Here is a 115,343-nt window from a genome sequence, read left to right as displayed (position 1 = left end):
TGTTCCATTTATAATAATTTGTAGTGATGGTTTTACCTTCATAAGTATAATTAATACGAAGATCTTTTTCCCACTCACTATCGCTACTGTTCCACTTCATCATTTCACTTTCTGTCATACGTTGGTTCTCATCATACTTGTAGTTGTACTGCATGTAATTTTTGAGCCCTGTTTCGCCCATCTTATACACTGTTTGACCAACCATAACTCCATCTTGTTCAATTGGATTATAAACCAACTGTCCGTTATTATTGATGGCATTTGATGTTAGATTACACATAAATAGAATGGCTAACATCGAAAGAGTCGTAAAAAAGAATTTTGTTTTCATAATTATTGGTTTTAGCTTGGTTTTTGGTTTTTTGCTTACTATTTTCTAGTATGTTTCTTTAATTCGCCGCAAAGATAGGCATTATTTGCATATAAAATCAATTAATATCTAAATTAGATATCAAAATGATATTTTGTGATATTTTAAATCTTCCCAAATGGTTGGTTTTAGAACAAAAAAATATCCGGTAGGGTATTTACCGGATATGTTATACAACATAAAGTCTAAAAAAGCATAAGTTTGCTGACTTTTCGTGTATGTGTTAAATAAAGTTATAGTCTGAAATTAATGTGCCTCAAGCCAATTTTTTCCCCAACCACAGTCAGCTTTTAGTGGAACATGCATACGATAGGCTTTTTCCATTTCTTCAATGACAATATGTTCAACTCGTTCTTTTTCAGTGACTGGAACACTAAAGTTGAGTTCGTCATGAACTTGAAGAATCATTTTGGCATGGATTCGTTCGGCTTTGAACCGTTTGTAAATTCTAGCCATGGCCACTTTTATAATATCAGCAGCACTTCCTTGTATGGGGGCATTGATGGCGTTACGTTCTGCATATCCTCTGACGATGGCGTTGCGTGAGTTGATATCGGGTAAATAGCGTTTACGGTGGAAAATTGTTTCGACATACCCTTGTTCTCGAGCTAAATTGATACTTTTATCCATATATGCTTTTACATTGGGGTAGGTCGTAAAGTAATTTTCAATAAGCTCTTTGGCTTCTTTTCGATCGACATTCATTCGCTCGGCAAGACCGAAAACAGAAATGCCATAAATGATACCGAAGTTGGCTGTTTTGGCTTTACGTCGCATATCGGAACTGATCTCCGAGAGTTCTGTCTTATAGACTTTTGCAGCAGTCGCAGCATGGATATCTTGATTGCTCATAAAGGCATCAATCATGTTGCGGTCTTCACTCAGGTGCGCCATAATGCGCAATTCAATCTGAGAGTAGTCGGCCGAGAAGAAGAGACATCCTTCGTCGGGGATGAAGGCTTTACGAATCTCTTTACCATTGTCATCTCGTATAGGTATGTTTTGTAGATTCGGATTGCTTGAACTTAATCGTCCGGTAGAGGTTACGGTTTGATTAAACGAGGTATGAATACGACCGGTTTTAGGATTAATCAACTGTGGTAAAGCATCAATGTACGTACTAAGCAATTTTTTTAATCCTCTATGTTCAAGTATTTTCTCAACAATGGGATGCTTTGTACGCAAACTCTCGAGCACCTCCTCAGAAGTCACGTATTGTCCCGTTTTCGTTTTCTTGGGTTTCTCGGCAACTTTTAAGCGATCGAATAAAATTTCACCAACTTGCTTGGGTGAGGCAATATTGAAGGTCTCTCCGGCGAGTTGATAGATTTCTTGTTCGATGGTGACGAGTTGCGCCGTGAACTGTTCTGACGACTGCTTAAGAGCTTCGGTGTCGAGTAAGACTCCATTGCGCTCGATATTAACAAGTACCGGTACTAAAGGCATTTCGATATCGTAAAACAATTTTTCGGCTTGATGCTCTTGGAGTTCTTTCTCGAGTATTGTTTTTAACTTTAATGTAATGTCTGCATCTTCACAAGCATAGCGGTAGACCTGTTCGGGAGAGAGGTCGCGCATGTTCTTTTGACTTTTTCCTTTTGGACCGATGAGCTCCTCGATGGTGATGGTTCGATAGTTTAAGTATATCTCCGCCAAGTAATCCATACCATGTCGAAGTTCGGGTTGAAGAACATAATGAGCAATCATGGTATCAAATAGTGGACCGTTCACTTCGACGCCATAATTTCCGAGGACGATCATGTCGTACTTAATGTTTTGTCCGATCTTTAGACTTTTGCAATTTTCTAGTGCCGGACGAAAGGCTTGAACGATTTTTAAGGCTTCTTCTTGATCTGATGGAACCGGCACATAGAAAGCTTCACTTTCTTTCATCGCAAAGCTCATTCCTACGAGTTCGGCACTCATCGGTTCGGTTCCCGTGGTTTCTGTGTCTAGAGCAAAAAAATCAGATGTAAGTAATTTTTGACACAAAACATTTATTTCGATCTCATTATCAACGAGTTGATAGTTTGATTGGACCGTTTCTAAGCTCTCTAGAATCGATTCTTTTGGAGCGATTGCCCCATCGCCTGCAAATTCTGCGAACAAATGGCCTTGAATAGGACCATTATTTTCGGGGAAGAGGGTAGGCGACTGATTTGAGGCCGGGTTACTGAAAGTTCGTTGTTCATCTTTGAAGATTCGAGTCAGTAAAGTTCGAAATTCTAAATCTTCAAAAATAGCTTGCAATCTTTCCTTATCGATTTCTTCTCGGACGAGAGCTTGCATGTCGAGTTCAATTGGAACATCGACTTTGATGGTGGCCAAGAATTTCGAGAAGAGTATTTTTTCGCGGTTTGTCTCTACTTTAGTTTTTAGTGCTCCCTTTAGTTGATCTGTTCTCTCAAGGAGATGATCAATGCTCCCAAACTCAGCGATGAGCTTTTGCGCTGTTTTTTCACCCACACCCGGACATCCCGGAATGTTATCCGATGAGTCGCCCATCAGGCCAAGAAGGTCGATGACCTGTTTTGGGGATGTAATCTTGAATTTTTCTTTGATCTCTTCAATGCCTAAAACTTCGAAACCTTTATCGTGTTTGGGACGATACATAAAGACTTGTTCTGAAACGAGCTGACCGTAATCTTTGTCCGGAGTCATCATGTATGTGGTGATCCCTCTTTCTCCGGCTTGTGTGGCTAGTGTACCAATCACATCGTCGGCTTCATACCCGCTCACTTCTAGGATCGGGATTCGATAAGCTTGTATGATCTCTTTTATAATAGGTACAGAACGCGTGATATCTTCGGGGGTTGCTTCACGCTGGGCTTTATATTGTTCATAAGCTTCATGACGGAATGTTGGCCCTGCAGGGTCGAATGCTATACCAATATGTGAGGGCTTTTCTTTGTTTAGTATTTCTTCTAGTGTATTGACAAAACCGAGTATGGCGGAAGTGTTGACACCTTTCGAATTGATTCTTGGGTTTTTGATGAAGGCATAATATGATCTGTAGATCAGTGCATAAGCATCTAAAAGAAACAATTTCTCTTTGGGGTTCATAATAAATGTTTAAAAGTTTAGGGTAAAAATACAAAAAAATACGGTATTAATGGTTTTATTATTACTTTTGTGAACAATTTGCGTGAACATGAACAGTCTATCACTTATTAAGCACCCTATTACGAATGAGCTGGAAGAGTTTAAGGCACTTTTCGATGACTCTTTGTCTAGTTCGAACCAGTTACTCAATAGTGTAATGTCTCATATCCGTCAGCGAAACGGGAAGATGATGCGACCTATTTTAGTGCTATTGATTGCTCGTCTATATGGTGGCGTTTCTCGTTCTACACTTCATGCAGCCGTGGCCTTGGAACTTCTTCATACGGCTAGTTTGGTTCATGACGATGTGGTCGATGAAAGTGATGAACGTCGCGGACAATTATCGGTGAATGCGATATTTAAGAATAAAGTGGCTGTTCTCTCTGGGGATTATCTTTTGGCTACTAGCTTGGTTCATGCCGAATTGACCAAAAGTCATAAAATCATTAGTGTGGTTGCTTCGTTGGGGCAAGAATTATCGGATGGAGAGCTCTTACAGCTTTCTAATATTGGCAATAAAGAATTCTCGGAATTAGTTTATTTTGATGTCATCCGTAAAAAGACGGCTGCACTTTTTGCTGCTTGTACGAAGGTTGGCGCTTATTCGGCCGATGATTCCGATGAAAAGGTGGAATATGCTCGTTTGTTTGGCGAATATATCGGTATTTGCTTTCAGATTAGAGATGATATTTTCGATTATTCGCAGAGCAAGGAGATTGGTAAGCCAACAGGCAACGATATGCATGAAGGAAAATTGACTCTTCCGGTTTTGTATGCGTTGAATCATATTCATGATAACCGAGCTAAAACGGTTGCTTTGAAGGTAAAAGAAGGGGAGGCTTCGGCTGATGAGATTGCCTTTTTAGTCGATTTCACCGAACGCCATGGGGGAATAGCTTATGCTGAAAAGGTGATGAATGATTATCGGGAGAAGGCGAAAGCCTTGTTGTCTGGGTTCCCGGAATCGGATGTTCGTACTTCTCTTGAAGCTTATCTAGATTACGTAGTCGATCGCGTGAAGTAATTTAATCTTGGTTTTTATTTTTGTCTGGCCAAAATGAGAGGTTTGTCGATTTTTATTTTCCTTTGATATGTAAGGTTACTGCAAAGGGGGTGAGATGATTTTGTCTTTTTCTTGCCTTTAACTCTTTTCGCCCTGACCTCTGTCTTTTTTAAAATAAGGTTGACTCCTAACATGATTGATTATGAAAATTGAAGATTATTTGAAGGCCCCCACTTGGGCCCCAAAGATTCCTGAGATTTATCGCCTTCGTATGGTTGATGGTCTGTTAATTTCTGAGATTATGCAAAAAATGGAGTGCAGTCGTACGTCGATTTATCGAGCTTTAAGTATCTTTGAGTCAGACAACCCTCAAATCGCCGAAATGATGAAAAAAGAAGGCAAATCTGTAATCCCAGAAGATTACAAACGACTCTTATCAGAGATCACCAAACTAAAGAAGGAACTCGCTCAAGAGCGTCTACGTGGTGATTTCTATGCAGAGATGGTTGAATTGGGCAAAGACGTTTATGGTCTTGACTTAAAAAAAGCTGGCACCAAGTAGCCTATAGACTTCACACACGGGATGAAAAGCGTTATCGTATTCTTCCCATGTGTCGCCTACTTGGTGTAACCAAGCAAGCCTATTACAAGCATGAGAATACGCTACTCTCTACTCTTGCTCGAGAAGCCTTTGTCGTTGAGTTTATCAAAGAAATTCGAGTCAAAGATCCTGGAATTGGAGGCAGCAAACTTTGGTTGATGTATCGTACGAGGTTTGGAGAAAAGAACAGCGTGGGCTATAATCGCTTCTATGATATTATAGAACGCTATGGTTTGAAAGTCCGCAAGCGTAAGCGTCGCGTTCTTACCACAGACTCTAGGCATCATTTCCCGATTTATCCCAATCTTATCAAAGACTTCATACCGGATGCTGCTTGCCAGCTCATGGTTAGCGATATAACCTATCTGCCTCTGTGGATAAATGAGCAAGGTGAATATACCTTCTGCTATCTATCTTTGGTTACTGACTATTACAGCAAAGAAATCATCGGATATAGTGTTGGGAAAACTTTAGAGACTAAATATACGTTAGAAGCTTTAAAAATGGCTCTAAAGCATTATAGCAAAAAAGGATTTGATCATCTTGTTCATCATTCGGATCGTGGGGTACAATATGCAAGTTATGTTTATACCAACCTGTTAAAGACACACGGTATAGTTATAAGTATGACTGAAAGTGGTAATCCCAAAGATAACGCTGTGGCCGAACGCATAAATAATACCATAAAGAATGAACTGCTTAAAGGAATGGAGTTTTATACCATAAATGATTTGAAAAAAGCTTTGCATTTGGCCATAGAATTCTATAACAACGAACGCCCACATTGGAGCTTAGAAGGCATGACGCCTAAACAAGCTGCTCAATGCACAGGGGAATTAAAGAAGAAATGGACTAGTTATAGAGAAATTGCCATTAAAAGGAAGTATGCATAAAAAATAGAATAACTTTGCATGACTTCTTAATATTATCTGAGCAGAAAAGCGCAACTGCTAAATAAATGATTTACTTGACTTTTTATTATTTGATATCAGTGTAGTCAACTCATCTTATCAATAAAAAGAAAAGTAGTCAACGTGATTTATTAATAAGTTTAACTAGGGTCAACTCATCTTATCAATAAAAAAAGAAAGAGTCAACCTGAATTAAAAGTAAGTTTAATCAGAGTCAACCGACATGGTGAATAAGGCAAAAAACGGTCAACTAAAATGGTTAACTGACACTCTAACTACTTTTTGATTACTAATATTTATTCGTCCCACAATTGTTGCCTATTCGTTCCACAGCTGTTGACTATTCGTCCCACAATTGTTGACTATTCGTCCCACAATTGTGGAACGAATAATGTTTGCCTTTTCATGGATCAGTTGCTTGCTATTTTAGAGTTTTCGCTTAGCTTTCGGAGGACTAATTTGGTGTGGTTTTCGTTGTGAAGGTGATGGTACACTTTCCTGAATAGGATAAAAGTCTCCTTATTTTGCCTTTTGGATTGGATATCGGGCTTAAATAAGGAGACTATAAAGCTTCTCGTTTCGTGTAACGAGTTTTTGGATTTGAAAATTAGTGGGGATTAAAAGAACTTGATTTCTTCATTCTTAATCTCCGAAAGTAGGAGGTTTGCTAAGCGGCTTGTGCCTAAGCGGAATAAGCCGTTATTAAGCCATTCTTCACCTAGTATTTCTTTTACGATTGTGTAATAAACTAGAGCATCATGCACCGTGTTGATTCCACCGGCTGGCTTGAATCCAATTTTGTTGCCTGTTAATGTGTGGTATTCTTTAATAGCCTCACACATGACATAGGCTGCTTCCGGAGTGGCTGCAGGTTGTTGTTTCCCTGTTGAGGTCTTGATGAAATCTGCTCCTGCATACATCGATAGAATCGATGCTTTTTTGATTTTTTCGGCACTGCTTAAGGCTCCGGTCTCCAAGATGACTTTCAAATGTTTGTCTTTGCAAACCTCTTTGATTTCTTGGATTTCATCGCAAAGATCTTCATAATTGCCCGATAAAAACTTACCTACCGAGAGGACGATGTCAATCTCGTCGGCTCCGTCCGCAATGGCTAAAGCTGTTTCTGCAACTTTGATCTCTGTGAAGGTTTGTGAGGATGGAAAACCCGCTGCGACGCAAGCGATGTTGATGCCTTCTACTTCAAGCGTGTTCTTAACGATCGCTGCGAAGTTGGGATAAACGCATATGGCAGCCACGTTTTTTAGGTCGGGAAATTCATTGTCGAACTGGTTGACCTTTTCTGTGAAATGCATCACACTCTCGTCGGAATCGTTTGTGCTGAGTGTGGTGAGATCAATGCAATTGAATAGGAATTTCTTAACCTCTTCGGTATTGTTCTGTTCTACTTTATTGGTGATGAGATCGTTTACGCGATTTTGAATGTCTGCATCTTTCAGATTGGTTTTGTACTTCGCCAATGCGACTTGGTACTTGTCCGGTTTACCATTATTTGCTTCCATTGTTCTCTTTCAGTTTTGGATTATTGATATGTCTTTGATGATCACGTTTGGTTTTTTTGTCGAGGCTTTTTTGAAAAGCTTCTGTTAGGTTGACTCCTGTTTGGTTAGCTAGACAGATGAGTACCCAAAGCACGTCTGCCATCTCTTCTTCGAGGTTCTCTTTCTCTCCGACTTTGAATGACTGGTCTCCGTACTTTCTGGCCATTACACGGGCTAATTCGCCAACCTCTTCGGTGAGTACAGCCATATTCGTTAGTTCGCTAAAGTATCGCACACCATATTGTTTGATCCAAGCGTCGACCTGTTGTTGAGCTTCTTCTATAGTCACTTTTCGTTTGATTTTATCGTTTATTCGATGAATAGGGACATTCTGTTTTTAGGGTCTGTCTGCTATTCTTTATGTTTAGTGTCCATTAAGATGGTAACAGGGCCATCGTTTAATAGTTCCACTTTCATGTCTGCGCCAAATTCTCCGGTATAGACCGACTTTCCCAAGGCCATATTGAGCTCTGTGCAGAAGGCCTTGTAGAGTGGAATAGATACTTCTGGCCTTGCGGCCTTAATATAAGATGGACGGTTACCTTTCTTGGTCGAGGCCATTAATGTGAATTGACTGACCACTAAAATGTCTCCTGCGGTCTCTAAGATTGAACAATTCATGACCCCGTTTTCATCGTCGAATATCCGAAGATTTACAATCTTCTTACAGAGCCAGGCGATGTCTTCATCTGTATCGTCATCACCGATGCCGAGGAGGATCATTAAGCCGTGGCCTATTTCCGATTTGCACTGAGCTGCTATAGTGACTGAGGCTTGGGTGACCCGCTGAATTACCACTTTCATTCCTTCTGTTTTTCTCTGTTTATGCAGGCAAATTTACAAAAAAACAGACAGATTGTTTCTTTTTTGAGAAATAATATTCTGATGGCTTTTTTACAAATCGGTCTCAACGAATTGGTCTGAATGAATTTTCGTAGAAGAGAACTGCTGTAGGCTTTGATCAGGGAATTTAGGGTTTCCCACTTCTCATCTTTTATTGAAGTTTTTCTTTTAAAAGTTGAGCTTTAGCTTGGCCGACTATCGTTGCTAAGTCTTCTAGTGAAGCTTCTTTAATGCGTTTCACGCTTTTGAATTCTTTAAGAAGGGTTGTTTTGCTCTTTTCTCCAATGCCTTTTATGCGATCTAATTCTGAGGCGGTTTGTCGCTTGCTTCGTTTGTCTCGATGGAAGGTGATAGCAAAGCGGTGAACTTCGTCTTGAATTTGAGTCAGCAAACGAAAGAGTGGGCTTTGTCGTTTGATGCCAATCGTTTGCGGTGGAAATCCAAAAAGTAGTTCCGAAGTACGGTGTTTGCCGTCTTTCGCTAATCCGGCAATAGGAATTTGGAGTCGAAGTTCGTCTTCTATAATGCGCCTAACGGCTTCCATTTGTCCCTTTCCACCGTCGGTAATAATAAGGTCGGGTAGTGGAGTTTGCTCTTCGATGGCTCGCGTATAACGGCGGCGAACCACTTCTTTCATGGATGCGTAATCATCGGGCCCTTCTACCGATTTGATCGTGTATTTACGATATTCTTTCTTTGCGGGTTTGGCTTTTCTAAAGACCACACAGGCTGCCACGGGGTCGGATCCTTGAATATTGGAGTTGTCGAAGCATTCGATCTGCATGGGCATCTTGTTCAAATGGAGTTCGTTTTGAATCTCTTTCATCAAGCGTATGCTCCGTTGCTCGGGATTTAGTTTTTCCGATTGCTTCAAACGGTCGGCCTTGTATTGTTTGACATTCAGTTGTGAGAGATCAAGCAGTTTCTTCTTTTCTCCTTTTTGAGGAATGGTAAAGGAGACGTTGTTAAACTCTATATCTAGCGTAAAAGGAACGATGATTTCGGGTGATTTGCTTTGGTAACGCTCTCTCATTTCAATAATTCCCATTAATAAAAGTTCCTCTTTGGTTTCATTTAGCTTTTTCTTGTATTCAAAAGTGAAGGCTTGTGTGATGGCTCCGCTAGTAATGTGAAGGTAGTTGATGAAAGCGGTGTGTTCATCTTCTTCTATAGAGAAAACATCAATATTGTGTAATATTGAACTGACCACTTCTGATCGTGAACGGTAGTTCTCGATGAGTAGGTATCTTTTCTTTATTTTCTCAGCTTCTTCAAACTTCATTTCGGTAGCGAGTTGCTGCATCTCTTCTAGTAACACGCGGCTTACAGCTTGTGTATTTCCTCTTAGAATAGACTTGATTTCATCGATGTTCTTAAGGTATTCCTCATGGGATTGAAGGCCGATGCAGGGGCCTGCACAGTTTTTGATGTGATATTCAAGACAGACATTGAATTTCCCGCTACGGATATTCTCTGGACTGAGGTTTAGATTGCAGGTTCGTAATGGATATAATTGCTTGATTAAATCTAATACAGCGTTCATTGATGGCGCATGGCTATAAGGCCCAAAGTAGGTGGAACCGTTACGAATGATCTTTCTGGTTTTGAAAACTCGTGGAAAATACTCGTTTTGAACGCAAATAGAAGGGTAGGTCTTGTCGTCTTTTAGTAGAACATTATATCTCGGTTTGTATTTCTTGATGAGGTTGTTTTCGAGTAATAGTGCGTCTTCTTCTGTGTTGACCACGATATAGCGGATGTCGGCGATCTTGCTAACTAGTACCCGCGTTTTCCCTGGTTCGTGTTCTTTGCTAAAATAGGAGTATACTCTTCGTTTGAGGTTTTTTGCCTTTCCAACGTATATGATTTGCTTTTCGGCGTTTAGATATTGGTAGACACCAGGAGTCTCCGGCAGGTTGGAAACGATGCCTTTTAAATAGTCGTTTATTTTCAAATCCTCTTGACTCATGACTGTTACTTTTAATTTGTTGGATGCAAAAAAGGTGTAGTCTAAACTACACCTTACAAATATACTGTTTTTCGTTTACAAAGACAATACTGATTCTATCTCTAAATCATCTTCAAATTGTGATTTTCCATTCAGCTCTTTGAGCTCGATAATGAAGTTAACGTAGATCTTTTTTGGCTTCATCTTCTTAATGAGCTTACAAGCCGCTTTCATTGTTCCTCCTGTTGCCAGAAGATCGTCGTGGATTAAAACAACGTCATGTTCATCAATGGCATCTTTGTGGATTTGAACAGTGTCCTTGCCATATTCTTTATCGTAGCTTTCTTCGATGGTTTCTGCAGGTAACTTGCCTGGTTTTCTTATGGGGATAAATCCTGCGTTTAATCGTGTGGCTAGGATAGGACCCATAATGAATCCGCGAGACTCGATGCCGATAACCTTGGTGATCCCTTTTCCTTTGTACATGTTGTACATGGTGTCCGAAAGTTCTTGAAGACATTTCGGGTCTTTAAATAGGGTCGTGACATCATAAAAGAGAATGCCTGGAATTGGAAAATCCGGCACTTTTCTAATGCTTTCAATAAGCGTTTCTTTGCTCATACTCATTTGTTTATATCAGTCATTTAAATGATTTGTTTCACGTGAAACGTCGACGACTATCGTCCGGATAACACCAGCAGGACGTTGATGTCGCTTGGCGAGACTCCGGGGATTCGACTGGCTTGTGCAATGGTCTCCGGGTCAATCTTAATCAACTTTTGACGAGCTTCGGTTGATAGTGATTGAATGGACGCATAGTCGAATTTTCCTTTAATCTTTATGCTTTCTAACCGTGCTAGTTTGGAAGCAATGAGCCGCTCGCGTTCAATATAACCTTGGTATTTGACGAGGATCTCTGCGGCTTCTATAATCTCTTCTTTACGCTCCGGCTCTTGCGAGGTCGCTTTGTCAATCTTTTGTTGGAAAGCTGTAAGGTGTGGAGCTAGATTTTCGATAGTGATTTGTGGTCGGCTGAGTAACTCTATTAGTTTGCAGCCTTGGCGCAGAGGGGTAGTTCCCAGCGTTTCTAATTTGTCATTAATCAAGGTCGGCTTGATCGAATAGTCGTTCGCGAATGCGATGATTTGATCGATGGCATCTTTCTTTCTTTTAAATAAATCATATCGTTCTTGAGTCGCTAGTCCCAATTGGTAGGCGCGTTCTGTCAGGCGCATGTCGGCATCATCCATACGGAGCAAGATGCGATATTCGGCACGTGAGGTGAACATACGGTAAGGCTCGTCGACACCTTTTGTCACAAGGTCATCGATTAATACGCCAATATAGGCTTCATCTCTAGATAGAGTGAAAGGTTCGCCTCCGTGGCAATTTAGATGCGCATTGATGCCGGCAATTAGTCCTTGTCCTCCAGCTTCTTCATATCCTGTTGTTCCGTTGACCTGTCCGGCAAAGAATAAATTGTTAACGACTTTGGACTCTAACGTGTGTTTGAGTTGTGTCGGGTCGAAATAATCGTATTCAATGGCGTATCCGGGACGATAAATGACTAAGTCCTTGAAGGCCGGAATTTGCTTTAAGGCTCTTAATTGAATATCGAGTGGGAGTGAAGAAGAGAATCCGTTTAAATAGAGTTCTTGGGTCGTTTCGCCTTCAGGTTCTAAAAACAATTGGTGTTGTTCCTTATCCGGAAAGGTAACGATTTTCGTTTCGATGCTTGGGCAGTAGCGTGGCCCGATACTTTGAATTTGTCCGTTGTATAGGGGTGAATCCGCTAATCCATCTCTTAATATCTGGTGTGTTTCGGGCGTAGTATAACACGTCCAACATTGCAATTGTTTGAGATGGCGGACACTTGTATTTAAGAAAGAGAACTTGTGAAAATCGTTTTCACCGTCTTGGGTTTCCATTAGATCAAAATGAACGCTTCGAGCATCGATGCGTACTGGCGTACCAGTTTTCATTCGTCCGTAGTTGATGCCATGACGTGCGATCGATTCAGTCAGTTGATAAGCGGCAGGCTCGGCCATTCGTCCGCCCGGTACTTGCGTTTTTCCAACGTGCATCAGTCCGTTAAGGAACGTCCCGGCCGTGATGACCACACATTTTGCACGGAAGGTGACTCCCCAAATGGTGACTAATCCAATGACTTCTCCATTTTCTATTAATAATTCTTGTACGGTATCTTGCCAGATGTGTAGGTTAGGCGTGTTCTCTAAAACCTCACGCCAAGCGACGATAAACTTTGCACGGTCGCATTGTGCTCGTGGACTCCACATGGCAGGACCTTTCGATCGGTTTAATATTCTAAATTGGATGGCCGTCTGATCGGTGATTAATCCCATATATCCACCTAGCGCATCAATCTCGCGAACGATTTGTCCTTTAGCTATTCCTCCGACAGCCGGGTTACAACTCATTTGTCCGATCTTATTCATGTCCATGGTGATCAGACAAGTCTTTGAACCGAGGTTTGCCGCTGCTGCAGCTGCTTCACATCCTGCATGTCCACCACCAATTACGATAACGTCGTACTTAAAATCCATTGTTTCTTATTTATAGTCAAACGCTGCAAATTTACGGAAAAGTTGTGAGTTTCTTGTGCCTTTGTTCTTTTTAGATGCTTAATCGGGTGAATATTAACCGGAATTAATGGTTACGACTCGAATTCTTATATCGTATTTAAGATGATTATTGTGGGATTAGTCGGCTGATATTATGGGTTTGCCCAGTTGACTATTGTTTCTTAGGCCCTGTTGTAATAGACTGATAAGTAGGTTGTTGGGGTTTTAGTAATGGTGTGGTTGATCTATGTCAATAAAACGACCCTTCTTTTGATTTTTTTCTGATTTTGTTTGCTGTAAATAGAACCATCCTTACCTTTGCACTGTAGTTGTGAAACTACTCAGAATATTTGGTATTAGAAAGGTAAATGATTTAGGTTGTTAATAAAAGAATTAAGGTATTAGTTTAAGAAAAAGATTTGTTTTTTGATAACAAAAAAGGTTTTTTAGTTAGGTTTATTAGTTTAAAAAGGTTTTTTCAGGTAACAAAAAGAAGAAAAAAAAGAATCCCATTTTGGGGGATTCTTTATGTGTGGAGCGGAGTTATTCGCTCTTTTTTTATGTCCAATTATTAAGTCTATTCCTTCTTCTGATTTTCGGTTATGCTTTGGGTAAAGCCTGAAAAACAACTGATTTGGAAATTTGTTGAGCGAAAGAAGCGTTATTGCTCCTTTCGTAAACCCAAGGCTTTATTCTCTGCTGCCTCCATGATTTCTCGTTCACCGGGTCCTTTGTCGTTAATTCCGCAAAGGTGCAGGATGCCATGAATAATCGTGCGATTCAACTCTTCCTCATAGGGGGTGTTGAACTGCTCGGAATTCGTCTTGACCGTGTCTAGACTGATGAATAGATCACCGGCAATACGGTCACCTTGACAATAGTCGAAGGTGATGATATCGGTGTAGTAATCATGCTGCAGGTATTGGCGGTTAACTTCCAATATCTTATCATCCGAACAGAATATATAAGCAATTTCTCCAACACGTTTTTGATAAGTGGCAGCCACTTTCTTGATCCATTCGGAGGTTTCCCGTTTCTTGATCTGAGGCATTTTAATGCCTTCTGTTTGATAAGTTATAGCCATAATTTGATCATATTAAAAGAAAAATAAGTAACTGATTAAGATAGCAGCAATGATCCCTGACAAGTCGGCAATCAATCCGCAAGTCACCGCATTGCGCGTTTTAGAGATTCCGACACTACCAAAATAAACTGCTAAGATATAGAATGTGGTGTCTGAGGCTCCTCTTACCACGCAACTCATGCGTCCTATAAAGGAGTCCGCTCCAAACTCTTTCATGGTGTCGATCATCAATCCGTTCGCACCACTGCCACTGAGTGATTTCATGAGTGCGGTGGGTAGAGCGCCGACAAAACTCGTGTCTAAACCAAATAGTGAAACGACATATTCGATGCCGTCAATGAGGTAATTCATGGCTCCTGATGTGCGAAAAACGGCAATGCCGACTAAGAAAGCGACTAAGTACGGAATGATTCGTACGGCGGTTTTGAACCCTTCGGTGGCTCCTTCTACGAAAGATTCGTAGACGTTGATCTTTTTTCGCATTCCGCTGAGAAGAAAGAGGATAATAATGCCGAACAAAAGGATGTTGGCTGTCAATGTGGAGTAAGTCCCCATATCTTCCTTAGATAGCGTTGTAAAGAGATAAATGAGTCCTGCAAAGAACAAGCTGATTCCCCCAATGAGGCTTAATATGGCTTTGTTGATGAGATTGATTTTTTGAGCAAAGCTAACTGTCATTACGCCGACCAATGTGGATATAAATGTACTCAGTAAAATAGGAATAAAGACATCAGTGGGCTGGGAAGCTCCAAGTTGTGCACGATAAACCATGATGCTGATGGGAATGATGACGAGCCCCGACGTGTTGATGACCAGAAACATGATCATTGGATTAGAGGCTGTGTCTTTGTGCGGGTTGAGCTCTTGTAGCTCGTTCATGGCTTTTAATCCCATCGGAGTTGCAGCGTTGTCGAGCCCGAGCATGTTGGCCGACATATTCATAAATATGGAGCCTAGCACCGGATGCCCTTTGGGGATGTCGGGGAATAGACGGCAAAGCACAGGGCTTAAGAAACGAGCAAGAGCATTGATGAGTCCGCTTTTCTCGCCGATTCGCATAATGCCCAACCAAAGAGCTAAGACCCCGGTTAGACCCAATGAAATTTCAAAGGCTGTTTTCGATGAATCGAATGTCGAATTTATGATTGCGGTGAAGATTTCCGTATCGCCCCAGAAGATCACTCTGAGTAACGCTACAATAAAAGCAATGACGAAAAAAGCAATCCAGATGTAATTGAGCACCATAAGCAAAGAGTCTGTGTATCTCTTGCAAAAGTAGCTAAACTTTCTTGTAAAATGAGCTTTTTGTTCCGTTTTTATACAGATCTGAAAGATCTTAAAACAGATCTCAGAGTCATTATTCTTGCTTTTCTCTACTTTAGCTCCTAAAAACAAACGATCATGAAAATGAAAATTTATTTATCGACTTTACCTTTACTTCTACCCATGGTGAATAGTGAAGCTAAGACGGAAAAGGAACGGCCCAATATCCTTTGGTTGACTTTTGAAGATAGTAGCTATTATGAGTTTGGATGTTATGGAAACAGACAAGTTCATACACCTCATATTGACGGTTTAGCAGCCAATGGTATCCAATTTATGAATGCATGGTCCGTGGCACCACAGAGTTCTGCAGCACGTTCGTCATTAATCACCGGCTGTTATGCCACCACATACGGAATGGATGTACATCCGGTGCCTTATGCGACTCCCGAACACATTTTCTTTCCTGAGTGGCTTAGAGAGGCTGGTTATTATTGCACGAATAATAGTAAAACTCATTATAATACGACGGTCGATCATCAGTCGTGTTGGGATGAGTGTTCAAATAAAGCTTCTTATCACAGTTTAAAACGAAAAGAAGGACAACCCTTTTTCGCCGTTTATAATACGGTGACTTCTCACATGGGGCGGGTACGAACGTTTCATACGGATGGTCGACGAGATTATACGAAGGAAGGCATTTATCCTGATCAACTCATATTGCCCTCGCATGTACCCGATTTACCGGAGGTTCGTTCCGATTATGCCGGTCATCTGGAAGCCGTTCAGGATGTTGATCGTTGGGTGGGATTTTTCCTCGATGATTTGAAGAAAGCCGGTCTGGCCGAGAATACCATCATTTTTGTATTTAGCGACCATGGAGGCTGTTTGCCTCGTGGTAAAGGTTATCTTTATGAAACCGGACTTCGTGTCCCACTAGTCGCTTATTTCCCCGAGAAATGGAAACATCTAGCGCCTGTTCATCCCGGAACGAAAGATGAATCGTTGATTAGCTTTGTTGATTTAGGACCGAGTATGTTAAGTCTGGCCGGAATCAAACCACCAAAACAGATGCAAGGTCAAGCGTTGATGGGAGCCTACAAAGTTAAATCTGCTCCGCAGTATATGTATGCTTTGGCGGCTAACCAACTTCATCATTATATGCCGGTGAGAGCGATGACCGACGGGCGATACAAATATATCCGAAGTTACATTCCTTACCGTCAGTTTGCGTTGCGCAACTATTACCAATGGGGAATGCCTTCGAATAAGGCTTGGGATCAATGGGTGATGGGAGGTCATAATACCCGTTCGGAATGGCAGCAACCGTTCGAACACCATACGGCTGAGTTATTATTTGATCTCCAAGCCGATCCGTTCGAATTGTCTAATCTAGCGGGCGATGGAGCTTATCAACAAACGTTGCTCCAGTTGCGTCAAGCGATGTCGAAACATATTCGTGAGACGGGAGACCTTGGCTTTTTCTTGCCGACATCCCGTGAAAAGGTGACTCTATATACGGAGGTGCGCCGGACGAATTATCCGTTGGACGAGCTCTATCGGTTAGTGGAATTAGCTGGTATGCCTACTCCCGACGACTTACCAATCTTGCTCAAAGCCTTGACCTCGACTTACCCGGAGATGCGTTATTGGGGTGCTGTAGGATGTGCTCAGCTTGGTGTGAAAGGGACGTTGAAGAGTTGTCCTGAGGTTCTGCTCACTTTGCTATCCGACCCAGATCCTTATGTGGCAGCTGAAGCAGCTTATGCTGTGGCTTATGCGGGTTATCCCGATAAGGCCATCGGTCATTTACTGCATCCACAAAGTGAAGCGGTTCGTAAAATTGGCTATTCGGCTCTGGAATGTTTATCGCTTGACCGAAAGATGCTCCCTTATTTTGCGCCTTATATTGATCAGTTGCTTCGTGATGAAGCGGCTTTACCGCATAAAGCAAATGAAGATGCCGGCTTGATGGCACGTGGCCTTCTGGTTAACCTTGGGCGACTACCAATCAAAGATCTTCATGGGAAAGAAGCTTATGAGGAAGGGTTGAAGTTGAATCATGGTCGACGTCCGATGGTTCCTCTGCCTCAATAAGCGATCGAGAGAGAACGAATAGGTTGATCTATCTTTGACTTTGATCTCTTTTGTGCTTTCAGGGCTCTCCCCTTATTAGGCCCGATCTAAGATTAAAGCCGTTCTAAAGTGAGGAGCGAAGAGATTGAATAGATTGAAATAGGAGAACTCTTTTAAACTGAGCTAACATAAAAGCCGCTTCAAAAACAGATTTGAAGCGGCTTTCTTTGGTTTACTCTTTTTTGTGTTATCTAATTAACAAACAGCTATTTATGATTTTTATCTCATTTAGTATCCCGGGTTTTGTATTCCTTCTAATTTCTTATTTAACTGCATCTCATCTAAAGGAATCGGGAAAAGTTCATGTTTGCCTGAGATAAACTGGCTACCGGCAATATAGGCCGGATTGGGCGACTGTACGCCTTCTGGCATATGCTCTTCGGTGAGGACCAAGGCTTCTTTTAAGATTCCCCAACGAATGAGATCATATTTACGTTGTCCTTCGAAGGCGAGTTCAAATCCACGTTCCCAATAAAGCGCTGTGCGGAATTTACCCTCTTCGTTACTGTCATCAATGAATGGAAGATCAAGAACCTTGGGGGCTTTGAGTAAGCTGGCATAATTTTCGGGGGCGATAAGAGTCGCATGCGCGCGTTCTCTAACTTTGTTTAGGAGTTTCCAAGCTTCTTCTGTCTGATGAGTCTCGTTGTAGGCTTCAGCCGCTAGCAAAACTACATCTGAGTAACGAAGGAAGCAGAAGTTGACGTCGACATTGTTGGGATTGACAAAACCTAGAGGCATCCATTCCCGACGCCATTTTCCCGGATACCATTGTTCCTTAGCCACGTCTTTTGAGTTTTCATATTTGACATGCGCATATTTCTTCTTGTCCCACTTATATTGATAGGTACAAACCATGACCTCTCTTCTTTCATCTTGGTCTTCAAAGAATGTTTTCCAAGCGGGAACCACACGGAAGAAAGCGTTGGCACGCCCCATAAAATTACCGGTCTCGGTAGACGAAACGGAGGGGGCAGCCACCATCGGACCATTGTAAGTCCCCCAGTTGCTCGAGTTGTCGGCTACCTTACCGTCCGCCGTATAAAAGGCAATCTCCCAAAGACTTTCTTTCGAGTTGAGGGTGCCGAAAGAGAATCCTTTGAATAGTTCGAGATAGCCTTGAGCGTAAAAATTATGGTAACCGTTTTTTTGAAACTCTTCCCACTCCTTGATGATGCTTGTAAAATAAGCCGTTCGTTTCTCTTCATCCGGCCGTTCTAATTTTCCATTCATATGAAGACTATAACCGGCCCGTTGCGCAAGTACACGCATTAATAGCGCACGAGCAGAGCCTTGTGTTGCTCTCTCGGGAGAACTTCCGGCTTCAGCCCATGGAAGAGCCGATTTCGCTACATCTAAATCGGCTATGATCTGGTCGTAGATGAGTTCGCGGTCAACACGCGGGGCACTAGCGTCGGCATAGCCTGTGGAATAAGTGATTTTGAAAGGCACATCTCCCCAATAGCGCACCAAGTCGAAAGCTAACATGGCTCTTAAAAAATGAGCTTCTCCGACAAGACTTTTTAGTTTGGTGTTACTCTCATAGTCGGGCATGGATTTGATCCCTTCTATGGCATAGTTAGCTCTGTTAATTCCTAAGTATTTAGCCTTCCAGACGTTGCTGATCCATTCGTTATTGGCTGTGAGTGTATAATGTGAGATGTCGCGTCGGGTGTTATCTGTTCCCGTTCCGTTAATAAAGTAGGTGTCGTCGGAGCAAGGCATGGCCATTTCGCATTGTCCGTAGTGAGAGAGAGTGGCTAAGACATCGTATACTCCTGTAATGGCCATTTCTGCATTCGATTCGGAAACGAAAAAGTTGTCTTTCTCATAATAAGAATCGGGTTTTTCTGTCAATGTATCTTCACAAGCTGTAAGAGTGACCGCGAATAGGATACAAAAAAGATATATAAAATGTTTCATTGTTATCATCATACTTTTAGTGATTAGAATCCAAGGTTAATACCAAATACAAACGAACGACTGCGCGGGTAAGCGCCAAAGTCTACTCCCGGTGTCAGACTATTGCCTCTGGTCGACACTTCCGGATCGTATCCGGTGTAGTTGGTTAGGGTTAGCAAGTTGCTACCTGTAGCATAAAGGCGCAAGTTCTGTAGTCCGATTCTCTTAAGCATCTTTTTAGGGAAGGTATATCCTAGAGTCACATTGCTTAAACGGACATAGGATCCGTCTTCTACTGCCCAGGAGTGGATGTATTTATCTCCATCCTCGAGATCATACCAGGCTGCGACACTTTTTCCGCGATTAATCGCTGTTAGTTCGGCAGGATCGGTCACCACATGGCCTTCAGAATTGATCGTGACCCACCGATGGCTGCTATCGGCTTCTTTGAGAACATTGGTGTTTTTTCGTCCGGCTTTTGTGTTGGTTAGTTTCGTTGCGTTAAAAATGTCGTTGCCATAGTTGAACGTGATGAAAACACTTAGGTCGAAGTTCTTATAGTTGAAACTATTATTTAACCCGCCATAGAATAAAGGATTGGCATTCCCTATCACGGTTTTATCTTTCTCGTCGATCACCTCATTCCCGTCGTTGTTGGCAAATTTCCACATGCCCGGTTTGATGTTTGAGGCATTGCCATAGTATGGAATTCCACTTTTCAGCGTATACTCCTTGGTTGCAGCATCATAGTCGAAATCCTCCACTTGATACACGCCGATGGTTTGATAACCATAAAACTGCCCGATGGATTGGCCGACTTGAATGATATGGGTTTTGTCTTCGTATCCAAAATCCGCTTTAGCCAAGAAGAAATCTTCATCTGCTAAGGCTTTAATGGTGTTCTTATTATGTGAAAGGTTGAAACTAGTCGACCAACGGAAATCTTTTCTATCGATGTTAACGGAGGTGATGGTCAGGTCGATTCCTCTATTTTCGGTTTCACCAATGTTTCTGATCATGGATTCAAATCCGGAGGAGTAAGGTAGGCGACTGTCGAGAAGGAGGTTCGAACTGCGATTGACATAGATCTCCGGTGAAATGACTAGGCGTTGATTAAAGAATCCCATATCAAGGCCTAGATTGAAAGTCTTATTTGATTCCCACTTTAAATCTTTATTGGGGATCTGACTCGGAGCATATCCTGGTAGGACGCCATTTCCCGAAGGATAAGTGACCGATGAAAGAATACCTAATGCGGCATAGTTAGCAATGCGATTGTTGCCTGCCAAGCCATAGCCCATACGAAGCTTAAGATCCGAGAATAGATTCAACTTCTTGATGAACTGCTCTTCGCTCAATCGCCAAGCCGCCGATAAAGCGGGGAAAATACCCCATTTATTGTTTGGTCCGAACTTAGAAGATCCGTCTGCGCGGAGTGAGGCTGTGAACAAGTACTTCTCGGCGAAGTTGTAGTTGAAGCGACCAAAGAAAGAGATCAATTTATTATCGTAGTTAACCCCTGATTCGGGAGTTCCCGGAGTGGCTCCGAGGCCTAGATCGGCCAAGCCGATATCGTCGTTTGGAAAGTTACTTGCACTTGCTTTGAAGAAACGGGTCCATGAGGAAACCCATTCCTGTCCGGCCATTATGGTGAAGTGGTGACGCTCTTTGTTGAAATCGTAAGTCAGCACATTCGAGGTTTGGAAACTTCCGTTTTCGGCATTTTTAAGGCTACCGTTAATGCTTGATCGTTTGGCAGTAATCGACTGGTCACCGAAGAATAGGTCTTGTCGCATGGTCTGGTAACGCATGCCTGTACTGTTTCTGAACGTTAGCCCTTTCAGCAGTTTAAACGTCAGTCCCGCATTGATCTGTATTGTTCGGTATTCGCGTGTGTTGGTTTCTTCTGCTGCCGAAACAAGTGGGTTTTGCATCACATTTCCGCTATCATCGGCTAAGAGAGGATCTTCTCCTTCAAGCAGATCACGATCTTCTCCTTGGATACCAACTGTTGGGCGATACTGTAAGATGTGTTGCATCTTGTTGAATCGATCGCCGTTTTCAGAAGTTCCCATGCCATACACCTTCATCTGATCGTAGTTGATTCGGGCCGTTAAGCTTAGACGATCGGATGCTTTGTGGTCGATAGCAAACGAGATATTATGTTTATCGTTTCCACTGTAAGCCATGGCGCCTTGGTCTTTGAAATAGCTATATCCCAAATTATATTGGAGATCCTTACTTTTTCCCGATAGTCCAATGCGGTAGTTTTGAGTGGTTGCTGTACGTCCCAACGTTTCGTCTTGCCAATTAATACCTTTACGTTGTGCATAATTGGCTTCCAAGTCTTTGTAAACGCCATAGATCTTTTCAAACGTACTGAGTCCATCAGCTCCTGAAGCATTTCCCAAGCTACGTTCGTAATCCAAGAGAACGAATTCTTTCGGCGACAGAACAGGTAGGGTTTTAGCTAATGTTTTGAAGCCGATATAACTATCGAATGAAAGGTTGAACTTGGAATCGTTCTTATTTCCTTTTTTAGTGGTGATGACGACCACACCATTCGCCCCGCGTGAACCGTAAATGGCCGTAGACGAGGCATCTTTTAGGATGTCAATGGTTTCAATTTCCGATGGATCTAAGTTCTGCATGCCATCTTCATTGGGGAAGCCATCAATGATGTAAAGAGGCTCGTTGCTTTGGGTAATGGAGATACCACCGCGCACACGAATCGAGATGTTTGCCCCCGGGGCTCCTTCGCTTTGGGTGACTTGTACGCCGGCCACCCGTCCGGCAAGGGCTTGGGTGATATCGGATGTGGGGACTTTCAGTAATTCTTCACTTTTTACCGAGACGACCGATCCGGTCAGTTCTTTGCGTTTTGAGGTACCGTACCCGATGGCTACGACCTCGTCGAGCATCACTGCGTTCGCTTTTAAGGTGACGTTGATTACACTTTGTCCTTTAACCGCAACTTCTGCTTTGTCCATGCCGATGTAGGTAAATACTAAAACGGCTCTTGACGAGTCTTTTACTTTGATGGAAAAATGTCCGTTAAGGTTGGTTATAGCTCCCGTTCCCGACTCTCCTTTTACGATGACATTTGCACCAATAACCTCCAAGCCTTCAGAATCCGTGACCTGACCGGTCACCGTCTTTTCTTGGGCTTGTAGGGATAAACTTGAAAAAATAAAACTAATCAGTAATAGTAATTTTGTTAAGTTTTCCATAACAATAATATTAAGGTTTTTATAAATCATGCAAATGTATTTAACTTTAATCTGATGGTTTAATCCTTTTGTCCCTGTTGGTTTAGTTATTGTTCACGTCATTTTAAATTTGTTCTATAGAATGATCGTTTTGTTGAATTACTTTGTTTATCTCTCAATTTGTACTTGTAGAAGCCTTTCTCTAGCGATGGAATGGTATAATAGGAAGCCATTTCTACCGATTATGTCCTTTTATTTAATCTGTTGTTATTGTATTCTTAATAATTCTTTTCGTTTCATTTCTTGAGCCCTCGAACGAAGGCTCTTCAGTCCTCGATGGGGGGCTCTTCGGCCCTCGAACGAAAACCGATCGGCCCTCGAACGAGGGCTCAAGAAAAGCGCTTTCGGTAGCGACTAACGGAGTACTCTTGGCGGTTAATGAAAGGGCGTGAGTGACTTAAACATCGTGCCGCATCATGATGTTGAAGCGAGAGGGAGAAGACCGATAAAAGTAGAAAAATGGGGTGTGGCTCGTTTTTTATTGTGGTCGGATAGGGTCATCAGATTGTTTGTGAGATGAGGTGTGGGATGGTGTGGGATCCTTTTCAAAAGTGTGGGATAAAACAGACCGAACAACTATCCCACACTCTTTGGAAGGATTATGAATAAGGCGTTTTGCTAAAAAGAGTGTGGGAGGTGTGGGATTAAACGACTTTTTAATCTGATGGAGAGAGTGGCTGCGGGACAAGGGGGGCTGAAGCTCATAGAACAATCCCCCTTCAGGATCGAATTTTATCCTGAAGGGGGATGATCTGTTGTCGATTAGAACGGACCGACGGTTGGATTATTCTTTTCGGTTTGAACAAGCTTTCCGCTTTTTCCAAGCATAGATCATGATGGCCATGATGAGCAGAGCCAAGGCACCATAAGCAATGGCTTCGGTGACGTGTAAGCTTTGCGGATCGAAGCGCATCTCGATGGTGTGCTGACCTGCCGGAACAGTCATGGCACGAAGGATATAGTTGGCACGGGCGAGTTTTGCCGGCTGACCGTCTATGGTGGCTTTCCATCCGGGATAATAAATTTCAGAGAAGACCACAATACCGTCTTTGGCCGAATGAGTTTCGTACACCAACCGGTTAGGTTCGTAAGTGGTTAAGCGAACGGTCGACAAGGAATCTTTATACCCTTGCGTTTGTCCGTTTAGGGCTTCTTTAAAGCGGATGTCGACAACTGCCGTCTCTGTCGGTAAGATGGTGTTTAGAGCGTCAATCTCTTCATTAGCATCTTTAACGTAGTCGATTTGATTCACAAACCAGGCATTACCGTAAGCATAAGGGTTTTGTACCGGTACGGTTTGACCTTGTTGTCCCGCAGGGAAGATGAAATAACGCGTGTTCAGCATGTTTAGTACGCGGAACTGACCACCGTCGACACTATCCATTTTCCCGGCAGCAGTAGCTACAGCCTGATAAGTCTTCTGCATTTCCGGTGTGATGTGATGGTCGATCATCTCTTGATAGCGACGAAGTTTGGCTGCATGATACCCACCCACGCTCTTATGCCAATAGGAGGTGTTGTTTTCGTTGAACGTATTGCTTGCAAAGTTCAAGACTCTATAATCGAGGGTCGGGTCTTGGAGGATGAGTTCATCGGTGGGTGTCTTGCGGAATGCATCGGCTTGCTCTGATTTCGGCACGAAAAGATCGTCGTGTAGGTAGCGCTTATTAACGCCCCACATGTCAACTAAGCAGAGGATGATGATTCCTGCAACCATCCAGGAACTTTTTAGTTTACCTCGTTGGAAGAGCGAGAGAAGTGCACAGCCGATAATGATCACCCAGATGCTTCTCCAGGCGTCGGAAGTGACCAATGCCATACGCATCTCGTTGAGGTTTTCAATGATCGGTGAGAGTTGATTAGCCGGAATGGCTTGTTGTAAAGCAGCCATCTCTTGTGCGGGTACATAGCCCGATAAGAAGAATCCGGGAGCTAAGGCGAGGATGAACGCTACACCTAAAGTGAGTCCTAGAGAAGTGGCTAAGGCTGCTTTATTTTCTTTGAAACTTAAGAGTTTAGGGTTACCGATGATCTCTTTTAATGAGAAAATGGCAAGCAAAGGAATGGTAAATTCTGCAATGACAAGGATAGAAGAGACTGCTCTAAACTTATTGTACATTGGCACATAGTCGATGAAAAAGTCGGTTAGTCCCATAAAGTTCCTTCCCCACGAGAGTAAGATGGAGAATAGGGTGGCGCCAAGGAGCGCCCATTTGATCGGTCCTTTGACTACAAAACAGCCAAGGATGAACAAGAATAGGACAAAGGCGCCGACGTAAACGGGACCGGCGGTCATCGGTTGGTCGCCGAAATATTGCGTCAGCTGGTTATACAAATTACCATAGTTCGGATTGGCTTTTTCCATAGCCGTTTCGTTTTGCATCAACGGAACTGAAGCGCCTCCTTTGACATTGGGAACCAGAAGGGTCAGTGTCTCATCGATGCCATAGCTCCACTGTGTGATATAGTCGCGGTTTAAACCATTCGATGTGGTGTTATCGGCATTCTTTTCAGTGGCTCTGAGTTCACTCTTGCCACGCATGGTCTCTTTGCTATATTGATAGGTATGGTAAAGATTCGATAGATTGGCTGATACGCCAATCAAGGCCGCGATGACCAAAATACCGCTCGCTTTGAAGAAGTGAGGGAGCGTTTTGTTGCGGTACGATTCTTCGAAATAAGCTCCGGCCAAGAAGAGGATGACAAAGAGGAAATAATAGCTCATTTGTACATGGTTCGACTGGATTTGTAGAGCGAGGAAGAGCGCCGTAACGATACCTCCGACCAGGTATTTCTTCCGATAAGTCAGCACGATACCGGCTATCGTTGGTGGGATATAGGCTAGGGTAACAAACTTCCAGATATGACCGGCAGCGACTAGAATGAAGAAATAGGACGAGAAGGCCCAGATCACTCCACCTAAGGTCGAGAGCCATACCGATAGTCCGAAAGCTCTCAGCAGGATGTAGAAGCCCAGCATGAGGATAAAAGTAAGCATGACGTAGGGCGGGAGAAAAAGCTGATAGCCTTTCCCGATCCAGACCAAGGACTCGCTAGAGTCGTAGCTTGGTGACATTTGATAGGTGGGCATTCCTCCAAAAAGGGCATTGGTCCAGCGGGTACGTTCGCCGGTCTGCTCATGATAAATTTTAGCTTCTTGTCCGCCACCGGCACCGGCAACAGAGTCGTGTTGAAACAAAATGCGTCCTTCAATATCGGCAGGAAAGAAATAAACGAACGAGAGTAGGACAAAAGCCAAGATGGCGAGTAAGTCCGGAAGATACTTCTTCATGAGTACACTGCGGTTAAAGTGGTTTGTAAAACTAAAAAGGGAGTAGTCACGGGAAGGCGACTACTCCCGATAGGATGAGGTGATTAATAGCGATAGTGTTCTGCTTTATACGGACCATCAACTGATACGCCGATATAAGCCGCTTGTTCCTCAGAGAGCTTGGTGAGTTTAACCCCAATTTTTTCCAAGTGTAGACGAGCAACCTCTTCATCGAGATGTTTCGGTAAACGGTACACATTGATCTCATAATCTTTGTTGAAAAGTTCGATTTGAGCTAAAGTCTGGTTGGTGAACGAGTTACTCATTACGAATGAAGGGTGACCGGTTGCACAACCGAGGTTAACCAAACGTCCGTCGGCCAAAAGAATGATACTATGGCCTTCAGGGAAGAAGTAACGGTCGACTTGTGGTTTGATGTTGACGCGTTTGATACCCGGGTAGCGTTTCAACGCTTCAACCTGAATCTCATTATCGAAGTGACCGATGTTGCAGACAATGGCTTGATCTTTCATTCGGTTCATGTGATCGATACGGATAATATCGATATTTCCGGTTGTGGTGACGAAGATGTTGCCTTCTGTGCAAGCTTCTTCCATGGTTACCACTTCGAAACCTTCCATAGCGGCTTGTAGCGCACAGATCGGATCGACTTCGGTAACCATTACACGAGCCCCGTAAGAGCGCATAGAGTGTGAGCAACCTTTACCGACATCACCATATCCGCAAACAACGACCACTTTTCCGGCAATCATCACGTCAGTAGCGCGTTTGATGCCATCGGCCAACGATTCGCGACAGCCATAGAGGTTGTCGAATTTTGACTTAGTGACTGAGTCGTTAACGTTAAAGGCAGGGAATAAAAGTTTGCCCTCTTCTTGCATCTGATACAAGCGGTGTACACCGGTTGTGGTCTCTTCCGAGACTCCACGTACCTCTGGGGCAGTGCGGTGCCAACGAGTGGCATCTTCGCCTAAGACCCGTTTCAAGATGGCGAACAACTCGATCTCGTCTTCAGCATGTACTTCTTTGTCGAGCACCGAAGCATCCGATTCGGCTTCATAACCCACGTGGATCATCATGGTAGCATCTCCACCATCGTCGACAATAACGGTTGGCCCTTTGCCGTCCGGGAAACTCAACGCTTGTAGCGTACACCACCAGTAATCGGCTAACGTTTCGCCTTTCCATGCAAAGACCGGAACACCTGATGCGGCAATCGCGGCAGCAGCATGGTCTTGTGTTGAATAGATATTACATGAACACCAACGAACATCTGCTCCAAGAGCCACGAGGGTCTCAATCAAAACAGCGGTTTGAATGGTCATGTGAAGTGATCCCATGATGCGGGCACCTTTCAAGGGTTTTTGATCCCCATATTTTTCGCGAAGAGCCATAAGGCCCGGCATCTCTTTTTCTGCTAAATCGATCTCTTTACGTCCGAAGTCCGCAAGACTGATATCGGCCACTTTATATGGCAATGTAGAGAATAATTCTGTAGACATATATTCTATCATTTAAAGTATAAGTGGTGCAAAGATAGGATATTATCCATAGGAGTTCAAACGCTCTCTCTCTTTTTTTATAAGAATAACTTGACATTTATATTGGGAAATAAAACTTTTAGATAAATTTGTAGTGACGAACGGCAGGAGCTGTTGTTTAGTTTCTTCTATAAAAAAGATATTATGGGACTCTATAAGAATAAGACAAAGCAAGAATTGATTGATATTATTTTTCATTTAGAAGAGCAGATCAAGGGCCTCTCTCTTTCTGTGGATCGTTCGACTCAATCACGATTTCGAGAGTTAAAGAGTCAATCGATCTTTGATACTCTTCCTGAGATGATTACGGTACTCGATCATTCAGGAAACATTATCGAACTCGTCTCTTCTCCATCGACTAATCATTTAGAAGGAATCACCTCGCAGGAGATTGTTGGATCAAACATAAAAGAGATTCTACCGGAATCGGCTTATTATAATATTGCGGAAAATATGAAAAAGGTCATTGAGACTTCCAAAGACTCTATTGCCAATCACCGACTCTTGTTGAATGGGGAGATGCATTATTATGAGAACCAGATCTTTCCGTTAGACGATCAGTATTTACTTTGCATCTGTCGCGACATCTCAAAAAGATACATGGCCGAATGCATTAATCAAGAGCAGCAAAAGGAGATTACCCGATTGAATGCTTTGATGGGAGCGATCTTAGATAACATCCCGGTGTATCTTTTTATCAAAGATTCCGGAAACAATTTTAGATACCTCTATTTTAATAAAGCTTTTGCTGAGAACTCTGGAATACCTATAAACAAAGCCGTTGGAAAGAATGACTACGAGATTTTTACCCGTACTGAAGATATGCAAAAGTTTCGCGAACTTGATTTGAAGGTATTAAAAGAGGGCGAACTTTCGTATGTTGAGGATTATGAAACAGCCAATGGGGATATACGGTTTATTAAAACGTTGAAGAAAACGTTGAGATCGAGCACTGAAAAACCTTATATTATTGGTGTATCGTGGGATATTACTGATAGTAAGCAGGCGGAGCGAACGTTGGTTGAGGCTTTGACTAAGGCGGAGGAGAGCGATCGACTAAAATCGGCTTTTCTCGCTAATATGAGCCATGAGATACGTACGCCGTTAAATGCGATTGTAGGCTTTTCGAAGCTTATCAGTGAAGTTAATGACGAATTGGATAAGCAGCAGTTTGCTCAAATCATCGAAACCAATTCTGAGATGTTGCTTCATCTCATCGATGAGATTCTTGATATTTCCGCTATCGAAACCGGTACGTTGAAATTATCGATGGCATCTGTACGCTTGCTCGATATTTGCATTCAACTCGAACAGCAGTATAACTATACTTCCAATAATGACGTTAAACTTTTTTTCGATACTAAAGATTCCGATCTCTATGTAAAAGGCGATTGGGATAGAATTACTCAGGTCATCACTAACTTACTGAATAATGCCTTTAAGTTTACGTCTTCGGGAGAGATTCATTTTGGCTTTGATCAAAAAGGCGATTTTGTGGAGTTTTATGTGAAAGACACCGGAATCGGTATTCCTGTGGAGAAGGCTTCGAAGATCTTTGAACGTTTCGGTAAGGTCGATACGTTTGTTCAAGGTACCGGATTAGGGCTGACGATTTGTCGTTCTCTAATAGAACGGATGAATGGCCGTATTTGGTTACGCTCTCAAGTCGGCAAAGGAACCACCTTTTACTTTACGATGCCATGTGATAACTAATCGGGGATAATACATCTATTTTCTTAAAACTATCATCTCGCCTTTACAAGGATCCACTTGTAAAGGCGAGATGATAAATAGGTTTCTTATTAGAGGCTACTTCTTCAGCTTAGGAGTTAGCGTCTCTTTATATTTTACTGGATTGTTCAGAATGGTCATGGCTTCTTTCAAACCGGCATCTTCTTTTAACTGCTGGATGATACTTCCTCGTTGGAAATAATAGCGTTTGATAATTTCTAAGGACATCATGTTGCGAATGTCTTTTGAGAAGTGATCCAAATCTCTATCTAAGTTATGTGATAGCTTTTTCTCTAGAGCTTTAAACTCAGTCGAAGCATCGGACATGTACCCTTCAAATTCGGCCGCTTCTTTTAATGTTCTTAATATCTTCTCACTCTGTTGGTCGTATTTGAAATTGGCTTTCTTGACCATCTCCTTAAATTCTTGGTAATCGGCATTCGTTAGATTGAACTTCTCCGGAGTCACAGCCATTGGATGTTGCAAACAATAGTGTGTGGCATAATCAAAGATCAGATTATCACGTACCAGATAGAATAAGATATTGGGTAGCTTCTCTTGTTTAACAACAATGTCGGGTGAAATACCACCGCCATCACGGACCTCACGACCGGCAGCCGTATGGAATACATGAGTCAGACTGTCTGGAATCGTACCGATGCTACCGTCTTCATTACGATGTTTATAATCGATGGCTTGTACGCAACGTCCACTCGGAATATAGTATTTCGAAGTGGTGATCTTCATGGTTCCTCCATATGGTAATGGACGAGGAACTTGGACTAACCCTTTGCCGAATGTACGGTTACCAATGACTACGGCTCGATCTAAATCCTGCAAAGCGCCCGATAAGATTTCGGAAGCAGAAGCCGTACCGCTGTTGACCAATACAACAATCGGGATCTCTAAATCTAAAGGCTCACGCAACGTCTTATATGTATTGTCTGCTTGCTTTATTTTTCCTTTAGTGGTTACAATCACTTTTCCGCGAGGAAGGAACATATTGGCTATTTCAACGGCTTCGTCCAATAATCCTCCTCCGTTATTCCGTAGGTCGATGATTAAAGAAGTTGCTCCTTTTTTCTTAAGATCAAGAAAAGTCTTCTTGAAATCTTTTGAGGGATTACCGGAGAATGTGTTTAAGCTGATATATCCAATGTTGTTGCTAAATAAAGTAGAGTAGGGGATTGCAGGCGTTTGAATAGATTCACGAGTGATCGTAAAATCCATTGGCTTTAGCTTTCCTTTGTCTGTAGGACGCTCTATTTTTAATTTCAACGTTGTTCCAGCCTGGCCACGTAGCATCTGACTGATTTCACCATTGTCCTTTCCGGCTAAGTCTTGCCCGTCAATTTCCATTAGAATATCTCCGGCTTTTAGTCCCGCTTTTGCTGCAGGCGTGCCTTCAAAAGGTTCTGAGATCATGGAACGTTTAATCTTTGGATTATAGGTAATGAACGAACCAATACCTCCAAAGCTACCTTTGATCATCTGTTCCAATTCGCTCTGATCGTCTTCCGGAAAATATTCGGTATAAGGGTCAAGAGAGTATAGCATGCGATCTATCCCTTCCCGAATGGTTTTGTTGGGGTTGATCGTATCCACATAAAATAGATCCAACTCTTTGACTATGGCATTAAAGATATCTAAGTTCTTTGCTAATTGAAAATTACGATCACTACTGTTTTTAAAACTAAAAAGAGTGATGACGAGTAACAATATTATCGAAATAATCCCATTGCGCTTATTTAATATCTTTCTCATATGCCTAAGTTGTTTAAGTTTCAGTACGGTAAAAGTAACTTATTTGTGGATCACTCAGATAGAATAAGGTTAATATTTAACTTAATTTCATCCCAGCGTTCTTTAGGCATGGTCGTACCAATCACTTGAATGACATGACCTGAGAGTAGTGCTCCTATTTTGGCACATCGCTCAAGTGAATAGCCGCAAGTCAGTCCATAGAGGAAGCCCGCAGCGAAGTAATCACCAGCTCCGGTGGTATCTACAACTTGGTGAACCGGAATAACACCGACTTTGAGACTTTCAGTGCCTTTACGTATGAATGAACCGTTGCTGCCCACTTTGACAATCGCGATGCTGCATTGTTTTCCGATGAGGTCTAATGCTTTTTCCGGTGATTCTCCGGTGAAAGCCTTCGCTTCCTCTTCATTGGCAAAAACGATATCCACATATTTTTCAACCAGAAGGGTGAAAAATTCTAAGTCGCCTTCAACAATATTGTAGCTAGCTAAGTCTAGACAGATTTGCAAGCCTTCTTCTTTGGCTAATTCTATGGCCCTAAGAATCATTTCATGATCTTGTACCAGATAACCTTCAATAAATAGGTAAGAGTAACCCTTAAATAAGTTGGAAGTCAGATCTTCTGATTTTAAGGTTGCAGCTGCTCCTAGATAAGTTCCAAATGTGCGCTCGCCGTCGGGTGTGATGAATGTTGAAGCGACCCCCGATGGAAGAGAATCCGATAATAAAAGTTTGTCCTCAATATTGTTTTTTCTGAGGTTGGTGCGGAAAAAATCACCATAAGTATCATTCCCGATTTTTCCAATAAATCCGGTTTTGGCTCCTAAACAAGAGAGTCCTAATATTGCATTTCCGGCAGAACCACCTGTTGCGAGATGGGTTTTCATCTCTGTAAATTTAGAGTTAATCTGCTGTAGCTTAGTGTTATCAATGAGTTGCATGCTTCCCTTTGGTAATTCCATTTCGGTTAAGAGGGTATCGTCTTTTAAGGTTGCAAGTACGTCTACTAGGGCGTTGCCTAATCCTATTATTTTATCCATTTTCAATATTTTTTTTGCAAAGATATTGCATATTTCAAAATATCCTATTACTTTTGCATCGCAATTGAGAAAAACATTCTTCCTTAGCTCAGTCGGTTAGAGCATCTGACTGTTAATCAGAGGGTCCTTGGTTCAAGTCCAAGAGGAAGAGCTGAAAGAGATCAATTGTACATTCTTCCTTAGCTCAGTCGGTTAGAGCATCTGACTGTTAATCAGAGGGTCCTTGGTTCAAGTCCAAGAGGAAGAGCAGAAGTCCACTATAAGTGGACTTTTTTGTTTTATATCCTTTCCATTATTCGGCGATGGCTAGAGTTAAGATGCTAATCTTTATACCTTTTACTTCGTTAAAGGCTGACGCGCAAGCCGTCGTGGTTGCTCCTGTGGTCAGTACATCGTCTACGATTAAGATGTGTTTGTCCTCAAAAGAGGTTGGGTCGATTAGGTCGAAAATACCGTCTACATTTTCCCAACGTTGGTATGCTGATTTATGGGTTTGAGTCTCGGTGTTTTTTAAGCGTCTGACCGAATGTGAGGCGATGGGTAATCCGGTAAGGTCTGCCACTCCTTTGGCTATGTATTCGCTCTGGTTATATCCCCGTTGTCGTTCCTTCTTCTCGTGTAAGGGGATGGGAACGATCCAATCGATGCCTTCGAAAAACCCGGAATCTATTATTTCCGACGCCATTATACGGCCCAGAGATCGTCCGAGTTCTTTTTGTCCATTATATTTAAGCAAATAGAGGAGCTGCTTATAATCACTTCCTTTATGATAAAAGAAGAAGGCGGTTGCTCGGACAATTGGAATCTTTCCCCAGAAGAGTTGTTCCACAGGATTGTCTTGGGCTAAATGAAAATTTGTTCGAGGCAGATTGATGTTGCAATGGATGCAGATATCGTCTTCGCCTTCGGCTAGAGGCAGTCCGCATACCACACAGCATTTTGGAAACAAAAGACGGATTAAAGCATTTAACCATCTTTTAATGATCACAAGGCTTTTCATTGGTATTAGAACAAGAGTGTTTGTTGAAAGCAAAGATACTTTAAGGCGTTTGCATTCGCAAAGAAAGTATGGCTATCTTTCACCTGATTTCTGACTCTTGCTGAAATTCCTTTTTTCTTTGTCGATTGAAGTGTGGTGGAAATGAAATAAAAAACCATTTATGAGACTTATTTAGTCCCACAAATGGTTTGATCGTTACTATTTAGAAAGCTATGACTTTTTTCGTTTTACAAATCTTTCAATTGGTCACTTAAATCTTTTCTCTAAAAGGTATTTAGACTTTTGTGACTTAGATCTTGCCTACAAGATCAATGCTTGGAGTAAGTGTTTGTTCTCCTTTTTTCCACTTAGCGGGACAAACTTCGCCTTGGTGAGAAGCGACAAACTGTGCGGCTTCCACTTTGCGTACGAGTTCATCTGCGTTACGGCCGATGTTGTTATCGTTCAGTTCTACAATTTTTATTTCTCCTTCCGGATTAATAACAAACGTACCTCTGTAGGCCATTCCTGCCGATTCGATATAAACACCAAAGGCACGGCTTAAAGCACCTGTTGGGTCTGCCAATAATGGGTATTTGATTTGGCGAATACTTTCTGAAGCATCATGCCATGCTTTATGTACAAAGTGTGAATCCGTGCTGACTCCATATACTTCTACGCCCATAGCTTGGAACTGTGCATATTTGTCGGCCATGTCAACTAACTCGGTTGGACAGACGAATGTAAAGTCGGCCGGATAAAAGAATAGGATAGCCCACTTTCCTTCAAGATCACGGTTTGTTACGGTCTTGAATGCGTTGTTGTGAAAGGCTTCTACGGAAAATGCGGGAAGTTTTGAATTTAAAATTGGTTCCATAATTCTATATTTTTAGGGTTTAATTCTTTTTTCAGCAAAAGTAGTCGGGGCGGGCGACTTTCTCTAATAAAAGCCTATCGAATAAATCTATGCCCCAATAGATGGGATAAATAACTAATCTTTTATACCTTTGTAAGGTGTAAATACATTGTTAAAAAAGTAAAGAATGATACATCCGTTATCTCTTTTCAACCACTGTCCTAAATGTGGTTCATCACATTTTGTTGTTCATAATGAGAAATCAAAAAAGTGTGAAGATTGTCAGTTCGTCTATTACTTTAATCCTTCTGCTGCAACTGTCGCTTTGATTATAAACGATAAAGGCGAGCTATTGGTTTGCCGCCGTGCTAAAGAACCGGCGAAAGGAACACTCGATTTGCCCGGTGGCTTTGTGGATATGAGCGAAACGGCCGAAGAGGGCTTGACTCGTGAGGTACTCGAAGAAACCGGACTGCAGATTAGCCGTGCAACTTATCTTTTCTCATTACCGAATCTGTACCTCTATTCCGGCTTTACCGTTCACACTTTGGATCTGTTTTATCTTTGTGAGTCCACTCAATATGAGGATATTAAGTGGATGGACGACGTCTCTGATGCCTTTTTTGTGAAACTCTCGGATCTTAAGCCGGAACAATTTGGTTTAGAGTCGATAAGAAAAGGATTGTCGAAGTTTCTGAAAGAAGTTTAATATTCCAACAGTGGTATTTAGATTTAGACTTATAATTGTACATTTGTAAAAAACTGAAAAAATATGAAAAGCCCCATTTTACATTTGATAGGTGTTTTAATGTGTTATATTCCCCTTAATCTTGAGGCGCAAAATAATCGGCAGTTTACTTCGCCCGACGACTTGTTTAGAGAAGGACGGGTTCGTTTCGAAGAGAAGAACTATGCGGTTGCGATGAATGCTTTGAGCACCTTTGTTCGACAGAACCCAAAAGCTTCAACTCTTCAAGAAGCCGAGTATATGTTAGCTTGTTCGGCCTATGAACTGAAAGATCAAAATCGGATCATCAAGTTAAGAACTTACCTGGATCGTTATCCGGATACCCCTTATGCGAATCGCATCTATGCTTTGCTGGCTTCGTGTTACTATTATGATGGAAAGTACGATGAGGCTCTGGCCCTGTTCAACTCCTCAAGACTAGAACAACTTGCCGACGAAGAACGAGACGATCGGACTTATGAGTTGGCCCTTTGCTACATGAAAGTGGGCAAGATTAAAGATGCGGCTATTTGGTTCGAGACCTTGAAAGCAAGCAGTTCGAAATACGATAAAGATTGTCGTTATTACGTGTCGTATATCCGTTATACGCAGAAGCGTTATCAGGAGGCACTTAACGGCTTTGTACCCTTGCAGAACGATCCCAAGTATGGAACGTTAGTTCCTTATTATCTGGCTGAGATTTATTTGGCTCAGCAGAACTATAGTCAAGGCGAGCTTGTAGCTACTCAATTCCTCAAATCTCATCCTCAACATGAATATGCTTCTGAAATGAATCGGGTGTTAGGAGAGATCTATTATCGCAAAGGCGATTATCATGCCGCAAAAGGAGCTTTGGAAACCTATTGGGCTGTTCAAGGTGATCAAGCCCGACGGGATGCGTTATATATGCTTGGGTTAAGCAATTATCAAACACGTGTTTTCTCTAAAGCGGTTGAGGCTTTAGGGCGTGTTGCGATTGAGAAGGATGCTTTAACCCAGAATGCAAATTTACATCTGGGACTTTCTTATTTACAGTTGGCAGAAAAGAGCAAAGCGCGTATGGCTTTCGAGCAAGCGGCGAACTCTGATGCTGACCGCAAAGTCAAGGAACAAGCAGCTTATAACTATGCGTTGTGTTTACACGAGACCTCGTTCTCTGCTTTTGGAGAATCGGTATCTGCCTTTGAGAATTTCCTAAACGAGTTTCCGACTTCGGTTTATGCCGACAAGGTAAGCAGTTACTTGGTTGAAGTCTATATGAATACCCGTAGCTATGAAGCCGCTTTAAAGTCGATCGATCGTATTACTCGTCCTAGCCGTTCGATCTTGGAAGCTAAGCAGAATGTCTTGTTCCAACTAGGAACACAGTCGTTTGCCAACAGCAATTTCGATCAGTCCTTAAACTATCTCAATCGCTCGATCGAACTTGGAGCTTACAATGCACAGACTAAAGCAAATGCCTACTATTGGTGTGGCGAGGCTTATTATCGTCTGCAGCGCACCACTGAATCTATTCGTGATTTTAATAATTTCTTGCAGCTGACCAATCAGAGAGGGAGTGAGATGTATGCTTTGGCACATTATAATTTAGGGTATCTTGCTTTTCAACAGCAGAATTACTCAAGAGCTTTAGACTACTTCCAAAGATATGTGAAACTGGTGGACGGTAATCGTTCGGAACTTTTGGCCGATGCTTATAATCGGTTAGGGGATTGCTATCTGAACAGTCGTAATTTCAGTGAGGCTAAGCGTTACTACTCTCATTCTGAGGCTTTGAATATGGGAGCCGGAGATTATGCTTTTTATCAGATGGGATTGGTTGCCGGTCTGCAACGGGATTATACCGGTAAGATCACCCTGCTGAATCGACTTATTGGCAAATATCCTTCATCTCCTTATGCGGTAGATGCCCTCTATGAAAAAGGCCGGGCCTACGTCTTGCTCGAAAACAACGACCAAGCGATCGGATCGTTTAGGGAATTATTGGATCAATATCCTAAAAGTCCGATCAGTCGTAAAGCTGCGGCAGAGATCGGGTTGCTCTATTATCAAAAAGACGATTATGAGAAAGCCATTAATGCTTATAAGTTTGTTGTAAACACCTATCCGGGAAGCGAAGAAGCTCGTTTGGCTATGCGCGACTTGAAATCGATCTACGTCGATCTGAACCGGGTAGACGAATTTGCAGCCTTAGCATCATCGATGTCCGGAGAAGTCCGGTTTGATGCCGACGAACAAGACTCGCTCACCTATGTTGCTTCCGAACGGATCTATATGCGTGGAAGGATAGAAGAAGCGAAATCGGCCTTTAATCGCTATCTGCAGCAGTTCCCCGAAGGTGCATTTGGTTTAAATGCCCATTACTATCTTTGTGTTATTGCTTCCGAGCAGAAGAACTATGATGGGGTTCTAACTCATTCTGAGAAGATATTGGCCTATCCGAATAGTCGCTACTCCGAGGATGTGTTGGTGATGCGTTCGGAAATCTTATTTAAGATGCAACGGTTCGAAGAAGCTTTGAAGAGTTATAGCCAGTTAAAAGAGATGGCGACCACAAGCGACCACCGATTATTGGCAGAGACCGGGTTGCTGCGTTCGGCAGTTCAAGTGAAAGATGACGTGACGATTATTCAAGCAGCCTCCGATCTGCTTACGCAGACCAAACTGTCGCCTGAACTTAAAAATGAAGCGTTGTACGATCGAGCTAAGGCTTATGCGCATCAGAAAGCGACCAAGAAAGCTGTAGAGGACTGGAAAGTCTTGGCTAAAGATACCCGCAACCTCTTTGGAGCGGAAGCACGATATCTAGTGGCACAAACTCAATATGAAGCTAAAGATTATCGTTCGGCAGAAAAGGAACTGCTTAGCTATATCGAGCAGAGCACCCCGCATACCTATTGGTTGGCGCGTAGTTTTGTGTTATTGGCCGATGTCTATATGGCTACAGGAAAGGATTTGGATGCTCGTCAATACTTGCTCAGTCTTCAACAAAACTATCAAGCCAATGATGATATCGAGAACATGATTGAGACTCGTTTAACTAAACTAAAAAAATAAGATCGTTATGACACGTCATTACCATACATTATTATTAAGTGGAATTGCTCTATTAGGAACCTCTGCTTCGTGGGGGCAAACCGTTCAGAAAGATACGACGATGAATCGTACGGTTGTTGTCGAACAGAACTATAATCCGATTATACCCAATGCTTCAAAGATCAACGTGCTTCCTAAGATCGAGGAGCCACAGATCAGCAAAAAGAGTGTAGAGTATGCGACTGCAATTTACCCTGCAACGGCATTGCCGGATGAGTTTCTAAAGGCTTATGTTCCTTTTGAGAAACAGTCGGACGGTAAATCGGGTTACGCTCGTTTGGGTTACGGGAACTATGGGAATCTCGATATATTGGGCAATTATCTCTTCCGACTATCGAAGAAAGATCGTCTGAATGCTCGTTTGCAGATGGATGGACGGGACGGAACATTCACGCTTCCGCAGAGTGCCGACGAACAGTGGAGTAGTTACTACTATCGTACTCAAGTTGCGCTAGATTATCTCCATCAGTTTCGAACCGTCGATCTGGGAGCCGGTGGACATTGGGGAGTCAGCAACTTTAACCTTCTTCCTCCGAGTGGCGGCAAGCAACACTTCTCGTCCGGCGATCTCTATGTTCAAGTCAAATCGACGGAAGAAAACCTTCCCGTACAGTTTGAAGTTGAAACCGGAATGTTGTGGTACGATCGTCAGAAAAGTCCCGTTCTCGACGAGAATGATCGGGAGATGCAGCTACGCGTACAAGGCTTTATTCGCGGGGCGATCAACGACGAACAATCGGTTACCATTGCGAGCCGTTTGCAGTATTTATCGTATACCAATGCGATGAAAGATCCTGAGGCGTTGTATCAGAACCGTACGCTTCTCGATTTGAATCCTTATTATGGAATGAATACGGACAATTGGCGTCTTCGCCTAGGGGCTAATGTGGACTTCTCTTTCGGATCGGGAAAAACCCTCCGTTTTTCGCCGGATTTGAAGGCTGATTATATTTTGAGCGATGGATACGTCCTTTATGGACAGGCTACGGGTGGACGACAGTTGAACGATTTTCGACGTCTGGAGCAACTCTGTCCTTATGCTTTGCCGATCAATGTGGTGAACGATACTTACGAACAGTTAAACGCGGCTTTAGGCTTTAAGATGAGCCCGTATCCCGGTTTGTGGTTTAATGTCTATGGGGGGTATCAGAATGTGAAAGATGAACTTTATGAAAGTGGCGTCGTGGCTGAAGGACAGCCGGACAACCGGACGATTAATCTTAAAGCGGTTGATGCGACCAATGCGTTTGTCGGATTAAAGACCGCGTATCAATATAAGGATCTCTTTAGCCTTAATATCGATGGCGTTTACCGTCATTGGAAAGCAGATGCAGCCCCATTAGCTACCGATCCGTTGGCGCTAAAACCTCAATTGAAGGCTAGTCTTGAGATTGGTGTGCGTCCCATCGCCGGCTTGTTATTGAATACCGGTTATGTCTACACTTCTTGGAGTGAGAAAGGGATGCCAAAGGTTAACAATCTCTACCTTAATGCGACTTATAAGTTATATAAAGGGGCTTCTTTGTATGCTCGCTTCGATAACATGCTGAATAAGTCTTATCAATATCACCTGTTCTATCCGACTGAAGGATTCAACTTTGTGGGTGGAGTGAGCTTTGAATTTTAATCTTATTCGATAAATATGAAATTGAATCCTGTTATTAAGTTGAGCCTCTTGGTGTTATTCTGCTTGAATACGACGTGGGGCAAGGCACAGAAGCCCGATTGGGCGAATCTTGGGCGTTATGCAAAAGAAAATGTGGCGTTGAAACAGATGGCGGCAAAAGACCGCCCTGTGGTCTTCATGGGTAATTCTATCACGGAGTTTTGGGTGAAGTTGCGTCCCGACTTCTTTACGAAGAATCAGTATGTGGGGCGTGGCATCAGTGGACAAACGTCCTACCAATTCCTGGTGCGTTTTCGTGAAGATGTGATCAACCTATCGCCTAAGGTGGTTGTTATCAATGCCGGAACGAATGATATTGCTGAGAATACCGGTGCTTATAACGAAGAATATACGTTTGGGAATATTGTTTCCATGGTCGAGCTGGCTCAAGCTAACCGGATTAAAGTGGTGCTGACCACCGTCTTACCGGCTAAAGATTTTGGATGGAATCCTTCGGTGACCGATGCGATGGGGAAAATCAGATCGCTTAATCGCCGTGTGGAAGAGTATGCACGGAAGCATCGGATTCCGTTTGTGAATTACTTCACTCCAATGTTGAGTCGTGACGGGAAAGCTTTGGATGCCTCGTATACTAACGATGGTGTGCACCCGACTGCTGAGGGGTATGGTGTTATGGAACCGTTGGTAAAGAAGGCTATTGAACCGTTATTGAAGTAGAATTCAGCGCTCCTACATGAAGTTTTTTAAAAAGATCTGCCACCTGTCACCAATTGTACGTTAAGTTGTTGGTGGTCAGATTGTAGGAGCGTTGCAGATACCGCTTGCAGATGGGTGGCAGATCAAGGATCTGCCACCCATCTGTCGTTTTAGCGTAGGCGTCTAAATAGATGCTGTGGCGTCTTCCACAGCACGAATGAAACAAAAGACAACCATTCCCAGGATAAGACAGTTCCTCAAATCATTTACTTACCAGAATTTATAGTCGCATAATAGAGCCTGTTTGAGTTTCATAGGGCGACACTCTAGTTGCATTAGGGCGACAAAAGATTTTCATTAGGACGCTACTCGATTTTCATCGGACGACACTTTATTTCCATTAAGACGACACTGAAAGTTTTACAATTAAACGTCTAGTTTCTCCTTTTGAAAACAGAATGCGTATGATATCTTGTTGATTTTTCCTAACTTGGAAAATGACTTTTGGACTTATGCCGAAGGCAATGGAGTGTTTTTCTTATGCAGAAGAGGTTGACGTTCTGGCCTTTTGGCCCTTTTGTGAAGATTGAAAGGGGAAAAACAAAAGAGGTTATAAACAATTACGTTTATAACCTCTTTGTGAGGTGGGCCATCTAGGGCTTGAACCTAGGACCTCCAGATTATGAGTCTGTTGCTCTAACCAACTGAGCTAAAAGCCCGTGAATCGTTCTTTTGATCCGGCGACAAAAGTACTTTTTTTTGTTGAAATATCCAAGCATTTTTTCAGAAAAATGCTTGGATACTATGTCTTAAAACTTATATTTCCGTTTTGGATTTTTTGGAAACCATCCCTTTCTTACTCGCTCTTCTTGTTCAAAAATCTCCTTTATCGTCCAAAAGGAAGAAAAGGCGAAGACACCAAGCAGAGATGAGATTAAAACATCGTCCATAACGATCGAACCGATGACGCCGACGACACCAAGCAGGAGAAAGATCCACCAACACTTCGTTCCCCAATAATATTCAGCTTTTACAACGATTGGATGAAAAAGACCGATAATTAAGAACGTGCATATCCCGATGAATAATCCGGCTAAATGGTAGTTTTGAAGAAAAGTCATCATCGAATGTTTTATTTACGAATAGGAATTTCCTTCTTTATACTTTGCTCCAAAGAGATTAGGGTTTCAGTTGCCACTACACCTGGGATTTCTTGCATTCTATTATTCAACAAGTCCATCAAATGTTCGTTATCACAAGCATAAACCTTAGTCAACATGGTGTAAGGACCGGTTGTGAAATGACATTCTACAATCTCTGGTATTTTTTCTAATTCAGAAACAACTGCTTTGTACATAGAACCTTTTTCAAGTTTAATCCCCACATAGGTACAGGTTCTATAACCTAAGGACTTCGGATTTACATGATAACCGGATCCGACGATTACCCCCAGATCGATTAACCTTTGTACACGCTGGTGAATGGCTGCGCGGGAAACGCCACATTCAGCAGCAACGTCTTTAAAAGGGATGCGAGCATTTTGAGAGATGATCTCCAAAATTTGCCTGTCAAGGTTGTCTATTTTTTCCATAATAATAAATTGTAAATTCCAAATTTTATCAAAAAGTAAGCAAATATATAGATTTATTTTAATTATTCTTGATTTTTGAAATTAAAATTAGTCAAAAGCAAAAAAAGAGGTGCAATATGTATTGCACCTCTTGATTTTATCGTGATCGAGATCTTTATTTCTCAATGCTCAAAAGTTCTACTTCGAATACTAAAGTAGAGAATGGTTTGATCTGGCCAGACTCTCTTGCGCCGTAAGCCAAATCTTGAGGAATGTAAAGCATCCATTTTGAACCTACAGGCATCATTGTTAATGCTTCTGTCCAACCTTTGATAACTTGGTTAGCACGGAATGTAGCCGGCTCGTTACGTTTGTATGAGCTATCGAACTCAGTACCGTCGATCAACGTTCCTTTATAGTTTACTTTTACATTGCAAGTATCAGCAGGGATAGCACCCTTACCTTCAGTGATCACTTTATATTGCAAACCGCTTGGAGTTGTTTTTACACCTTCTTTAGTTTTGTTTTCAGCTAAGAATTTTTCGCCTGCAGTTTTGTTATCGGCATATTTATCTTCCATAGATTTAGCCTTGATTCTTTCCATTGCAGTACGAGTGTATTCTTGTGCTGCTTCCATAGTCATGGCACCTTTTTGGTTCAAAGTACCAGTGATGAAACCTGCCATGAAGTTTTCTTTGCTGATGGTTTTAGTTGAATCGCCAGCGAATAATTCTTGGTTGATGCCCTTCATCATTTGATTGCTGATCTGTTGACCGATTTGAAGACCTGCCATGTAAGCAATGTCTTTCTTGCTTGTCTTAGAAGCACCATCGTTCAAACCTTTGATGAACTCGTCCATATAAGCTGTATCTACTTCAAGACGTCCGGTTAAGTATTCTCTTAAACCTTGAGTTTGTGACATACCAATAGAGTACGACAATGAGTCGATATCCGACTTCAAGTTAGCTTTAGGAGCTTGAGCGGTACAAGAAGCAAAGCCTGCAGCAAGTGCGGCAACTCCCATGAAAAGAGTAATTTTCTTCATTTTAGTTTGTTTTTATTTTTTATAATACTTCGATTAGTTCAACTTCAAAGACCAATGCGCTATGAGGAGGAATCATTTCACCTGCACCTTGTGCGCCATAAGCTAATTCAGAAGGGATATAGAGTTTCCATTTTGAACCTTCAGGCATTAACTGCAGAGCTTCGACCCATCCCGGGATCACTTGGTTCACACCAAATACAGCTGGCTCTCCGCGTTTAACGGAGCTATCGAATAAGGTTCCGTCGATTAATGTTCCTTCATAATGACATTTTACACGGTCGGTTGCTTTAGCCATCTTACCGTGTCCTTCAGTAATCACTTCGTATTGTAATCCGCTAGCTAATGTTTTTACGCCTTCTCTGTTTTGGTTTTCGCTAAGAAAAGCCTGACCTTGTTCGATATTGGCTGCACTCATTTTAGCTTCCAAATCTTCAAAGTATTTATTGACGATCTCTCTGGCTTCTTGGTGGCTGATTGCTGTTTGATTGCCTTCTAAGACATCCTTGATGGCTTGTGCAAAGTCCTCTACAGCGATGCCCTTAGCACCCATACTCAATAAATTTTGGCCAATACCAAGGCCGATTGCGTAACTAAATTTGTCCATATAATCTTATTGTCGTTAGGGCATGTCTGTTTTATTGGATAAGCACCAATAATACATGCATTTAATAAACCACAAATGTAAAGGTTTTATTTGAATGATTTAGATTTTGGGGAATTAAAAAATCTTATTATTCATGTTTACCGTTTTTTCTATCTATTTTTGTGAGATGACCCTATAAAATGAATGTGCAATGAAAAGACTTGTTGTTCTATCTGGCGCGGGGATGAGCGCAGAAAGTGGAATTAGTACGTTTAGAGATACCGGCGGATTATGGGAACGTTATCCGGTGGAGCAGGTGGCGACTCCTGAGGGATATGCTGAAAATCCCGAACTTGTGCTTCGGTTCTATAATGAAAGGCGTAAACAGTTGCTCACGGTCGAACCTAATCGCGGACATGAACTGATTGCTGAATTGGAGAAAGAGTATCGGGTGACGGTAATTACGCAGAATGTGGATAATTTACATGAGAGGGGAGGAAGTCATGAGGTTATTCATCTACATGGCGAACTGACTAAGGTCTGTTCGAGCCGTGAGCCTAATAACCCTCATTACATTAAGAAACTTCAACCGGAGGAGTATGAGGTTAAGATGGGAGATCTTGCTGATGATGGTTCGCAGTTACGTCCATTTATTGTTTGGTTCGGGGAGGCCGTACCGCAAATTGAAACCGCCATATCTGTTGTGCGTCAGGCGGATATCCTTGTGATTATCGGTACCTCACTCAATGTGTATCCGGCAGCAGGATTATTAAACTATGCACCGATGCAGGCACCGACTTATCTTATTGATCCTCGGCCGGTGAGCCCTAATACGTCGAGGCCAATCAACGTGATTCGTAAAGGAGCTTCGGAAGGTATGGCTGAACTACTGGAGAAACTGAAGGCTTCTTCTAAGGGAGGGTTCTAGCTTTTGGCTATATTTGATGAGACTTATAACGGATAGAGACATCCATTCACAGATCTTGTTGGGATTGTGATGGATGTCTCTACCTATACGGCCGTCAAACTTTGCCGTTATTTGAAAATCTTTTTTAGTTTTTCGGGAACAGTGGGCTATACAAAATGGTCCGTTTCAAAACTTGTAATTTGCCATCCTTTACATACTCCGGCCCGCGTTCGGAAAGGTGATTGACCATCGCCTGACGAAGTTCTTTGAGTTTGGCTTGATATTTCTTGACATTGGCTACATTCTGAAGTTCGTGCGGATCTTTGCTCAGATCGAACAGTTCTTCTTCTCCGGTATGGAAACGCCAGATGTATTTGATCTTTCCATCGGTGAGGGCACACCAATAATTATCTTCACTGTAACAAGTAGCGTGTTCTAGATCGATATATTTACGCCATTGATTGGCTTGATTGCCCATGAGTTGGATGAGAGACTTTCCATCCATGTCGCTAGGGACATGGCCTCCTGCAAGTTCGAGGAAGGTAGGGAGTAGGTCGCGTAACTCTACCGGTTGGTCGACTTTATTTCCTTTGGTAAAGTGACAGTTCTTAGGCCATTTGACAATGTATGGGATGTGAACCGATCCTTCATAAGGGTATGTTTTACGCCAATGATAGTGATCGCCTAGCATATCGCCATGATCGGAGACATAACAGATCAAAGCATTGTCGTACATTCCTTTTTCTTTTAGAACCTGAATAATCTTACCAATCTCTTCATCGATAAAGGTTACGTTCGCATAGTAGTGGCGACGGGAGTCTTTAGCGTAATCTTCGCCGAAATTACCAAAAGCGGCATCCGAAGAGGCTTTTGAAGGGTCAACCAGTTTAGCGTACGCTTTGTCTTTACACCATTCACCAACCCATGGTGCCGGGATGTCGTGTTGATTGTATTCATCGAGTAAGCGTTGTGGCGGATCGTATGGACTATGTGGGCGTGCAAACGACACCTTGAGGAATAGCGGACGGTTGTTCTGGTAGTTTTCGATGAGTTGGCAAGCGGTTTCACCGGTCCACACCGTAGGGTGCAGTTGTTCGGGAAGCTTGTAAGTGGCCGATCCGTGATCATTCCATCCGATGCCTGTGCTATCTGGGTTTAATCCGGGGGCTTGCAATTGGAACCAACGGCGGTAATCGCTGATAAAATAAGGACTTTCTACGCGACCGCTTTCATCCAAAAGGGTAGTGTTGAACCCATGTAGAGCTCTTTGTGGATGCCAATGCATCTTACCAATACCAAAGGTGTAATAATCTAAATCGCCTAACATACGAGGCATCTCGTATTTATAATGTTCGGCCACCCGTCCGTAACCTAACATACCATGATGCCAAGGGGACATTCCGGTCAGTAGCCCTGCACGTGCCGGGGTGCTACTCGGTGCCGAAGCGTATCCATTCATAAAAAGTGTACCATCATTGGCTAATGCATCTAAGTGCGGGGTGATGACCGAAGGGTTTCCCATACAGTTCATGGCATCACCGCGGTGTTGATCGGACATAATCAGAATAATGTGCGGATGCTGCTGAGCCATTGCTGTTGAGAAGAGACTACATGCTCCTGTGGCGGCTAATGATGTTTTTAAGAAAAAAGAGTTTTTCATGTTGTTCGTTTATATAGCGTTTAATAAGAGTCTTCTGAGGCTGCTTTGAGCTTTTGTATAATACAATTCCTAACGGGCGATTCTTCAATGAACCTCTTGTTTTATATATATATTTAACGTTTTTTTTATTTTATTGTTCTGCAAAAAGAGTTTTAGTCGATACTTTACCTGCCTTTTTAATACCTTTGTTCCACCTTTGTCTTTTCGACTCTTTTGGGATCAAAATTGACGATTGATTTACTTTAAATATACAAACATGAAAAAAAAGACGATTGCACTATGGTGCGTTTTATTAGGAATTACTTTTATGATCAGCCCATGTCAAGCCAAACCAAAGGCTAAACATGTCATTTTAATTGGGCTTGATGGCTGGGGATCGTATAGTGTAGAAAAGGCGGATATGCCAAATGTTAGGCAACTGATGAATCAAGGGGCCTATACGCTGACTAAGCGTTCCGTGCTTCCTTCATCGAGTGCCGTAAATTGGGCTTCTATGTTTATGGGAGCGGGGCCGGAACTTCATGGATATACTCAGTGGGGATCTAAAACGCCTGAATTGCCTTCACGAGAATTGAATCAACATGGCATCTTTCCAACAGTATTCCAACTCTTGCGGGATCATGACTCCAAAGCGGAGATTGGCTGTTTGTACGATTGGGATGGGATTAAATATTTAGTGGATACTTTATCTCTTAATTATCATCAACAATCGCCCGATTATATGAAAGATCCTGAGGGGTTGTGTCGTCTGTCGGAAATTTATATCAAAGAGAAACATCCTAATTTATTAGCGATTTGCTTCGATCAACCGGATCATGTCGGACATCAGATCGGTCACGATACCCCTGAGTATTATGCGCAGTTAAAGGAGCTGGATGGTTATATTGGACGCATTCTAAAAGCAACAGAGGAGGCTGGGATATTGAAAGAGACGATCTTTATTATTACGGCCGATCACGGTGGAATTAATAAAGGGCATGGTGGAAAGACGATGACTGAAATGGAAACTCCTTTTATCATGGCTGGAAAGAAGGTAAAGATGTGTCCACAGTTTACTGAAAGCATGATGCAATTTGACATCGCATCGACGATCGCTTACATTTTCGACCTTAAACAGCCACAAGTCTGGATTGGTCGTCCAATGAAGCAACTTTTTAAATAGGAGGTTCGCGAAACCGGAGGTCCTTCGGTCTTAAGATAAACCAAACACTCCCTATAATCGTCTCTTGTTGACTAATTATAGGGAGTGTTTGGTTTTTTATTTATCGCTTGGTCAGAAGCCGGATGATGAACCAGAAGTGATGCGCAAGAGTGCTTATCAGTCCATAGTGCTTGGCCATAATTCGAAAACGCTCTTTAAGGGAAGCCTTTTGGTTTTGTGTGGTCATGCCTTCATTGAGGTAATCGATCAAAGTGAGATGGGTGTGGTGACACTGTTTGACTTGTTTCAAGACGCGAATGCACCAATCAAAATCGGCCGAAAAACGATAGCTTAAGTCGTACGGCTCAGCTAAGGCGCGTTTGACCCAGAAGGCTTGATGGCACACTAGCATGCCGCGTTTGAAGCTTTTCCAGTTCAATTGTTCGGGCGGGGCGAGTCGTCTCATACGTAGGAAATGGCGTTTCTGGTCGACTAGAGCAGTATTACCATAGATCAAGTCGGGCTCTCCTTCTGCTGGGAGGGTATGGACAACATTCTGCAAGGTATCGTCTTCGTGAAGACAGTCGCCGGCATTGAGAAAACAGAGGTAATCGCCTGTTGCCGCCTCAATACCTTTATTCATCGCGTCATATAATCCTTTGTCGGGTTCACTAATCAGTCGACTGATGTGGGGACGGTAACGCTCTATAATCGATAAGGTACCATCGGTTGATGCACCGTCGATGATGATATACTCAATGTGATGGTAGGTCTGGGCGATAACGCTCTGAATGGTATCTTCCAATACACGTTCAGCGTTATAGGTGACCGTGATGATGGAGAAGGTGGGCTTTACAGTTGTACTATGCATGCTTTCCACTTATTTTATTGTAAATGGTGATGTATTTCTTGGCAACGGCGCTTTCTGAATAACAGGCGGCCACTTTGCGCTGGGCTTGTTCCGAGAGGTTTGCATAATCGGGTTCGTTGAGTACCCAATAGATCCCGTTGGCAAAATCGTTTGCCGATTTATAATCTGCGACGTATCCGTTATGTAGATGATCGATCATTTCCGGAATTCCTCCAATCTGGAAACCGACACAGGGTACTCCACAAGCCATCGCTTCCATGATCATGTTGGGCAAATTCTCTTCGAGGGATGGGGTGACAAACAGATCAACTGCATTATAGACGTTGACTAAGTCGTGCTCATTCTTAACGTACGGTAAAGCATGCACCGGAAAGGGGAGAAGGTCTTGTAATTGCTCCGACTGGTGACCGAAAACCACAACGCCAAGTTGTTGACGCAATTCGGGATATCCTTCTATTAAATGGTTGCAAGCCTCGATCAGATAATCGATCCCTTTACGTTTGTCGGTGATCTTTACTGAACCGAATAAGATCAATTTTTGGTTCGTTGGTAGACCACATTTCTCTCGTGCTGCGGTTTTGTCGCTTGGGCGAAAGAGGGCGGTGTTGATCGGATTGGGAATGCTGGTCACTTGGTTGTGGCCGATGATAGCGCTACTCTGAGCCAGTTGTTCCAGCCAGTGACTGCAGGCTACGAAGGTGAGTCGTCCTTCCGCATAAAGGGCTTTCTTTTTTCGAAAGACCCGGGTGGATAAATCACGTTTTCCACCGCCGCCATAAAGGTACGGACAGTGGTGACATTCGTTTTGATAATGGGTACAAGTGCGGGCATGGTGGCAAATGCCTGTGCAAGGCCACATGTCGTGCATGGTCCAGACCACCGGTTTACCTGAGGCTAGGATCTGACGAATGCTTTGTAAGGAAAGCATCCCTTGATTAATCCAATGGAAGTGAATGATGTCAGCTTCCTTAAATTCGGGTAAGGTGGTGATATCGGTACCGCTATTAGCGATGTCGACGGCAAACAGCTGATGACGTCTGAAACGATTGGCTTTCCAGATCACAAAGCGCTCCCATAGGAAATGCCAGCCTTGGCGCCAATTACGTTCTAATCCTACTACACTGATTTGCTCCGTCTCTTTATCGCGTACCAGCATTTTGGCTTTGATACCGTTGTTGTTGAGTGCGGTCATCAGTCGGTTGGCTGCCACAGCAGCACCGCCCATGCGCTCAGATGTGTTGACTAGTAGTACCCTCATGTGTCGAATGTTTCTACAAAAGTAGTACATTTCAAGAGTTACGACTATAATTTGATTTATTTTTTAGTGTGTGAATGTTAAACTCTTTATCTTTGTATCATAATTTGACCTCTGATAAGTTTATGGGTGAAAAAGGAATGAAATGGATGGAGCAGGCTTGGCAAAGCGGCTTAAGTGTGGTGAAGATCTTGCTTCAATCGAAATGGCGTACGGTGCTGCCTGATACGTTCAAGAATAATAAGGAGTTGCTCATCTTGGCGAATGGCCCGTCGTTGAATAAGACTGTTGAAGAACAGGCGGATTTTGTGCGGTCGAAAACGCTCTTGGCGGTGAACTTTTGCGTAACCTCACCGATGTATGAAACTTTGAAGCCGGAACTCTATCTGATTGCCGATCCGTTGTTTTGGATTGTGCCTGAGAAACGGGTACAGCTTTTTCAAACGATGGCAGAGAAGACCACTTGGCCACTCGCTCTATTTATGCCGGCACGTGCTTTGAAGAACAAAGCGTGGCAACCGTTCTTAGCCGATCATCCTTATATTCGTGTTTATATCTATAACACGACACCGATTGAGGGTTTTCAAGGGTTCTGTGATGTGGTCTTTCGTAAGGGATGGGGAGTCCCTCGTCCACATAATGTGTTGATCCCGTCGATTGCTATGGGACTGCGCTTGCCGTTTAAAACCATTTATCTGGCCGGTGCCGATCATTCTTGGCTACCGGAGATTAGTGTGACGGATGAAAACGTGGTGTTGATGCATCAAAAACATTTCTATGACCAGAACAAATCACAGGCTGCTACGGTTACTCAAGAGAACTTGAAAAGTGCTCGCCTCTATACCATACTCTATCACATGTATGTGGCATTTAAGTCTTACTTCGTCTTGGAGTCGTATGCGAGGAAGTATGGAAAACAGGTGATTAATATAACGCCGGGCTCGTATATCGATGCCTTTAAACGGATGAAATTATGAAAGATGGTATAATTATTCAAGCACGTACGGGATCGACCCGTTTACATCATAAGATCTTATTACCTTTTTATAAGGAACAACGCATTATTGATATTCTAATCAGTCGCATGGTTGCTCTTTATCCCGATAAATGTGTGGTATTGGCTACGACCAATCGTCCACAGGATGATGTTCTCGAAGAGGTGGCGCGTCAGTGGGGAATTGCTTGTTTCAGAGGCGATGAAGATGATGTGTTAAGTCGTTTTATCGGAGCAGCAGAGGCTTTTGGATTCGACCGGTTCATTCGTGTTTGTTCGGATAACCCCTTTTTACAAGTGGAGTCGTTCCAACGGTTTTTCGATGAACATACGGCTTCACCAGCCGATTATATTGCTTATGGCTTTGCCGATGGACGTCCGACCATTAAGTCGCATTTGGGATTATATGCCGAACTTACGACCCTCGATGCCTTAAAACGTGCAGCTGCAGAGACGCATGAGAAACTGTATATTGAGCATGTGACCATCTACTTGTATACACATCCCGAACGTTTTAATGTTCGCTTATTGGCTTTGCCGGAGGAACTTGAAGGGCGCTTGGATCTTCGTTTTACCCTCGATACCTTGGAGGATTTTACTTTGCTTCAGACCCTTTATGCGACTCACTATGAGGAGACTGATCGGAGTGTGGCGGCCTTGTTAGGTCTGGTTGAGGCACATCCCGACTATCGCCATAAGATGCTTGAAAATATTGCCCGTAACGAAAAATAATAACTTGATCGATGAAAAGTACTTATATTATAGGAGAGATCGGACAGAACCATAATGGCTCTGTTGATATTGCGAAACTGATTGTCGACTTGGTGTCTCGTCCGGTTAAGGAGGAGGTGTTTGGTCTCGAACTGAAACCGATGGATGCGGTGAAGCTGACGAAGCGTGATTTAAAAGAGGAGTTGACCGATTCACAAATGAACCGGGTGTACGACTCTCCACATGCGTTTGGGCACACCTACGGTGAGCATCGGGCTTGTCTCGAACTGGATGATGAGGCACATTATGAGATCTATAAGCATGCGAAAGCGTTAGGACTCGATTTTGTGGAGACGCTTTGTTCTAAGGGATGTATGTCACTCTTAAAGCGTTTTACACCTGACCGACTGAAGGTGGCTAGTCGTGATTTGACCAACTTACCTCTGCTTGAGGTGATGGCGGAAACAAAGATTCCGATCATTCTGTCTACAGGTATGGCAGGCAAAAAGGAATTGGACGAAGCCTTGGAGGTGATCACTCGTTATCATTCAGATATTGCAATTTTACATTGCGTCTCACAATATCCAACGTATCCCGATCATTTGAATTTGAATACGATCACTTATTTGAAAAAGCATTATGGACAATATACCATCGGCTTTTCCGATCATACCATTGGTATTGCTGCTCCGGTTGTAGCTGTAGGTATGGGAGCAGAGATCATTGAGAAGCATATCACAATCGATCGCCGGATGAAGGGAACCGATCAACAAGGTTCACTCGGACCTGATGGGGTGAATCGAATGATTCGTGATATTCGAATTGCCGAACGTTGGCTGGGAAGTGAAGAACTCTATATTGATGAGGGTGTAGCCGGTGCTAAGGTTAAGCTTGAGCGTTCTATCGCATCGAACAAGGCACTGCGTCCCGGTGATGTGATCACTGAGAGCGACATTCATTTACTGAGTCCCGGTGATGGCTTCAAATGGGTGGATAAAGCCCAGGTGGTGGGGCATGTCGTGAAGACGGAGATCCCGGCCAATGAGATTATTTATCCCCAAGCGATTGACTAAGCAGACTAGACATTAAATATGATGGGAAATATGACGGATAAACTGAAACTACCGCGTTTGATCTTGACCGATATTGATGGGGTTTGGACCGATGGCGGTATGTATTATGATCAGACGGGAAATGAGTGGAAGCGCTTTCATACGTACGATAGTGCCGGAGTGGTTTTTGCACATGCTTTGGAGATACCGGTGGGTATCGTTACGGGCGAGACCACCGCAATCGTGCAACGAAGAGCGGAAAAGCTAAAGGTCGATTACCTGTTTCAAGGGGTACATGATAAGGTACAGGTCGTGCAGGAATTGATCGATCAATTGGGCCTTTCTTGGGAGGAAGTGGCTTATATCGGCGATGATTTGAACGACCGGAAATTATTGACCAGAGTCGGTCTTTCTGCTACTCCGGCCAATGCACCGCTTTATATTCAGTCGCAAGCCTCATTTGTGACCCGTGCCAAAGGTGGGGAAGGGGCCTTCCGAGAGTTTGTGGAAACGATTTTGGCCCGTTGCAATCAGCTTGAGTCAGTGCTTGAGAAGGTATAAGTTACCCTTCTCATTCAACGGTTTAAATCTTGGGAAGTGGGATCCATCGTGAAACAACTTCCCGTACCTTACTAAGCAGACTAAACACGTGTTGACGAAGTGATCGTGCATGGCAACGTACAGCTTCATCTCGTTCTTGTTGTCGCAGTTCTTCAAGGGTCTGATCGGGATAATATTGCCCGATCCGTTCGAATGTTTCCGTGATTTTCCCTTCATCTGCTCCTACTGAACGGTAGTAACGAATCAAATAGAAAGCAATGTTACGGTAAGCGTGACGCAAATGGTGATAGACGACTTCTTGCGATTTGAAATGATCGAGAAGTAGCGCTCTGACGTGAAGCGCCGCATATTGCCGCTTCTCAACTTGCGCTTCACTCCAAATTCCCTTATTATGTTTCCGATAGACAGCCATCGGAGTCTTGAAGTAATAGATATTGCCATATTGTGCATTGAGCAAGTGCATGGCATAGTCGCAGGAGGTGATTTGGGAAAACCACTCCGGCAGCTCTTTAAAATAGGCTCTTCGGAAGAGAGAAGAGGAGTTGGTGATGTAATTGCTTTGTGCTAGATGAGTGATGTTGGTCACCATGGCTTGATGACCGTTCGACAGGCTTTTACTTTGATCTTCTTCGTAATAGTTGACCACCCGATGGAAACAAGTCGAGAAATCGGGATGAGCATCCATGAAATCAGTCATCCGTTGAAGCTTATGTTTGTTGATCCAATAATCATCGCCATCGCATATGGCAATATACTCACCCGTACAATGTTGGTGGGCATCCATGAAATTTCGTTGTAATCCCACATTTTGTTCATGACGCACCAAGGTGATGCGGTCAGAATAGCGCTCAGCGTAGTGTGTACAGATCTCAAATGTACGATCGGTACTACAATCTTCACTGATGACGAGCTGTATCCGATAGCTCGTTTTTTGGGCAAGTACGCTTTTGATCGCCGTCTCTATATAACGGTCGATGTTGTAAGCCAGCATGATGATACTTACTTTAACAGGCAATTCCATAAGATTATGATTTCTTTTTGGGCTTAAAGATCAGTTCAACTGCTTCGTTGAGGATGGTCGATCCGAGTAAACGATTGGCCGTGTAATAGAAGAGTAAGCCCATAATGATTTCTATTGGGAGTAATAAGGCATTGGCGGTGATGAACCGATCGGGAAGGAGTAAGAGTGCCCACATGACAACCGACAAGATGAGGTATGGACCAATATCTTGGAGTTGCTTGAACCAATGATATCCCACGGCTCTTCCAATACATACAATGCTAACCAGATAGATGGCAGCTTGTGCCACGGCTTGGAACAAAATCATGGTCAGTGCACTTTGGTTCATGGTCGCGACTAGTGCGATGACGATCATGAGGGTGCGGGCTATTTCCAATTTGAAAATCAAATCGGAACGTCCATGTACCTTGGCAAAGTTCTGGTTGATTGAGGTGAGTATGGTGAACATCCCAGCTAGACAGGTGAGTTGAAAGAAAGGGATACAACCCATCCACTCTGGCTTTAGGATTAGAGTAATGAATGGACGAGCCACAGCAACCAAACCAAATAGCAACGGAAAAGTGATGAATGAGGTGAACCGCATCGTCTTTCGATAAGAACGCAAGCTACGCTCTCGGTCATCCTGTATACTCGAGAAGATTGGGTAGGTGGCGGTCTGTAGACTAGAATAAACGGCGCTAATCACCATCAGACTGAATTTATTACCTTGGGTGTAGAAACCGAGTTGTTCTGCCGGATAGATTTTTCCAATTGCTACGGAATAGATATTGGTAAAGATGGCATTCACTAGACTAGCCAGCAGTAATCCGGATGAAAAACGAAAAAGTTCTCTAATACTTTGTGAGCTGAACTGAAGTTGGGGACGCCAATCGTTAAAGAACCAAAGAAGGAGTGAGCGACAAAAGGCAAGGATCACCGGTTGCCAGGCTAGAGTCCAAACCCCACAGCCACTATAGGCCATAGCTAGAGAGGCACCACTTGAAAGGGTTAGCGAGAGTAGGTTGACTTTGGTTAAGATCTTAAACTTGACCTCTTTGTTGAGTAAGGTGCTCTGTATTAAACTGAGTGAGTTCAGCGGTAAAGCTAAAAAGATCACTCGAGTTAGATCAGTCAGCAGGGGTTGATTAAAGTAGGTTGCAATGCCCGGAGCTCCGACAAAGAGTAGGGCATAAAGAGTGAGGCTGATGAATATATTAAAATAGAAGACGGAGTTATAGTCGGTCGTGGTCGCTTTCTGTTTACGGATGAGAGCCGCACTGAAGCCGCTGTCGAGAATGATGTTTCCAATAGCTGTAAAGATGGCCAACATACCCACTAGCGCGTAATCTTTTACGGAAAGAATATTCGCGACGATGATGCCGACAATAAACAATAAAACTTGCTGGCCCATACGGTCCAGCAAGTTCCAGAGCAATGCTCCTATAGTCTTCTGTTTTAGTGAAGTTTCACCCATGGTCGATTATTTCACTTCACTCCCGGGTTTTACCTCTTTTTGAGGCATAATCACGGCCAGCGAACCATCGTTGTTCTCTGCACTGAGAATCATGCCTTGACTTTCGATACCTTTGAGCTTACGCGGAGCTAAGTTAGCAATGAAGCAAACTTGTTTACCCACAAGTTCTTCCGGTTGATAATGTTTGGCAATGCCCGACACAATGGTACGAGTTTCTAATCCGTCGTCAATCTTAAACTGAAGCAGTTTGTCTGCTTTAGGAACTTTTTGACATTCCAAAACCGTACCGACACGGATATCGAGTTTTAAGAAATCGTCGAAGGCCACATTCTCGCGGATCGGATTTGCTTTATAGTTGGCTTCTTCATTTGCTTTTTTGGTATCCAACAACTTTTGTACTTGTTCTTCGATGGCTGAATCTTCGATCTTTTCGAACAACAGTTCCGGCTTGTTGAGTTGATGACCTGCAGGAAGTAGATCATGACGTCCGAGCTCTGCCCAGTCGAAGCTTGCCATGTTCAACATGTGTCGAAGTTTCTCCGAGCTGAAAGGTAAGAACGGTTCGAAAGCAATAGCTAAGTTGGCTACGAGTTGCAAAGAGATATTTAGAATCGTACCGACACGTTCCATGTCTGTTTTTGCCAACTTCCAAGGTTCTGTGTCTGCTAAATATTTGTTGCCGATACGAGCTAAGTTCATTGCTTCTTTCTGAGCATCGCGGAATTTGAAAACATTCAATAACTTTTCAACCTCAGCTTTTACGTCGGCAAACTCTTTTAACGTCTCGTGGTCATAATCAGTCAACGTGCTGCAAGCAGGAACTTTCCCGTCGAAATACTTTTGGGTCAGTACCATGGCACGGTTGACGAAATTACCATAAACGGCTACTAGTTCGTTATTATTACGGGCTTGGAAATCTTTCCAAGTGAAGTCGTTGTCTTTAGTTTCCGGGGCATTAGCTGTTAAAACGTAGCGAAGTACGTCTTGCTTACCAGGGAAATCGATCAAGTACTCGTGTAACCATACCGCCCAGTTGCGTGACGTCGAGATTTTATCTCCTTCGAGGTTTAAAAATTCATTACTTGGCACGTTGTCGGGTAGAATATAGCTTCCTTCAGCTTTCAACATGGCTGGGAACACGATGCAATGGAATACAATATTGTCTTTTCCGATGAAGTGTACCAAGCGAGTTTCAGGATCTTTCCACCAAGTTTCCCAAGTGTCCGGAAGCAACTCTTTAGTGTTTGAGATGTAACCGATGGGGGCGTCAAACCAAACGTATAACACTTTACCTTCGGCACCCTCTACCGGAACAGGGATACCCCAATTCAAGTCGCGGCTGACTGCACGAGGCTGCAAGCCCATGTCCAACCAACTCTTACATTGTCCGTATACATTTGGACGCCATTCTTTGTGATCTTCCAAGATCCATTGGCGCAACCAATTTTCGTGTTTATCGAGAGGTAAATACCAATGTTTAGTTTCTTTCATCACTGGTTGGCTACCGCTGATTGCACTTTTGGGATGAATCAAATCGGTTGGCGAGAGTGAGGTTCCACATTTCTCGCATTGGTCGCCATAAGCACCCTCAGCATGACAGTGTGGGCATTCTCCCGTGATGTAACGGTCGGCTAAAAATTGATGTGCCTCTTCGTCGTAATATTGTTCGGATGTCTTTTCAATAAACTCGCCCTTGTCGTAAAGGTGTTTGAAGAAATCGGATGCCAACTGGTGATGAGTTGGTGAGGAAGTACGACTATAAACGTCGAACGAAATCCCGAAATCCTTGAATGAATCCTTGATAAGGGTGTGATAGCGATCGACCACGTCCTGTGGAGTGATGCCTTCTTTCTTTGCACGAATGGTGATAGGTACACCATGCTCGTCGGAACCACCGATGAACAAGACCTCTTGTTTCTTTAATCTCAGGTAGCGTACATAAATATCTGCCGGTACATATACTCCGGCCAAATGGCCGATATGGACTGGACCATTAGCATACGGTAAAGCCGACGTAACGGTCGTTCTTTTGAATTTCTTTTCCATTCTATCGTGTGTGAAGTTATTTCTGTGGGCAAAGATACCGAAAAAGCTTTGAAAATCATTGGGGTTGGTTTGGAAAAAGAGGAAGACTGAAGTTATTCTTCTCGGTTTGGCACTCCAAAGATTCCTTTTTTAATTCGAAACGATTCAAACCGTTGTTTATTTCTTTTTGGTCGATCTTTATGTCGGTCTTATCTGTTTATATGATAAGGTTTTACAGAATGGCTCATTAATAAAGGATAGAGAGGAGAAGTGAACTCTTGTTTTAACTGCTGTAGAGAATTATGGTTAGAAGTGTGATGAGGCGTGTTTCGTGCTTTTTTACTCTTTTCTTTCGATTTTTCAGATAATAGTTGGAGTCTATGAAGAATTTCTTAAATTTGCGGCAAACAGATGTTAAATTATAACCTTGTGGTTAACAAAATAAATACTCCTATGGATAAAAGTAAAATTGTTGGCGAGAAAATAAAGACCTTACGTGAGAGTAAGTCTATCGCTTTGGAAGATTTGGCCGAACGTTCCGGATTGGCTATAGAGCAAATTGAGCGCATTGAGAATAATGTTGATATTCCTTCATTGGCACCGTTGATTAAGATTGCCCGCGTTCTTGGGGTGCGACTCGGAACGTTTCTCGATGATCAAGACGAGATGGGACCGGTGGTTTGTCGGAAGAAAGAGGCTCAAGATGCCATCAGTTTTTCTAATAATGCTATTCGCTCACGCAAGCATATGGAATACCACTCACTGTCGAAGTCTAAAGCCGACAGGCACATGGAACCGTTTGTAATCGATGTGATGCCTACGGAGGATAGTGACTTCATTCTGTCATCACATGAAGGTGAGGAGTTTATCATGGTGATGGAAGGCGTGATGGAAATCAGTTATGGTAAGCACACTTATTTGTTGGAAGAAGGGGATAGTATCTATTACGATTCGATCGTGCCTCATCATGTTCACGCTTACGAGGGTAAAGCTGCTAAGATCTTGGCGGTGATTTACACTCCTCTTTAATCTTTTGATCACGACAAAACGAAACAACATTTTATGGATAAATTATTTGATCGTACGTTGGGCGATTGGCTGGAGCATTGGGCTTCGGTTACGCCCGACAAGGAATATATCGTGTACGCTGATCGCGACCTTCGCTTTACTTGGAGTCGTTTCAATCGCCGTGTGGATGACATGGCTAAGGGATTGATGGCTATTGGTGTGGAGCGTGGGACACACGTTGGCCTTTGGGCGGCGAATGTGCCGGACTGGCTGACGGTTCTTTACGCTTGTGCTAAGGTTGGCGCGGTAGCGGTGACGGTAAATACCAATTATAAGCAGTCGGAGCTGGAATATCTTTGTCGTCATTCGGACATGCATACGCTTTGTATTGTGGACCGTGAGAAAGATAGTGATTTTGTCGATATGACCTATGAGATGTTGCCCGAACTTAAAACATCGGAACGTGGACATTTGAAAAGCGAGCGCTTTCCGATGATGAAGAATGTGGTCTATATCGGACAGGAAAAACATCGGGGGATGTTTAATACTCCGGAACTTCTACTTCTGGGGAACAACGTGACCGATGATCGTCTGGAAGAAGCTAAGCGCTTAGTCTTGGCTCATGATGTGGTGAATATGCAATATACTTCGGGAACAACCGGCTTTCCTAAGGGAGTCATGCTGACTCATCATAACATCACCAATAATGGTTATCTGACTGGCGAACATATGGCTTTTACAGCAGAAGATAAACTTTGCTGTTGTGTACCTCTCTTTCACTGTTTTGGAGTCGTTCTGGCTACGATGAACTGTTTAACTCACGGATGTACACAAGTCATGGTGGAGCGTTTTGACCCGCTGGTCGTACTTGCTTCTATTCATAAAGAACGATGCACCGCTTTGTATGGGGTGCCCACTATGTTTATTGCGCAATTACATCATCCGATGTTCGACTTATTCGATTTGCGTTCTTTGCGAACCGGCATTATGGCCGGAGCATTATGTCCCGTGGAATTAATGCGCCAAGTGCAGGAGAAAATGTATATGCGGGTGACTAGTGTTTACGGGCTCACAGAGGCTTCTCCTGGCATGACAGCTACACGGATTGATGATCCTTTCGATGTGAGGTGCCATACGGTAGGACGTGATTTTGCTTTCACAGAGGTTAAGGTGATTGATCCGGAGACTGGTGAAGAGTGTGTGGATGGTGTGCAAGGTGAGATGTGCTGTCGCGGTTATAATGTCATGAAGGGGTATTATAAAGATGAAGAGGGTACTGCGAATGCGATCGATCGTAACGGCTTCTTGCATTCGGGCGATTTAGGGGTTAAGGATGCAGAGGGCAACTATCGAATCACGGGAAGAATCAAAGATATGATAATCCGTGGTGGAGAGAATATCTATCCGCGCGAGATTGAAGAGTTTTTGTATCATCTGGATGGGATTAAAGACGTTCAAGTGGTGGGATTGCCTTCGCCTAAATATGGTGAGGTTGTTGCGGCCTTTATTATTTTGAAAGACGGAGCCTCATTAGTCGAATCGGACATACGCGATTTCTGCAAATCAAAGATTGCCCGTTACAAGATACCGAAGCATGTTTTTTTTGTGGATCAGTTCCCGATGACCGGTAGTGGTAAAATTCAAAAATTTAAGTTGAAAGAGGTCGGACTGATGCTTTGTGAGCAACAAGGAATTGAGATCATTTAGTCTTGAGGAGTTTATTTACTCTGAGAAAAAAGGGTTCGGAGAATAATGGATTAAGCACGAAGCTAAAATGATCTAGCTTCGTGCTTAATTATTTTTTTAGGGTTGGTCGTCCCCATTGGCTTTGATGAGTGCAATGAGGTGTTCAACGGCATGTTCCTCAGGAATGTTTTTTTCCACGCAAACTTTACCTTTATAGAGACTAATCTTTCCTCTTCCTGCGCCGACATAGCCATAATCAGCATCGGCCATTTCACCCGGGCCGTTCACAATGCAGCCCATAATGCCGATTTTTAATCCTTTCAAATGGGATGTTGCTGCTTTGATGCGAGCAATCGTGGCTTCTAGATCATAGAGGGTGCGTCCGCAGCCTGGGCAAGAGATATATTCTGTCTTTGAAGTGCGTACTCTTCCGGCCTGCAGGATACCAAAGGCTGTGGCATCGATGGTATCGTGATTTAGTCCTCCCTGATTATAGAGGAAGAGACCATCGCATAGACCGTCGAAAATCAGTGCGCCCATATCGGCTGCAGCTTTGATCTGTAAATCTTCGGCCACTTCTTCGGCATAGTGTTGGAAGAAGATTACCGGTTGTGTGAGGCCTTCCGATGTGAGTTGGTGTACCAATGCCCGGTGTTCACCTAATCGGTTAGGATGGTTGCTCTGAGCAATAATGACGACCTCCGGGTGTGCTTTTAAACAAGCGATAGCTTCGTCATCCAATTCCATATACGACAAGAATAAAAACTTCATAGCGCTTTGGCAATCTCCGATGAAGGGGAGTTGAGCACGATTAAAAGCGGGGTAAGTTTGAGGTTCGCCCGACCAGACATCGGCATCGAGAATATAACCGACACCTTCTTCGATAGAATTAGGCAAGGCTCTTCCGGCGTAAATATAGTCGGGAGTAAACTGACGATTGGTAGGGAATTGCCCGTCTAGGCGATCGGCTACAACAACCGGTAGATGATGGCCACCAATAGATCCTACGGCAACCGTCTGACGGCGCGTAGGAGATAGATAGTCGAATGTCGGTGTTTCCGGGCCGGGGATATAAGGATGATCTTGCCGTTGCAAGATGTAATCGCGTAGCTTCCGGGCAACGGGTATCTCTGCTTCGGGAGCCTCACTCAATGAAACGCGTATGGTATCGCCTAAGCCATCACTTAAAAGGGCTCCGATACCTAAGGCCGATTTGATGCGGCCGTCTTCACCATCACCAGCTTCGGTGACCCCAAGGTGAAGGGGAAAATGCATCCCTTCTTTTTCCATAATCTCAGCCAATAAACGTACGGTTTTGACCATAACAACGGTGTTCGAGGCTTTGATGGAAATCACGACGTCCATGAATTGTTGTTCGATGCAGATGCGTAAGAACTCCATGCACGACTCGACCATTCCCTCCGGGGTATCGCCGTAGCGGGACATAATGCGATCGGAGAGTGATCCGTGATTGACGCCAATACGAATGGCAGTATGATTGGTTTTACAGATATTGAGAAAAGGAATGAAACGTTCGCGGATTTTCTCGATCTCCAGAGCGTACTCTTCATCGGTGTATTCTAGTTGCTTGAAGGTTCGCGCGGCATCGGTATAGTTCCCCGGATTGATGCGTACCTTTTCAGCATATTGAGCGGCGACTTCGGCTACTTTAGGATTGAAATGTACATCAGCTACGAGTGGAACCATGTATTGGCGACTGCGAAGGCCAATATTGATGTTCATGAGGTTTTCTGCTTCCCGAACGCCTTGTGTTGTTAAACGAACATATTCTCCTCCGGCATCTACGATACGCATCGCTTGCTCCACGCAAGCCGTGGTATCCATCGTTGAACGGTTGGTCATTGATTGGATGCGAATAGGATTGGAGCCGCCTAAGGGAACAGCACCGATATGTACTTCGGAAGTCTCTCTACGAGAGTAATTGAATAAATCCACGGTTATTGGTTTTAGTTTCTAATCAGATGTAGTCGGATTTGAACCGACTACGTTTAAGGATTAAACGACCGAGGCAGAGAAACTGTTCCGGTCGTTTATTTTATTTTTCCAATCGTTTGGGTTAATTGGTTTTGTAGTCGTACTTAATCTCTTGCAACTCGTCGTTTGCTTTGACGATTTTCTTTTTGAGTCCCTCTTTGAAAGTGATGAATTTCTCTTCTAAATCCTTGTCTTCAAGTGACAGCATCTGTACGGCAAGAATGGCGGCATTGAGTGCACCGTTGATGGCTACAGTAGCCACAGGGATACCCGGAGGCATTTGAGCTATGGCAAGAAGGGCATCCATACCATCGAGAGATGATTTGATTGGAACACCAATCACTGGTAATGGCGTAGAGGCGGCAATCACACCTGGTAGGTGAGCAGCCATGCCTGCTGCGGCAATGATGACTTTAATCCCCCGTTTATGGGCGTTTTTTGCAAACTCTTCCACAGCTTCTGGCGTGCGGTGAGCCGAAAGAGCGTTCATTTCGAACGGTACGTGCAAATCATTGAGTAGTTGAGCGGCTTTTTCCATGACCGGAAGGTCGGATGTACTACCCATGATGATACTAACGATTGGATTCATGCTAATCACTGTTTTTTAGAGTGTGTTGCTCCTTGGAACAACACACAGGTTTATAATAAAATAGTCTATTAACTATTGATGAGGCTCTTATAAGCTTCTGCGTCTAATAGGCCTGCTATTTCATTAACATCGGTTGGTTTGAGTTTGATCAACCAGCCTTCACCGTATGGATCTTGGTTGACTAGCTCAGGATTTTCCTCCAATGCTTCGTTAATCTCTAATATTTCGCCTCCTACTGGTAAGAACAAGTCGGAGATTGTTTTTACAACTTCAATGGTACCGAATGTTTCGCCGGTTTCAAGGGTTTCGCCTACAGCAGGGATATCAACGAATACAATGTCTCCCAATTGATCTTGGGCATAGTCAGTGATGCCGACATAAGCGATATCGCCTTCCAAACGAATCCATTCGTGTTCGTTGGTGTACTTTAAGTTTTGTGGAAAATTCATAATCATTAGTTTTTAAGATTTATAATACGTTAAAATAAAAATATTCTGAATAAACTGTTCAGCATGGGGTGTAAAACCAATAAGGCACAAATAAACCCTGCTGCAAATCCATATAATACTTCACCTAAGGTGTGATGACCTAAGATGATCCTTGCACTTCCTAATACGCCTGCAATTAGGATAAACAGACATAACCACCAAATGGGGTTATATCCAAATAATGCACTGAAAGCGACCAATCCACCAATAACACCCCCCATGCCGGCCATATGCTCACTCAACTTCCATTTGAGGTTGACCACAATGCAGATGAGTAAAACGATGAGCGAAGATAATATAATTCCGATCATGTACCAAGGAATATTTAATTTGCGCATCATTAGCAAACAAAAGATGTAAGAGATGATGGTGAGTAGGATGGGGACATATCGTTTCTTGCGCTCACTAAGCTCATGAAAGGCAAAACCATTGATCTTCCGAAACAGAAAGATCGTGATCGTGGGCGTTAATATCGTGAAGCAGTACACAATGCCTAATACGACTAATTTATATTGTATCGGCATTATACGTAAATACGAGAATAGGAACAAAACCAGAAACGCCAAAAACGGAATAGAGAAAGGTGTAAAGATCATTGAAGTCACTCGGGCAATGCGTAGGAGTGATCTATCCATTATGATATGTTCTTTATTCATATGCAAATTGAGGTTTGAGTTATTTTCTTAAGCGGGCAACAGGAATACCTAGTTGTTGTCGGTATTTGGCAATGGTTCGTCGAGCAATGGGATAGCCTTTCTCTTTGAGTAGATCGGCTAATTCATCATCGGTAAACGGTTTCTTTTTATTCTCGTTGTTAATAAAGTCTTGAAGAGCTTTTTTAATTTCTCGGACCGACATTTCTTCGCCTTCATCAGTGGTATAACCTTCGTTGAAGAAATACTTTAAAGCGTAGATTCCAAAATTGGTTTGAGCATATTTACTGTTGCTGACGCGTGAAATCGTTGAGATGTCGAAGCCGGTCATTTCGGCTATATCTTTCAGGATCATTGGGCGTAGTAACGATTCATCCCCGTGAACAAAGAATGGACGTTGGAAATCAATAATTGCTTTCATGGTGGTCATCAGGGTGTTTTGGCGTTGCTTAATGGCGTCAATAAAACCCTGTGCCGCGTCAATCTTCTGTTTTAGGAAAAGCATGGCCTCTTTCGATTCTTTCGATTGATTGGCTTTGTTTGCGGTATGTTCCTCCAGCATCTCTGTAAAGTTACGACTCATGCGCAATTCTGGAACGTTCCGATTGTTCAAGCTGATGTTGATACTTTCATCATCATAGGTCTCAATGATAAAGTCCGGTACGATCTGTTGGAGATTACGTCCGATACTTTCACCAAGGGCAGCGCCGGGACGTGGGTTCAAGTGTGTGATTTCGGTGATTGCCTCGTTAAAGCGTTCTTCATCAAGATTTAACTTTTTAATGATTTTATCCCAATGCTTACGGGTAAACTCTTCGTAACAAGTTGCAATGATTTGTTCTTCAATGGCAAGTAGTTGGTTATCTGGCTCTTCCTCCTTTTTTCGAGAGAGCTGTATGAGTAAACACTCTTGTAAGCTTCGTGCCCCAAGCCCTGCCGGATCAAAATCTTGAATAATTTGTAATACCTCTTCCAATTCGTGAGTCGTGGTCTCGATGCCGATGTAGATAGCTAGCTCATCGCTAATATTCTCCAGAGATTTGCGTAATAGGCCATCATCATCGAGTGAACCGATCAGGTACTCAGCAAGTTGGTGCTGATGATCTGTTAGCGGTCTCTCACCTAACTGTGTTTTGAGGGTTTCGTAGAAAGAAATCACGTCCGAAAAAGGTATTTCTTCAGCCTTTTCCTCTTTCGAACGGTTGTTTTCCTGTAGTTTATAATCAGGGATATCGTCTTCACTCAAGTAGTCTTTCAGATCATCATAGTCTCCGTTCTCCTGTTCCATGTTTTGGTCGGACTCTTTATCGAAGCTATCATCAAACGACTCTTCTTCGTGTCCTTCTTCCAAAGCCGGATTTTCCAACAACTCGGCACGAACCCTATCTTCCAGTTCAATAGCCGGAAGTTCCAACAACTTGACCACTAAGACTTGTTGTGGTGATAAGGTTTGTACCTGTTGTTGCGCCTGAGACTGTACTTGATTTGAGCTTTGTGCCATAAAATCTAGCCTTCTTTTATTTCTTGTTGCAAAAATAGCTTTTTAGCGACAGATTACACAGCATCGAGGTCAAATTTTATCGCAAAGCTTCCACTTCTTCAGGGGTAAGTGGTATCTTTTTCCCTAATAAACGTGCTCCGGTTGCTGTAATCAGATAATCTTCCTCATTACGGATACCTCCGAAGTCCTTATAACTCTCCACTTTGTCGTAATTGATAAAGTCTGTAAACTTCTTTTCAGCTTTCCAAAGATCGATCAATTCGGGGATAAAGTAGATGCCTGGTTCTACGGTATGTACAAATCCTGGTTCCAAGGGGATAGCTAAACGTTGCGATTTACGTCCGAATTGTGTGCTTTTCGGTTGTCCGTTATAGCCGACCCATAGCTCTCCAAGATTTTCCATATCGTGTACATCAAGTCCCATCATGTGACCTAACCCATGAGGGTAGAAGAGTGCATGAGCGCCTTCGCGTATAGCGTCATCGGCATTCCCTTTGGTTAATCCCAGCTGTTTCAAACCATCGAACATGACTTTAGCCGATCGTTCATAGACTTCCATATAAGGTATTCCCGGGCGTAGAGCTTCAACCGAAGCGGTATGCATGGCATTCTGTATGCAATAGACTTCGCGTTGGCGCGAGGTGAATGTTTTATCAGCCGGAATGGTCGACGACATATCACCGGCATAACCTGAAGGTACTTCTGCTCCGGCATCAATTAGGAATAAGTCGCCTGGCTTCACTTGATTGCCATGATAGTGGTTGTGTAACGTTTGTCCGTTAATGGTTGCAATGGTCGCAAAAGAGAGTTCACAGTTAGCAGCCATAGCGACCCGGTTCATCTCTGCAACGACCTCATATTCGTACATCCCGGGACGAAGGACTTTCATTGCTGCGATATGCATATCGGCAGTAACGTTGCAAGCTTTTTCAATCTCGACAATCTCTTCGTCGGTTTTATAATTCCGTTGGGCGACGACTGCACGGATAAATGGCACAGAAGCCTCTTGTTGATTGGGCATCAATCCGAGCCAATCCATGAGTTTAAGTTTATGTTCCGGACGATAAGGAGGGAGAAAATGAACGTCTCGTCCTTGTGCACGACATTGTTTCAAATAACCGATCACCTCATTTGCTGGCTGAGTCTGCATGATACCCACTTGCTGGGCTTTCTCTTCCAGCGTTGGTTGGATACCCATCCATACAATATAGTCGATGCTTAATTCATCACCAAAGATGATTTCTTTGTCCTCATCAATATCAATAATAGCAGAGAGTCCCGGTGAAGAGATTCCAAAATAATAGAGGAAAGTTGAGTCTTGACGATAGCGGAACGTATTGTCGGCGTAATTTAAGCCACATTCCTCATTTCCTAAAAACAACAACACGCCGGAACCACATTTTTTCTTTAATGCAGCTCTGCGTTCAATATACGTTTCTTTACTAAACATAGTGTTTGATTTTTTTTAAGTTTATCTACAAAGATAAGATTTTTCAATTAATAGTTGAAGCTACTTCCGCCTAAGAATTCTCTTAATAAAGAAGTCGGTGGTATTTCATTATCACGTATTGGTGTGAAATATTGAATAAACTTCAATAGTCGGTAGGCCTCGCTGTATTCGGGGCAATTGCGTGGTACGCTCATCAAGATGGGTTCAAGGTGTAGACGTAGTGCTGCTAGTTCGAATAATAAGGCTGAATTGAACATGACGTCGGCATTTTCTTGATAAGGGAAGATCCATTTTTCCTCCCCTGTACGCACGCTTGCCCAACGCGAGATGGTTTCACGCGCCGAGTAACCTCTATAGTTGTAATCCCGGATGATCCGGCGCAGTAGACGATTGTCGGTCGTTGGAATCCAGTTATGGTCGTCGAGTGATATGGTGGTCAATGCCGAAACATAAACATTAAACTTGTTGATGGCAGGGATCTGTGGGGTTAGCTCCGGATTCAAGGCATGAATACCTTCCAGAATAAGAATGGTGTGGCTGTCGATTTTCAGCTTATCGCCGTTAAATTCTTTTCTTCCGGTACTGAAGTTGAATCGTGGAATTTCCACTTCCTCACCATCGAGTAAAGCAAGTAGTTGTTTGTTGAACAATTCTAGATCTAGGGCATACAATGATTCATAATCGTAGTTTCCGTTTTCATCTCGAGGAGTCTGTTCCCGATCGACGAAATAATTGTCGAGTGAAATGGGGTACGGACGCAGGCCGTTCGTCATTAACTGAATGGATAGGCGCTTGCTGAAAGTGGTTTTTCCAGAAGAAGAAGGTCCGGAAATTAATACGAGCTTGATGCGGTCACCGTTTTGCTGGCGACAATAGATGGTGTCGGCTATTTGAGCGATCTTCTTCTCTTGCAAGGCCTCAGCTACGTTAATTAGACTAGTAGCATGTCCCTCCTCACAAGCGATGTTGAAATCGCCGACATTGCTCATGTTCATGATGTAACTCCAATTAAAATATTCTTTGAAGACATCGAGCATTTTTTCTTGTTTGATGACTTCATCCGGTTCGCTTGGATCGAACTTGTTGGGGATTCTTAAGAGCAATCCGTCGTAATATTTAATGATATCGAACACGTTGATATAACCGGTTGAGGGTAACAAACTCCCATAATAACAGTCGACTGTGTCCCCCAACATATAATAATAGGTGTAAAGTGAACCGGATGATTCTAAGAGCTTTACTTTGTCGTCCATTCCCCTTTCGCTGAAAATTCTGACTGCTTGAGTGGTGTGACATTCGAATCGACGGAAAGGAATATTCTCGGCAATGATCTCTTTCATGCGTTGTTTGATGCGTGTGACATCTTCGAGTGTGATCGGGCGACCTAATTTCAAATTGCAAAAGTAACCTTTAGAAACAGGGTGTTCCACGAACAGTTTCCCTTCAGGAAAAAGCTCGTTCACAGCTTTATATAATACGAAACATAACGAACGAACGTAGGTTCGCATCCCAGAGGGATCGCGCACATCAAGAAATTCTACATCCTTATTGTTATAGACCTTGAACATTAAACCTTCGGTGCGGTTATTTACCTTTGCGCTAACCACTTGGAAGGGTAAATCCAGATTAAATCCTTTATAAATATCCAAAAGTGAGCTTCCGATAGGGAATTCTTTATAAATATTATTATTTTTGCAGCAAATTTGCACAGTCTCTATCATAACTAAATGAATTTTGAATGAATATGAGATAAATATATCATTAAAAATGTTAGAGAACAAACAACCATTAAACATATTATAAATGGACTATTCTTTTTATGATTTTTTAAAGCTCATTGGTTCTTTAGGGCTTTTCCTCTATGGAATGAAGATTATGAGCGAAGGCTTACAAAAGGTCGCGGGTGACAGGCTACGAGGTATTTTGACTGCAATGACCACCAATCGGGTGACAGGGGTACTGACCGGTGTGTTAATCACAGCACTCATCCAATCTTCGTCCGCAACAACAGTGATGGTCGTCAGTTTTGTCAATGCCGGCTTATTAACATTATCGCAATCCATAAGCGTCATTATGGGAGCCAATATCGGTACAACGGTTACGGCATGGATCATTTCTCTCTTCGGCTTTAAAGTCGACATCTCAATGTTCGCTCTTCCTCTATTAGGCTTAGGCATTCCTCTCATCTTCTCTAGCAAAAGCACGCGCAAATCTTTCGGCGAATTTATCTTTGGTTTTTCTTTCTTATTTATGGGCTTAGCCTTTTTAAAGGAAAATGTTCCTGATTTGGCTCAAAATCCTCAAATGCTTGCTTTCATTCAGAATTATACCGACATGGGGTATCTTTCTATTCTGTTGTTTTTATTGCTTGGTACTGTAGTGACAGTCGTTGTGCAATCTTCTAGTGCAACGATGGCTATTACTCTGATTATGTGTTCAATGAATTGGATACCTTTTGAGTTGGCAGTCGCTTTGGTTATGGGAGAGAATATCGGAACCACCATTACGGCTAACTTAGCTGCTTTAACAGCTAATACTTCAGCTCGTAGAGCGGCTTTGGCGCATTTCATTTTTAATGTGTTTGGCGTTTGTTGGGCACTCATCTTATTCTATCCGTTTACTAATGCGATTTCATGGTTTGTCGATACGTATATGGCAAGTTCGCCGGAAGTGGCAGTATCATTTAAACTGTCGGCTTTCCATACGGCATTTAATATTTGCAACGTCTTAATCATGATTTGGTTTGTGAAATTGATTGAACGGACCGTTTGTACACTTATTCGCAAGAAAAAAGAAGAAGAAGAACCTCGTTTGCGATTTATTGCCGGAGGTATGTTGTCTACAGCTGAATTGTCTATTCTTCAGGCGAGTAAAGAGATTCATTTGTTTGCTGAACGCACCCATCGGATGTATGGTATGGTGCAAGATTTGTTGCATACGGAGAAAGATGATGACTTTAATAAGCTATTTAGCCGAATAGAGAAATATGAGAATATTAGCGATAATATGGAAATCGAAATTGCTAATTATCTCAATCAAGTCTCTGAAGGACGTTTGAGCTCAGAAAGCAAACTGCAGATTAGAGCCATGTTGCGAGAGGTGACTGAGATCGAGAGTATCGGCGATAGTTGCTATAATTTGGCACGTACCATCAATCGTAAGCGTCAAGCTAATTTCCAATTCACGGACAAGCAGTTCGATCATATTCACTTAATGATGAAGCTGACTAACGATGCTTTGGCTCAAATGATTTCAGTGGTAGAAAAAGATGATCATAAGGGCTTGGATATCAATAAATCATATAATATCGAAGCGGAGATTAATAATTACCGTAATCAATTGAAGAATCAGAATATCCTTGATGTGAACAACAAGGAATATGATTATCAAATGGGAGTCTATTATATGGATATTATCGGTGAATGCGAGAAATTAGGTGATTACGTTATTAACGTTGTGGAAGCTGCTACAGACGTGAAAGAACGTAAAGCGTGATAAGCTAAATGAAATAAAAAAGTTGCGGCGAATGTTTTTAACGTTCGCCGCAACTTTTTTTATTAGTCTTCGTAAGGTTCGAAATCTTCTTTTCCAACGCCACATAGCGGGCACACCCAATCATCAGGGATATCTTCAAATGAGGTGCCGGGTTCGATGCCACTATCCGGATCACCTTTGGCCGGATCATAGATGTATTCACAAACGATGCAAATATACTTTTTCATTCTTTTGAGGTTTTATTTGTTAATTGTCTAAACTAATTAACGTCTAATTCGTCGTATTGTTCATCGATTAAGTCCCTTGGATATTCTTAAATAAGCTCTTTTAAAAAGTGATGAGCCGAATTTTGCCGAGCATAAAGGTCAACTTGTTGGCTTTCATTTTTATTTTGCTAGAAAAAACTTTCTATCATAAGATAAAGTTGTATTTTTGCATGGAGAAAACAAAAAAGTAACTTTCTACTAACATGACTGATCCCAAAGACGATTATTCGCATTCCGGATTAACCGATGCTGAAGTTCTGAAGAGCAGAACGATTAATGGTGTAAATCTATTAACTCCCCCTAAACGTCCCTCATTATGGAAACTCTATCTTGAAAAGTTCGAGGATCCTGTCGTTCGAATTCTTCTTATTGCTGCCTTTTTCTCTTTAGTCATTGCCGTGATCGAGAATGAGTATGCAGAAACGATCGGGATTATATTTGCGATCTTTTTGGCCACCGGCATTGGTTTCTATTTTGAATACGATGCCAATAAGAAATTTGAGTTGTTGAACGCGGTGAATGAAGAGACCCCGGTTAAGGTGATTCGTAACGGACAAGTCTGTGAGATCCCACGAAAAGAGGTAGTCGTTGGAGATATCGTTTTATTGGAGACTGGTGAGGAAGTCCCCGCTGATGGAGAATTACTTGAATCGATGGGATTACAAGTCAACGAATCGAACTTGACCGGCGAACCGGTGATTGAAAAAACGGTGAAGGCTGAAGAGTTCGATGAGGAGGCGACTTATCCCTCAAACCGAGTGATGCGTGGAACGACGGTAGTTGATGGACATGCAGTCATGCGGGTGATTTGTGTCGGCGATGCGACGGAAATTGGAAAAGTGGCGACGCAGAGTTCAGAACAGCGTACCGAACCGACGCCATTGAATAAACAACTCACTAAATTGGCCAATCTGATCGGGAAAGTTGGGTTTAGCGTGGCTGGTGCTGCTTTCCTCATCTTCTTGTTTAAAGATGTGATATTGGCTTTTGACTTTTCTTCTTTACACGGATGGAACGATTGGTTGCCTGTCGTTGAACGTACTCTGAAAATTTTTATGATGGCGGTGACGTTGATTGTTGTAGCCGTTCCTGAGGGTCTTCCAATGAGTGTAACACTGAGCTTGGCTTTGAATATGCGCCGCATGTTGGCGACCAATAATTTGGTGCGAAAGATGCATGCTTGTGAGACCATGGGGGCGGTGACGGTGATTTGTACGGATAAGACCGGGACACTGACTCAAAATAAGATGCAGGTGCATGAGGCCTCGTTTTATGCGTTGCCTGAAGAGGCACAGATTGGGAAATCCTCAATTGGGCGGTTGATTGCTGAGGGCATTAGTGCCAATTCGACGGCTTTTCTTGAAACACTCGACGATGGAACGGCAAAAGGTGTGGGAAACCCTACTGAAGCTGCTCTTTTGCTTTGGTTGAACGATCATGAGATTAATTATCTGACGTGGAGAAATGAGGCTAGAGTCGTCAATCAACTGACGTTCTCTACCGAGCGAAAATATATGGCTACCTTGGTGGAGTCGACTGCTGTTGAAGGCAAACGAGTGCTTTATGTCAAAGGGGCCCCGGAGATTGTCTTTGGGCATTGTCGACAAGTCTTGGCGGACCACAACCGGGAGGTCGCTTCAGAATCTTATCGCAATTCGGTTGATGAACTTTTGTTGAGCTATCAGCAAATGGCCATGAGAACGTTGGGTTTTGCTTATCAGATCGTGGATGAAACGGTCGATATAACGGACTGTGCCGAACTGGTGAGCAAAGGTGAGCTCACATTCTTGGGAGTGACAGCGATATCCGACCCGGTGCGTTTGGATGTGCCGGAGGCGGTGAATCAATGTCAATCGGCAGGAATTGGTATTAAGATTGTAACGGGGGACACTCCCGGAACTGCGACGGAGATTGCGCGTCAGATTGGTCTATGGAACGATAACGTGGATGCCGATCGTCATCGCATAACCGGTGTGGAGTTTGCGGCATTGAGTGAAGAGGAAGCTCTGAATCGAGTTCAAGAGCTTAAAATCATGTCGCGTGCACGTCCCACTGATAAGCAGCGATTGGTGCAGCTCTTGCAGAAGCGTGGTGAGGTCGTAGCGGTAACCGGAGACGGTACGAATGATGCTCCGGCTTTGAATCATGCCCATGTGGGCCTTTCGATGGGCACGGGCACATCGGTGGCTAAAGAGGCGAGTGACATCACATTAATGGACGACTCCTTCCATAGCATCGCGACGGCTGTGATGTGGGGACGGTCGCTTTATAAAAATATACAACGGTTTATTATTTTCCAGTTGACCATTAATGTGGTGGCTTTACTGATTGTGCTGATTGGTGCAGTGATTGGTACGGAACTTCCATTGACGGTTACTCAGATGTTGTGGGTCAATCTGATCATGGATACTTTTGCTGCTTTAGCTTTAGCTTCTATTCCACCCGATCCTTCGGTGATGGAAGAAAAACCGCGCAAAGGAACCGATTTTATTATTACTAACTCGATGAAATGGAACATCTTTGGAGTTGGATTTGCCTTTTTGATCATATTATTGGCGATGTTATATCGCTTTACGTATACCGGTGAGGGCATGAGTGCTGAACGCCTCACCGTCTTTTTTACTTTCTTTGTCATGCTGCAATTTTGGAATTTATTTAATGCACGAGTATCGGGTACGACCCATTCAGCCTTTAAAGGTTTGAGTAAATCGTATGGAATGGAATTAGTGGTGCTTGTGATCTTAGGTGGGCAGTTGGCGATTGTGCAGTTCGGTGGAACTGTTTTTCGCACGACTCCTCTCGACGGACAGACATGGCTTACGATTATAGGCGTTTCTTCACTTGTCTTATGGATAGGTGAACTGATTCGTCTGGTTCAGCGTTTAATTTCAAATAATAAGAAATGAGAAGAAAAGGAATTAAAAACCTTCTAATTGATTTTGGTGGTGTATTGATCGATCTTGACCGGGAGCGGTGTATCGAGAATTTTGAGAAGCTTGGCCTTGCGGATATCGATAAGATGCTTGGAGATTTTCATCATCAAGGGTTGTTTTTGCAGCAAGAAAAAGGGCTGATCAGCTCAGCGGAGTTTCGTACCGGACTTCGTGAACAGTTCGGTAAAGTGCCGACCGATCGACAAATTGATGCGGCATGGAATAGCTTTTTAGGGAGTATACCGAGCTACAAACTTGATTTACTCTTGAAACTTCGTGAGAAATACGTAGTTTATCTCTTGAGCAATACGAATGAGATTCATTGGAAATGGGCTTGTAAGCATGCTTTTCCTTATCGCACGTTTCAAGTTGAGGACTTCTTTGAGAAAACTTATCTTTCGTATGAGATGAAAATGGCTAAGCCTGATCCGGAGATTTTTAAGACTGTACTTGAAGATGCCGGAATTGAGGCCGGAGAGACCCTATTTATCGACGACTCCTTGGAGAATTGTGAAGCAGCCGAAAAATTGGGAATTATGACGTATAATGCGTCACCTGATGAAAATTGGGGACATTTGTTTAAACTGTGATTTAAGATTTAAAGAAGGTATGATGCAATTGATAACGAATAGGAGTGAAAAAACGGTTGAATCTTGTGTGGCTACTATTGGCTTCTTCGATGGAGTTCATATGGGACATCAGGCTTTGATTCGTCAGGTGAAAGCGATTGCCGATGCACGGCAATTGAAATCGGCTTTGGTGACGTTTCCTATTCATCCACGTAAGGTGATGCAGAGCTCGTTTTGTCCCGAACTGCTGACTACTCCTAACGAAAAGGTCTACTGGCTTTCACGGAATGAGGTGGACTATTGTTTCATGCTTGATTTTACTCCTGATTTGGCGAGCTTAAGTGCTGAAGAATTTATGCGGGAGGTACTGAAGAAGCAGTATCATGTGGCTTGTTTAGTGATTGGCTATGATCATCGTTTTGGGCATAATCGTTCGGAAACGTTCGAGGATTATGTGCGTTACGGGGCTGCTATTGGTATGGAGGTGGTATTGGCGGAGGCTTATGCTTCACCCTCGGTTACCCAAAATGGCTTAGTGGTGAATGTCAGTTCTTCTTTGATCCGTGAATTACTCCATAGAGGAGAGGTCGAGATGGCGGGTCGCGCTTTGGGCTATGACTATACTTTATCGGGAACAGTGGTTAGCGGCTACCAGATGGGGCGGAAGATCGGATTCCCAACGGCTAATATCGCTTTGGGTGATCCCGATAAGCTTTTGCCTCGTGATGGGGTTTACGCTGTTCGCGTTGAAGTAGATCATGCTTTATATAAGGGAATGCTTAATATTGGCGTTCGTCCAACCATGGACAATGGCTCGCAACGAAGTGTCGAGGTGCATATCCTTGGATTTGATGGCGATATATACGATCATTCCATTCGTCTGAGTTTTGTGAAACGATTGCGTGATGAGAAGAAATTTGACGGAATCGATCAACTTATTGCTCAGCTTCATTTGGATGCGGAGGCTGCCGATCAAGCTTTATAAATCGTTATTCTTTTATTTTTCTTGTCTTAGTGTGACGGGTGAACTTGGTTTGCACGATGGGAGGTAATGCCCTGATGTGACCTTTCTATCCTTTTATATCTGAATGTTTTTGCACCTTCGACTTGTCTTTTGGTATCCTACAACTAATGTCTTTTCCTGTAGCAGTTAGTACCTTTTTATACCACAGCTTATTCGTTAGCCTATAGGCGAACGAAAGAAACACCATAGGCGAACGAAAGTTTGCCTATAGGCAAACAAAACAATGCCTATAGGCAAACGAATAAGTCTTCGCAAGAAAAAAGCTTAGCGTATGCGATTGAGTGAGTTAGCTCTAGCCTATCTCAAAATAGGTGTATGGTAGGGATAAAATAGAGCTAAAAGCGGATTTTTTAATTTGTTTTATTGATAGTCGACTGAATTTTATCGAAAAACGATAAAAAAATAACGTTTTCTTTGGTGGTATGAAAAAAACTCTTTTTATTTGCATATCGAAAAACGATAAATAATCGTCGAAAAACAATTAATTTAAATTCTGAAGATATGAAACAGTCGTTAATGAGTATTTCACTTTTGGTCGTCTCTATCTCTTTGGTTGCGATGTTATTGTGCAGTTATGCCACAGGGGCATAATTCAAAAGTGCGAATCATCTTTTTTGTTGGATGATTCTCTTAATGTTGAAGGAGTCTGAATCTTTTTAGTTATTTTTGTAATCCCTAAAAAATAAGGTATGAAAAAAGCGATAAAGCTATTGTTAATTTCTTGGTTGTTGATGCAAATTGTAACGCCTCTGTTGTTGTTGCCATTTGTCCTTTATCGATTTATTTCATCGGGTACAGCAGACGTTGAACAACTGGTCCCTGAACTTTTAGTGCCGGCTCAACTCATCGCAACCGGTTTAGTCTTTATTTATCTTTGGAGGGGAAAACATATTAATCGTTCTCGTGAAAACTGGTCCGGTGTCTCTTTTTCGTTTAATGCCTGGAGTCTGTTAGCTTTGCTTTCGGCTAGTTGGTTATTGAATGTTTTGTCCGAACATCTCAGTTTTATGCCCAATATCATGGAAGAGTCTGTCAAGCAGTTAACGTCTAATGGGTTGGGTATCTTGTGTATTGCTCTTTTAGGTCCTATCATGGAAGAGCTCCTTTTCCGTGGAGCAATAACGGACTCTTTATTGCGTTCGACCTCACCCAAACGTGCCATCTGGGTTTCGGCAGTGATGTTTGCCGTGTTCCATTTAAATCCGGCTCAAATGATCCCGGCTTTATTTATGGGCATTTTGTTTGCGTGGGTTTATTATAAATCGGGTAGTCTGATTCCACCCATTCTGATGCATGTCGTGAATAACTCGGTTGCAGTAGCTCTTGCTATGGCCATCCCTGATGTGGATTATTTATCTGAAGTGATGTCGCCGCAGCTCTATTGGGGGATCACTGTGGGTGCTGTTCCGTTGCTTGTTTGGGCTATTTGGCGCATTAAAGGAACGAAAACGAAAGAGTGGGTGGTTGGAGAGGCTTCTTCACCATTGGTCGTTTAATTATTATTAGGAGAATCATTCGGATGAAAACAAGGCTAAATATATTGTGTGTACTGATCCTTCTGGCGATAGGATTTTCATTAACCAATTATTTTATGACTCATTGGGGGGAGATTTCCTACTCTTATATGCGGGGAGCGAATGATGCTTGTACGGAATTTTACAATAAAAATGAACCCTCTAAACCCTCTAAATCGTCTAAAAAGTCGACGATCGACTATCTTAATCTTGAACCCAAAGATCGGTCGGTGTTTACCGATTCTGTTTGGAACGAGAAAAGTCAAACGTGGATGCCGATGCAATATCAACATCTTATCGTTGAACGGCCTTACCGACACTCCTATTATCAGACTATTTTTGCTTTTTTAGCTTGTTTCATCGGGGGCTGTTCGTTGGCTCTATTCTTTACCTTTATCAATTTTATCATAGCCATTAACCGGTCGGATGTCTTTTCTTGGCAAAATGTGTCAAAACTTCGTTTCATGGGGAAAGCCATGTTGCTTGTTTTTTTGACTAATTGTGTCTTTGAATATCTGAATTATATCGAAATATCGTCAGTGGTTGAAGTGGCTCAATATGAGTTCTCCAAATCGGATGTTGTAGATTACTACTCTCTATTTACAGGACTTGGATTATTATTAATTGGTGAGGTTTTTGCAATTGGGTTGCGTTTGAAAGAGGAACAAGAATTAACCATCTAAGATAGAATATATGAAAAGGAGATTGAATATTTTTTGTGTGTTGATGTTTATGGTTTTAGGTTATTCCTTATACATGAGCTTTTATCAGTTTGGATCCGGAGTCATCACCGGAGTGGATTTAGCAGAAGGGGAGAAGGCAAAACTCAAAGAGAATAAAAAGAGTCTTTTTCAGAGTGATTTTCGGATGGTGGATGTCATTCCTTTAGCGGCAATGTGGCATCCTGATAGTGTTTTAAATGCTAAAACCGGCGAACAGGTGCCTGCGATGTATTCGCAATTGGTGGTTCGGGTACATAAGGATATGAACTATGCCAATGTAATTGTGAATCTGATTAGTTCACTCACTAATATACTGGTCTTGGTTACTGCCGTTGTTATGTTTATCCTTTTAATTCTTAATATTAATCGATCGCGCATCTTCGAGTGGAAAAATGTACGACTTTTGAGGTGGTTGGGGGTGCTCTTTACCCTCTCGTTTGTTTGTGAACTCCTCCCTCAGATGATGAATTATTCGGGTTTGAAAGAGTTATTTGCATTAAATAATTATATGATTTCACCTTTGGAGGTGAAAGTGACTAATTTGTTATTGGGAATTTCGTGTTTGATTGTAGCTGAAATATTTGCCATCGGGTTGAGACTTAAAGAGGAACAGGATCTCACCATTTGATCACATGACTAACCTAAACATTGAAAAGAAGATATGGCAATTATCGTAAACTTAGATATTATGATGGCTCGAAGAAAAATCTCTTTGAGTGAATTAGCTGAGAAGGTGGATATCACTCCGGCTAATCTTTCTATTCTTAAAACCGGGAAAGCAAAAGCGATCCGTTTTTCAACGTTGGAAGCGATCTGTAAAGAGCTGGATTGTCAGCCTGGTGATATTCTGGAATATAGAGATGAGGAGGGAGGATCCTTGTAGCTATTTGATTTTGTTTCATCAAATTTAACGACAATATAAAGGGGTGTTCTTAGAACACCCCTTATTTGTTTGGATCATTTCGTTTTAAAGGCTCTCTTTGGCTTTGAAGGCTAAAGCGTACATCCGAATCTGTTTGACCATCGATAGTAGTCCATTGCTTCGAGTAGGAGAAAGGTGCTCTTTTAATCCGATTTGATCAATGAAGTAGAGTTCGGTGTTTAATATTTCATCCGGGGTATGTCCTGAAAGTACTTTGATCAATAGGGCGATGATTCCTTTTACAATCAGTGCGTCACTTTCTGCTTGAAAAACAATCTTACCGTCTTCCAGATCGGCTTGTAGCCAAACCCGACTTTGGCATCCTTCGATCAAATTTTGTTCTGTTTTATATTTTTCTTCAAGTGGCGCTTGTTCATTGCCTAAGTCGATGAGAAGCTGATAGCGATCCATCCAATCGGAGAAATCACTGAATTCAGCAACGACTTCTTCTTGTAATTCGTTGATTGACTTCATTGGTTTTCTTATTCTATGGGCTGATATTAAAAGAGGGTAGTTATCTCTTTAATATGAGCGGGTTGTTTTATTTTTCGTTATAAAGGACCTCAAGTACTGTTTGTCCCACTGCTTTTAAGGTGGAACGGTCAATGTGTTCCATGTTGTCGTTAATGGTATGCCAAGTCTCATTAAAACTGTATTTCCCACTTGGGTCGGAAGGGACAATATCAATGGTTTTGATTTGAGCAATCCGGTTGACAAAGAGATGATCGTCGGTTGTAAAGCCACCGTCGCTGTTGACGAAATTCTTTTCGTAGCCTAAACGTTTGGCCGCTTTCCATACTTTCTTATTAACGTCGGCTGCATATCTCTCGGAATAACCTTCTTTGTAGAATGTTGCATTTTTACCTCCGACCATATCTAGTAAAATGCCGAAGCGAGCATTATAATTGGCAACGTGAGGCATGCGTGCCCAATATTGTGAACCTAAACACCAAGATTCTTCTTTATGGTCACCGTCTGAAAATTGTGGTTCTCCATAATCCTCGGCGTCAAAGAAGATAATATCTATGCCGAGTTCCGGTTGTTTTTGTTGTATCTGACGAGCAATCTCAAGTAATACCCCCACACCACTTGCGCCATCATTGGCTCCAAGAATAGGCGTATGGTGATTCTTTTCATCCGGATCGTTGTCGGCCCATGGGCGACTGTCCCAATGTGCAAATAGAGCGATGCGTCGTTTATTGTCCGGCTGGTAACTTCCGATAATGTTGCAGGCTTTGAGCAGTGTACCGTCATAAGCCACTAAATCGGCTTCTTGTTTGATCACTTTTGCACCGAATTTTTCAAGTTGTGTGGCGAGGTGATTGGCGCAGGCCTTATGAGCCTTAGTATTAGGAACGCGTGGACCGAAGTCGACTTGTTTTTGGATATACCGGTAAGCACTATCTGCATCAAAGACCGGAACTTCAACTGTTGGACTTGAAGCAGTACTATTGTCGCTTGTCGACTTGTTGCTACTGCTACCACATGAGCAAAAGCTTAGTAATACGAGTAAACTACAGAGCATTATCGTTGTTTTCATGATGAATGGTTTAGCTTTAGTTTTCAAAATTAATCATTTTAACGGAGAATAGGTTCGATATAAAACGTTTTTCTAGATAAACTTAAGTTCTACTTCTGTTTTATTAACTGATAGGTCGACCATTGCCCCGTTGATTAATGGATAATTGTCGGTAACGTGTCCTACCGGGAAATTATAACAAACCGGGAAATTGTAAGGTTTGACTAGATCGGCTAAGGCCTCATAGAGTGGTTTACCTAAGCTAAGGTCTTCTTCATATTCTGTAAACTGACCGATGATCAGTCCGGATAAGCGTTCGAGTACTCCCCCTAACTTGAGGTTATACATCATACGCTCTATGGCATGTGGTCGTTCACCAACATCTTCTAAAAAAAGGATAGTTCCTTCGGCAGGAATATCGTAAGGTGTTCCTCGGAGCCCGTAGGCAACGGCTAAGTTTCCACCTCTTAAGAGGCCTTGCATTTTCCCCGGACGGTTTAACGGATGGGGGAGACAGTGGTAAGTCGGTCGTTGTCCGAACAAAATTTGCTTAAGGGATTGAATAGAATAATCATCACTAGGCTCTACGGTCAGATGTCTGGCCATAGGAGCATGTAGTGAAGCGTATCCGTGGCTCTGAAAAAGATTGTGTAAGGCGGTGATATCACTAAATCCGATCAACCATTTGGGATGCCGGTGGAATAGGGTAAAGTCCAATTGATCAATAAGGTGTACGGCTCCATATCCACCTCGACTACAGAAAATAGCTTTGACCGATGGATCATCCATGGCTTTCTGTAGATCGTTGTAACGCTGACTGATGGTCCCCGCATATTTGCCAAAAGAGGTACTTGCATGAGGACTCGTGCTGACCTTTAATCCCCATGATTCGAAGCAGGCTTTGGCTCCTTTGATCAATCTTCTATCTATTTTACTAGATGGAGAGAGAATGATGATTTTATCTTTTTCCTCTAAAAATGGAGGGAATACTAATGGTTGCATAGGCTTTTTTCTTATGGATGCAAAAATACATGAAAAAAAAGGAAGTATCAATGTTCTATTAGTGAAACAACACTAATATGACATAATGTTAGCTTAAGACGCTAATTTTCTTGTTAGGTATGATGATTTTTTCAATGATTTTTTAGATATTTGCTGAAAATCTAACGTTATGGAATCTATTAAAAACTTTGATCAACTAACAAATCATCTTAAAACCCTCAATCGCCGGAAGCGTGTTGTTGTGGTTTGTGCTAATGATGCCCACACTGAGTATGCTGTATTGCGTGCTTTGGAAGAGGGGTTTGCAGATTTTATTATGGTAGGTGACTCTGCCGTTTTAGAGAAATACCCTGCATTAAAAGAATTTTCAGAGCATATACAGATTGTTCACATTGTCGATCCTGATGAAGCTGCGCATGAAGCGGTTCGCATGGTACGTGATGGAAAGGCGGATATTTTAATGAAAGGCATCATCAACACGGATAATCTATTGCGTGCTATTTTGGATAAAGAAAATGGGTTATTGCCTAAAGGTAAGGTCTTGACGCATTTGGCGGTTATGGAAATCCCGACTTACGATAAGTTGTTATTCTTTTCTGATGCCGCAGTGATCCCACGCCCAACCTTGCAGCAGCGCATTGAGATGATCGAATATGCGATTAAAGTGTGTCATCAGTTTGGCGTTGAGCAACCTCGTATCTCTTTAATCCATTGTACAGAGAAGGTGAGTCCTAAATTTCCTCACTCTTTAGATTATGTGAATATTGTAGAGTTGGCTGAAGCCGGTGAGTTCGGCGATGTGATTATCGATGGTCCTCTTGATGTAAAAACCTCCTGTGAACAAGAGAGTGGTAATATTAAAGGAATCGTTTCGCGTATAGATGGACAAGCGGATGTACTTATTTTCCCCAATATAGAATCTGGAAATACTTTTTATAAATCGATCTCGTTGTTTGCCAAAGCAGAAATGGCCGGTGTACTTCAAGGTCCGATTTGTCCGGTCGTGCTACCGTCGCGTAGTGATTCGGGATTGTCAAAATACTATAGCCTTGCCATGGCTTGTCTGACAGCTGATCAAACATAAAGAATATAATCCTTAATCTAGATACTTATGAAAATTTTGGTTATTAATCCCGGCTCAACTTCAACCAAGATAGCCGTTTATGAAAATGAGACTCCGGTCTTGGTGCGCAACATTCGTCATAGTATGGATGAGCTCTCTGCTTTTCACCAAATCATGGATCAGTTTCAGTTCAGAAAGGAACTCGTCTTGCAGGAACTTAAGGCTAATGATATTGCTTTGGAGTTTGATGCAGTTATCGGCCGTGGAGGTCTGGTAAAGCCTATTGCTGGTGGAGTGTATGAGGTTAATGAGGCAATGAAACGTGACACCTTGCATGCCATGCGTATGCATGCTTGTAACTTGGGTGGCTTGATTGCTGATGAAATTGCTTCCTCAATTCCGGGTTGCCGTGCCTTTATTGCTGATCCTGGTGTTGTCGATGAGTTGGATGATGTAGCACGCATTAGCGGATCCCCCCTAATGAATCGCATCACGATTTGGCATGCTTTGAATCAACGAGCCATTGCCCGTCGATTTGCAAAAGAAAACCAGACTCGCTACGAGGATCTGAACTTAATCATTTGTCATCTTGGAGGTGGAATTTCTGTTGCAGTACACCATCTGGGGAGAGCTATTGATGCGAACAATGCACTTGATGGAGAAGGGCCTTTCTCACCGGAGCGTGCAGGCACTCTCCCTGCCGGACAACTGATAGACCTTTGTTTCAGTGGCAAACATACGAAAGATGAACTAAAGAAACGCATTTCGGGTCGTGCGGGATTGGCAGCACATCTTGGTACCACAGATATGATCTTGATCGAAGATCTTATAGAGAAAGGAGATAAGCATGCTGAACTGATCTTGAATGCTATGATTTATAATGTGGCGAAAACGATTGGTGGAGCAGCAACTGTTCTTTCCGGTAAAGTTGATGCTATTTTGCTTACCGGCGGTATTGCACGCTCGGAGTATGTTATTCCACGATTGATTGAACGAATTTCTTTTATTGCTCCTGTTCATGTTTATCCTGGTGAGGATGAAATGGAAGCTTTGGCTTTGAATGCACTTGGAGCTTTGAATGGAGAGTTGTCGGTGCAAGTGTATGAATAATGCCGAACGAGACAAGACTATCTGTTAAGTCGTTGATTTTTAAATAAAAAGGGAGTAAGTCCCCCTGGCTTACTCCCTTCAATCTTTTCCTTATTTTATTCGACTGAATACTAATGAAAACAACTTATCAATGAGTTGATTTTAGAAATTGTTTTTTCCTGTATCCCACCAAAGTCTAGTTCCACCATTATCAGCTCCGCCTAACGCCTTCAGCATGGCACTGTATTGAGTGGGGAAATCTTTAATTAAGCTTGCAGGGAAAGGTAAACGGCGAATCATGATCTCTGTATCAATCTTTCCACCACTATTGTTTTGTTGTACTCTAAAGAGCTTTGGATATCCTGTGCGACGTTGTTCGCTCCAGGCTTCATTTCCCTCAGGATAACAAGCGAGCCATTTTTGAGTTGCAATTTTTTCCAATTGCTCCTCTGGTGTTGTGGCATCGTCCCAGTTAGGGGTTGTTGTAATGCGCGCATTCATATTATATTGACTATTGAAAGCATCTATATAATTGGCTGGAGTGTTGTGACTCATAAGATACATGTCTGCTCCACTGACCCCCCATTGTTGGAAGGATGTTTTAATGCCTGCCTCATAGCAAGCTTTTGCATTTTCGGTGGATAGTCCTCTTAGAGCAGCTTCGGAGCGTAGAAACCAAACCTCAGCGGCGGTCATTAAAATAGCATCGGTGGTTGTGGTCACTGTGCTTCTAGAGTGCAAACGATAGCGGTTGTCGGCTGTTGTTAGCCCTGTTCCTTGTGGAATGCCTTTGAATGTACCACTGATAGGGAATAATTCATTGAGACTCTTTTCACCGTTGTCATCTTTCCAAGTGATATTACCTCCGACAGCCTTTTGATAGAACTTGTCTGCACGTGGATCGTTGTAACCATTGAGCAATGATTCCATGGTTGCTCCCATATAAACCTCACTCCATCCCATGTTGATCTCTCCCAAAGGATTGGTATATTTACCATTGCCCGTAGAAACAGCTACGGTTTCATCAGATGACTCAAGAAAGCCTATCGAACTATTGAATGCTTTGGTGATTTCTGCCTGAGCCAACGTCTTGTCGGCGTTGGAAACGCGTATGGCTAAACGGAGACGTAAAGAGTTTGCAAACTTCAGCCATTGTCCCAATGTGCGTTTACCGATCGGCATAAGTAAGTCCGCATCTTTAAAAGGTTCTGTTTGCGGGTTTTCGGTCATGAAATCCTGAATGAGTTCTATCCCCTTGTCTATATCTGAGAAGAATGCCTTGTATGCATCTGCCTGTGTGTCAATGTTATCTCCTTCTTGTCCGAACTTGGTATAGACTATTGGACCGTAGACGTCTGCAATGCGGTGCATCGTTTCTACTTTTAATATTTTGGTTATACCTAATAACCCCGGTTGGTTGGCATTAATCTCTTCACATTTGGTGATTTCAGGCATGATATACTTATAGGTATTCGACCAATGACTAGAGGTCCATCCGTCATTGATGGCATAAGTTGAATTTTTATCATTAAAAGCATTATTCATGTCATGGAAATAGCCTGAGAACATGTCCTGACCTAAGTTTTGCATGATCTGGAAAGGCCAGTTCTTCCCACTTCCCCAATTGTAGTTAAAATAGATCCCGCTTTGGATGATTTCAAATTTGAGGAGGTATTTTTGGAAATCATACTCCTGAAGTTCATCGGTAAAAGCGGTCTTATCTTGATTGTCAGACTCAAAATGGCTGGTGCAACCGCAAAGGGACAATGTGCTGACTAGACAAAGTGCAGCGGTTATTTTAGATATATTTTTGATCATAATAATCAGTATTAGAATTAGAATGTGAGTTTAATGTTAAAACCGATGTTGCGTGTGGTTGGCATACCAAATACATCTACACCCTGTAACGTATTGCCGGTCGATAGGATCGCATCAGGGTCGAATGGTGCTGATTTATAAAAGAAGAATAGATTGCGTCCGATAAGAGATAAATCAATTCCTTTTATAAATTTCGTTTTGTCGAGTATAGAGCGCGGGAATGAATAACTAAGAGAGACTTCGCGTAATCTAATGTTTGTTGCGTCGTACATATAGTATTCGGAAATTCCGTTTCTGTCGCCCACCAAACTGTAGAATTTTTGAACATCTGTGAATTTAGTTCCTTCGTATTCTACAAAGCCCGCTTTTCTTGCATCGGCTGTAGCTTTGGTTACTCCTTTTTTATCCAACATTCCTTGTGTTAGTGACATAACGTCTCCTCCGGCACGCGTGTCAATCAAGAAGTATAAACTGAAATCCTTGTATGTTAGCGTATTACTCCATCCAAGTAAGAAATCCGGATTACAGTTGCCTAACAACGATAGATTTTTGGCTTCTACCACTGGCGATCCATCGCTGTTCGTTTTGATCTTGCCATCTTCTCGAACGAAAGCATTTCCATAAATATCTCCCATTGAACCTCCTTCAACAATACGCATCATGTAAGCCATGGAAATATTAGGGTCGCCATAAGGGAATGATTTGTAAGTCGGATAAAGCTCTACAATCTTATTTTCATTCTTCGAATAATTGAGGATGGTTTTCCAACGGAAAGAGTCATTCATGATAGGAGTGGCATTAAGTGAAATCTCAATACCTCTATTTCTAACCTTTCCTGCGTTAATATGCTCATATGCATATTTATTTCCCGGCTGAGTCGGTATACGTAGTAACTGGTTTCGTGTGTTCGTTTCATAATAAGTGAAGTCTATTCCTAAGCGTTTTTGGAAAAAGCTCCATTCCGTTCCAAACTCATAAGAGGTGCTAATCTCTGGTTTAAGGTTCCCTTTATTATACGTGTCGTTGGCTTGGAATCCGCCACCAGCAGTTATTCTGTCGGCAGGAGGATTAGAGATACCAATAGGTAAGTCACTTCCGACTTGTGCCCAAGAACCTCGGATTTTTCCAAAAGAAATCCATTCCGGCATTTTTATGGTATTACTCATGATCCATGATAATCCAACAGAGGGATAGAAATATCCGCTATTCTTGCTTTTGGTATAGGCCAAAGTTGAAGACCAGTCGTTACGGCTTGTAATGTCAAGATAGAAAGCATCATCGAAACCGACTTGAACGGTTCCGAAGATCGATTGAATCGTGCGTTTCTGATTAATACTCTGATCGATTGTTGCATTGGTATTCATTACAATGTTGGCTACCGTAAACACATTGGGCTTATACAGTGATGCAATTTTTGAATCCATCGAAAGAGAGTTTACTTTTTGGCTATTGGTACTTGTACCAATAGCTCCATTGATCGAAAAACGATTGAAGGTTTTGTTGAACATGGCCATTACATCTCCATAAAGTTGGAACTGTTCTGATTCCGACCAAACATATCGCCCGTTTTCTTTGTCCTCATAACTTCCAGTAATGTTCCGTGCAGTCGAAGCATACATTTTTTGTTCGAACTTATCACTGATATAGTCAACATTTGCTCTCGTCTGAATGGTTAACCAATCATTTATTTTTAAGTTAGCGCTGATGTATGCTAAAGCACGATAACGTTTGTTATTGTTCGTTACTCTGTTCTTAATCCAATAGGGGTTTTGTGTCCATTCGCTGACTCCGGTATACCAATGTTGAACAGGTAATCCATTGCGGGTTGGATCTGGTTTCTCAAACGTCGTTTTATACTCAGAGAGGTCTAATCCTCGTGGGAAACCGTAAACATCAACTAGTGGATTAAGGTATAATCCTCCTGATGCGGTGCTGTTTTTAATGTTTTGCATCATCAAATTGGCATTGGCATCAATTTTCAGTTTATTGTTGAAGAAGTTTCCGGTTTCTCTTAAGGTGAAATTATGCTTAGACAGCTTGTTGGAATCGATAATTCCTTTTGCTGTGGTATTTGCGTAAGAAAAGTAAGTTTGCATTTTCTCGTTACCACTCATTAGCGAGAGAGTATTCATTGCAATGACCCCACTGTTGAAGAAGTGGTCGACGTTGTCATAGTCTTTTAATTCCTTTTGTTCTCCCCAGCTGTCTTCTCCACTTGCTCCAAAACTGTTTTGGAATTTAGGCAAACTGATGGCTTTGTCAATGGTTAGATTAGAAGAGAAGGTTACTTTTTGCATTCCCGACTTTCCTTGTTTCGTAGTGATCAAGATGACTCCATTGGCGGCTTGTGATCCATACAATGCGGCAGCTGAGGCTCCTTTTAAGATGCTCATGCTTTCGATATCATCAGGGTTAAGATTTGAGATTCCATCGCCGGCATCTCTATTTACTCCATCATTTTCTCCTCCCATTACGGTCGCAACGGAAGCTGTAGAAGTATTTAACATTGGTACTCCGTCAATAACGTATAAGGGCTGGTTGTTTCCACTTTCAAAAGCCGATCGGCTACCTCGAATAGAAACTTTAGCCGATCCTCCCAAACCGGAAGAACTTTTGTTGATTTGCACACCTGCTGATTTACCGGCTAGAGCATTGATCATATTAGGATCTTTGGCTCTGGTGAGTTCATTCCCATTGATGTCTTGTGCGGAATAGGTTAGAGAGGCCGCTTTTTTCTTAATACCAAGCGCTGTCACGATTACTTGCTCAAGTGCCGTGGACTCTTCTTGCATTTTAATGGTTATGCTTGTTCGTCCGTTTATGGTAATATCTTGAGATTGATAACCAATATAAGAGACGGACAATATGCCATTGCTTGGCATCTGAAGGCTAAATTCTCCGTTGAGATTAGTGATGATTCCATTGGATGTGCCTTTCTCTACGACGTTGGCTCCAATGATCGGTTCATCCTTTGAATCAACGACAACTCCCTTGATCGTGATCTTTTTTTGTTGGGCAGTAGCACTCGGTTGCTCTTGCGTTTTGGTCAGTATAATATTCTTGCCTTCCATGATGTATCGAATGCCAGTTCCTTCAAAAGCTATCTCTAAGATCTCTGATACAGGCTTACTGCCGATATTGAGGCTGATTTGGCGATTGATGTCTACATTCTTTTTATTATACACAAATAGATAATCGGTTTGCGATTCTATCTGTGAAAGAAGTTCGCCCACATTTTGTTTTGAATGGGTGATGTTTACCTTGTTACTCTGGGAGTAAGTGTTTTCAGAATAAGCTTGAAATGTTATGAATAATAACAGGAATAAGGTGATTTTCATAGTAAGTAAAAATTGCTTAAGTCCTAAACTTTTTGGGCAAAAAGCCCCTTTCAAAGAAATTTTTCTCATATCTTTGCCACGTGTTAAGTTAATAAATTGATTAAGGTCGATTTTTGACTGTTTCGAATCGGAAAGTATGGGGGTACTTTCCGATTCTTTTTTAAAATGCGTTATTCGGAGTGTATCATATTATAAAATTTAAAAGGTTAGTACTAGTTTAAGGTGATTTATTATAGCTTACTGAGCGTAATAGTATTGTTTTCCGAGTCTATTTGGTAGTTGAATGGATGATCTTTTTGGATGACTTTTAAGATATGCTCAATGCCGTCTTGTTCTTTAAACTTTCCGGTACAACGATAATTCAAGAGCACAGAATCGGTCACTTGAATGGTCATGTTGTAGTACTTCTCAAGTTTGTTTAATATACAACTGAAAGGCGCATCATCAAAGCAATACAATCCTTCTTTCCATTTCAAAAAATCATATGATGGTAGTTTCTTCTTTATATATTTACCCTTTTGTAAGAAGAAAAATTCGTCTTTGTTTAATCGAGTGATGGGTGCTGAAAGATCTTTATTGGCATATACGTCTACTATTCCCTCTACTAATGTTGTCTCAAACTCGTTACTGCCGGCATATGCACAAACATTAAATTGTGTTCCAACAACTTTTAATTGATTTTTCTCTGTGTGAACATAGAAGGGTATTCTTGCATTCTTAGTAACCTCAAAATAAGCTTCGCCGTCGAGATTTACATTACGTTCGTCTCGTCCAAAAGTTGATGAGTAGGTTAATGTTGATTTTGAATTTAGCCAAACTTTAGTTCCATCTGCTAATATAATTTGTGCTCTTTGTCCCGATGGAACGGTTACCGTTTGACAATAGGCATGCTTGTTGTATTGGTAATCCTTCAATAGAAGGTGAGAACCGAGAATAATGATGATCGTAGCAGCTATGCGTGCTCCCCACTTCATTATTCTTATTAAGTTTGTTTGAGGAGTAGTTTGGCGTTTTGCCTTAGGAGTGGCGAATAGTGTCATGTCAAAGAAAAGACGCTCTTTTTCAAAAAGAGCTCTATTCTCGGGAGAGGACTCTACCCAGTCTAAAATTTGTGCTTCTTCTTCGACTGTAATTTCGTTTTTAAAATATTTATGTAGTTGTTCTCTTTCCATAGACATTTGATGTTGTTATATTGGTGTTTTTCCCCATGTTGTATATATAACAGAGTCATGCCTAGTATCCCTAACGGTAAAAGCTTATTTTTTTATAATAAAAGAGAAATGAGGTAATCCTTGAGTTCTTTCCGTAGTAATTTTAAGGATTTGGTAATATGAAATTCTACACTTTTTACCGAAAGACCAAGCTGCTCTGCGATGACTTTGTTAGGTAGATTACGGTATCGACTTAAAATGAATATTCTTCTACTCTGTTCGGACATTTGGTTGAGTGTTCTCTGAACGATATGCTGAATTTCTTTATCAAATATTAGGTCAGGGTCACAAGCCTCTAGTGTCGAAATTCGTAAATTGAGTTCACGCTGTTTGTGATTATTGATTTCTTCCTCTGCACGTAATCTGGTCTGTTCTCTGGCAAGGAAGTTTAAGGCCTTATTTTTTATGATTGTGAGTAGTAATCCATGCCAATTGGAATCTTTTGCCCAGCGTTCTTTGTTCTCTAGAAGTGCAATCATCGATTCCATGAGAATATCTTCAGCTTCTTCCTTATCTCTCGTATAGGAATAGGCAAAGGCCAAAAAACTTTCTTTGTTGTCTAGAAAGAATTTTGAAAATTGATGAAGGGAAGAAGAGTATTCTGTGGTTTGCATTTTTTTTACCTTTTTGCTCTTGTCTTATCTTTTGACAAAAGAACATAAACTTTCTTAGAAATGCAAAAAAAATGGTTTGATTCAAACGAATCAAACCATTTTATAGTGTCAGATCTATAAATCTGTTTTTATTTTTTCTCAGGCTTAGGTAACAAAACTTTTCTAGAAAGTTTGAATTTACCTGTCTTAGGATCAACATCCATCAGCTTAACTTCGATCTCATCACCTTCTTTGATGCCAGCTTCTTCTACTGTCTCTAGTCTCTTCCAGTCAATTTCTGAGATGTGAAGTAAACCGTCTTTTCCTGGTAAGAATTCTACGAAAGCACCATAAGGCATAATTGAACGAACTTTTCCTTTATAGACTTCTCCAACCTCAGGAACAGCTACGATACCTTTAATGATACGGGTAGCATCATCAATGCTTTTTTTGTTATTTCCTGAGATCTCAATGCGTCCCATACCATCAATTTCTTCAATGGTAATTGTTGCACCCGTTTCTTCTTGCATGCCTTGGATGATCTTTCCACCAGGGCCAATGATGGCACCGATGAATTCTTTAGGAATCATCATGGTTTCAATGCGCGGAGCGTGAGGTTTTAGATCTTCGCGTGGAGCTTCAATGGTTTCTTCTATTTTACCTAAGATGTGCAAACGGCCTTCTTTAGCTTGGTTCAATGCACGTTCCAAGATTTCATAAGACAATCCGTCCACTTTGATATCCATCTGTGTTGCTGTGATACCATTCTTAGTACCGGTTACTTTGAAGTCCATATCTCCAAGGTGATCTTCATCTCCTAAGATATCCGATAATACAGCATATTTGTCTTCTCCGGCATTTTTGATTAATCCCATTGCAATACCCGATACTGGGTTTTTGATTTGAACGCCGGCATCCATTAAGGCAAGTGTTCCTGCACAAACAGTAGCCATTGATGAAGAACCGTTTGATTCAAGAATATCTGAAACAACACGTACAACATATGGATAATTTGCAGGAATCATTCCTTTAAGAGCACGCCATGCTAAATGGCCGTGGCCAATCTCGCGACGTCCCACTCCACGTTGAGCCTTTGCTTCACCTGTAGAATATGGAGGGAAATTATAGTGTAATAGGAAACGTTCTTTGCCACGAGTAAGCACATCATCAATGATCTTCTCATCTAGTTTTGTTCCTAGAGTGACTGAAGTTAAAGACTGTGTTTCACCGCGAGTAAAGACTGCTGATCCGTGAGGTCCGGGTAGGTAACCGACTTCACTCCAAATTGGACGAATCTCTGTAGTCTTACGACCATCCAAGCGCTTTCCTTCGTCCAAAATGCAACGACGCATAGCTTCTTTCTCAACGTCATGATAGTAACGGTCGATTAAAGCTTCTTTTTCTGCTAATTCCTCTTCCGATAGTTGAGCTTTGAACTCTTCGCAGATGGCGTCAAAAGCATCTTGGCGTTCATGTTTGTTGTTATTGCCCGATTGAGCAACAGCGTATGATTTTTCATAACAAGCTTCATGAACCGCTTTTCTTAACTCTTCGTCATTCTCTTCATGGCAATATTCGCGTTTCACTGTTTTGCCAACAGCTTCGGTTAATTCCATTTGAGCTTTGCAATGTACTTTAATGGCTTCATGTGCAACTTTCATCGCCTCAAGAAGTTCGGCTTCTGAAACTTCGTGCATTTCACCTTCTACCATCATGATGTTGTCGTATGTGGCAGCAACCATGATATCCATGTCGGCTTGTGCAAGTTGTTCGAAAGTTGGGTTAATGACAAATTCACCGTTGATACGAGAAACACGTACTTCGGAAATAGGGCCATTGAAAGGAATATCAGAAACAGCCAAAGCAGCAGATGCGGCTAAACCGGCTAATGCATCAGGCATATCAACACCGTCTGCAGAGAAAAGGACAATGTTTACGTATACTTCGGCGTGGAAATTATCAGGGAATAGAGGGCGTAGAGCGCGGTCAACAAGTCGGCAAGTTAGAATTTCGTAATCGGATGCACGACCTTCTCTTTTGGTGAATCCACCTGGAAAGCGACCAAATGCGGCAAATTTTTCTTTGTACTCTACTTGTAGTGGCATGAAATCAGTTCCGGGAACTGCATCTTTAGCGGCACAAACAGTAGCCAGCAACATGGTGTTTCCCATGCGTAGCATTACAGAACCATCTGCCTGTTTTGCCAACTTTCCCGTCTCGAGCGTGATGGTTCTTCCATCAGGTAACTCGATCGTTTTAACAATTGGGTTAATCATAAAAATTGTTTTATCTATACTTTTTCTTTCAAAATTCTTGCAAAGATACATATTTCTTCCATGTAATTATGTGGAAATGAGGTAAAAAGTTGTCTGTTATTTGTTTTTTTTAGAATTTGAGAGCAAGAACGAACCAAAAAGCTTTGCTGAATCCTTAAAAGACGTATATTTGCAATTAAAAATAACACACATATTTATGAAAAAGATAACTTTTGTTACATTAACAGCTATAGCTTTGGCTTCTTGTACATCTGAACCTCAATTTAATATTCAGGGAACAGTCGCGGAAGCTGATGGAAAAATGCTTTATCTAGAGTCTTCTGGTTTAGAGGGTGTTGTCGCTTTAGATTCTGTGAAATTGAAAGGAGACGGAACCTTTAGTTTTAAACAATCTCGTCCGGAATCTCCGGAATTTTATCGTTTACGTCTAGAGGATAAAATTATTAATTTTTCAGTTGATTCTACGGAGACGATCAAAATAGAGGCTTCTAGCGGAAGTTTCCCAACAAGTTACTCGGTTGAAGGATCGGAAAATAGTAATAAAATTAAAGAGCTTACGCTTAAACAGATACGTTTACAAGATGATGTGAATAAGTTGCAAGCCGCTTTGCGTGCAAATGCAATAGGTTATGATACCTTCCAAGATAGCTTGTCTACTGTTATGAATCGTTATAAAGAGGATGTTAAGCTGAACTATATTTTTGCTGCTCCAAACACTTCTGCAGCCTATTTTGCTTTATTCCAGAAGGTCAATGATTATTTGATTTTCGATCCTTTAAATAGTCGCGATGATATTAAATGCTTTGGAGCTGTAGCTACAAGTTTGAGCAATATGTATCCTCATGCCATTCGCTCAAAGAATCTTTACAATATTGTGATTAAGGGTATGAAGAACACACGTCAACCACAGGTTAAAACATTGGAGATTTCTGAGGATAAAGTGTCTGAGGCCGGTTTGATAGACATTTCCTTGCGCGATTTGAAAGGTAATGTTCGTAAATTGACCGATTTAAAAGGTAAGGTGGTTTTGCTTGACTTCTCAGTGTTTCAATCTGCAGCAGGTGCACCTCACAATCTCTTATTGCGTGATTTATATAACAAATATAGTGCTCAAGGTTTAGAAATCTATCAGATTTCTTTGGATGCTGACGAACATTTCTGGAAAACATCTGCCGATAATTTACCATGGGTTTGTGTGCGTGATGCCGCGGGAGTTTACTCAACTAATGTTTCGGTCTATAATGTTCGAGAAGTACCATCGATTTTTTTAATCAACCGGAATGGAGAATTAAAAGCTCGTGGGGAAGAAATAAAGGATCTTGATGCAACGGTTAAGTCAATGCTTTAAGTTGTTATAAATTGGCATATTTCATTTAAATATGTTACATAGCATTCCTTTTTGCTTGACACGTATAAGTTAAAAGGTTATCTTTGTACAAAAATAAAAACAGGAGGGTTCCAGCATAAGCATGTTGGAATTCTTTTTGTTTTATATAAGGTTTTGATCGCATATTATTAAAATAAAATAAAGGAGGAAAACATCATGGCTTATATGTCAGAAGAAGGTTACAAGAATTTATTGGCGGAACTGAAAGAATTGGAGACAGTGGAGCGTCCAAAGATTTCTGCTGCTATAGCTGAAGCTAGAGACAAAGGGGATTTGTCGGAGAATGCCGAGTATGATGCAGCAAAAGAAGCTCAAGGTCTTCTTGAAATGAAAATCGGTAAGTTGAAGTCGATTATTGCAGATGCAAAAATCATTGATGAGTCTAAACTGAAAACAGACTCAGTTCAGATCCTAAATAAGGTTGAGTTGAAAAATGTCAAAAATGGCATGAAAATGACTTACACCATTGTTTCGGAGGCTGAAGCAAACCTAAAAGAAGGAAAGATCTCAGTAAACACACCTATTGCTCAAGGTTTACTTGGTAAAAAGGTTGGTGATGTTGCAGAGATTACCGTTCCTCAAGGTCAGATTTCTTTAGAGATAATGAATATTTCGTTTTAACAAAAAGGCAAGCTCTGATTTAGAGTTTGCCTTTTTAATCTATAAAAGTAGTATTTATGGCAACAATATTTAGTCGGATCGTCGCAGGTGAGATTCCTTGTTATAAGATCGCCGAAGATGATAAGTTTTTTGCTTTTCTTGATATCAATCCCTTAACAAAGGGACACACTTTAATCATCCCTAAGCAAGAAGTTGATTATATTTTCGATTTGTGTGACGAGGACTTGGCTTTAATGCATGTTTTTGCTAAAAAGGTGGCTTTGGCTATTCAAAAGGCATTTCCTTGTAAAAAAGTGGGGGAGACTGTTATTGGTTTAGAAGTGCCTCATGCTCACATTCATTTGATCCCGATGCAAAAAGAATCGGATATGTTATTCTCCAATCCAAAACTCAAGCTTGAACCTCAGGAATTTCAAGCTATTGCTAAAGCTATTCAATCCTTCCTCTAAGCTTATGATGATAATATATGGGGCATCTTATATAAGATGCCCTTTTTTTATGCTAGATAAAATGTTCGCCTAGTTTGAGTTGGGCATCTGTGATATATTTCCTAATAGCTTGTTCGTTGTCTTTTTTGCAGATGACTAACACATTATTCGATTCGGCAACGAGATAGTCTTCTAGATCGTCAATCACAACAAGTTTGTCTTCCGGCAGGGCGACAATATTATTCCGACTATTGTAAATCAACGATTGTCCTTTCAGCGTTACGTTCTCATTTTGATCTTTGGGTGATAGCTCATAAAGAGATTGCCAAGTTCCGAGATCCGACCATCCAAAGTCTCCTAAGGACACATAGACATTGTCCGCTTTTTCCATCAGTCCAAAGTCGATAGAAACATTGGGGCAGGCTGGGAAGACCTCTTCAATAAAAGCCTTTTCTTGAGGAGTATTATAGAGATTTGGCTTTGAATATAATTTAGCTGAGATCTCGGGTAAATAGGCCTGTATTGCTTTAGTAATGGTCTTTACGTTCCAGATGAACAAGCCTGAATTCCAGTAAAATTCTCCACTTTCCACAAAAACCTTCGCAATTTCAAGCTCTGGCTTTTCGGTAAATGTCTTGACTTTAAAGAAGTTCTCTGATTCTTCTTCCGCTATTTGGATGTAACCATATCCCGTCTCCGGTCTATTAGGTTTAATGCCTAATGTGAGTAGTTTGTCGGATTGAGACACAAATGTAAGTCCTTTATTGACTACCGTTTCAAATTCTGCATTTTTGAGAATTAGATGATCTGATGGTGCGACAATAATGTTGGCATTGGGGTTTAGGGCTAAAATATGATAAGAGGCCCATGCAATGCAAGGCGCCGTATTTCTCCGTGCGGGTTCCGATAATATTTGATAATCATGAAGTTGAGGAAGCTGTTGTTTCACCAAATCTGCATACATGGCATTGGTGATCACAATTATGTTTTCCGAAGGAACAATATTTAGAAACCGATCGTATGTTTGTTGGAGTAGGGAGCGGCCGGTTCCAAAAAAGTCCAAGAATTGTTTCGGGAAAGTCTTTCGACTGAACGGCCAGAATCGGCTACCGATTCCTCCGGCCATAATGACACAGTAATTGTTGCTATTACTCATGATATTAAACTTTTTATAAGGTTCTGCTAAGGTACATCTTATTCTTGTAATAACCGATACAACGTCAATGGATTTGATTTTTTTATTCTTTTTTTTAGTAAATATTTGCTCGGTAAAAAAAAAGCTGTATCTTTGCACCGCAATTGAGAAATCAATGACGCCCAGATGGCGGAATCGGTAGACGCGCTGGTCTCAAACACCAGTGGATTCACTTCCATCCCGGTTCGACCCCGGGTCTGGGTACTAAAATCCCCTGATAATTTATAATTATCAGGGGATTATGCTTTTGTAGCGTACTAATAGTGTACTGAGTGGCGAAAACAGGGTAATGTTCGGTAATGTTCAGAAAAGTGTGTATGTTTTATTTCTTAGGCATAAATATTTCGGTAATGTTCAGAAAAGTGTGTATGTTTTATTTCTTAGGCATAAATATTTCTCAAAAATATAATTATTCTGTTTTGATAAAAAGCTTTGATTCAAGAAAGTTGTAAATTGGATATTTAAATACATCTTTATTCATAGCCACATTGCCAAGCAATAATATCACAGAATCATAGTTTGGCATCGCACCACGCATTTTCAGCACTCTTTTAAAATCCTTATTGAGTCGTTCAATCCAATTGGTTGTATATATCATACCTCTTATTTCTCTCTCATATTTGAAATAAGTGAAATAGAATTTGTACCTTTCATGTTTATACCTTTTAAGCATGGGGTAACTCTTCACCCATTTATCTATAAAATCTAGAAATTGTTTATGTGAGCTTTCAGGGGTGGCCAAATCTTGATCCGGCCTAAATACTATCTGCATTTCAGCCGCAATTATTTTTTTATCTCGAGGTTTAATTTTCCCCAATATATTCCTCTTTAAATGCACCGTGCACAATTGGATATCTGCACCAGGAAATGCATGTGCGATAGAATTTTCAATACTAGATAAGCCATCGCATACAAATAAATTAATCTCACTAACTCCTCTTTCTTTTATATCATCGAATATATCAAGCCAGTTGGAAGCACTTTCGGTTGGGAAATTCACAATTGATAAGACCTCACGAGTTCTATCTTCTTTTACTCCTAATATTACGTAGTATGCTTCATTTGAAACCGAGTCATTGCGCCTGGTGGCAACATACGTAGCATCAATATAAACGATTGGATAACGTGCATCTAATCTACGGTTCAGCCACGCAGAAACATCTCCACGTGCCGTATCAAGGAGCCGGCTTACTTGACTCTTACTATAATGCTTACCGTAAAATTCCTCAGAGATATCACCAACTTGCTTGGTGGTCAAGCCTTGAGCGTATAAACTACAAATTAAGCGCTGAACTTCAGCTTCTTGATCTTTAAGTACCCCTAATAAAACAGGATAAAAGTTGCTCTCACGACTCCGAGGAACGCGAATCTCAAACATTTGACCGCCATGACATACTCGACGATCACGATAGCCATTACTCACATCATCAGTCTGAGAATTATAAATCTTACGCTCTGATTTCATTAATGATTCCATCCCTAAACGGATTAATTCCTGAAATCCTTCTTTACCATTTGTAAGTGAAGAAATAATTTCAGACATTTGTTCTTGTGTAAATTCCATTTCTCTTTCATTTTAGGTTACAATACAAATCTAAGAAATATTGGGATTTACACACTTTTTAAAACGCTATCAAATCTAGGAATTGTTTATGTGAGCTTTCAGGGGTGACCAAATCTTGATCTGGCCTAAATACTATCTGCATTTCAGCCGCAATTATTTTTTTATCTCGAGGTTTAATTTTCCCCAATATATTCCTCTTTAAATGCACCGTGCACAATTGGATATCTGCACCAGGAAATGCATGTGCGATAGAATTTTCAATACTAGATAAGCCATCGCATACAAATAAATTAATCTCACTAACTCCTCTTTCTTTTATATCATCGAATATATCAAGCCAGTTGGAAGCACTTTCGGTTGGGAAATTCACAATTGATAAGACCTCACGAGTTCTATCTTCTTTTACTCCTAATATTACGTAGTATGCTTCATTTGAAACCGAGTCATTGCGCCTGGTGGCAACATACGTAGCATCAATATAAACGATTGGATAACGTGCATCTAATCTACGGTTCAGCCACGCAGAAACATCTCCACGTGCCGTATCAAGGAGCCGGCTTACTTGACTCTTACTATAATGCTTACCGTAAAATTCCTCAGAGATATCACCAACTTGCTTGGTGGTCAAGCCTTGAGCGTATAAACTACAAATTAAGCGCTGAACTTCAGCTTCTTGATCTTTAAGTACCCCTAATAAAACAGGATAAAAGTTGCTCTCACGACTCCGAGGAACGCGAATCTCAAACATTTGACCGCCATGACATACTCGACGATCACGATAGCCATTACTCACATCATCAGTCTGAGAATTATAAATCTTACGCTCTGATTTCATTAATGATTCCATCCCTAAACGGATTAATTCCTGAAATCCTTCTTTACCATTTGTAAGTGAAGAAATAATTTCAGACATTTGTTCTTGTGTAAATTCCATTTCTCTTTCATTTTAGGTTACAATACAAATCTAAGAAATATTGGGATTTACACACTTTTTAAAACGCTATCGCAAGATGTACGTTAAAGGTCCTTGCACCGGGTCTCGGATGCTTACGGTATTTTTTTCTCTAATGTCCTTTCTTTTTTCCTTTCCTTCCTATAGTCACTAGGGCTGATTCCCGTTATCTGCTTAAATATTGTACTGAAATAGCGTTGATAGGTAAAGCCCACAGTATCTGATATTTCTGTAATACTTTTGTCTGTGCTCTCTAATAACTTTTTTGCTTGCTGAATTCTAATGTTATTGATATATTCATTTACACCTATTCCGGTTAAAGCTTTAATTTTATTATAGAGAGGGGTTCTGGATATTCCCAGTTCTCTCATTAATAATTTTACATCGAGATGGATATTACTGATGTTATTTAATATAATCTCATTTAGCTCTTTTAAGAACATCTCATCTAAATTATTGGTTGTAAGAGCATCGATTATCATATTATCCATTGTACCACGGCTGAAGAAGGATCGTATTTGTTCACGCATTTTCAGTTGGTTACGTAATATAGAAACTAATGTTTCCATGTCAAACGGTTTGGGCATATATACATCTGCTCCAGATTTATATCCTAATGTTGTGCTTCTTTCGTCTGTTCTTGCTGTCAAAAGAATAATAGGTATATGGCTAATACTTATATTACTTTTTATCTGATTGCATAACTCATATCCGTCCATATATGGCATCATAACATCGCTTATTATAATATCTGGCGCATCTTTCAATATCATTTGTAAAGCATCTTTTCCATTAGATGCAACATATACTTTTTTGAATATTTTAATTAATTCAGATTTTAAAAAATTCTGTAATTCTATTTTGTCTTCAACTATTGCTACTGTGTATTTTGCCATTTCCAGACCTGTTATTTCTATATTCGTTAAGCTTGTTGGAATAATGAGATCAGATTCTGTTTTTGAATCGCTCGATATTAATTCTCCATTATTGCCGTCATATGGTATCTCATAATAAAAAGTAGCCCCATTCTCGATATTATTCAAAGCCCCGATTTGACCACCTTGTACATCAATAAGTGCTTTTGCATAAGAGAGACCTATCCCATATCCATTTTTATTATGATCGCCTTGATAATAGCGCTCAAATAGACAAGATACATTGGTGTCCTTCAGTCCTATGCCTTGATCTGATACGGAAACTCTGATGAAATCTTTTTCGATTGAGGAACTTACTATGATTGTTGTATGAGGATAGCTGAACTTCAGAGCATTCATAAGGAAATTGGAAAGAACAATTTCACATTTTGACGAATCTAACATGACGTTTTTTATCTTTTCTGATAGATTATACTGAAGATTGATATTCTGATAATCAAATTCCTTTCTGAAGTCTTCACAAATTTCACGTATCCATGTATTCAATGAAATTGATGATTTTATTGCTATAATATCTATATTGCCCATTTTATTAAGGTCAAGGACCATGTTTACTATATCCCGCATTTTTGAAGCCTGTTTATACATTCCTCTTAATACGGCAATCACATCATCATTAATGATATAATCATGTTTTACATCAGTTCCAATGTTCTTAGTCTCAAGCAATCTTTTTAATGGTGCATAAATGAGAGTTAGAGGAGTGCGCAATTCATGATTCACATTCATAAAGAATTTAATTTTTTCTTCATTCATTTGTTGCTCATGATCTTTCATCTCCCACGCTAATCGTTTTTCTTTTTTTCTCAATGTATATCGGATAAAAAGATAAATAATCAGAATTATCAGTCCTAACATAGAAATGATAAATAAAGGATGTTGATACCATGGGGCCTCTACAGTGATGTTTAATAGCAAAATGGGTGTTGTCCAATTTCCCTCTTTTGTATTGCATGAAACATATAATTTGTATTTCCCATGTGGCATATGTGGCAATGAGAGACTATGTTTGTAAGTCTCAATAGGAACCATATCATACCCTTTAAGGGTATATCTGAATAGCATATCTCGGAAAATATCTGTATCAATTGATTTTATTTTTATAGCCAAGGACTTATAATCATGTTTCAATGATATTTTCTCTGTTGTTTGCATCATTCTGCCATCTATAATAAGGTCACTAAGTTTAATAATAGGTGCAATACCTTCGGATATTTTTATATTTTTCTCTACTTTTACAAGTCCTGAGACTCCTCCCATATAATAAACTGAATCTTTTTGTGAGATAATGGGAGGCGATAGTATTTCATTACCGGTATATCCATCGCTACTTCCCCATTGTGTAAACTTGTTTTTTTTATCATCATACAAAAACAACATATTCTGCGAGTTTACCCATAAACGTTTTCTATCGTCATAAAACAACATGGAAACGCCATTAAAAAGCCGTGTTTTAATACGCTTTAATTTCTTGTCGCTCATATTATAATAACTTAAACCGACCTCTGTTCCAAGCCAAATTTTATTTTCCCCATCCCATGCGGCAGTATTTATATATTCGCTTTTAGGCAGATCATATACTTTATGAATTTCCAGCTTTTGCTTCTCCAAAAGTAAAATTCTATTAGCAGATCTAAAGAAGGCCTTATCTTTATTCGCATATATAAAGCGCATTGCACCAATATTATCCTTAAGTTCCTTTATTATTAGCTTTCTGAAATTTTTTAATCTAAGATTATATAAATATGTATCAATTGATTCTATAAGAATCTCATCATCCGACATCCTATCTAGAAAAACAGCATATCCACTAAAACATTCATGGTTGTTAATTGAATTATCGACAATCATAAAAGGTTTAAAAGTCTTGGCTCTTTTATTAAAGATGCAAAGTCCTCGTTCGTAATCAGAAACTAAGAGTTCTGTTTCAGAGTATTTATTGATTGAAACGATTTTTCTTCCAAAAGAATTTTGGTAATGTGTAAAACGATCGGTCTTAGCATCGTAGCTATTTAATCCACCACCATCTGTTCCTATCCATAAAACGCCTGATTCATCTTCATACAGACAGTTAATCACTTTCTCGCTTATCCCATTCGGACTTTTTAAGCAAACGTCTTTATATGTTCGAAACGGTACGGATTGAATACTAAATAGACCATCTCTTACAGTACCGGCCCATAAATTATTCTGATGATCTGCATACAATGTCTTTATAGAATTATTGGGTAATGTACCAATACATCCCGGTTTATGTTGCAGTGAATGTATTTTATAAGGAATCGTTAAATCTATAATACTTATGCCACCTCCATCTGTCCCTATCCATAAACGATTATTATGCAAAGTCATACATAAAACGATGTCGTTTGTCATTTTAGAATTAGTTGTAGACAGATGAAATAAATTATTGTCATTCTTATCATATCCCCAAATACCTTTCTTATAAATAGAATAGTAATAATTCCCTCTACCATCGCAACATATAGCCATTACATTTTGCGATGAAGGGTTCCCCATTTTCTCGATTCTATAATCTGATAATCTAAGTTTATATAAACCTTTCATTCTATTCCTCAAAAGAAGATGCCCATTATCAAGCCTACTTATCTGATCAAAATAAAACGTTTCGTTAGAACTCCCTTTTATAGATATTTTTTTGACTTCTCGAGTCTTATATGAGTATTTATAGAAGCCATTAGCAGAAGAAAATAAAATGCCGTCGGATAATAGAATATAGGAATACATGGTATCAGTTATCAGCTGATTTTTGCTTGAGATTGACTTAAAACTATTTAATGGGGCGTCATACATAACCAAACCTTTATCCGTCGAAACCCAAATATTATTTAATGCATCTTCAAAGACATAATAAATAATATTACTTGGTAGGCTAAAGGTATTCGAATCGTCGTGCTTATATACCACAAATTCATCTTTATAGAATGTATTCAATCCCGAATTCGTTCCAACCCACATTGTTCCGTTGTGGTCCAAGTACAAGCTATTTATTGTGCCTTGAGATAAGCCTTGTTCAAAAGATACTTGCTTATAATGATAATTATTGTATCCATTAGCCCAATCAATATTTAGAAAAGAAAGAGATAACAAAAATGAAAATATATAGTAACGGTTATTCATAGTATTGGTTTTTTGAAACTTTATAGAAACAAAATTAAGAAATATATATAGTATTCGAATTCTTATAAAGGGAAAAAGGACAAGAAAGGATTTATTCAGTACAGATCCGGATGTGCTATTTAACCATTACCAATAGCTTTGCCCCCATTATAAATCTAATTAAATAATACAATGAGAACATAAAAGAGACCATCATTATCTTTAAATCAAACCTAGTTAATTAACCTTTATTTAAGAATACTCGTAGTATGAAAAAAAGAACTATTTACCTTTTTATGACCTTTCTAATATTGTCGTGTAGTTTTTGTTATGGGCAGAATACTATTCATGGCCAAGTTATAGATGAAACAGATAATCAGCCGGTTATTGGTGCCACTGTTGTAATAAAAGATACGAATGTGGGGACTACAACTGATATAGATGGTATGTTTACAATTAAAGTAAACAATGGTCAAGTGCTGACAATATCGTATATCGGATTGCAAAGTCAGAATATAACTATAAAAAATGGCAATGATCTAAACGTAAAACTAGCAAAAAGTGCAATTAATCTTGATGAAATAGTAGTCGTTGGATATGGCACAACACGTAAAAGAGATATAACAGGAGCAATTACATCATTAAAGACAGATGATATAAAAGCGGGAGTTGTAACCAATGCGGCTCAACTCATTAAAGGACGAGCTGCAGGAGTCCTCGTAAGACAAAATTCCAATGAACCTGGTGGTGGAATTTCTATTAGAATTAGAGGGGCTTCTTCTGTAAGTTCAAATAATGAGCCCTTATATGTGATTGATGGTTTTCAGACTTCTATAGGTAATCAGATTAATCCAGAAGATGTAGAATCAATAGAGATACTTAAGGATGCGGCTGCGACATCTATTTATGGTGCAAGAGGGGCAAATGGTGTGGTCATTATTACAACTAAAAAGGGCAAAGAAGGACATTTTAATATCTCTTATTCATATAATATCTCTATAAAGAAGCTAAATAATCCTTGGGACTTAATGGATGCGCAAGAAAGTATTAATTACGCCATGGATTCATGGAGAGAAAATGGTTCTGTAGGTAATGCACCATATACAGAAAAGCAGCTAGAATATAAGGGAGCAGGCACCGATTGGATTAAAGAAGCTACGCAAACGGCACAGACACAGCAGCATCAATTAAGTGTTACAGGAGGAAGCTCAAAACTTTCAATGGCTATTTCGGCTAACTATACCGATGATATGGGCATTTTAAAGAATACGGAATTTAATCGATTCAGTAGCCGTATGAATATGGGGTATAAATTGAATGAAAAGGTGCGTTTTGGTACAAATGTATATTTGTCACGTGCAAGAAAGAATTATCTGAATATGGGGACAAATGTCGCGACAGACAATATTATGTACAATCTGTTTATACAAAGTCCATTGGTAACTCCATCTGGAAAAACAGTGTTTGGCGAAGATGGTAGAAAGCCTGCGATTCTAAACGAATTGAATGATGTTGATTTTGAAAGTGTGACCAATAGTATGTATGCAACATTATTCGGAGAAGTCGATATTCTTAAGAATCTAACAGCTCGTATGCAATATACCTATGGTAATGATAATACTAAGGCACAAAAATATTATCCTAAAACAACCAATGTAGGTAAAGCCAATGAAGGACAGGCTATAATTCAAAGTGCGAAAAGTGATCAACATCAGTTAGATGCTTTATTAACCTATAATCAGCAATTAGGTAAATTGCATCACCTCAAATTCATACTAGGAGGTACATATACAAACTATGTGTCTGAAAGTAGTGGAATGCAGGCTTGCGGATTTTCAACGGACGAATTTAAGTATAATAATATAGGGGCAGGTAAAAGAATTGATTTTGTCAGTTCAGGTAAAGATAAACATACAACGTCTTCTTTCTTTGCAAAGGGTGAATATATTTTGAATGATAAATACATTTTAAATGCGTCAATTCGTGCCGATGGAGCATCTAATTTCGGTCCTAATCAAAAATGGGGATATTTCCCTTCTACTTCTCTTGCATGGCAACTAAGTGAAGAGCCTTTTATGAGTTTTGCTAAATCAATATTCTCGAATATTAAGCTTCGTAGCAGCTTTGGTATAACGGGTAATGATGGTATAGGAAACTATTTATCGCAAGTGAAATTTGCGATGGGTGATGTGTATTTGGGCGGTAATCAAATTGTAAAAGGTATGTTCCCATCTAATCCTGGCAATAAGGATTTAAAGTGGGAAACAACAAGGCAATTAGACTTTGGTATAGACTTTACTCTTTTTAATAACCGAATTGAGGTCAATTTTGATCATTATATTAAAATAACAGAAGATTTGCTTAATCCTATTTCAGTATCAACTTCAACAGGAGGATTTGAGACATTCATGGGTAATAATGGTAAAATAGAGAATAAGGGTTTTGAATTGTTTATTAAGTCTAACAATATTTCAACTAAGAATTTCAGCTGGGTAACGAGCTTTAATGCTTCATGCAATAAAAATAAAGTTGTGTCATTAAATAAGGGTGAAGCCAGATATGAGAAAGTTTCTCCACATGGTTGGTATGAATATGAAGAATATGCTTTGTTGCAAGAAGGAAAAGCTTTAAGTTCTTTATATGGCTATGTATTTGATGGAATTATTCAGAATGGTGAAACATATGCTGCTCAACCAAACTCCATTCCTGGAGATCCTAAATTTGTCGATATAGATAAGGATGGAACCGTTACAAGTAAAGATAGAACAGTTATCGGTGATGGTAATCCGGATATTATATGGGGATTAAATAACCAGTTCAAATATAAAGATTTTGACTTTTCTTTCTTCTTTGACTCTGCATTAGGAGGACAAATGTTGAATTTATCGCGTATTGTATTGGAAGACGAGAACCGTTTGTCTGATTCAAGAGATAGATGGACTCAGAATCACCCTTCAAACTCTATCCCTCGTAATGGATATAAAAAGAATGCGGGTGTAAAATATGGTTCTTATATTAACTCTCGTTTTGTTGAAAGTGCAAGTTATGTACGACTACAAAACATTGAACTCGGATATAATTTGCCTGTCAACAAGATCAAAAACTTAAAGAAACATCTAAAGAGTCTACGTCTATTCATTGGAGGACAAAACTTATTCACAATAACTAAATATTCAGGATTTGACCCCGAAGCAAGTGCTAATGGAGGCAGTGCTGTATCACAAGGCTTAGATTTCAGCTCTTATCCTGCGTATCGTACTTTTAATGCCGGTGTTAAAATAATATTCTAATACTTTTATCCTATGAAACATTTATATAAAAAAATTATTATAATATCTGTCTGCATCTTAACAACTTTTCCTATTCTTACGTCCTGTAATGACGAACTAGAGGAAGTCGTATATTCAGAACTGACTGATGAAAATGCATTTACAACAGCTTCAGACGCTTTAGCCGCTGTTAATGGAATCTATGAACCACTTAAAATGATAGGACAATCGGCTATCTTTTCTATCAATGATTTACCTACGGACGTCTGCTATAAAAAAGAATTAGATCTTGAGATACTTAATGAGGGACGTCTGAGTGGAAATGATCAAATCGCTGCTTGGTGGAATGGCAATTATAGAATTATTGGGCGTGCTAACTCAGCTATCAAACAAATATCCGAGATGTCGGACGATATGTTTGGCGATACTGAGGAAGCGGCATTATCATACAAAAGACGTTTGCTTGCAGAAGCTTATTTCATGCGTGGCTTTGCATATTATAATTTGTCCGATGTATTCTATAAAGTACCATTGATTACTGATAGTCAAATAAAAATAGATGCAATATTGCCACCAAGCCCTATTGAAGATATAGAGAAACAGATACATCATGATCTTACAGCTTCGATTGAGGATAATGGATTACCTGAATTTTTTAGTGAAAAAGTTGATGCAGGAAGAGCAACCAAAGGGGCTGCTTTAGGCTACTTATGTCGTTTGCATATGAGAACAGCCGGTCGATTACGTCTAGCAGGACAAGACGCAACACCAGAATGGAATGCAGCACTGACTTATGCAGATGATTTATTAGAAATGCGTGGAAGAGTGTACAGTTTGCAAGAACATGTTTGGGATATTTTCAATCCTTATACCGATGAAGGTTTATATAATAATGAACTTATATTTACTATTCGTTCAAATTCGGAGAGTCCATCCGGAACATCTATTATAGGCATGGAATTTACACCTTGGTCTTATGATTGTGGATGGTGCAATTTTGCATTGCCTTTAGAGATGATTTGGAAATTTGACAAGGACGATGAGCGATTAACCAAGTTAATTCTCAGAGAATTTAAGAATATATATAATAATTCCATCATCCATCGTATACCATCAAAGCCTGAAGATAAAGGAACTCTTTATCAAGAAGTGCCATATATCGTTTATGAATTAGAAGAAGGCTATACTCAAAAATATAAATATACTAAGCCACAAAGTTATAATTATAATACAGGTAATAATATGCCCTTACTGCGTTTGGCTGATATTATTCTTTGCAAGGCTGAAATATTGAATGAAATTAATGGGCCAACACAAACTGCAATAGATCTTATAAATGAAATAAGAGAAAGAGCATTCCAAAATCAAGCTCATAATTTGAAGCTAGATGATTATGCCACTAAAGAGAATTTACGTAGTGCTATTTGTGATGAACGCTTGTTTGAATTAAATACGGAAGGGGTTAGACGGACTGATTTAATAAGAATGGGACTATGGAAGGATCGTATGGATAAACATATCGCTGATATAAAGTACACGACACTATGCTCTGAAGAAAGTGCATTAAAATTGACTGGGAAAAGACCCGACAATAGCGCTATCTGGAAAGTCTACCCTCAAGACTTGAAGGAAAATGATATAAGGCGCTATTTCCCTGCTCCAAAGAGAGAGCAAGATTTGAATCCAAGCCTTAGCGAATGTAGAAATTTTTAATAGGTATATCCTATAACAAACTTAAAAGCTTCCGATATTAACTTAACACACTTTTATCTTAATCAATCGGAAGCTTTTAAAATTATAAATGATTATGAAACTACGTTTTTTAATATTATGGGTATTTGCTTTCTGTATGCTTTCTTCATGTGATGACGATGCATCAGAAAACAATTTTGCAGAATTTATGGATTCTGTAACCTCGTCAATCGATACGGAAAATGCACTAAGGGCAAACGTTCTTATGAATTTTAAGAGTTCTTCATCTTTTTACATTGAGTATTGGGAAGAAGGTGATGTTGAATCGATTCTAAGAACAAAAGAGCGTGAGGCCTCTGGAGAGACCAAACAAACTCTTATCTTCCTTAAAGAAGAAACTACATATAAGTTTTGCGTCAATATAAAGCAAGGGGAGAAATATGTCAAATCGGATGTTTATAGTTTTACAACAAAGTCTCTTCCAGATGAGGTTTCATCATTTATCATGATAGAAGATGAAACGACTGAGAAAATTCCAGGATATTTGCTTTGTGTATGTAAAAGAACTGATACACTGTCTTTGCTTGATACGGAGGGAAATGTTGTGTGGTATCAGATCTTCAATGACACAGACCTGAGAGTTTCATCATTTGATCCAATACATCAAACTTTTCAATGTATTGTAGGTACAAATGCCAATCGCAATGTTGGCAATGGCATTGCTGTTATGGATCTTTATGGTAATATCTTATTTCATAAAGATTTTCCGGATTTATATCCACACCATGATGTTAAACGCATGCCTGATGGAAATATAATATTTGTGGGTAATGTTCCGCAGACGTTTGACTTGACTAGTCAAGGAGGAGGCAGCGAAGATGTCGTATGGGGAGATGGAGTTAATATAATAAATATGAAAGGTGAAATTGTATGGCAATGGAATTGCTTTGAGGTTATGGATCCCACAAAAGAACTTAACCTGGAAGAAAATCCCAATAATAATCCATGCAAGGACTGGCTTCACGCTAATAGCTCTAGTTTTGATAGCAATGGAGATATTTATGTAACATTCAACTGGTTAAGCCAATTATGGAAGATTGATAGAAAGACAAAGAAGTTGATTTATAGGTTAGGGAAAAATGGAGATATTAATATCCCAGAATCATCGTATATGAGTGGTATACATGATTCACATCCAGTAAATCCTGATAATGTTATGGTTTTTGATAATGGCTTGCGCAAGACAATATCGAGAGTACTTACTTTTAATATAGATGCTATCAATAAAACAGCCGAAGTTACAACAAACGTAGATATACCTGAATCTTATAAAACACCATATCAAGGAGGCGCATCGATTATCAGTGACGATTTGTTAGTAACAAGTTTAACTCAAAGTTTTGCTATCATATTTAGTGATAAGAAAGGAACAATACGTCGTATTCTGAAAACTAGCTATCAAGCATACAGAGCTGATTACATCAAACCTTTTGATTATTAAAACCAAACATTCTAATTTATATTGAAATGAAAATTTTATTCACTCTTATTATTTTATCTTTTTATCTCGGTTCTTCAAACTTATATGCTCATTCATTTAAAGGAAACGATGAAAATATAAAATATGTGGGACGAACGATCTCAAATTCAAACGGTGATGTATCATTTAATTGGATAGGGACTTATTTGGAAACATATTTTACAGGAGGAGACTTCTCTTTAAGAATTTCGGAAACCGGAACTAGTTATTATAATATTTCCATTGATGATAAATTACAAAGAAAAATAAAACTATCGGGATTGGATACAATTGTGAATGTTGTGTCGGATTATAATAAGAGAAAACACAAAATAAGAATTCAAAAATGTACCGAAGGGGTTTATAGTAAAACAACAATCCACGAAGTAATACTATCTAAGTCAGGATTGTTGAGTAGGCAGCCTCCTAAGGTAAAAAGGCATATTGAGTTTATAGGCGATTCTTACACATGCGGTTATGGTGTGGAAAGTAATAATTATAAAGATCCATTCAGTTTAGAAACCGAAAATTGTGGCCTTACGTATGCTGCTGTTGTAGCAAAATATTTTGATGCAGATTATACATTAATTGCACATTCAGGCAAAGGTGCAGCAAGAAATTATGGTGATTCGGTGCGGATTTCCAAAGAAACAATGAAAGATCTTATGATGAATGTTTTTGATACAATTGATACCTGTAAATGGGATGGGAAAGGCTATAAGCCGGACTTAGTAGTCATAAATTTGGGTTCCAATGATTTTTCGCTAGAACCTCATCCTTATAAAGAAGAATTTAAACATTCTTATATTCAAATTATAAATCAGGTAAAAACGCTATATGGTAATGTAAAGATATTATGCATTTTTCCTCCTACAATTCAGGCTCCAGTATATAACTATTTTGAAGAAATCGTATCAGAAAAGAACGATGGTACAATATATCTTTTAAAACTCAAACAAGATCTTTTCAATATGGAAACAGATTTAGGTGCTAACTGGCACCCTGGGCGATATGGACAAAGGAAAACGGCCATGTGTATTATTCCATATATCTCCACTATAGTAGGGTGGGAAATCCAAAACGAGTAAAAATGAAATACGTAAAACATGAACCATACATTTTCGTAACTCTATAAAGGTACCCTTTAATGGGATTGTTTCAATTCATATAAATGAACTAAAAACAATCCCATTTTTCAATAAAAAGACCAATGGAAAAACAAAAAAGATTAATAGCAATAGATATATTGCGAGGAATAACCATTGCAGGTATGATACTTGTCAATACACCTGGCTCATGGCAGTACATTTATGCTCCTCTTGAACATTCTATCTGGAACGGTCTGACTCCAACAGATCTTATATTCCCGTTTTTTATGTTTATAATGGGAATATCAACTTATATATCTTTAAAAAAGACACAGTTTGAATTTTCTACACCATTAATGTGGAAAATACTTAAACGAGTTGGCATTATGTGGGGGATAGGCTTATTTATTTCATGGTTTGCTATCTCTTTATATGAAAAAAGAGTGGCCGAGTGGGAAAGTGTAAGGATTTTAGGCGTTTTTCAGCGATTAGCTATATGCTATGGATTTACGGCAATAGCAGTTCTCCTAATTAGACACAAACACATTCCATATATAATAGCATCTATTCTTATTGGATATTCCATGATGCTTATTTTAGGGAATGGCTATGAATATAATTCAACAAATTTGCTTTCTATTGTAGATTGTACGATTCTAGGAGAAAATCATATGTATAGAGATAATGGCATTGATCCGGAAGGAATCTTAAGTACTATACCATCTATAGCACACGTCCTTATAGGATTCTGCTGTGGTGCAGTCATCCTTAAACCTATTGACATAAGATATAAAATAGAAAAGTTATTTATAATCGGTGCCGTTCTTACATTTAGTGGTTTTCTATTAGATTATGGTCTACCTTTAAATAAGAAGATATGGTCGCCTAGTTTTGTCTTGGTTACTACAGGAATGGCTTCAAGCCTACTGTCGTTGCTAATATGGATCGTTGACGTAAGATTATATAAAAAATGGTCGACTTTCTTTGTCGTATTCGGGGTAAATCCTTTATTTATATATGTTTTAGCTACAATCGTATCTGTTTTGTTTTCAGCACCTTTCACCATAATATCTCAATATGCAAGCTACAATTCAATTGCAGATGCCGTGTTTAATTATTTAAGTCCTATATTAGGTCATTATGAGGCCTCTTTAGTCTATGCATTGCTTTTTATTTGTTTAATTTGGGGTATAGGGCATATACTTTATAGAAAGAATATTTATATAAAAATATAAGTTTGGTGATGAACCTACACAACAATATGCACGACAGCATATTGAGAAGTTAAAGAAAAACTGATCCTTTATTGTGTTTGAAGATCTTTAAATGTTTGTAGTTGGATTGGTTTTGCTATTAATGGCCTTTGGGACTTAAGCCGTTTTTCCCTGCTATAAAAAGAGAATCAGCCGATAGCTTATGTAAGCTGTCGGCTGATAATAGTTCCTAAAGTCGTTTATCATGCTTCATTTAGGACCCTCCCCAGTTAATCTTTATATCTTCGAAATTCTTTCTAAGACGATGCAAAACCGTTAGAAGAAATAACGTTCTAAGCTAGTGTGTCTACACAAAGTTAGGAACTATTTGATAACAAAAAAGCAGAATTTTACTGAACCAGATAAAAATGCGTCTGAAACCGCTTTTTTACGATCTGAACCAGTGTTATGCCTTGAGCTATCTATCCATCCACTTTTTTAGCAAAGAGGCTCTCTCTTTACTCACAATGAGTTTTGTATCGGGATAGTTCCTGAGATGAAGCAATAGTTTCCCATTAAAATGGTTGCTGATATGCCGTATGCTGTCGATATGAATAATAGTCTGCCGACTTGCTCGAAAGAATAAATCGGGATTGAGTTCCATTTCCAGATCGTCCAAAGACATACTGATGACCATTGAGGCATTATTGGTTAGATGGAGGTGAGTGACCTTATTTTCGGTGTCTATGTGACTGATATTTTCTACGCGAACAATCTTGTACCCATCTTGGTAGGAGAGTAGAAAGCGTTCCCGGAAACGGAAGTTATGGCGTTGCAATATATCGAGAAGTTCGGGCATGTGAGTATTGCTCTCTTCCGGGATGAACTTTTTTGCTTTCTCTATAGCTGTTTTGAGTTCTTCCGCATCGATGGGCTTCATTAGATAATCGATGCTGTTATATTTGAATGCGCGCAAAGCATATTCGTCGTATGCCGTTGTGAAAATGATAGGTGCTGAGAGATACTCTGTTTTTAAGGCATTGAAACAAAGTCCATCATTTAGGCAGATGTCTGCTAAAATGAGATCAGGTTGTTGGTCTTTTAAATATTCTGTGACTTCGTGATTACTCATTAAGGGACCTTCGATTTGAAAAGACGGATCGAGGTCATTTAACAACCGCTTTAGGCGGGTGAAGTTGTAGATTTCATTTTCGATGATTAAGATTTTCATAGGTTTCGATGTTTAATAGCGGTAGAATAACAGAGTAATGAGTATTCGATTTTCTGATAATAGGCATCTTGTCGCAGAGCAATCGATAGCGGCCAACAAGATTGCTTAATCCGACCCCAAGCGATTCTATGGGCGTATTAATAGGGCGAAGCGGGTTGCTGACCATTAAATTGTTTTCAGAATGAGTGATATGAATGGTTAGCGGTTGTTCGATGGAGATTTGGTTATGTTTGATGGCATTTTCTATAAGCAGTTGTAGGCTTGAAGGTGGAATATAGGCTTCGTCTACTTCTGAGATCGTTGGATCAATGATAATCTCCAAGGCTTTGCCATAACGTACGTTCATGAGATAAGCATAATGAGTGGTAGAGGCTATCTCTTCATGAACAGTGATCAGGTGTTTGTTTAGATTCTGAATCATATGCCTATAGACTCTAGCCGTATTCGACAGAAAACGGTCGGCTTGTTGAGTGTCTTCTTCTATTAACCCTTGTAAGATGTTAAGGCTGTTGAATACGAAATGAGGATTAATCTGTTGTTTGAGGAAATCGAGTTGGAGCTGTTGGTTCATGCTTTTCTGTTGCAAGGCTTGGAACTGTATTTTTTCTTTTTCAAGAACAACCCGGTAATAGGCGCGATTGGCATGAATGGCCGAAATAGCTGATGCGATAAGACCTAAAACGTATATATCAATGACTTGAAGTTCTTTCTCTTCAATATAGAATAGAGAGTATACCCGTGAAATAGAGTATGCCAAAAGTAAATTGATCAATACGATGCCGACTGTATAAAAGAGTTGCCATAAATAATGCTTTTCCCCTGTGATCTTAATCCTGAATATGAGGTTACTTATTAGAAAAGCAAGAGCCGTGAAAAGTGAAGTCACTCCGAGGTCTATCGTGATTTCGGTTCTCCAATCCTCGAAGTAGAAGAAATCTCTTTGTGCTGTAGTGTCGAGCACAAACCACAGAGCATAATAGATGCCCAAAATAAGAATGGACAGTAATACCCAATGCAACAGAAGTTTGAAAATCCGTTTCATTTTATTTGATTTGTTCGGTTATTTGTACAAAGATAGATTATATATTTGATATATTTACGGCATATACGTTGATTCCTTGTGTTTTTATGTGTTTAATTTATTCTTTTACCGTATTGGATATAAACAACTGTTCCTCTAGATTAAATTCTCGGAATGATCCGTTAGCGGTTTGACTTCGATAAAACGATGATTGGTGATGCGATAGCATTACGGCTTTCCACTAGCATAAGGATGATGATCTCTTCGGTTAAGGATAGCTTGGGGCTATTCATCAGTTTATTTTAGGCTAAGTTAATCTTTTATCTGTAAAATAAATAAGTCTAGAGGTGATTTTTTTTGCTTAGCGTGCAAGAATAGACGCCTAGACAGAAGGAGACCCAATAAGGTCGATTGCGGGAAATAAGATGGTTGTTTAACAAGGCCGTGCTGCTTGTTATAGCGCCGTATGGTATGCCAAGCTTCTTAACCTTTTTGATAAATTCGTTCAAGGGCCTCAATGTTGAGCACATGGATCTCCTTACCATGAATACGTACTAAACCTTCAGCCTCAAAATTCTTGAGTACGCGGATGGCATTTTCGGTATTTACGGCTGCAAACTCTGCTAGATCTTTACGCGACATATAATCGAAAACATTGAAGTGCTCGGTATTGAAAGTGTGAAGATAGAGTAGGGCACGAGCTACTTTCCCATGCATCTGTTTGTAGAGATGACTATGGAGCAAGTCGAAGAAGCTATTTTCGAGTTCACTATAACGGTGAATCAATTGGAAACTCATTTCCGGATTTTCTTGGATCACACTCAATAGGTAGTCGCGCTCAAAGAGGCAAAGCGTCACATCAGTCAGGGCCACTACAGAGTAGTTGCTCACTTTATTGTTAAATAATCCGGAGAGAGCGATAAATTCACCTTGGCCAACCAGCCGCAGATTCGTGTTACGCGAAGCGTTACCTTCAATATATTCTTTCACGATGCCGTCTAACACAAACATTACCGACGGGGCAAAGCTGCCTTGTTTACTGATAATATCTCCTTTTTGGAAAGTCAGCTGTCGCTTGTGTTCCTGAAGTTCATTGAGCTTCTCTTCCGATAATTTTGAAAAGCAAGATGCACCCAATTGGATAACGGGAAACTTAGATATTAATTCTTCTGTACTCATGATCAAATTGAAAAGGTTTAACGGCCTGTTCGTTATGTGATATCAGTGCAAAAGTATAAAAAATGCAGAGAGATCCAACCGATAACAGAATAAAATGAGAAGGTCGGCTACTCCAGGGCAGTCGACCTTCTTGATTTTATAGATGGGCATTGGGTGATTAATGCGGAAGAAGATGGTCTTTGATCTGAACAAAGTCCTCTACATTAATCACGAAAGCACGGACAGGAAAGCGAGATTGGTTACATTCGTTACATTGCTCAATGGTGGTGAGTGCTTTTTGAGCCGTCTCTTCATCCGTAAAGCTGAACAGCAGGATGGAGTTCGTCTTGCCATTTTCACTACCGAACCAACCGGGCATTGAATCACGCTTCTTGTAACCTGTGATATCGGTGACGCTGAAAATGCCAATGCCGGCTTGTTGTAAGAGTTTGCCGACTTTATGTTGTAACTCTTTGATACTTAAAACGATTAATAATTTCATGGTTATCAGATTATTTGTTCTTATTCTTCAACATTTTGAAATAGAGCAAGGGGACTACAATCAAGGTGAGGATGGTTGAGGTGAGTGTACCTCCCATGAGTGAAATGGCTAAACCTTGGAATAAAGGGTCAAACAAAATCACTATCGCACCAAGAACCACCGTGCCCGCTGTTAAGGTAATCGGCAATGTACGTACTGCGCCAGCCTCTATGATGGCTTGTTTCAAAGGAATATTTTCTTTTAAACGAATGTCGACAAAGTCGATGAGCAATAGAGAGTTTCGTACCATAACTCCTGCCAGAGCGATAAACCCGATCATAGAAGTGGCACTGAAGTAGGCTCCCATGATCCAGTGGCCGACCACTATACCGATCAGTGACAATGGGATGGCAACGAGCATGACGACGGGAGCCATGAAGTTTTGAAACCAACCAACGATGAGTAGGTAGATCATGAGCAGGGCAATGGCAAAAGCAATACCAAGATCACGAAAGACATCGTAGGTGATTTGCCATTCTCCATCCCATTTCATCGTGTAATTGTCCTCTGTTTCCGGGGCAGAGTTGTGCAGCACCGAAAGGTCATACCCTTGAGGGAGTTGAATCTCTTTCATGCGTTTGTTGAGGTCGAGCATGGCATAAGCCGGACTTTCGAGGGCTCCTGCTAGATCGGCGGTTACCATTACGACGCGCTTTTGATCTTTACGCCAGATGCTCTTGTCTTTAATTTGCTCAACGGGTTGAGCGATATCGCCAAGAAGAACGGTTTGTCCATAACTGTTAACTATCGGTAGGCTCTTTAGCGATTCAATCGACGATTTATCTTCCGCACTGACTTTGAGATGAATGGGAATAGGCGATAAACTGTTGGACTGATGGAGCATGCCGACCTCTTTTCCGGAAATGGCTGCGCGTAAGTTCTCGGTGACTTTAGCCGGAGGAACGCCACGTTGCATCGCTTTTTCTTTATCGAT

The 115,343-nt window shown here is 41.1% G+C and carries 87 protein-coding genes, 4 tRNA genes and 1 pseudogene (2 of these 92 only partly in view); 38 read left to right on the top strand and 54 right to left on the bottom strand.

The genetic code is table 11. The features are described 5' to 3' along the window. On the bottom strand, nucleotides 1–298 hold the 5' portion of the coding sequence (locus tag AC4PG5_RS10080; RefSeq protein WP_492030738.1) for a DUF3836 domain-containing protein. 65 nt of this gene lie to the left of the window's left edge; 298 of the gene's 363 nt are visible here — the first part of the coding sequence; it begins with the start codon at nucleotides 296–298; its stop codon lies beyond the left edge, outside the window. A gap of 318 nt (nucleotides 299–616) precedes the next feature. Continuing rightward, nucleotides 617–3,433, bottom strand: a complete 2,817-nt coding sequence (gene polA, locus AC4PG5_RS10075; RefSeq protein ID WP_492028761.1) for a DNA polymerase I — start codon at nucleotides 3,431–3,433, stop codon at nucleotides 617–619. Nucleotides 3,434–3,521: 88 nt separating this feature from the next. Between polA and AC4PG5_RS10070 the strand changes: the two genes are divergently transcribed. The 3 genes from AC4PG5_RS10070 to AC4PG5_RS10060 all read left to right on the top strand — a co-directional run bounded on the left by AC4PG5_RS10070 (nucleotide 3,522) and on the right by AC4PG5_RS10060 (nucleotide 5,969). After that, nucleotides 3,522–4,496, top strand: coding sequence for a polyprenyl synthetase family protein (locus tag AC4PG5_RS10070; RefSeq protein WP_492028760.1), 975 nt, complete (start codon nucleotides 3,522–3,524; stop codon nucleotides 4,494–4,496). A 181-nt stretch (nucleotides 4,497–4,677) separates the two neighbouring features. Continuing rightward, complete coding sequence (locus AC4PG5_RS10065; RefSeq protein ID WP_492028355.1) at nucleotides 4,678–5,037, top strand: hypothetical protein; 360 nt, start codon at nucleotides 4,678–4,680, stop codon at nucleotides 5,035–5,037. 47 nt (nucleotides 5,038–5,084) lie between these two features. After that, a complete protein-coding gene (locus AC4PG5_RS10060) occupies nucleotides 5,085–5,969 on the top strand; it encodes an IS3 family transposase (protein ID WP_492028354.1) in 885 nt (294 codons plus the stop codon). A 635-nt stretch (nucleotides 5,970–6,604) separates the two neighbouring features. On the opposite strand, the gene deoC is transcribed toward AC4PG5_RS10060, so the two are convergent. From deoC to AC4PG5_RS10020, 8 genes are all read right to left on the bottom strand, one after another. Beyond that, the gene (gene deoC, locus AC4PG5_RS10055; protein ID WP_492028759.1) at nucleotides 6,605–7,507 is read right to left on the bottom strand and encodes a deoxyribose-phosphate aldolase; all 903 of its coding nucleotides are present in this window, start codon (nucleotides 7,505–7,507) and stop codon (nucleotides 6,605–6,607) included. Continuing rightward, nucleotides 7,494–7,835 (bottom strand): nucleotide pyrophosphohydrolase, encoded by a 342-nt coding sequence (locus tag AC4PG5_RS10050; protein WP_492028758.1) that lies wholly within the window; start codon nucleotides 7,833–7,835, stop codon nucleotides 7,494–7,496. Before AC4PG5_RS10050 ends, deoC begins: the two co-directional genes overlap by 14 nt. A 62-nt stretch (nucleotides 7,836–7,897) precedes the next feature. Beyond that, nucleotides 7,898–8,350 carry a D-aminoacyl-tRNA deacylase gene (dtd, locus tag AC4PG5_RS10045; protein ID WP_492028757.1) on the bottom strand — a complete coding sequence of 151 codons (453 nt, stop codon included), beginning with the start codon at nucleotides 8,348–8,350 and terminating at the stop codon, nucleotides 7,898–7,900. A gap of 190 nt (nucleotides 8,351–8,540) precedes the next feature. Further along, on the bottom strand, nucleotides 8,541–10,358 hold the full coding sequence (gene uvrC, locus AC4PG5_RS10040) for an excinuclease ABC subunit UvrC (protein ID WP_492028756.1): 1,818 nt from the start codon (nucleotides 10,356–10,358) through the stop codon (nucleotides 8,541–8,543). Nucleotides 10,359–10,433: 75 nt separating this feature from the next. Beyond that, nucleotides 10,434–10,964: an adenine phosphoribosyltransferase gene (locus tag AC4PG5_RS10035; RefSeq protein WP_492028755.1), complete on the bottom strand. Its 531-nt coding sequence runs from the start codon at nucleotides 10,962–10,964 to the stop codon at nucleotides 10,434–10,436. A gap of 50 nt (nucleotides 10,965–11,014) precedes the next feature. Further along, complete coding sequence (gene mnmG, locus AC4PG5_RS10030) at nucleotides 11,015–12,901, bottom strand: tRNA uridine-5-carboxymethylaminomethyl(34) synthesis enzyme MnmG (RefSeq protein ID WP_492028754.1); 1,887 nt, start codon at nucleotides 12,899–12,901, stop codon at nucleotides 11,015–11,017. Between the two features lie 679 nt (nucleotides 12,902–13,580). Continuing rightward, nucleotides 13,581–14,003 (bottom strand): rRNA maturation RNase YbeY, encoded by a 423-nt coding sequence (gene ybeY / locus AC4PG5_RS10025; RefSeq protein WP_492028753.1) that lies wholly within the window; start codon nucleotides 14,001–14,003, stop codon nucleotides 13,581–13,583. Nucleotides 14,004–14,015: 12 nt separating this feature from the next. Next, a complete protein-coding gene (locus AC4PG5_RS10020; RefSeq protein WP_492028752.1) occupies nucleotides 14,016–15,248 on the bottom strand; it encodes a nucleoside recognition domain-containing protein in 1,233 nt (410 codons plus the stop codon). A gap of 201 nt (nucleotides 15,249–15,449) precedes the next feature. On the opposite strand from AC4PG5_RS10020, the gene AC4PG5_RS10015 reads away from it, so the two are divergent. Further along, a complete protein-coding gene (locus AC4PG5_RS10015; protein ID WP_492030737.1) occupies nucleotides 15,450–17,363 on the top strand; it encodes a sulfatase-like hydrolase/transferase in 1,914 nt (637 codons plus the stop codon). A gap of 267 nt (nucleotides 17,364–17,630) precedes the next feature. Here AC4PG5_RS10015 and AC4PG5_RS10010 read toward each other — a convergent pair whose 3' ends face one another. From AC4PG5_RS10010 to ahcY, 4 genes are all read right to left on the bottom strand, one after another. Beyond that, a complete protein-coding gene (locus AC4PG5_RS10010) occupies nucleotides 17,631–19,334 on the bottom strand; it encodes a RagB/SusD family nutrient uptake outer membrane protein (RefSeq protein ID WP_492030736.1) in 1,704 nt (567 codons plus the stop codon). A 14-nt stretch (nucleotides 19,335–19,348) separates the two neighbouring features. Beyond that, complete coding sequence (locus tag AC4PG5_RS10005) at nucleotides 19,349–22,534, bottom strand: SusC/RagA family TonB-linked outer membrane protein (protein WP_492028751.1); 3,186 nt, start codon at nucleotides 22,532–22,534, stop codon at nucleotides 19,349–19,351. Nucleotides 22,535–23,357: 823 nt separating this feature from the next. Continuing rightward, a complete protein-coding gene (locus tag AC4PG5_RS10000; RefSeq protein ID WP_492028750.1) occupies nucleotides 23,358–25,865 on the bottom strand; it encodes a YfhO family protein in 2,508 nt (835 codons plus the stop codon). Nucleotides 25,866–25,948: 83 nt separating this feature from the next. After that, nucleotides 25,949–27,367 carry an adenosylhomocysteinase gene (gene ahcY / locus AC4PG5_RS09995; protein ID WP_492028749.1) on the bottom strand — a complete coding sequence of 473 codons (1,419 nt, stop codon included), beginning with the start codon at nucleotides 27,365–27,367 and terminating at the stop codon, nucleotides 25,949–25,951. Between the two features lie 183 nt (nucleotides 27,368–27,550). Between ahcY and AC4PG5_RS09990 the strand changes: the two genes are divergently transcribed. Next, complete coding sequence (locus tag AC4PG5_RS09990) at nucleotides 27,551–29,119, top strand: sensor histidine kinase (protein ID WP_492028748.1); 1,569 nt, start codon at nucleotides 27,551–27,553, stop codon at nucleotides 29,117–29,119. Nucleotides 29,120–29,215: 96 nt separating this feature from the next. On the opposite strand, the gene AC4PG5_RS09985 is transcribed toward AC4PG5_RS09990, so the two are convergent. Beyond that, nucleotides 29,216–30,901, bottom strand: a complete 1,686-nt coding sequence (locus tag AC4PG5_RS09985) for a S41 family peptidase (RefSeq protein ID WP_492028747.1) — start codon at nucleotides 30,899–30,901, stop codon at nucleotides 29,216–29,218. A 50-nt stretch (nucleotides 30,902–30,951) separates the two neighbouring features. Further along, complete coding sequence (locus AC4PG5_RS09980; protein WP_492028746.1) at nucleotides 30,952–31,941, bottom strand: adenosine kinase; 990 nt, start codon at nucleotides 31,939–31,941, stop codon at nucleotides 30,952–30,954. 77 nt (nucleotides 31,942–32,018) lie between these two features. On the opposite strand from AC4PG5_RS09980, the gene AC4PG5_RS09975 reads away from it, so the two are divergent. After that, nucleotides 32,019–32,092 (top strand) — tRNA-Asn (locus tag AC4PG5_RS09975). A 22-nt stretch (nucleotides 32,093–32,114) separates the two neighbouring features. Further along, nucleotides 32,115–32,188, top strand: a tRNA-Asn gene (locus tag AC4PG5_RS09970). Between the two features lie 45 nt (nucleotides 32,189–32,233). On the opposite strand, the gene AC4PG5_RS09965 is transcribed toward AC4PG5_RS09970, so the two are convergent. Further along, the gene (locus AC4PG5_RS09965; RefSeq protein ID WP_492028745.1) at nucleotides 32,234–32,941 is read right to left on the bottom strand and encodes a ComF family protein; all 708 of its coding nucleotides are present in this window, start codon (nucleotides 32,939–32,941) and stop codon (nucleotides 32,234–32,236) included. Between the two features lie 289 nt (nucleotides 32,942–33,230). Further along, on the bottom strand, nucleotides 33,231–33,797 hold the full coding sequence (gene ahpC / locus AC4PG5_RS09960; RefSeq protein ID WP_492028744.1) for an alkyl hydroperoxide reductase subunit C: 567 nt from the start codon (nucleotides 33,795–33,797) through the stop codon (nucleotides 33,231–33,233). Nucleotides 33,798–33,963: 166 nt separating this feature from the next. Here ahpC and AC4PG5_RS09955 point away from each other — a divergent pair, with 166 nt between their 5' ends. The 4 genes from AC4PG5_RS09955 (at nucleotide 33,964) to AC4PG5_RS09940 (ending at nucleotide 39,943) form a co-directional block, all read left to right on the top strand. Beyond that, nucleotides 33,964–34,485 carry an NUDIX hydrolase gene (locus AC4PG5_RS09955; protein WP_492028743.1) on the top strand — a complete coding sequence of 174 codons (522 nt, stop codon included), beginning with the start codon at nucleotides 33,964–33,966 and terminating at the stop codon, nucleotides 34,483–34,485. 63 nt (nucleotides 34,486–34,548) lie between these two features. Next, on the top strand, nucleotides 34,549–37,560 hold the full coding sequence (locus AC4PG5_RS09950) for a tetratricopeptide repeat protein (RefSeq protein ID WP_492028742.1): 3,012 nt from the start codon (nucleotides 34,549–34,551) through the stop codon (nucleotides 37,558–37,560). A gap of 7 nt (nucleotides 37,561–37,567) precedes the next feature. Beyond that, nucleotides 37,568–39,226 (top strand): TonB-dependent receptor, encoded by a 1,659-nt coding sequence (locus tag AC4PG5_RS09945; RefSeq protein ID WP_492028741.1) that lies wholly within the window; start codon nucleotides 37,568–37,570, stop codon nucleotides 39,224–39,226. A gap of 15 nt (nucleotides 39,227–39,241) precedes the next feature. After that, entirely contained in the window at nucleotides 39,242–39,943 is a 702-nt protein-coding gene (locus tag AC4PG5_RS09940) for an SGNH/GDSL hydrolase family protein (protein ID WP_492028740.1), read from the top strand. Between the two features lie 624 nt (nucleotides 39,944–40,567). Here the strand turns inward: AC4PG5_RS09940 and AC4PG5_RS09935 are convergent. The 5 genes from AC4PG5_RS09935 to bamJ (AC4PG5_RS09915) form a co-directional block, all read right to left on the bottom strand. Then, nucleotides 40,568–40,641: transfer RNA gene (locus AC4PG5_RS09935), tRNA-Ile, on the bottom strand. A 90-nt stretch (nucleotides 40,642–40,731) separates the two neighbouring features. Next, nucleotides 40,732–41,043: a DUF4491 family protein gene (locus AC4PG5_RS09930; protein WP_492030735.1), complete on the bottom strand. Its 312-nt coding sequence runs from the start codon at nucleotides 41,041–41,043 to the stop codon at nucleotides 40,732–40,734. Nucleotides 41,044–41,054: 11 nt separating this feature from the next. Continuing rightward, nucleotides 41,055–41,513, bottom strand: coding sequence for an Lrp/AsnC family transcriptional regulator (locus AC4PG5_RS09925; RefSeq protein ID WP_492028739.1), 459 nt, complete (start codon nucleotides 41,511–41,513; stop codon nucleotides 41,055–41,057). A 154-nt stretch (nucleotides 41,514–41,667) separates the two neighbouring features. Next, nucleotides 41,668–42,537 (bottom strand): BamJ family beta-barrel-assembly machinery protein, encoded by an 870-nt coding sequence (bamJ, locus tag AC4PG5_RS09920; RefSeq protein WP_492028738.1) that lies wholly within the window; start codon nucleotides 42,535–42,537, stop codon nucleotides 41,668–41,670. Between the two features lie 19 nt (nucleotides 42,538–42,556). Continuing rightward, nucleotides 42,557–43,141 (bottom strand): BamJ family beta-barrel-assembly machinery protein, encoded by a 585-nt coding sequence (gene bamJ, locus AC4PG5_RS09915; RefSeq protein WP_492028737.1) that lies wholly within the window; start codon nucleotides 43,139–43,141, stop codon nucleotides 42,557–42,559. Nucleotides 43,142–43,331: 190 nt separating this feature from the next. On the opposite strand from bamJ (AC4PG5_RS09915), the gene AC4PG5_RS09910 reads away from it, so the two are divergent. After that, nucleotides 43,332–44,048: an SIR2 family NAD-dependent protein deacylase gene (locus tag AC4PG5_RS09910; protein ID WP_492028736.1), complete on the top strand. Its 717-nt coding sequence runs from the start codon at nucleotides 43,332–43,334 to the stop codon at nucleotides 44,046–44,048. Nucleotides 44,049–44,172: 124 nt separating this feature from the next. Here AC4PG5_RS09910 and AC4PG5_RS09905 read toward each other — a convergent pair whose 3' ends face one another. Beyond that, on the bottom strand, nucleotides 44,173–45,687 hold the full coding sequence (locus tag AC4PG5_RS09905; protein ID WP_492028735.1) for an arylsulfatase: 1,515 nt from the start codon (nucleotides 45,685–45,687) through the stop codon (nucleotides 44,173–44,175). A 256-nt stretch (nucleotides 45,688–45,943) separates the two neighbouring features. Here AC4PG5_RS09905 and AC4PG5_RS09900 point away from each other — a divergent pair, with 256 nt between their 5' ends. Then, nucleotides 45,944–46,849 (top strand): alkaline phosphatase family protein, encoded by a 906-nt coding sequence (locus tag AC4PG5_RS09900; RefSeq protein ID WP_492028734.1) that lies wholly within the window; start codon nucleotides 45,944–45,946, stop codon nucleotides 46,847–46,849. Between the two features lie 100 nt (nucleotides 46,850–46,949). On the opposite strand, the gene AC4PG5_RS09895 is transcribed toward AC4PG5_RS09900, so the two are convergent. Further along, entirely contained in the window at nucleotides 46,950–47,699 is a 750-nt protein-coding gene (locus tag AC4PG5_RS09895) for a glycosyltransferase family 2 protein (RefSeq protein ID WP_492028733.1), read from the bottom strand. Then, nucleotides 47,692–48,957 (bottom strand): glycosyltransferase family 4 protein, encoded by a 1,266-nt coding sequence (locus AC4PG5_RS09890; RefSeq protein WP_492028732.1) that lies wholly within the window; start codon nucleotides 48,955–48,957, stop codon nucleotides 47,692–47,694. Before AC4PG5_RS09890 ends, AC4PG5_RS09895 begins: the two co-directional genes overlap by 8 nt. Before the next feature lie 122 nt (nucleotides 48,958–49,079). On the opposite strand from AC4PG5_RS09890, the gene AC4PG5_RS09885 reads away from it, so the two are divergent. From AC4PG5_RS09885 to AC4PG5_RS09870, 4 genes are read left to right on the top strand one after another with little or no spacing between them, the layout of a single operon-like run. Continuing rightward, a complete protein-coding gene (locus AC4PG5_RS09885) occupies nucleotides 49,080–49,931 on the top strand; it encodes a hypothetical protein (RefSeq protein ID WP_492030734.1) in 852 nt (283 codons plus the stop codon). Then, nucleotides 49,928–50,680 carry a cytidylyltransferase domain-containing protein gene (locus tag AC4PG5_RS09880; RefSeq protein WP_492028731.1) on the top strand — a complete coding sequence of 251 codons (753 nt, stop codon included), beginning with the start codon at nucleotides 49,928–49,930 and terminating at the stop codon, nucleotides 50,678–50,680. The genes AC4PG5_RS09885 and AC4PG5_RS09880 overlap by 4 nt, the downstream gene beginning before the upstream one ends. Before the next feature lie 11 nt (nucleotides 50,681–50,691). Next, nucleotides 50,692–51,732: an N-acetylneuraminate synthase family protein gene (locus AC4PG5_RS09875; RefSeq protein WP_492028730.1), complete on the top strand. Its 1,041-nt coding sequence runs from the start codon at nucleotides 50,692–50,694 to the stop codon at nucleotides 51,730–51,732. 30 nt (nucleotides 51,733–51,762) lie between these two features. Then, entirely contained in the window at nucleotides 51,763–52,272 is a 510-nt protein-coding gene (locus AC4PG5_RS09870; RefSeq protein WP_492028729.1) for a 3-deoxy-D-glycero-D-galacto-nonulopyranosonate 9-phosphatase, read from the top strand. 22 nt (nucleotides 52,273–52,294) lie between these two features. On the opposite strand, the gene AC4PG5_RS09865 is transcribed toward AC4PG5_RS09870, so the two are convergent. From AC4PG5_RS09865 to metG, 3 genes are read right to left on the bottom strand one after another with little or no spacing between them, the layout of a single operon-like run. After that, nucleotides 52,295–53,293 carry a glycosyltransferase gene (locus tag AC4PG5_RS09865; protein ID WP_492028728.1) on the bottom strand — a complete coding sequence of 333 codons (999 nt, stop codon included), beginning with the start codon at nucleotides 53,291–53,293 and terminating at the stop codon, nucleotides 52,295–52,297. Nucleotides 53,294–53,297: 4 nt separating this feature from the next. Beyond that, nucleotides 53,298–54,746, bottom strand: a complete 1,449-nt coding sequence (locus AC4PG5_RS09860) for a lipopolysaccharide biosynthesis protein (RefSeq protein WP_492028727.1) — start codon at nucleotides 54,744–54,746, stop codon at nucleotides 53,298–53,300. A gap of 6 nt (nucleotides 54,747–54,752) precedes the next feature. Beyond that, entirely contained in the window at nucleotides 54,753–56,828 is a 2,076-nt protein-coding gene (metG, locus tag AC4PG5_RS09855; protein ID WP_492030733.1) for a methionine--tRNA ligase, read from the bottom strand. A 396-nt stretch (nucleotides 56,829–57,224) separates the two neighbouring features. Between metG and AC4PG5_RS09850 the strand changes: the two genes are divergently transcribed. Continuing rightward, nucleotides 57,225–57,800, top strand: a complete 576-nt coding sequence (locus AC4PG5_RS09850) for a helix-turn-helix domain-containing protein (RefSeq protein WP_492028726.1) — start codon at nucleotides 57,225–57,227, stop codon at nucleotides 57,798–57,800. A gap of 33 nt (nucleotides 57,801–57,833) precedes the next feature. Continuing rightward, nucleotides 57,834–59,486 carry an AMP-binding protein gene (locus AC4PG5_RS09845; RefSeq protein WP_492028725.1) on the top strand — a complete coding sequence of 551 codons (1,653 nt, stop codon included), beginning with the start codon at nucleotides 57,834–57,836 and terminating at the stop codon, nucleotides 59,484–59,486. A 96-nt stretch (nucleotides 59,487–59,582) separates the two neighbouring features. On the opposite strand, the gene AC4PG5_RS09840 is transcribed toward AC4PG5_RS09845, so the two are convergent. The 7 genes from AC4PG5_RS09840 to AC4PG5_RS09810 all read right to left on the bottom strand — a co-directional run bounded on the left by AC4PG5_RS09840 (nucleotide 59,583) and on the right by AC4PG5_RS09810 (nucleotide 67,862). Continuing rightward, nucleotides 59,583–61,421, bottom strand: a complete 1,839-nt coding sequence (locus AC4PG5_RS09840) for a 4-hydroxy-3-methylbut-2-en-1-yl diphosphate synthase (RefSeq protein ID WP_492028724.1) — start codon at nucleotides 61,419–61,421, stop codon at nucleotides 59,583–59,585. A 121-nt stretch (nucleotides 61,422–61,542) separates the two neighbouring features. Further along, nucleotides 61,543–62,049, bottom strand: coding sequence for a 5-(carboxyamino)imidazole ribonucleotide mutase (gene purE / locus AC4PG5_RS09835; RefSeq protein WP_492028723.1), 507 nt, complete (start codon nucleotides 62,047–62,049; stop codon nucleotides 61,543–61,545). 68 nt (nucleotides 62,050–62,117) lie between these two features. Continuing rightward, on the bottom strand, nucleotides 62,118–62,498 hold the full coding sequence (gene gcvH / locus AC4PG5_RS09830; RefSeq protein ID WP_492028722.1) for a glycine cleavage system protein GcvH: 381 nt from the start codon (nucleotides 62,496–62,498) through the stop codon (nucleotides 62,118–62,120). 29 nt (nucleotides 62,499–62,527) lie between these two features. After that, the gene (locus AC4PG5_RS09825; protein WP_492028721.1) at nucleotides 62,528–63,193 is read right to left on the bottom strand and encodes a hypothetical protein; all 666 of its coding nucleotides are present in this window, start codon (nucleotides 63,191–63,193) and stop codon (nucleotides 62,528–62,530) included. Nucleotides 63,194–63,212: 19 nt separating this feature from the next. Beyond that, the gene (gene rpoN, locus AC4PG5_RS09820) at nucleotides 63,213–64,691 is read right to left on the bottom strand and encodes an RNA polymerase factor sigma-54 (RefSeq protein WP_492028720.1); all 1,479 of its coding nucleotides are present in this window, start codon (nucleotides 64,689–64,691) and stop codon (nucleotides 63,213–63,215) included. Between the two features lie 76 nt (nucleotides 64,692–64,767). After that, nucleotides 64,768–66,141 carry an aminopeptidase P family protein gene (locus AC4PG5_RS09815; RefSeq protein WP_492028719.1) on the bottom strand — a complete coding sequence of 458 codons (1,374 nt, stop codon included), beginning with the start codon at nucleotides 66,139–66,141 and terminating at the stop codon, nucleotides 64,768–64,770. Nucleotides 66,142–66,188: 47 nt separating this feature from the next. After that, the gene (locus AC4PG5_RS09810) at nucleotides 66,189–67,862 is read right to left on the bottom strand and encodes a nucleoside kinase (RefSeq protein ID WP_492028718.1); all 1,674 of its coding nucleotides are present in this window, start codon (nucleotides 67,860–67,862) and stop codon (nucleotides 66,189–66,191) included. Nucleotides 67,863–67,944: 82 nt separating this feature from the next. On the opposite strand from AC4PG5_RS09810, the gene AC4PG5_RS09805 reads away from it, so the two are divergent. Next, the gene (locus AC4PG5_RS09805; RefSeq protein WP_492028717.1) at nucleotides 67,945–69,636 is read left to right on the top strand and encodes a Na/Pi cotransporter family protein; all 1,692 of its coding nucleotides are present in this window, start codon (nucleotides 67,945–67,947) and stop codon (nucleotides 69,634–69,636) included. Nucleotides 69,637–69,698: 62 nt separating this feature from the next. Here the strand turns inward: AC4PG5_RS09805 and rd are convergent, their stop codons facing one another. Continuing rightward, the gene (rd, locus tag AC4PG5_RS09800) at nucleotides 69,699–69,863 is read right to left on the bottom strand and encodes a rubredoxin (protein ID WP_492028716.1); all 165 of its coding nucleotides are present in this window, start codon (nucleotides 69,861–69,863) and stop codon (nucleotides 69,699–69,701) included. Nucleotides 69,864–70,105: 242 nt separating this feature from the next. On the opposite strand from rd, the gene AC4PG5_RS09795 reads away from it, so the two are divergent. From AC4PG5_RS09795 to AC4PG5_RS09765, 7 genes are all read left to right on the top strand, one after another. Beyond that, on the top strand, nucleotides 70,106–72,808 hold the full coding sequence (locus tag AC4PG5_RS09795) for a calcium-translocating P-type ATPase, PMCA-type (RefSeq protein ID WP_492028715.1): 2,703 nt from the start codon (nucleotides 70,106–70,108) through the stop codon (nucleotides 72,806–72,808). After that, nucleotides 72,805–73,425: an HAD family hydrolase gene (locus tag AC4PG5_RS09790; RefSeq protein ID WP_492028714.1), complete on the top strand. Its 621-nt coding sequence runs from the start codon at nucleotides 72,805–72,807 to the stop codon at nucleotides 73,423–73,425. Before AC4PG5_RS09795 ends, AC4PG5_RS09790 begins: the two co-directional genes overlap by 4 nt. A gap of 22 nt (nucleotides 73,426–73,447) precedes the next feature. Beyond that, nucleotides 73,448–74,389: a bifunctional riboflavin kinase/FAD synthetase gene (locus tag AC4PG5_RS09785; protein ID WP_492030732.1), complete on the top strand. Its 942-nt coding sequence runs from the start codon at nucleotides 73,448–73,450 to the stop codon at nucleotides 74,387–74,389. 728 nt (nucleotides 74,390–75,117) lie between these two features. Continuing rightward, nucleotides 75,118–75,924 carry a CPBP family intramembrane glutamic endopeptidase gene (locus tag AC4PG5_RS09780; RefSeq protein WP_492028713.1) on the top strand — a complete coding sequence of 269 codons (807 nt, stop codon included), beginning with the start codon at nucleotides 75,118–75,120 and terminating at the stop codon, nucleotides 75,922–75,924. Nucleotides 75,925–75,947: 23 nt separating this feature from the next. Beyond that, nucleotides 75,948–76,625 (top strand): DUF2975 domain-containing protein, encoded by a 678-nt coding sequence (locus AC4PG5_RS09775; protein ID WP_492028712.1) that lies wholly within the window; start codon nucleotides 75,948–75,950, stop codon nucleotides 76,623–76,625. Nucleotides 76,626–76,635: 10 nt separating this feature from the next. Next, nucleotides 76,636–77,292: a DUF2975 domain-containing protein gene (locus AC4PG5_RS09770; protein WP_492028711.1), complete on the top strand. Its 657-nt coding sequence runs from the start codon at nucleotides 76,636–76,638 to the stop codon at nucleotides 77,290–77,292. A gap of 33 nt (nucleotides 77,293–77,325) precedes the next feature. Continuing rightward, entirely contained in the window at nucleotides 77,326–77,547 is a 222-nt protein-coding gene (locus AC4PG5_RS09765) for a helix-turn-helix domain-containing protein (RefSeq protein WP_492028710.1), read from the top strand. An 84-nt stretch (nucleotides 77,548–77,631) separates the two neighbouring features. Here the strand turns inward: AC4PG5_RS09765 and AC4PG5_RS09760 are convergent, their stop codons facing one another. From AC4PG5_RS09760 to AC4PG5_RS09750, 3 genes are all read right to left on the bottom strand, one after another. Then, the gene (locus AC4PG5_RS09760) at nucleotides 77,632–78,060 is read right to left on the bottom strand and encodes a SufE family protein (protein ID WP_492028709.1); all 429 of its coding nucleotides are present in this window, start codon (nucleotides 78,058–78,060) and stop codon (nucleotides 77,632–77,634) included. Nucleotides 78,061–78,127: 67 nt separating this feature from the next. Beyond that, nucleotides 78,128–79,126, bottom strand: a complete 999-nt coding sequence (locus tag AC4PG5_RS09755; protein WP_492028708.1) for a M20 family metallopeptidase — start codon at nucleotides 79,124–79,126, stop codon at nucleotides 78,128–78,130. Between the two features lie 72 nt (nucleotides 79,127–79,198). Beyond that, nucleotides 79,199–80,107, bottom strand: coding sequence for a S66 peptidase family protein (locus AC4PG5_RS09750; RefSeq protein ID WP_492028707.1), 909 nt, complete (start codon nucleotides 80,105–80,107; stop codon nucleotides 79,199–79,201). A gap of 169 nt (nucleotides 80,108–80,276) precedes the next feature. On the opposite strand from AC4PG5_RS09750, the gene AC4PG5_RS09745 reads away from it, so the two are divergent. Together AC4PG5_RS09745 and buk are read left to right on the top strand one after the other, a co-directional pair. Continuing rightward, nucleotides 80,277–81,191: a phosphate acyltransferase gene (locus AC4PG5_RS09745; RefSeq protein WP_492028706.1), complete on the top strand. Its 915-nt coding sequence runs from the start codon at nucleotides 80,277–80,279 to the stop codon at nucleotides 81,189–81,191. A gap of 27 nt (nucleotides 81,192–81,218) precedes the next feature. After that, the gene (gene buk / locus AC4PG5_RS09740) at nucleotides 81,219–82,280 is read left to right on the top strand and encodes a butyrate kinase (RefSeq protein WP_492028705.1); all 1,062 of its coding nucleotides are present in this window, start codon (nucleotides 81,219–81,221) and stop codon (nucleotides 82,278–82,280) included. A 141-nt stretch (nucleotides 82,281–82,421) separates the two neighbouring features. On the opposite strand, the gene AC4PG5_RS09735 is transcribed toward buk, so the two are convergent. From AC4PG5_RS09735 to pnp, 5 genes are all read right to left on the bottom strand, one after another. After that, nucleotides 82,422–84,077, bottom strand: a complete 1,656-nt coding sequence (locus AC4PG5_RS09735; protein WP_492028704.1) for a SusD/RagB family nutrient-binding outer membrane lipoprotein — start codon at nucleotides 84,075–84,077, stop codon at nucleotides 82,422–82,424. Between the two features lie 17 nt (nucleotides 84,078–84,094). Continuing rightward, entirely contained in the window at nucleotides 84,095–87,484 is a 3,390-nt protein-coding gene (locus AC4PG5_RS09730) for a TonB-dependent receptor (protein ID WP_492028703.1), read from the bottom strand. 161 nt (nucleotides 87,485–87,645) lie between these two features. Beyond that, nucleotides 87,646–88,587 (bottom strand): FecR family protein, encoded by a 942-nt coding sequence (locus AC4PG5_RS09725; RefSeq protein WP_492028702.1) that lies wholly within the window; start codon nucleotides 88,585–88,587, stop codon nucleotides 87,646–87,648. Between the two features lie 92 nt (nucleotides 88,588–88,679). Next, nucleotides 88,680–89,240, bottom strand: a complete 561-nt coding sequence (locus AC4PG5_RS09720; RefSeq protein ID WP_492028701.1) for an RNA polymerase sigma-70 factor — start codon at nucleotides 89,238–89,240, stop codon at nucleotides 88,680–88,682. 128 nt (nucleotides 89,241–89,368) lie between these two features. Next, a complete protein-coding gene (gene pnp / locus AC4PG5_RS09715; protein WP_492028700.1) occupies nucleotides 89,369–91,495 on the bottom strand; it encodes a polyribonucleotide nucleotidyltransferase in 2,127 nt (708 codons plus the stop codon). A 196-nt stretch (nucleotides 91,496–91,691) separates the two neighbouring features. Between pnp and AC4PG5_RS09710 the strand changes: the two genes are divergently transcribed. From AC4PG5_RS09710 to AC4PG5_RS09700, 3 genes are all read left to right on the top strand, one after another. Next, nucleotides 91,692–92,843, top strand: a complete 1,152-nt coding sequence (locus AC4PG5_RS09710) for a DUF4369 domain-containing protein (RefSeq protein ID WP_492028699.1) — start codon at nucleotides 91,692–91,694, stop codon at nucleotides 92,841–92,843. Between the two features lie 195 nt (nucleotides 92,844–93,038). Next, complete coding sequence (gene greA, locus AC4PG5_RS09705; RefSeq protein ID WP_492028698.1) at nucleotides 93,039–93,503, top strand: transcription elongation factor GreA; 465 nt, start codon at nucleotides 93,039–93,041, stop codon at nucleotides 93,501–93,503. A 56-nt stretch (nucleotides 93,504–93,559) separates the two neighbouring features. Beyond that, nucleotides 93,560–93,952 (top strand): HIT family protein, encoded by a 393-nt coding sequence (locus AC4PG5_RS09700; RefSeq protein ID WP_492028697.1) that lies wholly within the window; start codon nucleotides 93,560–93,562, stop codon nucleotides 93,950–93,952. A 52-nt stretch (nucleotides 93,953–94,004) separates the two neighbouring features. Here AC4PG5_RS09700 and AC4PG5_RS09695 read toward each other — a convergent pair whose 3' ends face one another. Further along, on the bottom strand, nucleotides 94,005–95,087 hold the full coding sequence (locus AC4PG5_RS09695) for a mannose-1-phosphate guanylyltransferase (protein ID WP_492028696.1): 1,083 nt from the start codon (nucleotides 95,085–95,087) through the stop codon (nucleotides 94,005–94,007). Between the two features lie 159 nt (nucleotides 95,088–95,246). On the opposite strand from AC4PG5_RS09695, the gene AC4PG5_RS09690 reads away from it, so the two are divergent. Continuing rightward, nucleotides 95,247–95,330, top strand: a tRNA-Leu gene (locus AC4PG5_RS09690). Between the two features lie 205 nt (nucleotides 95,331–95,535). Here AC4PG5_RS09690 and AC4PG5_RS09685 read toward each other — a convergent pair. The 3 genes and pseudogenes from AC4PG5_RS09685 to AC4PG5_RS09675 form a co-directional block, all read right to left on the bottom strand. Next, a complete protein-coding gene (locus AC4PG5_RS09685) occupies nucleotides 95,536–96,690 on the bottom strand; it encodes an IS256 family transposase (protein ID WP_492028566.1) in 1,155 nt (384 codons plus the stop codon). A gap of 67 nt (nucleotides 96,691–96,757) precedes the next feature. Next, nucleotides 96,758–97,624 (bottom strand): annotated as a pseudogene (locus AC4PG5_RS09680) (IS256 family transposase); the annotation flags it as partial. A 113-nt stretch (nucleotides 97,625–97,737) separates the two neighbouring features. Next, a complete protein-coding gene (locus AC4PG5_RS09675; RefSeq protein ID WP_492028695.1) occupies nucleotides 97,738–101,718 on the bottom strand; it encodes a two-component regulator propeller domain-containing protein in 3,981 nt (1,326 codons plus the stop codon). Nucleotides 101,719–101,966: 248 nt separating this feature from the next. Here AC4PG5_RS09675 and AC4PG5_RS09670 point away from each other — a divergent pair, with 248 nt between their 5' ends. The 5 genes from AC4PG5_RS09670 (at nucleotide 101,967) to AC4PG5_RS09650 (ending at nucleotide 110,500) form a co-directional block, all read left to right on the top strand. Beyond that, nucleotides 101,967–104,987, top strand: a complete 3,021-nt coding sequence (locus AC4PG5_RS09670) for a SusC/RagA family TonB-linked outer membrane protein (protein ID WP_492028694.1) — start codon at nucleotides 101,967–101,969, stop codon at nucleotides 104,985–104,987. 12 nt (nucleotides 104,988–104,999) lie between these two features. Further along, the gene (locus AC4PG5_RS09665; RefSeq protein WP_492028693.1) at nucleotides 105,000–106,679 is read left to right on the top strand and encodes a RagB/SusD family nutrient uptake outer membrane protein; all 1,680 of its coding nucleotides are present in this window, start codon (nucleotides 105,000–105,002) and stop codon (nucleotides 106,677–106,679) included. A gap of 94 nt (nucleotides 106,680–106,773) precedes the next feature. Then, on the top strand, nucleotides 106,774–108,159 hold the full coding sequence (locus AC4PG5_RS09660; RefSeq protein WP_492028692.1) for an aryl-sulfate sulfotransferase: 1,386 nt from the start codon (nucleotides 106,774–106,776) through the stop codon (nucleotides 108,157–108,159). A gap of 26 nt (nucleotides 108,160–108,185) precedes the next feature. Beyond that, on the top strand, nucleotides 108,186–109,265 hold the full coding sequence (locus tag AC4PG5_RS09655; RefSeq protein WP_492028691.1) for an SGNH/GDSL hydrolase family protein: 1,080 nt from the start codon (nucleotides 108,186–108,188) through the stop codon (nucleotides 109,263–109,265). 122 nt (nucleotides 109,266–109,387) lie between these two features. Beyond that, nucleotides 109,388–110,500: an acyltransferase family protein gene (locus AC4PG5_RS09650; RefSeq protein WP_492028690.1), complete on the top strand. Its 1,113-nt coding sequence runs from the start codon at nucleotides 109,388–109,390 to the stop codon at nucleotides 110,498–110,500. A 436-nt stretch (nucleotides 110,501–110,936) separates the two neighbouring features. Here the strand turns inward: AC4PG5_RS09650 and AC4PG5_RS09645 are convergent, their stop codons facing one another. From AC4PG5_RS09645 to AC4PG5_RS09625, 5 genes are all read right to left on the bottom strand, one after another. Continuing rightward, on the bottom strand, nucleotides 110,937–111,689 hold the full coding sequence (locus AC4PG5_RS09645; RefSeq protein ID WP_492028689.1) for a LytR/AlgR family response regulator transcription factor: 753 nt from the start codon (nucleotides 111,687–111,689) through the stop codon (nucleotides 110,937–110,939). Continuing rightward, complete coding sequence (locus tag AC4PG5_RS09640; protein WP_492028688.1) at nucleotides 111,664–112,731, bottom strand: sensor histidine kinase; 1,068 nt, start codon at nucleotides 112,729–112,731, stop codon at nucleotides 111,664–111,666. The genes AC4PG5_RS09645 and AC4PG5_RS09640 overlap by 26 nt, the downstream gene beginning before the upstream one ends. 462 nt (nucleotides 112,732–113,193) lie before the next feature. Beyond that, nucleotides 113,194–113,889: a Crp/Fnr family transcriptional regulator gene (locus AC4PG5_RS09635; RefSeq protein ID WP_492028687.1), complete on the bottom strand. Its 696-nt coding sequence runs from the start codon at nucleotides 113,887–113,889 to the stop codon at nucleotides 113,194–113,196. 157 nt (nucleotides 113,890–114,046) lie between these two features. After that, the gene (locus AC4PG5_RS09630; RefSeq protein ID WP_492028686.1) at nucleotides 114,047–114,370 is read right to left on the bottom strand and encodes a P-II family nitrogen regulator; all 324 of its coding nucleotides are present in this window, start codon (nucleotides 114,368–114,370) and stop codon (nucleotides 114,047–114,049) included. 10 nt (nucleotides 114,371–114,380) lie between these two features. After that, nucleotides 114,381–115,343: the end of an efflux RND transporter permease subunit gene (locus AC4PG5_RS09625; protein WP_492028685.1), read on the bottom strand. Its footprint extends 2,250 nt past the window's final position; the window shows 963 of its 3,213 coding nt (coding positions 2,251–3,213); the start codon falls outside the window, past its right edge — the gene reads right to left on this strand; it ends in the stop codon at nucleotides 114,381–114,383.

The sequence above is a fragment of the Bacteroides sp. QWL-09 genome, from assembly GCF_058683585.1.
This window is presented reverse-complemented; position numbering and strand designations above follow the sequence as displayed.

Coding starts and splice junctions, on each gene's coding strand:
- polA (WP_492028761.1), bottom strand. CDS start 3,433: ATGAACCCCAAAGAGAAATTGTTTCTTTTAGATGCTTATGCACTGATC.
- AC4PG5_RS10070 (WP_492028760.1), top strand. CDS start 3,522: ATGAACAGTCTATCACTTATTAAGCACCCTATTACGAATGAGCTGGAA.
- AC4PG5_RS10065 (WP_492028355.1), top strand. CDS start 4,678: ATGAAAATTGAAGATTATTTGAAGGCCCCCACTTGGGCCCCAAAGATT.
- AC4PG5_RS10060 (WP_492028354.1), top strand. CDS start 5,085: ATGTGTCGCCTACTTGGTGTAACCAAGCAAGCCTATTACAAGCATGAG.
- deoC (WP_492028759.1), bottom strand. CDS start 7,507: ATGGAAGCAAATAATGGTAAACCGGACAAGTACCAAGTCGCATTGGCG.
- dtd (WP_492028757.1), bottom strand. CDS start 8,350: ATGAAAGTGGTAATTCAGCGGGTCACCCAAGCCTCAGTCACTATAGCA.
- uvrC (WP_492028756.1), bottom strand. CDS start 10,358: ATGAGTCAAGAGGATTTGAAAATAAACGACTATTTAAAAGGCATCGTT.
- AC4PG5_RS10035 (WP_492028755.1), bottom strand. CDS start 10,964: ATGAGTATGAGCAAAGAAACGCTTATTGAAAGCATTAGAAAAGTGCCG.
- mnmG (WP_492028754.1), bottom strand. CDS start 12,901: ATGGATTTTAAGTACGACGTTATCGTAATTGGTGGTGGACATGCAGGA.
- ybeY (WP_492028753.1), bottom strand. CDS start 14,003: ATGGCTATAACTTATCAAACAGAAGGCATTAAAATGCCTCAGATCAAG.
- AC4PG5_RS10020 (WP_492028752.1), bottom strand. CDS start 15,248: ATGGTGCTCAATTACATCTGGATTGCTTTTTTCGTCATTGCTTTTATT.
- AC4PG5_RS10015 (WP_492030737.1), top strand. CDS start 15,450: ATGGTGAATAGTGAAGCTAAGACGGAAAAGGAACGGCCCAATATCCTT.
- AC4PG5_RS10010 (WP_492030736.1), bottom strand. CDS start 19,334: ATGATAACAATGAAACATTTTATATATCTTTTTTGTATCCTATTCGCG.
- AC4PG5_RS10005 (WP_492028751.1), bottom strand. CDS start 22,534: ATGGAAAACTTAACAAAATTACTATTACTGATTAGTTTTATTTTTTCA.
- AC4PG5_RS10000 (WP_492028750.1), bottom strand. CDS start 25,865: ATGAAGAAGTATCTTCCGGACTTACTCGCCATCTTGGCTTTTGTCCTA.
- ahcY (WP_492028749.1), bottom strand. CDS start 27,367: ATGTCTACAGAATTATTCTCTACATTGCCATATAAAGTGGCCGATATC.
- AC4PG5_RS09990 (WP_492028748.1), top strand. CDS start 27,551: ATGGGACTCTATAAGAATAAGACAAAGCAAGAATTGATTGATATTATT.
- AC4PG5_RS09985 (WP_492028747.1), bottom strand. CDS start 30,901: ATGAGAAAGATATTAAATAAGCGCAATGGGATTATTTCGATAATATTG.
- AC4PG5_RS09980 (WP_492028746.1), bottom strand. CDS start 31,941: ATGGATAAAATAATAGGATTAGGCAACGCCCTAGTAGACGTACTTGCA.
- AC4PG5_RS09965 (WP_492028745.1), bottom strand. CDS start 32,941: ATGAAAAGCCTTGTGATCATTAAAAGATGGTTAAATGCTTTAATCCGT.
- ahpC (WP_492028744.1), bottom strand. CDS start 33,797: ATGGAACCAATTTTAAATTCAAAACTTCCCGCATTTTCCGTAGAAGCC.
- AC4PG5_RS09955 (WP_492028743.1), top strand. CDS start 33,964: ATGATACATCCGTTATCTCTTTTCAACCACTGTCCTAAATGTGGTTCA.
- AC4PG5_RS09950 (WP_492028742.1), top strand. CDS start 34,549: ATGAAAAGCCCCATTTTACATTTGATAGGTGTTTTAATGTGTTATATT.
- AC4PG5_RS09945 (WP_492028741.1), top strand. CDS start 37,568: ATGACACGTCATTACCATACATTATTATTAAGTGGAATTGCTCTATTA.
- AC4PG5_RS09940 (WP_492028740.1), top strand. CDS start 39,242: ATGAAATTGAATCCTGTTATTAAGTTGAGCCTCTTGGTGTTATTCTGC.
- AC4PG5_RS09930 (WP_492030735.1), bottom strand. CDS start 41,043: ATGACTTTTCTTCAAAACTACCATTTAGCCGGATTATTCATCGGGATA.
- AC4PG5_RS09925 (WP_492028739.1), bottom strand. CDS start 41,513: ATGGAAAAAATAGACAACCTTGACAGGCAAATTTTGGAGATCATCTCT.
- bamJ (WP_492028738.1), bottom strand. CDS start 42,537: ATGAAGAAAATTACTCTTTTCATGGGAGTTGCCGCACTTGCTGCAGGC.
- bamJ (WP_492028737.1), bottom strand. CDS start 43,141: ATGGACAAATTTAGTTACGCAATCGGCCTTGGTATTGGCCAAAATTTA.
- AC4PG5_RS09910 (WP_492028736.1), top strand. CDS start 43,332: ATGAAAAGACTTGTTGTTCTATCTGGCGCGGGGATGAGCGCAGAAAGT.
- AC4PG5_RS09905 (WP_492028735.1), bottom strand. CDS start 45,687: ATGAAAAACTCTTTTTTCTTAAAAACATCATTAGCCGCCACAGGAGCA.
- AC4PG5_RS09900 (WP_492028734.1), top strand. CDS start 45,944: ATGAAAAAAAAGACGATTGCACTATGGTGCGTTTTATTAGGAATTACT.
- AC4PG5_RS09895 (WP_492028733.1), bottom strand. CDS start 47,699: ATGCATAGTACAACTGTAAAGCCCACCTTCTCCATCATCACGGTCACC.
- AC4PG5_RS09890 (WP_492028732.1), bottom strand. CDS start 48,957: ATGAGGGTACTACTAGTCAACACATCTGAGCGCATGGGCGGTGCTGCT.
- AC4PG5_RS09885 (WP_492030734.1), top strand. CDS start 49,080: ATGGGTGAAAAAGGAATGAAATGGATGGAGCAGGCTTGGCAAAGCGGC.
- AC4PG5_RS09880 (WP_492028731.1), top strand. CDS start 49,928: ATGAAAGATGGTATAATTATTCAAGCACGTACGGGATCGACCCGTTTA.
- AC4PG5_RS09875 (WP_492028730.1), top strand. CDS start 50,692: ATGAAAAGTACTTATATTATAGGAGAGATCGGACAGAACCATAATGGC.
- AC4PG5_RS09870 (WP_492028729.1), top strand. CDS start 51,763: ATGACGGATAAACTGAAACTACCGCGTTTGATCTTGACCGATATTGAT.
- AC4PG5_RS09865 (WP_492028728.1), bottom strand. CDS start 53,293: ATGGAATTGCCTGTTAAAGTAAGTATCATCATGCTGGCTTACAACATC.
- AC4PG5_RS09860 (WP_492028727.1), bottom strand. CDS start 54,746: ATGGGTGAAACTTCACTAAAACAGAAGACTATAGGAGCATTGCTCTGG.
- AC4PG5_RS09850 (WP_492028726.1), top strand. CDS start 57,225: ATGGATAAAAGTAAAATTGTTGGCGAGAAAATAAAGACCTTACGTGAG.
- AC4PG5_RS09845 (WP_492028725.1), top strand. CDS start 57,834: ATGGATAAATTATTTGATCGTACGTTGGGCGATTGGCTGGAGCATTGG.
- purE (WP_492028723.1), bottom strand. CDS start 62,049: ATGAATCCAATCGTTAGTATCATCATGGGTAGTACATCCGACCTTCCG.
- gcvH (WP_492028722.1), bottom strand. CDS start 62,498: ATGAATTTTCCACAAAACTTAAAGTACACCAACGAACACGAATGGATT.
- AC4PG5_RS09825 (WP_492028721.1), bottom strand. CDS start 63,193: ATGAATAAAGAACATATCATAATGGATAGATCACTCCTACGCATTGCC.
- rpoN (WP_492028720.1), bottom strand. CDS start 64,691: ATGGCACAAAGCTCAAATCAAGTACAGTCTCAGGCGCAACAACAGGTA.
- AC4PG5_RS09815 (WP_492028719.1), bottom strand. CDS start 66,141: ATGTTTAGTAAAGAAACGTATATTGAACGCAGAGCTGCATTAAAGAAA.
- AC4PG5_RS09810 (WP_492028718.1), bottom strand. CDS start 67,862: ATGATAGAGACTGTGCAAATTTGCTGCAAAAATAATAATATTTATAAA.
- AC4PG5_RS09805 (WP_492028717.1), top strand. CDS start 67,945: ATGGACTATTCTTTTTATGATTTTTTAAAGCTCATTGGTTCTTTAGGG.
- rd (WP_492028716.1), bottom strand. CDS start 69,863: ATGAAAAAGTATATTTGCATCGTTTGTGAATACATCTATGATCCGGCC.
- AC4PG5_RS09795 (WP_492028715.1), top strand. CDS start 70,106: ATGACTGATCCCAAAGACGATTATTCGCATTCCGGATTAACCGATGCT.
- AC4PG5_RS09790 (WP_492028714.1), top strand. CDS start 72,805: ATGAGAAGAAAAGGAATTAAAAACCTTCTAATTGATTTTGGTGGTGTA.
- AC4PG5_RS09785 (WP_492030732.1), top strand. CDS start 73,448: ATGCAATTGATAACGAATAGGAGTGAAAAAACGGTTGAATCTTGTGTG.
- AC4PG5_RS09780 (WP_492028713.1), top strand. CDS start 75,118: ATGAAAAAAGCGATAAAGCTATTGTTAATTTCTTGGTTGTTGATGCAA.
- AC4PG5_RS09775 (WP_492028712.1), top strand. CDS start 75,948: ATGAAAACAAGGCTAAATATATTGTGTGTACTGATCCTTCTGGCGATA.
- AC4PG5_RS09770 (WP_492028711.1), top strand. CDS start 76,636: ATGAAAAGGAGATTGAATATTTTTTGTGTGTTGATGTTTATGGTTTTA.
- AC4PG5_RS09765 (WP_492028710.1), top strand. CDS start 77,326: ATGGCAATTATCGTAAACTTAGATATTATGATGGCTCGAAGAAAAATC.
- AC4PG5_RS09760 (WP_492028709.1), bottom strand. CDS start 78,060: ATGAAGTCAATCAACGAATTACAAGAAGAAGTCGTTGCTGAATTCAGT.
- AC4PG5_RS09755 (WP_492028708.1), bottom strand. CDS start 79,126: ATGAAAACAACGATAATGCTCTGTAGTTTACTCGTATTACTAAGCTTT.
- AC4PG5_RS09750 (WP_492028707.1), bottom strand. CDS start 80,107: ATGCAACCATTAGTATTCCCTCCATTTTTAGAGGAAAAAGATAAAATC.
- AC4PG5_RS09745 (WP_492028706.1), top strand. CDS start 80,277: ATGGAATCTATTAAAAACTTTGATCAACTAACAAATCATCTTAAAACC.
- buk (WP_492028705.1), top strand. CDS start 81,219: ATGAAAATTTTGGTTATTAATCCCGGCTCAACTTCAACCAAGATAGCC.
- AC4PG5_RS09735 (WP_492028704.1), bottom strand. CDS start 84,077: ATGATCAAAAATATATCTAAAATAACCGCTGCACTTTGTCTAGTCAGC.
- AC4PG5_RS09730 (WP_492028703.1), bottom strand. CDS start 87,484: ATGAGAAAAATTTCTTTGAAAGGGGCTTTTTGCCCAAAAAGTTTAGGA.
- AC4PG5_RS09725 (WP_492028702.1), bottom strand. CDS start 88,587: ATGGAAAGAGAACAACTACATAAATATTTTAAAAACGAAATTACAGTC.
- AC4PG5_RS09720 (WP_492028701.1), bottom strand. CDS start 89,240: ATGCAAACCACAGAATACTCTTCTTCCCTTCATCAATTTTCAAAATTC.
- pnp (WP_492028700.1), bottom strand. CDS start 91,495: ATGATTAACCCAATTGTTAAAACGATCGAGTTACCTGATGGAAGAACC.
- AC4PG5_RS09710 (WP_492028699.1), top strand. CDS start 91,692: ATGAAAAAGATAACTTTTGTTACATTAACAGCTATAGCTTTGGCTTCT.
- greA (WP_492028698.1), top strand. CDS start 93,039: ATGGCTTATATGTCAGAAGAAGGTTACAAGAATTTATTGGCGGAACTG.
- AC4PG5_RS09700 (WP_492028697.1), top strand. CDS start 93,560: ATGGCAACAATATTTAGTCGGATCGTCGCAGGTGAGATTCCTTGTTAT.
- AC4PG5_RS09695 (WP_492028696.1), bottom strand. CDS start 95,087: ATGAGTAATAGCAACAATTACTGTGTCATTATGGCCGGAGGAATCGGT.
- AC4PG5_RS09685 (WP_492028566.1), bottom strand. CDS start 96,690: ATGGAATTTACACAAGAACAAATGTCTGAAATTATTTCTTCACTTACA.
- AC4PG5_RS09675 (WP_492028695.1), bottom strand. CDS start 101,718: ATGAATAACCGTTACTATATATTTTCATTTTTGTTATCTCTTTCTTTT.
- AC4PG5_RS09670 (WP_492028694.1), top strand. CDS start 101,967: ATGAAAAAAAGAACTATTTACCTTTTTATGACCTTTCTAATATTGTCG.
- AC4PG5_RS09665 (WP_492028693.1), top strand. CDS start 105,000: ATGAAACATTTATATAAAAAAATTATTATAATATCTGTCTGCATCTTA.
- AC4PG5_RS09660 (WP_492028692.1), top strand. CDS start 106,774: ATGAAACTACGTTTTTTAATATTATGGGTATTTGCTTTCTGTATGCTT.
- AC4PG5_RS09655 (WP_492028691.1), top strand. CDS start 108,186: ATGAAAATTTTATTCACTCTTATTATTTTATCTTTTTATCTCGGTTCT.
- AC4PG5_RS09650 (WP_492028690.1), top strand. CDS start 109,388: ATGGAAAAACAAAAAAGATTAATAGCAATAGATATATTGCGAGGAATA.
- AC4PG5_RS09645 (WP_492028689.1), bottom strand. CDS start 111,689: ATGAAAATCTTAATCATCGAAAATGAAATCTACAACTTCACCCGCCTA.
- AC4PG5_RS09640 (WP_492028688.1), bottom strand. CDS start 112,731: ATGAAACGGATTTTCAAACTTCTGTTGCATTGGGTATTACTGTCCATT.
- AC4PG5_RS09635 (WP_492028687.1), bottom strand. CDS start 113,889: ATGAGTACAGAAGAATTAATATCTAAGTTTCCCGTTATCCAATTGGGT.
- AC4PG5_RS09630 (WP_492028686.1), bottom strand. CDS start 114,370: ATGAAATTATTAATCGTTTTAAGTATCAAAGAGTTACAACATAAAGTC.